This is a genomic window from Nocardia sp. NBC_01730, assembly GCF_035920445.1.
GTDB lineage: Bacteria > Actinomycetota > Actinomycetes > Mycobacteriales > Mycobacteriaceae > Nocardia.
The window spans coordinates 7,356,045-7,471,387 of record NZ_CP109162.1 but is presented as its reverse complement, the minus strand read 5'-3'; the positions used below and the strand labels follow the sequence as shown (position 1 = coordinate 7,471,387).

At 66.7% G+C, this 115,343-nt stretch carries 106 protein-coding genes, 2 tRNA genes, 3 rRNA genes and 2 pseudogenes (2 of these 113 cut by a window edge); 32 read left to right on the top strand and 81 right to left on the bottom strand.

Features of this window, described 5'->3' with window-relative positions; all coding sequences use genetic code 11:
• The 9 genes and pseudogenes from OHB12_RS30965 to OHB12_RS30925 all read right to left on the bottom strand — a co-directional run.
• Positions 1-53: the beginning of a calcium:proton antiporter gene (locus OHB12_RS30965; RefSeq protein WP_327113252.1), read on the bottom strand. Its footprint begins 1,048 nt before the window's first position; only the first 53 of its 1,101 coding nucleotides appear in the window; it begins with the start codon at positions 51-53; its stop codon lies off the left edge, out of view.
• Between the two features lie 71 nt (positions 54-124).
• Entirely contained in the window at positions 125-520 is a 396-nt protein-coding gene (locus OHB12_RS30960) for a nitroreductase/quinone reductase family protein (RefSeq protein ID WP_327121641.1), read from the bottom strand.
• An 83-nt stretch (positions 521-603) separates the two neighbouring features.
• The gene (locus OHB12_RS30955) at positions 604-1,488 is read right to left on the bottom strand and encodes a carbohydrate ABC transporter permease (protein WP_327113250.1); all 885 of its coding nucleotides are present in this window, start codon (positions 1,486-1,488) and stop codon (positions 604-606) included.
• Positions 1,489-1,492: 4 nt separating this feature from the next.
• Positions 1,493-2,530, bottom strand: coding sequence for a carbohydrate ABC transporter permease (locus OHB12_RS30950; RefSeq protein ID WP_327113248.1), 1,038 nt, complete (start codon positions 2,528-2,530; stop codon positions 1,493-1,495).
• 12 nt (positions 2,531-2,542) lie between these two features.
• On the bottom strand, positions 2,543-3,808 hold the full coding sequence (locus tag OHB12_RS30945; RefSeq protein ID WP_327113246.1) for an ABC transporter substrate-binding protein: 1,266 nt from the start codon (positions 3,806-3,808) through the stop codon (positions 2,543-2,545).
• A gap of 19 nt (positions 3,809-3,827) precedes the next feature.
• Positions 3,828-5,069 carry an RNA-guided endonuclease InsQ/TnpB family protein gene (locus OHB12_RS30940; RefSeq protein ID WP_327113244.1) on the bottom strand — a complete coding sequence of 414 codons (1,242 nt, stop codon included), beginning with the start codon at positions 5,067-5,069 and terminating at the stop codon, positions 3,828-3,830.
• Positions 5,070-5,117: 48 nt separating this feature from the next.
• Positions 5,118-5,579, bottom strand: a pseudogene (locus OHB12_RS30935) (alpha-amylase family glycosyl hydrolase); the annotation flags it as partial.
• Positions 5,580-5,803: 224 nt separating this feature from the next.
• On the bottom strand, positions 5,804-6,658 hold the full coding sequence (locus OHB12_RS30930; protein ID WP_327113242.1) for an RNA polymerase sigma factor: 855 nt from the start codon (positions 6,656-6,658) through the stop codon (positions 5,804-5,806).
• 55 nt (positions 6,659-6,713) lie between these two features.
• Positions 6,714-7,589: a haloalkane dehalogenase gene (locus tag OHB12_RS30925; RefSeq protein WP_327113240.1), complete on the bottom strand. Its 876-nt coding sequence runs from the start codon at positions 7,587-7,589 to the stop codon at positions 6,714-6,716.
• A 674-nt stretch (positions 7,590-8,263) separates the two neighbouring features.
• Here OHB12_RS30925 and OHB12_RS30920 point away from each other — a divergent pair.
• A complete protein-coding gene (locus OHB12_RS30920) occupies positions 8,264-8,983 on the top strand; it encodes an HNH endonuclease family protein (RefSeq protein WP_327113238.1) in 720 nt (239 codons plus the stop codon).
• A gap of 3 nt (positions 8,984-8,986) precedes the next feature.
• Here the strand turns inward: OHB12_RS30920 and OHB12_RS30915 are convergent, their stop codons facing one another.
• Both OHB12_RS30915 and OHB12_RS30910 read right to left on the bottom strand, forming a co-directional pair.
• Positions 8,987-10,006, bottom strand: a complete 1,020-nt coding sequence (locus tag OHB12_RS30915; protein WP_327113236.1) for a zinc-dependent alcohol dehydrogenase family protein — start codon at positions 10,004-10,006, stop codon at positions 8,987-8,989.
• Positions 10,003-10,446 carry a hypothetical protein gene (locus OHB12_RS30910; protein ID WP_327113234.1) on the bottom strand — a complete coding sequence of 148 codons (444 nt, stop codon included), beginning with the start codon at positions 10,444-10,446 and terminating at the stop codon, positions 10,003-10,005. Before OHB12_RS30910 ends, OHB12_RS30915 begins: the two co-directional genes overlap by 4 nt.
• Positions 10,447-10,531: 85 nt before the next feature.
• On the opposite strand from OHB12_RS30910, the gene OHB12_RS30905 reads away from it, so the two are divergent.
• Positions 10,532-11,371: a helix-turn-helix domain-containing protein gene (locus OHB12_RS30905; RefSeq protein WP_327113232.1), complete on the top strand. Its 840-nt coding sequence runs from the start codon at positions 10,532-10,534 to the stop codon at positions 11,369-11,371.
• Here the strand turns inward: OHB12_RS30905 and OHB12_RS30900 are convergent.
• The 3 genes from OHB12_RS30900 to OHB12_RS30890 all read right to left on the bottom strand — a co-directional run bounded on the left by OHB12_RS30900 (position 11,368) and on the right by OHB12_RS30890 (position 14,432).
• Positions 11,368-12,579 carry an FAD-dependent oxidoreductase gene (locus tag OHB12_RS30900; protein WP_327121639.1) on the bottom strand — a complete coding sequence of 404 codons (1,212 nt, stop codon included), beginning with the start codon at positions 12,577-12,579 and terminating at the stop codon, positions 11,368-11,370. The genes OHB12_RS30905 and OHB12_RS30900 overlap by 4 nt on opposite strands.
• A 180-nt stretch (positions 12,580-12,759) precedes the next feature.
• Positions 12,760-13,410 (bottom strand): PadR family transcriptional regulator, encoded by a 651-nt coding sequence (locus OHB12_RS30895; RefSeq protein WP_327113230.1) that lies wholly within the window; start codon positions 13,408-13,410, stop codon positions 12,760-12,762.
• Between the two features lie 362 nt (positions 13,411-13,772).
• Positions 13,773-14,432 (bottom strand): TetR/AcrR family transcriptional regulator, encoded by a 660-nt coding sequence (locus tag OHB12_RS30890; RefSeq protein WP_327113228.1) that lies wholly within the window; start codon positions 14,430-14,432, stop codon positions 13,773-13,775.
• A 458-nt stretch (positions 14,433-14,890) separates the two neighbouring features.
• On the opposite strand from OHB12_RS30890, the gene OHB12_RS30885 reads away from it, so the two are divergent.
• The 3 genes from OHB12_RS30885 to OHB12_RS30875 all read left to right on the top strand — a co-directional run bounded on the left by OHB12_RS30885 (position 14,891) and on the right by OHB12_RS30875 (position 16,723).
• A complete protein-coding gene (locus OHB12_RS30885; RefSeq protein ID WP_327113226.1) occupies positions 14,891-15,766 on the top strand; it encodes an oxidoreductase in 876 nt (291 codons plus the stop codon).
• Positions 15,767-15,896: 130 nt separating this feature from the next.
• Complete coding sequence (locus OHB12_RS30880; RefSeq protein WP_327113224.1) at positions 15,897-16,361, top strand: transcriptional regulator; 465 nt, start codon at positions 15,897-15,899, stop codon at positions 16,359-16,361.
• Entirely contained in the window at positions 16,358-16,723 is a 366-nt protein-coding gene (locus OHB12_RS30875) for a DUF3817 domain-containing protein (RefSeq protein ID WP_442799889.1), read from the top strand. Before OHB12_RS30880 ends, OHB12_RS30875 begins: the two co-directional genes overlap by 4 nt.
• Positions 16,724-16,734: 11 nt before the next feature.
• Here OHB12_RS30875 and rdgB read toward each other — a convergent pair whose 3' ends face one another.
• The 10 genes from rdgB to clpS all read right to left on the bottom strand — a co-directional run bounded on the left by rdgB (position 16,735) and on the right by clpS (position 24,739).
• Positions 16,735-17,343: an RdgB/HAM1 family non-canonical purine NTP pyrophosphatase gene (rdgB, locus tag OHB12_RS30870; protein ID WP_327113222.1), complete on the bottom strand. Its 609-nt coding sequence runs from the start codon at positions 17,341-17,343 to the stop codon at positions 16,735-16,737.
• Positions 17,343-18,113, bottom strand: coding sequence for a ribonuclease PH (gene rph, locus OHB12_RS30865; protein ID WP_327113220.1), 771 nt, complete (start codon positions 18,111-18,113; stop codon positions 17,343-17,345). Before rph ends, rdgB begins: the two co-directional genes overlap by 1 nt.
• A 302-nt stretch (positions 18,114-18,415) precedes the next feature.
• Entirely contained in the window at positions 18,416-19,180 is a 765-nt protein-coding gene (locus tag OHB12_RS30860; protein WP_327113218.1) for a cyclic nucleotide-degrading phosphodiesterase, read from the bottom strand.
• Positions 19,181-19,249: 69 nt separating this feature from the next.
• Complete coding sequence (locus OHB12_RS30855) at positions 19,250-19,978, bottom strand: rhomboid family intramembrane serine protease (RefSeq protein WP_327113216.1); 729 nt, start codon at positions 19,976-19,978, stop codon at positions 19,250-19,252.
• Between the two features lie 57 nt (positions 19,979-20,035).
• Positions 20,036-20,998: a PLP-dependent cysteine synthase family protein gene (locus OHB12_RS30850; protein WP_327113214.1), complete on the bottom strand. Its 963-nt coding sequence runs from the start codon at positions 20,996-20,998 to the stop codon at positions 20,036-20,038.
• Between the two features lie 8 nt (positions 20,999-21,006).
• On the bottom strand, positions 21,007-21,279 hold the full coding sequence (locus tag OHB12_RS30845; RefSeq protein ID WP_327113212.1) for a MoaD/ThiS family protein: 273 nt from the start codon (positions 21,277-21,279) through the stop codon (positions 21,007-21,009).
• Between the two features lie 15 nt (positions 21,280-21,294).
• Entirely contained in the window at positions 21,295-21,732 is a 438-nt protein-coding gene (locus tag OHB12_RS30840) for a M67 family metallopeptidase (protein WP_327121635.1), read from the bottom strand.
• Positions 21,733-22,667: 935 nt separating this feature from the next.
• Positions 22,668-23,732, bottom strand: coding sequence for a P1 family peptidase (locus OHB12_RS30835; protein WP_442800151.1), 1,065 nt, complete (start codon positions 23,730-23,732; stop codon positions 22,668-22,670).
• Positions 23,733-23,796: 64 nt separating this feature from the next.
• A complete protein-coding gene (gene aosR, locus OHB12_RS30830; protein ID WP_327113208.1) occupies positions 23,797-24,366 on the bottom strand; it encodes an oxidative stress transcriptional regulator AosR in 570 nt (189 codons plus the stop codon).
• A 22-nt stretch (positions 24,367-24,388) separates the two neighbouring features.
• Positions 24,389-24,739, bottom strand: a complete 351-nt coding sequence (gene clpS / locus OHB12_RS30825; protein ID WP_327113206.1) for an ATP-dependent Clp protease adapter ClpS — start codon at positions 24,737-24,739, stop codon at positions 24,389-24,391.
• Between the two features lie 185 nt (positions 24,740-24,924).
• Between clpS and OHB12_RS30820 the strand changes: the two genes are divergently transcribed.
• The 3 genes from OHB12_RS30820 (at position 24,925) to OHB12_RS30810 (ending at position 28,988) form a co-directional block, all read left to right on the top strand.
• Entirely contained in the window at positions 24,925-26,175 is a 1,251-nt protein-coding gene (locus OHB12_RS30820; protein WP_442800150.1) for a nicotinate phosphoribosyltransferase, read from the top strand.
• A 145-nt stretch (positions 26,176-26,320) separates the two neighbouring features.
• Complete coding sequence (locus OHB12_RS30815) at positions 26,321-26,887, top strand: isochorismatase family protein (RefSeq protein ID WP_327113202.1); 567 nt, start codon at positions 26,321-26,323, stop codon at positions 26,885-26,887.
• Positions 26,888-26,945: 58 nt separating this feature from the next.
• Complete coding sequence (locus OHB12_RS30810; RefSeq protein ID WP_327113200.1) at positions 26,946-28,988, top strand: ATP-dependent DNA helicase; 2,043 nt, start codon at positions 26,946-26,948, stop codon at positions 28,986-28,988.
• 25 nt (positions 28,989-29,013) lie between these two features.
• Here the strand turns inward: OHB12_RS30810 and OHB12_RS30805 are convergent, their stop codons facing one another.
• The 5 genes from OHB12_RS30805 to OHB12_RS30785 form a co-directional block, all read right to left on the bottom strand.
• Complete coding sequence (locus tag OHB12_RS30805) at positions 29,014-29,553, bottom strand: DoxX family protein (protein ID WP_327113198.1); 540 nt, start codon at positions 29,551-29,553, stop codon at positions 29,014-29,016.
• A gap of 155 nt (positions 29,554-29,708) precedes the next feature.
• A complete protein-coding gene (locus OHB12_RS30800) occupies positions 29,709-30,086 on the bottom strand; it encodes a hypothetical protein (RefSeq protein WP_327113196.1) in 378 nt (125 codons plus the stop codon).
• 365 nt (positions 30,087-30,451) lie between these two features.
• On the bottom strand, positions 30,452-33,940 hold the full coding sequence (locus tag OHB12_RS30795) for a protein kinase domain-containing protein (protein ID WP_327113194.1): 3,489 nt from the start codon (positions 33,938-33,940) through the stop codon (positions 30,452-30,454).
• A gap of 281 nt (positions 33,941-34,221) precedes the next feature.
• Complete coding sequence (gene glgP / locus OHB12_RS30790; RefSeq protein ID WP_327113192.1) at positions 34,222-36,795, bottom strand: alpha-glucan family phosphorylase; 2,574 nt, start codon at positions 36,793-36,795, stop codon at positions 34,222-34,224.
• A gap of 51 nt (positions 36,796-36,846) precedes the next feature.
• Complete coding sequence (locus OHB12_RS30785) at positions 36,847-37,296, bottom strand: VOC family protein (protein WP_327113190.1); 450 nt, start codon at positions 37,294-37,296, stop codon at positions 36,847-36,849.
• A gap of 71 nt (positions 37,297-37,367) precedes the next feature.
• On the opposite strand from OHB12_RS30785, the gene OHB12_RS30780 reads away from it, so the two are divergent.
• The 4 genes from OHB12_RS30780 to glgB all read left to right on the top strand — a co-directional run bounded on the left by OHB12_RS30780 (position 37,368) and on the right by glgB (position 43,018).
• A complete protein-coding gene (locus OHB12_RS30780; RefSeq protein WP_327113188.1) occupies positions 37,368-37,964 on the top strand; it encodes a TetR/AcrR family transcriptional regulator in 597 nt (198 codons plus the stop codon).
• Between the two features lie 115 nt (positions 37,965-38,079).
• Positions 38,080-38,721, top strand: a complete 642-nt coding sequence (locus OHB12_RS30775) for a LysE family translocator (RefSeq protein ID WP_327113186.1) — start codon at positions 38,080-38,082, stop codon at positions 38,719-38,721.
• A 143-nt stretch (positions 38,722-38,864) separates the two neighbouring features.
• Entirely contained in the window at positions 38,865-40,868 is a 2,004-nt protein-coding gene (locus OHB12_RS30770; protein WP_327113184.1) for an alpha-1,4-glucan--maltose-1-phosphate maltosyltransferase, read from the top strand.
• Positions 40,865-43,018 carry a 1,4-alpha-glucan branching protein GlgB gene (gene glgB / locus OHB12_RS30765; protein WP_327113182.1) on the top strand — a complete coding sequence of 718 codons (2,154 nt, stop codon included), beginning with the start codon at positions 40,865-40,867 and terminating at the stop codon, positions 43,016-43,018. The genes OHB12_RS30770 and glgB overlap by 4 nt, the downstream gene beginning before the upstream one ends.
• Positions 43,019-43,117: 99 nt before the next feature.
• On the opposite strand, the gene OHB12_RS30760 is transcribed toward glgB, so the two are convergent.
• The 3 genes from OHB12_RS30760 to OHB12_RS30750 all read right to left on the bottom strand — a co-directional run bounded on the left by OHB12_RS30760 (position 43,118) and on the right by OHB12_RS30750 (position 45,667).
• Complete coding sequence (locus OHB12_RS30760) at positions 43,118-43,963, bottom strand: tetratricopeptide repeat protein (protein WP_327121633.1); 846 nt, start codon at positions 43,961-43,963, stop codon at positions 43,118-43,120.
• A gap of 61 nt (positions 43,964-44,024) precedes the next feature.
• A complete protein-coding gene (locus OHB12_RS30755) occupies positions 44,025-44,402 on the bottom strand; it encodes a DUF3817 domain-containing protein (protein WP_327121631.1) in 378 nt (125 codons plus the stop codon).
• 86 nt (positions 44,403-44,488) lie between these two features.
• Entirely contained in the window at positions 44,489-45,667 is a 1,179-nt protein-coding gene (locus OHB12_RS30750; protein ID WP_327113180.1) for an acetyl-CoA C-acetyltransferase, read from the bottom strand.
• Between the two features lie 123 nt (positions 45,668-45,790).
• Here OHB12_RS30750 and mce point away from each other — a divergent pair, with 123 nt between their 5' ends.
• Both mce and OHB12_RS30740 read left to right on the top strand, forming a co-directional pair.
• The gene (gene mce, locus OHB12_RS30745; RefSeq protein WP_327113178.1) at positions 45,791-46,264 is read left to right on the top strand and encodes a methylmalonyl-CoA epimerase; all 474 of its coding nucleotides are present in this window, start codon (positions 45,791-45,793) and stop codon (positions 46,262-46,264) included.
• An 86-nt stretch (positions 46,265-46,350) separates the two neighbouring features.
• Positions 46,351-47,352, top strand: coding sequence for a hypothetical protein (locus tag OHB12_RS30740; protein WP_327113176.1), 1,002 nt, complete (start codon positions 46,351-46,353; stop codon positions 47,350-47,352).
• Between the two features lie 174 nt (positions 47,353-47,526).
• Here OHB12_RS30740 and OHB12_RS30735 read toward each other — a convergent pair whose 3' ends face one another.
• The 30 genes from OHB12_RS30735 to argS form a co-directional block, all read right to left on the bottom strand.
• Positions 47,527-47,835 carry an ATP/GTP-binding protein gene (locus tag OHB12_RS30735; protein ID WP_327113175.1) on the bottom strand — a complete coding sequence of 103 codons (309 nt, stop codon included), beginning with the start codon at positions 47,833-47,835 and terminating at the stop codon, positions 47,527-47,529.
• Positions 47,836-47,899: 64 nt separating this feature from the next.
• Positions 47,900-48,589, bottom strand: a complete 690-nt coding sequence (nucS, locus tag OHB12_RS30730) for an endonuclease NucS (RefSeq protein ID WP_327113173.1) — start codon at positions 48,587-48,589, stop codon at positions 47,900-47,902.
• 37 nt (positions 48,590-48,626) lie between these two features.
• A complete protein-coding gene (locus OHB12_RS30725) occupies positions 48,627-49,421 on the bottom strand; it encodes a rhomboid-like protein (protein ID WP_327113171.1) in 795 nt (264 codons plus the stop codon).
• A 103-nt stretch (positions 49,422-49,524) separates the two neighbouring features.
• Positions 49,525-49,641: ribosomal RNA gene (gene rrf, locus OHB12_RS30720) — 5S ribosomal RNA — on the bottom strand.
• A 106-nt stretch (positions 49,642-49,747) separates the two neighbouring features.
• A 23S ribosomal RNA gene (locus OHB12_RS30715) occupies positions 49,748-52,879 on the bottom strand.
• A 338-nt stretch (positions 52,880-53,217) separates the two neighbouring features.
• Positions 53,218-54,736: ribosomal RNA gene (locus tag OHB12_RS30710) — 16S ribosomal RNA — on the bottom strand.
• The 16S, 23S and 5S rRNA genes sit together here, the layout of an rRNA operon.
• 494 nt (positions 54,737-55,230) lie before the next feature.
• On the bottom strand, positions 55,231-56,490 hold the full coding sequence (murA, locus tag OHB12_RS30705) for a UDP-N-acetylglucosamine 1-carboxyvinyltransferase (protein ID WP_327113169.1): 1,260 nt from the start codon (positions 56,488-56,490) through the stop codon (positions 55,231-55,233).
• A gap of 218 nt (positions 56,491-56,708) precedes the next feature.
• Positions 56,709-57,290 (bottom strand): cob(I)yrinic acid a,c-diamide adenosyltransferase, encoded by a 582-nt coding sequence (locus tag OHB12_RS30700; protein WP_327113167.1) that lies wholly within the window; start codon positions 57,288-57,290, stop codon positions 56,709-56,711.
• A gap of 181 nt (positions 57,291-57,471) precedes the next feature.
• On the bottom strand, positions 57,472-57,894 hold the full coding sequence (locus OHB12_RS30695; RefSeq protein WP_327113165.1) for a DUF2550 domain-containing protein: 423 nt from the start codon (positions 57,892-57,894) through the stop codon (positions 57,472-57,474).
• A 227-nt stretch (positions 57,895-58,121) separates the two neighbouring features.
• Positions 58,122-58,499, bottom strand: a complete 378-nt coding sequence (locus tag OHB12_RS30690; RefSeq protein WP_327113163.1) for a F0F1 ATP synthase subunit epsilon — start codon at positions 58,497-58,499, stop codon at positions 58,122-58,124.
• A 6-nt stretch (positions 58,500-58,505) separates the two neighbouring features.
• Entirely contained in the window at positions 58,506-59,954 is a 1,449-nt protein-coding gene (gene atpD, locus OHB12_RS30685; RefSeq protein WP_327113161.1) for a F0F1 ATP synthase subunit beta, read from the bottom strand.
• A gap of 167 nt (positions 59,955-60,121) precedes the next feature.
• On the bottom strand, positions 60,122-61,093 hold the full coding sequence (locus OHB12_RS30680; RefSeq protein ID WP_327113159.1) for a F0F1 ATP synthase subunit gamma: 972 nt from the start codon (positions 61,091-61,093) through the stop codon (positions 60,122-60,124).
• 170 nt (positions 61,094-61,263) lie between these two features.
• Positions 61,264-62,898 carry a F0F1 ATP synthase subunit alpha gene (gene atpA, locus OHB12_RS30675; protein WP_327113157.1) on the bottom strand — a complete coding sequence of 545 codons (1,635 nt, stop codon included), beginning with the start codon at positions 62,896-62,898 and terminating at the stop codon, positions 61,264-61,266.
• Positions 62,899-62,950: 52 nt separating this feature from the next.
• Positions 62,951-63,760 carry a F0F1 ATP synthase subunit delta gene (locus OHB12_RS30670; RefSeq protein WP_327113155.1) on the bottom strand — a complete coding sequence of 270 codons (810 nt, stop codon included), beginning with the start codon at positions 63,758-63,760 and terminating at the stop codon, positions 62,951-62,953.
• A 19-nt stretch (positions 63,761-63,779) separates the two neighbouring features.
• Entirely contained in the window at positions 63,780-64,340 is a 561-nt protein-coding gene (locus OHB12_RS30665) for a F0F1 ATP synthase subunit B (protein ID WP_327113153.1), read from the bottom strand.
• Between the two features lie 5 nt (positions 64,341-64,345).
• A complete protein-coding gene (locus OHB12_RS30660; protein ID WP_327113151.1) occupies positions 64,346-64,594 on the bottom strand; it encodes an ATP synthase F0 subunit C in 249 nt (82 codons plus the stop codon).
• A 78-nt stretch (positions 64,595-64,672) separates the two neighbouring features.
• Positions 64,673-65,521 (bottom strand): F0F1 ATP synthase subunit A, encoded by an 849-nt coding sequence (gene atpB, locus OHB12_RS30655; protein ID WP_327113149.1) that lies wholly within the window; start codon positions 65,519-65,521, stop codon positions 64,673-64,675.
• Between the two features lie 251 nt (positions 65,522-65,772).
• Positions 65,773-66,228 carry a hypothetical protein gene (locus OHB12_RS30650; RefSeq protein ID WP_327113147.1) on the bottom strand — a complete coding sequence of 152 codons (456 nt, stop codon included), beginning with the start codon at positions 66,226-66,228 and terminating at the stop codon, positions 65,773-65,775.
• An 88-nt stretch (positions 66,229-66,316) separates the two neighbouring features.
• A complete protein-coding gene (locus OHB12_RS30645; RefSeq protein WP_327113145.1) occupies positions 66,317-67,474 on the bottom strand; it encodes a glycosyltransferase family 4 protein in 1,158 nt (385 codons plus the stop codon).
• Positions 67,475-67,490: 16 nt separating this feature from the next.
• Positions 67,491-68,168 (bottom strand): L-threonylcarbamoyladenylate synthase, encoded by a 678-nt coding sequence (locus tag OHB12_RS30640; protein ID WP_327113143.1) that lies wholly within the window; start codon positions 68,166-68,168, stop codon positions 67,491-67,493.
• A 457-nt stretch (positions 68,169-68,625) separates the two neighbouring features.
• Entirely contained in the window at positions 68,626-69,549 is a 924-nt protein-coding gene (gene prmC, locus OHB12_RS30635) for a peptide chain release factor N(5)-glutamine methyltransferase (RefSeq protein ID WP_327113141.1), read from the bottom strand.
• A gap of 26 nt (positions 69,550-69,575) precedes the next feature.
• Positions 69,576-70,646, bottom strand: a complete 1,071-nt coding sequence (prfA, locus tag OHB12_RS30630) for a peptide chain release factor 1 (RefSeq protein WP_327113139.1) — start codon at positions 70,644-70,646, stop codon at positions 69,576-69,578.
• 81 nt (positions 70,647-70,727) lie between these two features.
• The gene (rpmE, locus tag OHB12_RS30625) at positions 70,728-70,958 is read right to left on the bottom strand and encodes a 50S ribosomal protein L31 (RefSeq protein ID WP_327113137.1); all 231 of its coding nucleotides are present in this window, start codon (positions 70,956-70,958) and stop codon (positions 70,728-70,730) included.
• A gap of 756 nt (positions 70,959-71,714) precedes the next feature.
• A complete protein-coding gene (gene rho / locus OHB12_RS30620) occupies positions 71,715-73,799 on the bottom strand; it encodes a transcription termination factor Rho (protein ID WP_442799887.1) in 2,085 nt (694 codons plus the stop codon).
• 328 nt (positions 73,800-74,127) lie between these two features.
• Positions 74,128-75,093 carry a homoserine kinase gene (gene thrB / locus OHB12_RS30615; protein ID WP_327113135.1) on the bottom strand — a complete coding sequence of 322 codons (966 nt, stop codon included), beginning with the start codon at positions 75,091-75,093 and terminating at the stop codon, positions 74,128-74,130.
• 25 nt (positions 75,094-75,118) lie between these two features.
• Positions 75,119-76,207 carry a threonine synthase gene (gene thrC / locus OHB12_RS30610; protein WP_327121627.1) on the bottom strand — a complete coding sequence of 363 codons (1,089 nt, stop codon included), beginning with the start codon at positions 76,205-76,207 and terminating at the stop codon, positions 75,119-75,121.
• Positions 76,208-76,263: 56 nt separating this feature from the next.
• Complete coding sequence (locus tag OHB12_RS30605; RefSeq protein ID WP_327113133.1) at positions 76,264-77,619, bottom strand: homoserine dehydrogenase; 1,356 nt, start codon at positions 77,617-77,619, stop codon at positions 76,264-76,266.
• Positions 77,616-79,037 (bottom strand): diaminopimelate decarboxylase, encoded by a 1,422-nt coding sequence (gene lysA / locus OHB12_RS30600; RefSeq protein ID WP_327113131.1) that lies wholly within the window; start codon positions 79,035-79,037, stop codon positions 77,616-77,618. The genes OHB12_RS30605 and lysA overlap by 4 nt, the downstream gene beginning before the upstream one ends.
• A complete protein-coding gene (locus OHB12_RS30595; protein WP_327113129.1) occupies positions 79,034-79,189 on the bottom strand; it encodes a hypothetical protein in 156 nt (51 codons plus the stop codon). The genes lysA and OHB12_RS30595 overlap by 4 nt, the downstream gene beginning before the upstream one ends.
• A 48-nt stretch (positions 79,190-79,237) precedes the next feature.
• On the bottom strand, positions 79,238-80,896 hold the full coding sequence (argS, locus tag OHB12_RS30590; protein WP_327113127.1) for an arginine--tRNA ligase: 1,659 nt from the start codon (positions 80,894-80,896) through the stop codon (positions 79,238-79,240).
• Positions 80,897-80,987: 91 nt separating this feature from the next.
• On the opposite strand from argS, the gene OHB12_RS30585 reads away from it, so the two are divergent.
• The 4 genes and pseudogenes from OHB12_RS30585 to OHB12_RS36495 all read left to right on the top strand — a co-directional run.
• Positions 80,988-81,887 (top strand): DUF3105 domain-containing protein, encoded by a 900-nt coding sequence (locus tag OHB12_RS30585; protein WP_327113125.1) that lies wholly within the window; start codon positions 80,988-80,990, stop codon positions 81,885-81,887.
• A complete protein-coding gene (locus tag OHB12_RS30580) occupies positions 81,887-82,618 on the top strand; it encodes a DUF305 domain-containing protein (protein ID WP_442799886.1) in 732 nt (243 codons plus the stop codon). Before OHB12_RS30585 ends, OHB12_RS30580 begins: the two co-directional genes overlap by 1 nt.
• A gap of 107 nt (positions 82,619-82,725) precedes the next feature.
• Positions 82,726-82,801: transfer RNA gene (locus OHB12_RS30575), tRNA-Arg, on the top strand.
• 20 nt (positions 82,802-82,821) lie between these two features.
• Positions 82,822-83,178 (top strand): annotated as a pseudogene (locus OHB12_RS36495) (hypothetical protein); the annotation flags it as partial.
• A gap of 24 nt (positions 83,179-83,202) precedes the next feature.
• Here OHB12_RS36495 and OHB12_RS30570 read toward each other — a convergent pair.
• The 4 genes from OHB12_RS30570 to OHB12_RS30555 form a co-directional block, all read right to left on the bottom strand.
• Positions 83,203-83,595: a type II toxin-antitoxin system VapC family toxin gene (locus OHB12_RS30570; protein WP_327113123.1), complete on the bottom strand. Its 393-nt coding sequence runs from the start codon at positions 83,593-83,595 to the stop codon at positions 83,203-83,205.
• A complete protein-coding gene (locus tag OHB12_RS30565; protein WP_327113121.1) occupies positions 83,592-83,861 on the bottom strand; it encodes a hypothetical protein in 270 nt (89 codons plus the stop codon). Before OHB12_RS30565 ends, OHB12_RS30570 begins: the two co-directional genes overlap by 4 nt.
• A gap of 302 nt (positions 83,862-84,163) precedes the next feature.
• Positions 84,164-84,847, bottom strand: a complete 684-nt coding sequence (locus tag OHB12_RS30560) for a hypothetical protein (protein ID WP_327113119.1) — start codon at positions 84,845-84,847, stop codon at positions 84,164-84,166.
• A 203-nt stretch (positions 84,848-85,050) separates the two neighbouring features.
• Entirely contained in the window at positions 85,051-85,416 is a 366-nt protein-coding gene (locus OHB12_RS30555) for a hypothetical protein (protein WP_327113117.1), read from the bottom strand.
• A gap of 119 nt (positions 85,417-85,535) precedes the next feature.
• Here OHB12_RS30555 and OHB12_RS30550 point away from each other — a divergent pair, with 119 nt between their 5' ends.
• The 5 genes from OHB12_RS30550 to OHB12_RS30530 all read left to right on the top strand — a co-directional run bounded on the left by OHB12_RS30550 (position 85,536) and on the right by OHB12_RS30530 (position 90,713).
• The gene (locus OHB12_RS30550; protein WP_327113115.1) at positions 85,536-85,685 is read left to right on the top strand and encodes a nuclear transport factor 2 family protein; all 150 of its coding nucleotides are present in this window, start codon (positions 85,536-85,538) and stop codon (positions 85,683-85,685) included.
• A 202-nt stretch (positions 85,686-85,887) separates the two neighbouring features.
• Positions 85,888-86,568 carry an Rv0361 family membrane protein gene (locus OHB12_RS30545; RefSeq protein WP_327113113.1) on the top strand — a complete coding sequence of 227 codons (681 nt, stop codon included), beginning with the start codon at positions 85,888-85,890 and terminating at the stop codon, positions 86,566-86,568.
• 487 nt (positions 86,569-87,055) lie between these two features.
• Entirely contained in the window at positions 87,056-88,078 is a 1,023-nt protein-coding gene (locus tag OHB12_RS30540) for an iron ABC transporter substrate-binding protein (protein WP_327113111.1), read from the top strand.
• The gene (locus tag OHB12_RS30535) at positions 88,078-89,634 is read left to right on the top strand and encodes an ABC transporter permease (protein WP_327121623.1); all 1,557 of its coding nucleotides are present in this window, start codon (positions 88,078-88,080) and stop codon (positions 89,632-89,634) included. Before OHB12_RS30540 ends, OHB12_RS30535 begins: the two co-directional genes overlap by 1 nt.
• On the top strand, positions 89,631-90,713 hold the full coding sequence (locus OHB12_RS30530) for an ABC transporter ATP-binding protein (RefSeq protein ID WP_327113109.1): 1,083 nt from the start codon (positions 89,631-89,633) through the stop codon (positions 90,711-90,713). The genes OHB12_RS30535 and OHB12_RS30530 overlap by 4 nt, the downstream gene beginning before the upstream one ends.
• A 206-nt stretch (positions 90,714-90,919) precedes the next feature.
• On the opposite strand, the gene OHB12_RS30525 is transcribed toward OHB12_RS30530, so the two are convergent.
• Positions 90,920-90,991, bottom strand: a tRNA-Cys gene (locus OHB12_RS30525).
• Between the two features lie 114 nt (positions 90,992-91,105).
• Here OHB12_RS30525 and OHB12_RS30520 point away from each other — a divergent pair.
• Together OHB12_RS30520 and OHB12_RS30515 are read left to right on the top strand one after the other, a co-directional pair.
• Positions 91,106-91,657 carry a MarR family winged helix-turn-helix transcriptional regulator gene (locus tag OHB12_RS30520; RefSeq protein WP_327113108.1) on the top strand — a complete coding sequence of 184 codons (552 nt, stop codon included), beginning with the start codon at positions 91,106-91,108 and terminating at the stop codon, positions 91,655-91,657.
• A 260-nt stretch (positions 91,658-91,917) separates the two neighbouring features.
• A complete protein-coding gene (locus OHB12_RS30515; RefSeq protein ID WP_327113106.1) occupies positions 91,918-92,961 on the top strand; it encodes an Hsp70 family protein in 1,044 nt (347 codons plus the stop codon).
• 31 nt (positions 92,962-92,992) lie between these two features.
• On the opposite strand, the gene OHB12_RS30510 is transcribed toward OHB12_RS30515, so the two are convergent.
• From OHB12_RS30510 to OHB12_RS30485, 6 genes are all read right to left on the bottom strand, one after another.
• Complete coding sequence (locus tag OHB12_RS30510) at positions 92,993-93,820, bottom strand: enoyl-CoA hydratase (RefSeq protein ID WP_327113104.1); 828 nt, start codon at positions 93,818-93,820, stop codon at positions 92,993-92,995.
• Between the two features lie 2 nt (positions 93,821-93,822).
• Positions 93,823-94,716: a 3-hydroxyisobutyrate dehydrogenase gene (gene mmsB / locus OHB12_RS30505; RefSeq protein ID WP_327113102.1), complete on the bottom strand. Its 894-nt coding sequence runs from the start codon at positions 94,714-94,716 to the stop codon at positions 93,823-93,825.
• Complete coding sequence (locus OHB12_RS30500; protein WP_327113100.1) at positions 94,713-95,780, bottom strand: enoyl-CoA hydratase/isomerase family protein; 1,068 nt, start codon at positions 95,778-95,780, stop codon at positions 94,713-94,715. Before OHB12_RS30500 ends, mmsB begins: the two co-directional genes overlap by 4 nt.
• 112 nt (positions 95,781-95,892) lie before the next feature.
• Positions 95,893-97,032, bottom strand: a complete 1,140-nt coding sequence (locus tag OHB12_RS30495) for an isobutyryl-CoA dehydrogenase (protein WP_327113098.1) — start codon at positions 97,030-97,032, stop codon at positions 95,893-95,895.
• 3 nt (positions 97,033-97,035) lie between these two features.
• Positions 97,036-98,568, bottom strand: coding sequence for a CoA-acylating methylmalonate-semialdehyde dehydrogenase (locus tag OHB12_RS30490; RefSeq protein WP_327113096.1), 1,533 nt, complete (start codon positions 98,566-98,568; stop codon positions 97,036-97,038).
• Between the two features lie 326 nt (positions 98,569-98,894).
• Positions 98,895-99,845 (bottom strand): DUF2157 domain-containing protein, encoded by a 951-nt coding sequence (locus OHB12_RS30485; protein ID WP_327113094.1) that lies wholly within the window; start codon positions 99,843-99,845, stop codon positions 98,895-98,897.
• A 215-nt stretch (positions 99,846-100,060) separates the two neighbouring features.
• On the opposite strand from OHB12_RS30485, the gene icmF reads away from it, so the two are divergent.
• On the top strand, positions 100,061-103,279 hold the full coding sequence (gene icmF / locus OHB12_RS30480; RefSeq protein WP_327113092.1) for a fused isobutyryl-CoA mutase/GTPase IcmF: 3,219 nt from the start codon (positions 100,061-100,063) through the stop codon (positions 103,277-103,279).
• 21 nt (positions 103,280-103,300) lie between these two features.
• On the opposite strand, the gene OHB12_RS30475 is transcribed toward icmF, so the two are convergent.
• Entirely contained in the window at positions 103,301-103,702 is a 402-nt protein-coding gene (locus tag OHB12_RS30475) for a Dabb family protein (RefSeq protein ID WP_327113090.1), read from the bottom strand.
• A gap of 111 nt (positions 103,703-103,813) precedes the next feature.
• On the opposite strand from OHB12_RS30475, the gene OHB12_RS30470 reads away from it, so the two are divergent.
• Both OHB12_RS30470 and OHB12_RS30465 read left to right on the top strand, forming a co-directional pair.
• Entirely contained in the window at positions 103,814-104,443 is a 630-nt protein-coding gene (locus tag OHB12_RS30470; RefSeq protein WP_327113088.1) for a TetR/AcrR family transcriptional regulator, read from the top strand.
• A 193-nt stretch (positions 104,444-104,636) separates the two neighbouring features.
• A complete protein-coding gene (locus tag OHB12_RS30465) occupies positions 104,637-105,044 on the top strand; it encodes a DUF3224 domain-containing protein (RefSeq protein WP_327113086.1) in 408 nt (135 codons plus the stop codon).
• On the opposite strand, the gene OHB12_RS30460 is transcribed toward OHB12_RS30465, so the two are convergent.
• Together OHB12_RS30460 and OHB12_RS30455 are read right to left on the bottom strand one after the other, a co-directional pair.
• On the bottom strand, positions 105,029-105,835 hold the full coding sequence (locus OHB12_RS30460; RefSeq protein ID WP_327113084.1) for a helical backbone metal receptor: 807 nt from the start codon (positions 105,833-105,835) through the stop codon (positions 105,029-105,031). The genes OHB12_RS30465 and OHB12_RS30460 overlap by 16 nt on opposite strands.
• A 69-nt stretch (positions 105,836-105,904) precedes the next feature.
• The gene (locus OHB12_RS30455; RefSeq protein ID WP_327113082.1) at positions 105,905-106,168 is read right to left on the bottom strand and encodes a hypothetical protein; all 264 of its coding nucleotides are present in this window, start codon (positions 106,166-106,168) and stop codon (positions 105,905-105,907) included.
• 36 nt (positions 106,169-106,204) lie between these two features.
• On the opposite strand from OHB12_RS30455, the gene OHB12_RS30450 reads away from it, so the two are divergent.
• Complete coding sequence (locus OHB12_RS30450; RefSeq protein WP_442799885.1) at positions 106,205-106,579, top strand: LIC_13387 family protein; 375 nt, start codon at positions 106,205-106,207, stop codon at positions 106,577-106,579.
• A gap of 374 nt (positions 106,580-106,953) precedes the next feature.
• Here the strand turns inward: OHB12_RS30450 and OHB12_RS30445 are convergent, their stop codons facing one another.
• Both OHB12_RS30445 and OHB12_RS30440 read right to left on the bottom strand, forming a co-directional pair.
• Positions 106,954-107,724 (bottom strand): SWIM zinc finger family protein, encoded by a 771-nt coding sequence (locus tag OHB12_RS30445; protein ID WP_327113078.1) that lies wholly within the window; start codon positions 107,722-107,724, stop codon positions 106,954-106,956.
• The gene (locus OHB12_RS30440) at positions 107,721-110,606 is read right to left on the bottom strand and encodes a DEAD/DEAH box helicase (RefSeq protein WP_327113076.1); all 2,886 of its coding nucleotides are present in this window, start codon (positions 110,604-110,606) and stop codon (positions 107,721-107,723) included. The genes OHB12_RS30445 and OHB12_RS30440 overlap by 4 nt, the downstream gene beginning before the upstream one ends.
• 141 nt (positions 110,607-110,747) lie before the next feature.
• Between OHB12_RS30440 and OHB12_RS30435 the strand changes: the two genes are divergently transcribed.
• Together OHB12_RS30435 and OHB12_RS30430 are read left to right on the top strand one after the other, a co-directional pair.
• A complete protein-coding gene (locus OHB12_RS30435; protein ID WP_327113074.1) occupies positions 110,748-111,110 on the top strand; it encodes a hypothetical protein in 363 nt (120 codons plus the stop codon).
• A gap of 65 nt (positions 111,111-111,175) precedes the next feature.
• Complete coding sequence (locus OHB12_RS30430; RefSeq protein ID WP_327113072.1) at positions 111,176-111,883, top strand: HNH endonuclease family protein; 708 nt, start codon at positions 111,176-111,178, stop codon at positions 111,881-111,883.
• Between the two features lie 10 nt (positions 111,884-111,893).
• Here the strand turns inward: OHB12_RS30430 and OHB12_RS30425 are convergent, their stop codons facing one another.
• On the bottom strand, positions 111,894-112,712 hold the full coding sequence (locus tag OHB12_RS30425; RefSeq protein WP_327113070.1) for a sulfurtransferase: 819 nt from the start codon (positions 112,710-112,712) through the stop codon (positions 111,894-111,896).
• Between the two features lie 180 nt (positions 112,713-112,892).
• Here OHB12_RS30425 and OHB12_RS30420 point away from each other — a divergent pair, with 180 nt between their 5' ends.
• On the top strand, positions 112,893-114,104 hold the full coding sequence (locus OHB12_RS30420; protein WP_327113068.1) for a benzoate/H(+) symporter BenE family transporter: 1,212 nt from the start codon (positions 112,893-112,895) through the stop codon (positions 114,102-114,104).
• A gap of 13 nt (positions 114,105-114,117) precedes the next feature.
• Here the strand turns inward: OHB12_RS30420 and OHB12_RS30415 are convergent, their stop codons facing one another.
• Together OHB12_RS30415 and OHB12_RS30410 are read right to left on the bottom strand one after the other, a co-directional pair.
• Positions 114,118-114,924, bottom strand: coding sequence for an SDR family oxidoreductase (locus OHB12_RS30415; RefSeq protein WP_327113066.1), 807 nt, complete (start codon positions 114,922-114,924; stop codon positions 114,118-114,120).
• 156 nt (positions 114,925-115,080) lie between these two features.
• Positions 115,081-115,343, bottom strand: partial view of an Lrp/AsnC family transcriptional regulator gene (locus tag OHB12_RS30410; protein ID WP_327113064.1) — the 3' portion only. Its footprint extends 229 nt past the window's final position; 263 of the gene's 492 nt are visible here — the last part of the coding sequence; its start codon lies beyond the right edge, outside the window — the gene reads right to left on this strand; it ends in the stop codon at positions 115,081-115,083.

Below are 115,343 nucleotides of genomic sequence, written 5' to 3'. Positions count from 1 at the left end.
AGAGCGAGGACAGGAACGAGAACGGTCCAGCGGGCGATCGAAACACGGATCATACCCACCATCGTCCCAGCAAATTACTCGCATATCGGACAGCTGAACAACCGCTACTCCCCCGACTGCCGGTTCAGTCGTCCAGATCAATCCGCACGGTGAGCAGGTCGGTGCCGACGAGCCGGACGGCCGCGCTATTGGCGCGCGGCAGGGCGGCGAGCCGGGCGCGCGGGTCGTCGCCGGGCAGCAGGTGCGCGGTGCCGGTGCGCCAGCGTCCGTGTAGGCGAAGCCGAACCCGGTTGTCCACCTTGATGTTCCGGACGTACTGCGAGCGCTCCCCGAACTCGGAGACGAGCCAGAACTCCCGTCCGATCTCGCGGCCGCCGATCGGGGTTACGCGCGGCTGCCCACTGACCCGGCCGGTGGTTTCCAGGAGGGGCTGCCCGGGCAGCCTGCGAAGGATCGGGTTGCCGACCCGGCGCTGGAACGCCGTCACCACCCGATGCTGAATATCGCGCATGTTCGGCATGCGGCGACGGTAACACCGGACGAATCCGTCGGACGGCGGATCGGCCACCTCGGAGGCGCGCGGCCACGGCATGACGTGAATCATCAGCCCTTCACCCCGCCGGCCGTGAGGCCGGAGACGATGCGGCGCTGGAGGAGGACAACGATGATCACGAGCGGGATGGTGACGACGGTGCCCGCGGCCATCACGGAGGTGAACGGCTCCTCATGTGGTTTGCTACCCGCGAACTGGGCGATCGCCACGGTGACCGGTTGAGTCACGTCGTTCGACAGCTGACTGGAGATCAGGTACTCGTTCCAGGACGCGATGAACGCCAGGATCGCCGTCGTGAACACACCCGGCGCGGCCAGGGGCAGCAACACCATCCGGAAGGCCTGTGCCCGGGTGGCTCCGTCGATCCGGGCCGATTCCTCGAGCTCCCACGGCAGTTCCTTGAAGAACGCCGTGAGCGTGTAGACGGTGAGGGGCAGCACGAAGGAGATGTCCGGGACTACCAGCGCCTGGTACGTGCCGAACCACCCGATCGTGGTGAACAGCTGGAACAATGGCGTCAAGAGCGCGACGCCGGGGAACATCGACGCCGCGAGCACAATGCCGAGGACGAGGTGCTTGCCGCGGAAGTTCAACCGGGCAAGTGCGTAAGCGGTGAAGATCCCGAACACGAGACCGATCCCGGTGGTGACTGCGCCGATGATGGTGCTGTTGATCAGCGCCTGGGCGAAGTGGTTACCGGTGTCGGTGGAGAACACGCTCGCGAAGTTCTCCAAGGTGACGTGGGTGGGCCATGGGGTGGTGTCGAATGTGTAGTCGGAGTGCCGGAAGGCGGTGACCACCATCCAGTAGACCGGGCCAAGGCCCCAGGCGACGATCACGGCGAGCCCGAGGTAGGTATGGGCCGACGCGAATCGCGTGCCGAGGCGGCGCCGCACCGGCGAAAGCCCGCCTCGGGTGACGACTGCTGTGGACATGACGTCAGGCCTTTCGCTGCTGCTCTTGGGTCTCGACCACGTTGACGCCCATCACCTTCACGAGCGCGTAGGCGACGGCGAAGATGAACAGGAACGTGATCGTCGACAAGGCGGAGGCGCTGTTGAACCCCTGCCGCATCTGGTCGATGACGAGGATCGAGAGCGTCGTTGTCGCGGTGCCGTCGCCGCCGCCACCGCCGGTGAGGATGGCCGGCAGGTCGTAGATCCGCAGCACGTCGAGCACACGGAAGAGGACCGCGACGAAGATCGCCGGTTTGATCAGTGGAAGTGTGATCAGCCGGAACCGCTGCCAGGCACTCGCACCGTCCACCCGCGCGGCCTCATATACCTCGGCGGGGACCGTCTGCAGTCCGGCCAGGATGAGGAGGGCCACGAACGGGGTGGTCTTCCAGGCGTCGGCGACGACGACGGCGAACCGTGCGGGCCACGTGTCGCCGGTCCACAGGATCTCGGTGCCGAGGATCCTGTTGGCGATGCCGTCATAGGCGAAGACGAAGTACCACAGCTTCGCGGTCACGGCCGTCGGGATCGCCCAGGCCACGAGGATGCTGGTGCGCAGCAGCGCCCGGCCGCGGAACGCGCGATTCATGATCGTGGCGAACCACAGTCCCAGCGCGACCTCGATGGCGACGGTGACGACGGTGAAGAACACGGTGACCCACATCGACTGCCAGAACAGGGAGCCGAGGGTGCCGCTGGGGCACGAGACCGCGGCGCCGGTGGAGTCGGTGCACCGCTGCAGCAGCCAGTGGCTGTAGTTGGACAGGCCGGCGAAGCCCTGGTCGACGAACTTGCCGGTGACCGGGTCGATCGTCGGGTCCTTGAACAGCGACAGCACCATGGCGCTGACCACCGGGTAGAGAATGACGACGCCGAGCAGGATCATCGTCGGCAGAATCAGCAGAATCGCCGCCTTGCTCCACCCCTTGCGTTGTGCCGATGGCGGTTCGCCGGTCGGAAGATCATCCGGGTGGAGCACGGTCTCGGCCGGTCTCTCAACGGGCAGATCTTGCAGGCTCATCACACATCTCCTCTAGGACCCGGCCGCCGCGATGGCGGATCGAATGTCGGCGACGGCTTGGTCCACTGTCTTCTCACCCCTGATCGCGGCATAGGCGTTGTTCTGAACCGCCCGCGTCACCGCAGGGTAGAAGGGGGTGATCGGACGTGGGACCGCGTTCTCGATCGACGTCTTCAACGTGGGGAGATACGGGTGCTGCGCAATCAGCTCCTGGTCGTCGTAGACGTCGGCGTGTACCGGTGCGAGGGAGCCCTGCGACAGAAAGAATTCCTGGGTCTTCTTGTTCATCATGAAAGTCAGGAAGTCATGGGCAGTGGCCTTGTGCCCGGAGTACACGTTGATCGCGACGTTGTGGCCGCCGAGGCTGGAGCTGCCGGTCCCGGTCTTTCCGGGCAGCGGGGCGACGGCGAACTTGCCTGCCACCGCGGAGCTACCCTGCCCGTTCATCAGGCTGTACGCGTAAGGCCAATTACGCATGAACATCAGGTTGCCGCTCTGGAAGGCCTGGCGGGCCTGCTCCTCCTGGAACGTGACCGCCTCGCGCGGGATGTCGCCGTTCCGGTAGGCGTCGACGAGCGACTGTAGTCCGGCCTTGGCCTCGGGGCTGTCGATGGTCGGTGTCAGCCCGTCCGCACCGATGATCGAGCCGCCCGCCGTGGTGATGGCTTCGGCCGCGTTCACGGTGAGACCCTCGTACTTGGCGTACTGACCGGCGTAACACCCGATTCCGGCGGACCGCGCGGTACTACACCGCGCGATCAGCTCATCCCAGGTGGCGGGCGGGTGGTCCACGAGATCGGTGCGGTAGTAGAGCAGTGCGCCGTCGCTGACCTGCGGGGCCGCGTACAAGATGTCGCCGTAGCGTGCGCTCGTCACGGTGGGCTCGAGCAGCTCGGCGGTGTCGATTCCCATCTGGCCCTCGAGCGGCTGCAGCCATCCGCGGGCCGCGAACTCGGCCGTCCAGACGAGGTCGACGACGACGACGTCGTACCCGGTGTCGCGGGACTGGAAGTGCTGTACCAGGTCTTCGTGCTGCTGGTCGGGCTTGTTGGATTGTTCTTCGAGCGTCACCTCCTCGCCGGGGTGGGTCGCGTTCCATGCGTCGATGAGGGGCCGGATGACGTTCGAGTTGTCCTTGCCCTGCACATAGGTGATGGGTCCGCGTCCGTCGAGGTTGTCGTGTTCTGCTTGCGCGGCAGCCCTGATTCCCTGGTCCGCACAGGACGTCGCGGCCAGCATGATTCCGGCGGCGAGCAGTGCGATCGCGCCATGTCTCATCGGTCGTGTTCCGGTTCCGTCAGCCATACCGAGGTGTCGGCCGGGGGCTGCGAGCGAGATTGACGTCCTTTCCCGCCTGAAGGCGGGAGATTCCGGTCTGTGCGGGCTGAGCCGCGCTTCCGGTGGGTTCCTGCTTCACCGCCGGTCGCTCGGCCGAAACCGAGTCTGACACCAGCTCCACAGGCGTTGGGCTGTCCGCACGTCCTGCGGCCAGAATGTTCTTTGCGGCGTTCGAATCCCGATCATGGGTTGTGCCGCACGTGCAGGTCCATGCGCGGACGTGCAGGGGTTTCTTGCCCGACAGCGTGCCGCACACCGAGCACAGCTGCGTGGACGGGAACCAGCGATCCACCTTGCGATAGTGTCGGCCGTACCGCGCGGACTTCTCCTCCAACATGCGGGTGAACATCGCCCAGCCCGCATCGTGAACCGACTTCGCCAACCTGGTACGCGCAAGACCCTTGACGCACAGGTCCTCGACGTACACCGCTTGGTTGTCGCGGATGATCATCGTGGACTGCTTGTGCATCCAATCCCTGCGCGTATCGGACACTTTGGCGTGTGCCTTGGCGACCCGCAGCCGTGCCTTACCCCGGTTCGCCGAGCCTTTCTGCTTGCGCGACAACGACTGTTGCGCCTCGCGGAGCTTGCGTTCCGCGCGGCGAAGGAACCTCGGATTGTCGATCATCGTCCCGTTCGACAACACCGCGAACGAGGTCAACCCCAGATCGATACCGACCTCGGAATCCGACTGCGGCAGCGCCACGGTCTCTACCTCGACCACGAACGACGCGAAATACCTGCCCGACGTATCCTTGATCACCGTCACGCTCGACGGGTCCGTCGGCAACTCCCGCGACCAGCGGACGCGAACATCTCCGATCTTCGGCAACCTCAGCTTCCGGCCCGATGTCACCGCAAACCGTGAGTTCTTCGTGAACCTGATCGCCTGCCGATTGTCCTTGCGGGACCGGAACTTCGGGGGCGCAACCTTCGCGCCCTTCCGCTTGCCGCTCACCGAGGCGAAGAAGTTCCGGTACGCGGTATTCAGGTCGGCAAGAGCCTGTTGAAGAACCACGGACGACACTTCCCGGAGCCATTCCCGCTCCGGAGTTCGCTTCGACTCGGTGAGCCGCTTCGACAAATCGCCGTCGCTGATTCGCCGCCCGGTCCCGAAAGCTTCCCGCCGGGCGTGCAGTGCATCGTTGTACACCACACGGGCACATCCGAATGCCTTCGCCAACGACCGCTGTTGTCCCACAGAGGGATTCAAGCGGAAGTTGTACCGAAGCTGCACACCCCAATACTAGGGCGGCTGGTCGCCGCCCTGCCCGCGGCCAGGACGGAAGAGGTACCGGTCACGGGCGCCCGGCTCGTCGCGCAACGCGGCCTGGAACCAGCGGTGGTCGCTGGAGGTGTGGTTGGGAACGATGTCGAGAACTACCCGGATGCCCAGCTCGTGGGCCTCGGCGATGAAGGCCTCGCCCTGCTCGAGGGTGCCGTATGACGGTTCGACGTTCCGGAAGTCGGCGACGTCGTAGCCGGCGTCGGCCATCGGCGACGGGTACCACGGGTTGATCCACACGGCATCGATACCGAGTGCAGCCAGGTACGGGAGCTTCGATCGCAATCCGGTCAGATCGCCTATGCCGTCGCCGTTCCCGTCGGCGAAGCTGCGGATGTAGACCTGGTAGACGACGGCCGTCTTCCACCACGGTTCCGTTTCACGGGCCGTAGGGGGGTTTGCGGCCGACTGCACGGACTGGGACATCGAATCTCCTCGAGACGCTACGTAAACGTTTGCCTATATAGAGTCATCGCAGCGCTGCGGCGCAAGGTCGATGCCGCGATTGTCGTCGCATTTCCGCTCGCCCTTCCGGGAGCGGATCCAACTCGCGGAGATGGGCGTATCGGTGGTTGTCGTCGGCACCCACGCCGGTGTTTTCCCGCATACCGCTCTCCTGCGGCGGTACTCGGTGCGTCAGGCTGCAACTCCTAGTCGAGCAGCGGGAACCGGCCCGAGTCGAGCAACCCGGCGATCGCGTCCAACTTCGCTTGCGGCGCCGCGTAATCCGGGTGCGCGCGCAGCACCGACGCCGCATCGTGCAGCTGGATCATCTGCTGTTCGGCCACCGCCGCGGTGCGCCCGCCTCGGCTTACCGCATGCCTGGCGAAAACCGGCGCACGCGGGTCGACGCGACCGAGGGCGAGCGCCTTGTCTACCCGGCGCGAACAGCGGCAGAACGCCGTCGGGTCGATGAGACCACAGGTCGCGTTCAAGAAGTTGCCGAGCCGTTTCTTGGCCCGCTCCAACCGTTTTCGGTAGGCGACAGGAGTGATGTCGAGGATCCACGCGGAATCGACGGAGGTCAGCTCGAACACCTCGCCGAGCACGAAGGCGATCCGCTCGTCGCGAACCAGACATTGCAACATGGCCTGGCTGCAGTTGAGCCGCACTTCGGCGGTCAGCAGCGTCGCCTCCGGCCCGCGGTAGTCGGCGTCCGCCAGCCCATCGGCCAGCCCTTCCCGATAGGTGTCGAGGCTGACCTGCGCGGCCTCCTGCGGGGTCTGCCGCTTCAGATTCAGCAGGTAGTTGACGCCGATCCGGTAGGCCCAGGTGAGCAGCTTCGCCTCGGCACGCCAGGTGTGCAGGTGGCCGAGGACGCGCAGCAGGATCTCCTGCGTCGCGTCCTCGGCCTCCGAAGGCCGCCAGACCATGCGCAGGGCCAGCCGGTAGAGCGGGTCCTGCAGCAGCCGCACCACCTGTGCCACAGCCTCCCGGTCGCCCGCGACCGCGCGGGCGACCACGGCCTTCTCCTCGTCCGCGCCCAGGTCGTGCTCCGTGCCCATTCGGCCATCATTCGGCGTGCCATCGGAACGCGCAAGAAGCACTGATCAGGTGAGGTCAGGACCGTACGGCGGGCGCACCGAGCACAGCATGCCGGTCCAGCCAGTCCGCGACCGCCCGGCCGATCTCCTCCGGCCTGTCCTCCGGCGCGTGGTGCCCGGCCGGGCCGATCGGCGCGACCTCGGCGCTCGCGAATGTGGTCGCGGCCCACTCGACCACCTCTGGCGACCCGAGCCCGACCCCGTTCTCCAGCGCCATCACCAGTTTGGGCACCTCGGGCGTCGCGGCTGCCCAGGTGCCGTAATTTCGCACGATGGCGACGACGTCGGCGGGTTCGCCGTCGAGCGGGAACTCCCTGGGCCACACCAGCAGCGGCTTGCGCGAGGCCCGGGTCGGATACGGCGCCCGGTACACGTCGTGGTCCTCGGCGGAGAGATCGGCCACTCCCCTGGGAAGGTTGAACTCGATGAAGGTGTTCTCCTCCAACACCATTCGCTCGCCCTCGGCCGAGCGGAACTTGCGGAACAGCTCGGCGCCGAGCCCGGGCAGTTCGTCCCAGCGCATCGGCCGCAGGAAGGTCTCGATCAGCGCGATGCCGCGAACCCGGCCGGGATGCCGTGCGGCCCAGTCCATACCGAGCGCTCCACCCCAGTCGTGGCCGACCAGGACCACCTGGTCCAGCCCGAGCGCGTCGAACCAGGCATCCAGGTACGTGGCGTGCTCGGTGAAGCGGTAGCCGATATCGGGCTTGCCCGACTCCCCCATCCCGATCAGGTCGGGCGCCAGCGCCCTGGTCCGATCCGCGACGTGCGGTACCACGTTGCGCCACAGGTGCGACGACGTCGGGTTGCCATGCAGGAACACCACCGGCACCGTCCCCTCGCCGGTGTCGCGGTAGTTGATGAACGAGTCGAGAATGTCGACGGTAGGCATAAGGTTGTCCTCCAGGTATCGGCTTGCTCCCTATGCCTGTTTTCGACACACGATCACGGTAGGTTGTGACCGCCCTTCAAGTGACGCTTGTCACACCCCGGAGGGCCGGAGACATCCGCGGGAATGCAGTAGGCGGGTTTGCGGATACTGAAGATCAGCTGAGAAACTTTCGGGCGCAGCGCCGCACGCTTGCCAAGGCCACCACGAGCTATCTACTGTCTTGATACGTAGCACGAAGCGTAGTCGAGACGGAGAAACAACGGTGCGGCAGCGACTGGTGAGCAACCGGTTACGGGTAACCCAGGCAGCCGACACGGACCGGATTCCGATTCACCCCTGATCATCACGAGCGAGCTCGGAGTCGGTGCGGCTCGACACCTCGGGACCTCCCCTCATCAGCCCCGTGGTGCCGTAGAGTGCGGTTCTCGGACTGGACACCCGTCCGCACAGCCGCGCCACCGGTCTCCCTCGTGAGTAGCCGTCCCCGAGTCGGCGCCGGCACGGCGGCTCGGGGGCGGGCCCGCATCCCTATCGACCTGACCAGCCACCTTGGCATACCGGCGAATATCGTCCAGCTGTGCCGAATCTCATAGGCGCCGTTCGGTTATTTCGTCACGGCCACCGGATACCTTGGCGCCGGTTACAGTTGGAGTGCGTTGGCGTTAGGAAGTTCGATGAAGTTCACAGCACAACAACTGGCTCGGATAGCCCTCGTGGTCGCGGCATTCGTCGGACTGGCATGGCTTTCCGTCGGCTGCGGCGACTCGGCCGCGAAAGTGGCGTGCGGTTCCGGCCGCGCGTGCAGCGACACGCCGGCACCTGTACCCAGCCGCGACGCGCTCGCGCTGCTCGATTCCCTGCGTGTCGCGGGCCGCGCGGCCAAAACCGGTTACAGCCGTGACGAATTCGGCCCGCCCTGGTCCGACGACGTCTCGGTGCCCGGCGGCGACAACGGCTGTGACACCCGAAACGACATCCTGCAGCGCGACCTTACCGACGTGGCGTTCAAGTCGGGCAAGTGCGTCGTCGCGACCGGCACGCTGAACGACCTCTACACGGGAAAGACCATCCACTTCGTGCGTGGCACCAAGACCTCCGACGAGGTGCAGATCGATCACGTCATCGCGCTGTCGGACGCCTGGCAGAAAGGCGCACAGCAGCTTTCCGCCGAACGCCGCCGCGACCTGGCCAACGACCCACTGAACCTGCAGGCGGTTGACGGACCGACCAACCAGTCCAAGAGCGATTCCGACGCAGCGTCCTGGCTGCCACCGAACAAGGGCTACCACTGCGCGTACCTGACCAGGCAAATCCAGGTGAAAGCGGCCTATCGGCTCTGGGTCACCCAGCCCGAAAAAGATGTCATGATCCAGAAACTGAGCACCTGCCCCTGACCACTACAACAACTCGACGACCACCTTGCCGAATGGATCACCGGTGCGCAGGTGGTGGTAGGCGGCCTCCGCTTCGTCGAAGGGAAAGACCTGATCGATCACCGGACGCATCCGATGCTCGGTAATCGATCGGTTCATTGCTTCGAAATCGGCTCTGCTGCCTACCGCGATCCGACGAATGGACAGATACGACGTCCCGAATAGGTTGCCGGTGGGCGCATCCTCGGCGGGCATTGCGCCGACCATCGTGATCCGTGCGTTGTACGCACCCGACCGCACAGATCTCGCCAATGTCGGCAACCCCACCGCATCCAGAACGTGTTCCACGCCGTCGCCGCCGGTGCGGTCCAGCACGGCCCGCTCCCAGTCCGGCGTCCGGCTCCGATCGATCACCTCGTCGGCGCCGAGCTTGCGCAGCCGCTCGGCCTTGCCCTCGTTGGAGGTAACCGAAACAACCTCGGCTCCCAGCATTTTGGCGTGCTGCACACCGAACAGCGCGACTGCTCCGCTGCCGACGATCAGTACGGTCTCCCCCGGCAAGACCGGAAGCGGCGCGGTGAGCGCCGCCCAGGCCACCACGCCCGCGCAGGTCAGCGTAGCCGCTTCGACGTCGGTGAGATGCCCGGGGACGTGCACCACCGAATCCTCCTCCAGCACCGCGTACGTGGCGAGCATGCCGTGATAGGTGGCGCCGTACTGTTCCAGGACATGAGACTGCCGTTGCGGACCGTCGATCCACCGGACGAAATACGTCGCGGTCACCCGGTCGCCCACTGCGGCACGGGACACCTTGTCGCCAACCGCGATCACTTCGCCGACGCCATCGGAGAGCGGCACGATCCCAGGCGCGGCCGGCAGCGGATAGGTACCGTCCAGCAGCATCAGGTCGCGCCGGTTCAGCGACGCGGCGAGCACGCGAATCACGACCTGGTGCGAACCCGGCTCCGGCGTCGGCTGCGGTGCGGTGGTCAGACCGGCCGCGCCGTGCGTCGAGTCCAGGTGGTAGGCAACCGCGCTGATCACGCGACCCCGATGTACTGGTGGTCCCACCGGATCCGGCCCTCGCCGTCGAGCGCGACGACGTCGTATCCGCCGCCGGCAACCGCCCTGTCTTCCCTGGTCACCATCCGCCAGCTGAGGCCGATCAGGTTGGCCGACAGGCGGACCGTCGGCCCGCTCGGCGTGAACATGTGCTCGCCGGGAGCGATGAACATTTCGTAGGCGCGGCCGACACGACGGTCCAATGCTTCGTAGCCGCGGATCTCCACGGTCGGGATCGGGAAGGACAGCGCGGTGAGCGCCTCGCGCAGTGCCTGCGGCGGATCCACCAGCACCTGCGCGCCGTCCACCGCCCACAGCTCCCTGACCCGCTTGTGCCGGATTTCGGCGTCGGGCTCGTTCCACATCGCGACGTACCGGTCGGTGAAGTCCGTCAGCTGCTGGTCATCGGTTTGGTTGCTCATGCGACAGAGTTTCGCCGGTCGCGTTGTCGCGTGCGATTCCCCGCGGGGAATGGCGGAGCAACCCAACGGCATCGATACTGCTGAGATGACGACGGCGATCGAGTCCGGGTTCGCTCGGCAGCTCAAACACTGGCGGACCCTGCGCCGGGTCAGCCAGCTCGACCTCGCGATCCGCGCCGACACCACGCAACGGCATCTGAGCTATCTGGAGCAAGGACGGTCGCGGCCGGGGCGCACCATGGTGGTGCGGCTCGCCGAGTCGCTCGACTTGTCCCTGCGCGAGCGCAACGGGCTGCTGCTCGCCGCGGGCTACGCTCCGGTCTTTCCCGAATCCGACCTGGACACTGCGGAATTGGCACCGGCGCTGGAGGCACTGACGGCCATCCTGGACGGCCACCTCCCGTACCCGGCGCTGATCGCCCGGCCCTACGGCGTCCTGCTCGCCGCCAACGCCGCATTCGACCTACTCACCGAGGGCGCCGCACCGTGGCTGCTCGAACCCCCGGTCAATGTGCTGCGGCTCGCGCTGCACCCGGATGGATTGGCGGCCAGGGTGCTCAACCTGCCGGAATGGGGCAGGCACGTCACCGAGGCGCTACGGAGCAGAGTCGCCCGCAGCCCCGACCCCGCCTTGGACGCGCTAATCGCCGAGCTGGAAGGCTATCTGCCACAGACCGATCCGGGCCAGGATCATCTCGGCTTCGCGGTACCTTTGCGCCTGCGCGGCAACGAGGACGAGCTGCGTTTGATCACTACCATCACCTCGTTCGCCACCGCCGTCGACATCACGCTTGCCGAGCTGCAGTTGGAAGCGTTTCTGCCCGCAAACGAGCAGACCGCGCGGGTCCTGCGCGAGCGCGCCGCGCTGCGATCCGGATCGGACAAGTCCTGCCGGTCCGAGGGACCGGCAGGACCACTCGCCTAAACCGAGCTCGTCGCGAGTTCGTCGTCGGCAGGCGCGTCCCAGTCGATCCGATAACGCTGCTCGGGCCCCATGGTCTTCTCCGGGTTCATCAGTGTTTTGACCATGAGCGGCATCAGCACCTGCATCGCTTTGCGCGCCACCGGCCCCGGCGTCTTGCTGTGGTTGATCTTCGCGGCGCGTGCCGCGACCCCTTCCACCCGGCCGCGCCGCAGCCGCTCGTAGACAGCGAACGCCTCGGCGGGTGTCGGCAGATCACGCAGGCACCGGGCCAGCTGTATGGCGCTCTCGATCGCCAGCGACGCGCCCTGTCCTGAGCTGTTGGACGGCGCGTGCACCGCGTCGCCGACCAGCACCATCCGCCCGCGGTACCAGTGCGGCACCGGCGGCATGATGTGCAGCGCGCCGACCACTTCGAGCTGGTCCTCGGTGGTGCGCCTGGCCAGTTCACCGCCGGGATTGTCGTCGCGGTAGGTCTCGCGCAGGATCTCGAGCCAGTGCGTTTTCGGGATAGCCCGTGCCGCGGTGAGCGACAAGTACTCCTTGTGCGGCAGGTTGGCGCCCCACGCCACCCTCCCGTCTGCGGTCGGCCAGTAGAGGTAGTACGCCCGCTTGCCGAATGCGAAAGTCATGGTGTCGGGCCGTACGTCGGCGTCACACTCGGTGATCGCGCCGAAGCCGAGCATGCCGAGGTAGTCGGGACCTGGCGCGTTCGGGTCGATCAGGTCGCGCACCGTCGAGCGGATGCCGTCGGCGCCGATGAGCACGTCCGCGGTGGACGCGCTCCCGTCGGCGAACCGGGCGGTGATACCCGAGTTGCCCTCGCGCACGTCGGCCAGGCGCTTGTTGTACTCGAAGGGGACGCCGGCGGCGACCGCGTGCTGGTGCAACGCCCGGTGCAGTTCGCTGCGATCGACCACTTGTAGGGGCGGGACATCGGCCAGACCGGGCATCTGCAAGAGCTTGCCGCCGACGGACATGTTCATCCCCGTGACAGGCAGCGCGATGTCGCGCACGGGATCGCCCGCGCCGATGAGGTCGAGGGCGGCGACGCCATTCGGCGCCAGCGCGAGCCCACTGCCGATGCCATAGGACGGGCCGGGATAGGCCTCGTAGACGCGGGCTTCGATGCCCGCTTTGCGGAGGGCTGTCGCGACGACGGGTCCGGCGATGCCGCCGCCGATCACGAGGGCGGTACGTGTTGTGGACATAGGTGTCTCCAGGATCTGTGCGATACGGGTTGCGATTCCCGAACCGATCCGCGCGTCATCCACCTGGTTATCCTGTGGTTGCCAGCCTTGTAGCCGGGTGCGCGTTCGCGGGCACGGTTCGAGACTGTTCGATCGGGCCCGGCGGCGGTGTTGCCGCACCCCGCCGGGTCCGGTTTTCGGCTAGTTCTGGGTCATCCCCCTCTCCACCAGCTCGGCGACTTCGGACGGGTCCATGCCACGCTCGTGCCAGTCCCGCCACTGCGTCAGTCCGGGGAAGGTGCCCTCGTTCAGCTCGTCGCGCAGCGAACGCGTCCATGCCGCTTCGGCTTCCAGCATCGCGAGCCCGAATTCGGACTCGACGACGAACAGTCGCGGCAGCTTCGCGGCGGCGAGTTCGTCGAGTTCGCGGCGGACAGCCTCGACGTGATGCCCCAGCGCGTCGAGACGCCGGTCCAGCAGCTCGATCACCTCCGCAGGCGGCAGCACCGCGAGAATGGACAGGCCCGCGACGAACCGGTGATGTTCCGGTTCGGGGGTGGCGAGCAATTCCCTGGTCCAGTCGGCCATCTCGGCACGACCCACGTCGGTGATCCGATAGATCACCCGCTCCGGCCGTGCACCGTCGCGCTCGCTGCCGACGACCTCGAGGAAGCCGACCTTCTCCATGTTTTGCACGACGGTGTAGAGCGAGCCCCACTTGATATCCATGTCGTGCTCTTTGCCCCGGTCCCGCAGGGTCTGCGCGATCTCGTACCGGTGCATCGGGCGCTCGACGATCGCGGAGAGCACCGCGAGTGCGAGCAAGTTGTTCACCTTGCGCTTCTTGGCCACGGCACCTCCTCATTACTCGCATACGAATATACGCAAGCGAGTAATCGGCCGCAAGCGTCCGACGACCACACTTTCCTGCTCGCGCGCCTCGTCCTCGATCAGCTTCGTCGCGATGCTTCCCAGCGCTTCGGTCGAGCAGCGCGCGATCAGCCGGGTCCGCGTAGTCCCAGTCGTCCAGCCTGCTGCCGAGCCAGCGCCACCAGGCGGCTAGGACCCGGTCGATCGCGGCTGCGCCGGCATTGGTAAGCCGCAGCTGCACCCCTTGGCACGAGGCACCCCTCGGCGCCGACCTGGCCGTGGATCGGCTCGATCGGCTCGCCGGGCGGCTTGTGGCCCGCGCCAGCAACCGGAGGCCCGGCCGATTACGCCATGCGCGGCGACTGAGCCACCCCCGGCCCCTCGATCAGCGACAGCGCGACCGGGACCAGAAGATCCACCAGCTCGGTGACCGTCGGACGCGGATCGGCGAGGACCCACTCGTGCGCGAGCCCATTGATCGCACCGATGAGAGCGCTCGCAGCCCAACCGGGACCGCCACGCACCCGCGCGCCGGGCGCGACGACCGGGACAACGGCGGACTCCAGCACCGACGCCCAGGCGTGCCGCCGCACGCGGCGGTGCCGCTCCATCCGGTCGCTCACTCCGACCACTTCGACGAAGGCGACCCCGGCTCGATACGGGTCGGAGCCGATCGATTCGAGATACGCGGTGACCACGGCGGTCATCGCGGCGGCCAGGTCGAATCGGGGGTCGAGCTCACCAATCCTCGCCAGCACCGCGGCGACGGCCTCGTCCTGGATCCGGTCGTAGGCCGCGACCAGCACGTCCTCCCTGGTCTGGAACTCCTCGTAGAACTGCCGCTTGGACAGGCCCGCGGCGGCACACACGTCGGCCAGCGAGCAGTTCGCGTAGCCGCGGTCGGCGAAGATCCGGGTCGCCGCCTCGAGAAACCGCTGGCGCCGCTCGGCCTTCCGCTCTACGACGGCACGCCCGCCGTATTGCCTTCCCCCTATTGCCGTCACACCTCTCACCGTAGCGAAACCACGGACCACGGACTATCCGTGCCGGCGACCCCCGAGCGAACGCCCGCGACAGGCGGTGGTTGTGATACGGATCATAACCGGGCATAATCGACACAGTCTGAAACCAAACGGGATCACATATGTCGCCGTGGAACGAAGAGGTTCTCGCGTGGTCACTTCCCGCAGGCACACCGCGAAGTTGCTCACCCCCCTGACCGTAGCGGCGAAGGACCGCTTCGCAGGTCGGCTGATGACGCAGGACCCCGCCACCGGTCAGGTGCGGGGCGAAACCGTGGGCACCCTCCTCGCACCCACCTTCAACCAGCGGACGCCAGCCGAGCGCGGTGTCCATGTCATCGAATTCCGTCCGGCGACAAGGATATTTCCGCCCGTGACAATCGGCGCGAGGTCACCCGCGCGACTTCCCTCAGAACTTACTCAAGAGTAAGGTTGTCTTCATGGCGTGGCGACTTACTGAAATCCCAGACCAAACCGGACGCACCTATGTGATCACCGGCGCGAACGGCGGACTGGGTGCCGTCACCACCAGAGTCCTCGCGACCAAAGGCGCTACCGTCATCATGGCCTGCCGCAACGCGGAGAAGGCGAAGAAGGTCGCCGACGGCATCGAGGGTGACGTGCGGGTGGCCGAACTGAACCTGGCCGACCTGGCCTCGATCCGCGAATTCGCCGAGGGCAGCGCCGAATTCGACGTACTGATCAACAATGCCGGCCTGATGAACGTCCCGTTCTCGCGGACCGAGGACGGCTTCGAAACCCAGTGGGGCGTCAACCATCTCGGCCACTTCACGCTGACCGGACTACTGCTGGACCGGATCACCGACCGGGTGGTGACGCTGGCCAGCATCGCGCACAAGCAGACCCCTAAACTCCGGATCGACGACCTCGACTACGAGCACCGTCGCTATCAGCGCAATCTCGCGTACGCGCAGTCCAAGCTGTGCAACCTCATGTTCGCACGGGAGCTCCAGCGCAGGCTGGCCGAAGCTGGCTCGGCGAAGCGCTCCTACAGCGTGCACCCCGGCGTCTCGGCCACCGACCTGTTCGCGCACACCGAGACGCCGATCGACTGGATCGCCAAGCCGTTCATCCGCCTGATCGGACACTCGCCCGCGAAGGCCGCGCACTCGACGCTGTTCGCAGCGACCATGCCCGACGCCGACCCCGAGGTGTACTGGGGCCCGTCCCGACTGCTCCAGACCCGAGGCCCGGTGGGCGCGTCGCCGTCCTCTCGGCTGTCGAAGAACAAGGACCTGTGGAAGCGGCTGTGGGCCGAATCCGAGCGGCTGACCGGGGTCACCTACAAGTTCTGATCGCCACCGGCCCGCCCGCGTCGTCCTGAGGGCGCAGCGCAACCACATCGGCCCCACTCCCGATTTCGAACGCAGCGAGACAGGCAACGCCGCAGGCGCTGGCAAAACCAACACGGGTACCGTGGAGGCCGTGTCCGCCTCACCCCGCCGCTCGGCACACAATCGCCCGGCCCTCATCGTGCTGGTGGTTGTCGCTGCGCTGGGCTGCCTGGCGCTGGCTTGGTGGCAGTGGGAGCGGTTCGAATCCGCCGGCGGCACCGGTCAGAATCTCGGGTACGCGCTGCAATGGCCGCTGTTCGCGGCGTTTGCCGTATTCGCCTACTTCCGGTTCGTCCGGCTCGAGCGCGAGGCCGAACAGAACGACAAGCTGGCCGACGCCGCGGAGCACGAACCCGTCGAGGCCAGGATTGCCGCGAAACCCGCTGCACCCAAGGAGCTTCCGGCGGGCCTGCTCCCCGAGCGCCCGAAGGCCGTGCGGGACGAAGACCCCGTACTCACCGAGTACAACCGGTACCTCGCAGCGCTGCACGCCCAGGACACCGATGACCAGGTCCGCGCGGCGGGCCTGAACACACCCGAGAGGAGCGCCGGTTGACCACCAGCGAGAATTCCACCGAGACCACCGTGGCGCCCGCGCCGACGGCGAACACCGCCAAGCTCGCCTCGGCGCTGCTGCGCTACCGCGCGCTGGCCTGGATCACCGGTCTCTGGTTGCTGCTGCTCACCGGCGAGATGATCGCCAAATACGGCTTCGACGTGCACACCCCCAGCTGGATAGCCGTGGTGCACGGCTGGGTCTATTTCGTCTACCTGCTGGTCACCGCCGACCTCGCGGTCAAGGTCCGCTGGCCAGTGCTCCGTACCGTCGGCACCCTGCTCGCAGGCACCATCCCGCTGCTGTCGTTCTTCGTCGAGCATGTCAACGCGAAGAAGGTCAAGCAGGACTTCGGCATCTGACGCCTCCGGCGTCAGCTCGCGGTCAGCGCGGCCAACTCTGGCAGCAACCGGGTCAGCGCCCGCCCCCGATGTGACACCGCGTCCTTCTGGGCGGGCGTCAGCTGGGCGGCGGTGACGGCGCCGCCCTCCGGGACGAACAGCGGGTCGTAGCCGAAACCACCGTCGCCCACCGGCTTCCGGCCGATCGAGCCCGGCCATTCGCCCCGCACCACGATTTCCCCACCGCTCGGCACCACCAGCGCGCAGGTCGAGACGAACCGCGCCCCGCGCCGCTCGTCCGGAACATCGGCGAGCTGTGCGAGCAGCAGTGCGTTGTTCGCGGCGTCGTCACCATGCCCACCCGACCAGCGCGCCGACAGCACACCAGGCATACCGTTCAGCGCGTCCACCTCGAGGCCGGAGTCGTCCGCGACGCAGGCCAGACCGGTGGCCCCGACGCCGTCCCGTGCCTTGGCGAGCGCGTTCTCCTCGAACGTCGCCCCGGTCTCCGGCGCCTCATCGTAGGCGGGAACGTCGTCGAGCCCGACGATCTCGATACCCGCGACGCCGGCCTCGTCGAGGATCCGGCGCAGCTCGTTCAGTTTCTTGCGGTTGCGACTGGCGACAAGTAGGCGAGTCATCACTTCTTCTTCGGCTCGGACGGCTCGGGAAGCACGCCCGGGTACGGCAGCGCCAGCGCCTCCCTCTGCAGGACGAACAGCTGTTCACAACCCGCGAGCGCGGCGTCGAGCAGCTTGTCCAGTGTGGAACGCGGGAACGTGGCGCCCTCGCCAGTGCCCTGGACCTCGACGAGTGTGCCGGTGTCGGTGGCGACGACGTTCATGTCGACCTCGGCACGCGAATCCTCTTCGTACGGCAGATCCAAGCGCACCCTACCGTCGACGACACCGACGCTCACCGCGGCGATCGCGCACGAGATCGGTTGCGGGTCGGCCAGGCCGCCCGCCGCGCCGAGGTAGGTCACCGCGTCGGCCAGCGCGACGTACGCACCGGTGATGGCTGCCGTCCTGGTTCCGCCGTCGGCTTGCAGCACGTCGCAGTCGATCGCGATGGTGTTCTCGCCGATGGCGGCCAGGTCGATGCACGCGCGCAGCGAGCGACCGACCAGTCGGCTGATTTCCTGGGTCCGTCCGCCGACCTTGCCCTTGACCGACTCTCTGCCGCTGCGGGTGTGCGTCGCGGCAGGCAACATCGCGTATTCGGCGGTGAGCCAGCCCAGCCCGGAGTCGCGACGCCACGGAGGCACGCCCTCGGTGACGCTCGCGGTGCACATCACCCGCGTCTGGCCGAACTCCACCAGCACCGAACCGGCTGGATGCGTGGTAAATCCACGGGTGATCCGTACCTCGCGGAGTTCATCGTCCGCCCTGCCATCGGCTCGTCTCGACACGGCCACAGCCTACTGTGTTGGATTTGCCGCGCCTGCGCGCGGCGTGTTCGCGGCCCCCTGGTGTCTCGCGTCCGAGCAGCCGCAGGGCACCCGGCACCGCGGATACCACTCACCGCAACCACATCGGCTCAACTCCCGCTTCCGAGCGAAGCGAGACCGAGCATCGCCCGTTTGCGGCCCGGCTCGCGTCCGAGCGGTCGACGCGTCCGCGACGAAGTCGCCAGCGGCGGCCGCTCGGACGTGAGCCATAAAGGGGCCGCGAACACGCAGCGCCGCAGGCGCTGCAAAACAAACACAGCCAATTAGATAGAGAACGTCTCGCCCGGCGCCACCGCGTGCACTGGTCCGGCGAACTGCGCCTTTGCCTCGGCGATTACGTCCTCGCGGGAGGTCCAGGGCGGAATGTGGGTGAGCAGCAGCTCCTTCGCCCCGGCTTCGGCCGCGATCAAACCCGCCTCGACGCCCGAAAGATGAATGCCCGGCGGCCGATTCGCGGGGTCGTGGGTCCAGGACGCCTCCGCCATCAGGATGTCGGCGCCCTTGGCGAGTTCGCGGACCTCCTGGCACAGGGCGGTGTCGCCGGTATAGACGAAGGTTCGCCCGCTCGCGGTCACTATTCGCAGACCATAGGCCTCCGGCGGGTGGAACATCCGGCGCGCCGTAACAGTGTGACCCGGCCCGAATTCGACCGACTCTCCGTCCGCCCACGGCCGCATGTCGATCACGTCGGACCAGTCATCGCATTCGCCGCCGACCTCGGCGGAGGCATTGCCGATCCGCAGCGAGGTATCCGACGGGCCGTGCACGATCGCCTTCCCCTCCGGCGGCTTCGGGTGGTAGCGCCGCCATACCAGCAGGCCGGGCAGATCCAGGCAGTGGTCCGCGTGCAAATGGGTAAGGAAGACGTCGACCTCACCTGGATTGGCGTAGCGCTGCAGCGCGCCGAGCACTCCCGGACCGAAATCGATGACCGTCGGCGACATATCCGGTCCGGTCAGCAGGTAACCCGACGCTGGAGAGTCCGGGCCGGACACGCTGCCCGAGCACCCGAGGACGGTAAGGCGCATTCCCCCATGCTGCCACGCTGATTTCTCACTCAAGAAAGGGTCCCCCACAATTCCCGCAGGGCGGCACCCTCAGCGTGGCGGCACAATGACTCCGGCTCGATCCCCGCGGCGGTGTCGACGTTCATCACCAGAGAGTACCCAGCCGGCGAGCAGCCCACCCACCGCCCCGAAAAGATGCCCCTGCCAAGAGATTCCGGGTTGTCCAGGCAGAACTCCCCACAGCAGCGACCCATAGAGCGCCAGCACGACGAGACCGAGCACGATCTGACCAGGGTTGCGGGCGAACCAGCCGCGGGAGATGAGGAAGGTCAGCCAACCGAACACCAGTACCGACGCGCCGAGGTGCACGGAGCCAGCTGCCCCGGTGAGCCAGGTTCCGACACCCGCCACGATCCAGATGATCGCGGTCGCGGCCAGGCCGCGGCCGATACCGGCCAGCAGCGCGAGGAAGCCGAGCACCAGCACCGGAAGCGTGTTGCCGATCAGATGGTCCCAGCCACCGTGCAGCACCGGGGCGAACAGGATGCCGGATAGTCCTTCGGCCCGACGCGGCTCGATGCCCGCGCGGTCGAGCCGATGGTCGGCGAAGGTGTCGACACCCTCGATGCCGTAGAGCAGCCCGACGAATCCGATGATCACCACCACGGCACGCAACCAGAGTTGTTTGACCGCCGCGAGGCCACCCGTGGTTTTCGCCGGAGACGGCGTGGTTGCCTCCGCGGGCTTACCCAACCGCGCTCGAATCGACGCGATCCGATCAGGGTCGAACGAAGGCCCGAGTCCCGCACCGCCGGCCATCGCCACCTCCTCGTCGTGCGCCCCCGCCTATGGCGAGGGTACCGGCGCGTCCGGAAGTCAGGCCCAGAGCTGGCCGTCGAGCCGTTCTTCCGCCTCTTCGATGGTGCCGTCGTAGGCCCCGGTCGACAGGTACTTCCAGCCGCCGTCGGCGACCACGAACGCGATGTCCGCGCGGGCACCCGCCTTCACCGCCTTACGAGCGACGCCGAGCGCGGCGTGCAGGATGGCGCCGGTGGAGATTCCGGCGAAGATGCCTTCCTCCAGCACGAGTTCGCGGGTGCGCTTGACCGCGTCGTGGGGGCCGACCGAGAAGCGGGTGGTCAGCACGGTCTCGTCATACAGCTCGGGAATGAATCCCTCATCGATGTTCCGCAGGCCGTAGACCAGCTCGCCGTAGCGTGGCTCGGCGGCGACGATCTCGATGCCGGGCACCTTCTCGCGCAGAAAACGGCCGGTGCCCATCAGCGTGCCCGTGGTACCGAGTCCGGCGACGAAATGGGTGATCTCGGGGAGATCGGCCAGGATCTCCGGGCCGGTGGCCTCGTAGTGCGCGAGCGCGTTCGCGGGATTGCCGTACTGGTAGAGCATCACCCAGTCCGGGTTCTCCGCCGCGATCTGCTTGGCCTGCGCGACAGCCTGATTCGAGCCGCCCGCCGCGGGGGAATCGATGATCCGCGCGCCGAACATGGTGAGCAGTTGGCGGCGCTCCACCGAGGTGTTCTCCGGCATCACACAGACCAGCTGGTAGCCCTTGAGCTTGGCGGCCATCGCCAGCGAGATACCAGTGTTGCCGCTGGTGGGTTCCAGGATGGTGCAGCCCGGTCGCAGCAGACCGTCGGCCTCGGCCTGTTCGATCATGCGCAGTGCTGGGCGATCCTTGATCGAGCCGGTGGGATTGCGGTCCTCCAGCTTGGCCCACAGCCGCACGTGGTTCTCGCCGTCCCACTGCGGGGACAGTGCGCGCAGGCCGACCAGCGGGGTATTGCCGAGGGTCGCGATCAGCGATTCGTAACGCGCCACGGAGTCGATCAGCCTCCGGCCACGGCGGGCAGGATGGTGACGCTGGCGTCCTCCGGCACCTCGGCCGCCAGACCGCCTGCGAAGCGCACGTCCTCGTCATCGACGTAGATGTTGACGTAGCGGTTCAGCTTGCCATCCTTGAGCAGACGCTCGGCCAGTCCGGGGTGGTTGGCCTCGAGGTCGTCGATCAGCGCGGCCAGCGTGCCGGCTTGCGCCTGCACGCGCTTCTCACCTCCGGTGAGGCCGCGCATGATGGTCGGAATGGACACGGTTACCGACATGGGTACTCCTCGGTTTCACGAACAGGCATCGGACTGATTCTGGTACGAGTCGACGATTTTTACCGGCTCCTCGGTGACCTCACCGTCGACGATCCGGTAGCTGCGCAGCTCGTGCCGCTCGGGATCGCGGGTGGAGATCAGCACGTAGTGCGCGAAGGGCTCGGACGCGTAGGACACGTCGGTCCGGCTCGGGTAAGCCTCGGTGGCGGTGTGCGAGTGGTAGATCACCACCGGCGTCTCGTCGGCGTCGTCCATCGCGCGCCACACCTTCAACTGCTCGCCGGAGTCGAAGCGGTAGAAGGTGGGCGAGCGTTCGGCGTTGACCATGGCGATGAAGCGCTCCGGGCGATCCGAGCCCTCGGGTCCCGCGATGACGCCGCAGGCCTCGTCGGGGTGATCGGCACGCGCGTGCGCCACCATCGCCTCCACGAGGTCGGCCCTGATCACCAGCACTTCTCGAACACCCTTCCGCACACGCCGACCCATCGCAGTCGACAACGAGCCAGGATATTCGGCTATTCCCCCGGCGCCGTCGGCCGGTCCCGTTGCGACCTTCGGTGCGGCACGTCGGGCGAGGTCGTCGGGGGTCGAACGGTCGACCCCGAACAAGTCCACGTCGAACAGGTCTGCAGAGAACATTCGGATCCCGCAGTTCCCGCACCATGCAATACATCGGCCGAACCCCGTTTCCGAGCGAAGAACCGGGACCAAGCATTCCCGTCCGCGGCCCCGCCCCGAGCGACCGACACGTCCACGACCCAGCAACCACCGACGACCACTCGGACACAAGCCGACCACCAACACCCACACAAAAACCGGACAGTCGATATCCAGTCCGCCTCCCGACAAAACCACATCGGCCCAACCCCCGTTTTCCGAGCGAAGCGAGACCGAGCACTCCCCCTCCGCGACCCACCCCGAACGACCGACACGTCCACGACCCAGCAACCACCGACGACCACTCGGACACAAGCCGACCACCAACACCCACACAAAAACCGGACAGTCGATATCCAGTCCGCCTCCCGACAAAACCACATCGGCCCAACCCCCGTTTTCCGAGCGAAGCGAGACCGAGCACTCCCCCTCCGCGACCCACCCCGAACGACCAACACGTCCACGACCCAGCAACCACCGACGACCACTCGGACACAAGCCGACCACCAACACCCACACAAAAACCGGACAGTCGATATCCAGTCCGCCTCCCGACAAAACCACATCGGCCCAACCCCCGATTTCCGAGCGAAGCGAGACCGAGCATTGCCCGTTCGCGGCCCGGCTCGCGTCCGAGCGGCCGCCGCGTCCGCGACGAAGTCGCCAGCGGCGGCCGCTCGGACGCGAGCCATAAGGGGGCCGCGAACACGCCGCGCCGCAGGCGCGGCAAATCAAACACAGAACAGGTCGTGGTAGGCCGGGATGCCCGCGACCGGGCGCGCCGAGCGAATCGCGTCGACGATGGCGCGTTCGACACAGACCGCGGCCGCTGTGCAGAGTTCGTCGAGGACCAGCAGGTCCGCGGGGAAGGCGGGTGGGAGCGGAATGTCCGAGCCCGCATCGGCGGTTCCCGTGGCAAGCGCGAAAAGCGTGTCCCCATCGAGCGGAGAGTGCGCGGGGCGGATCGCCCTGGCCAGACCGTCGTGCGCGGTGGTCGCCATCCGTCGGCATCCCGCAGGATCGAGCGGGGCGTCCGTGGCGACTACGCCGATGGTGGTGTTGAGCACCGTGCCTTTTACCGGAAGCGCGTTGGCCACCGCCAGTTTCTCGGTGGTCGGCGGGCGCAGTCCGAAGTAGTCGGGGCCGTCGGTGCCGCACCCCCAGGGCAGCCCGGTGCGCGGATCGAACACCGAGCCAACGGGATTGGCCACGATCAGCGCGGCGACGGTGATCCCGGCCGCGGCGCCTTCGCTCAGCACGATGCTCGCGGTCCCGACACCGCCTTTGATGGATCCGGCTCGTGCACCGACGCCCGCGCCGACCGAGCCCCGCGCGAATTCGGTCGCCGCCGCCTCCGCCGCCCGATAGCCGAACTCGGCGGTGGGCCGGATGTCCCACGCGCCGACGGGGAGATCGAAGATCACCGCGCCGGGGACGATGGGCACCACCCGGCTCGTGTCGGCCGGATCCATCACGATGCCTGCGCCGTTCTCCTCCAACCAGCGCATCACGCCGTCGGCCGCGGCCAGGCCGTAGGCGCTGCCGCCGGTCAGCAGGATCGCGTCGACCTGACGGACGGTGTTCACCGGATCGAGCAGGTCGGTCTCCCGGGTGCCGGGTCCACCGCCGCGCACGTCGACCGCCGCCACCGCGGCGCCCGGTATGCGCACGACCGTGCATCCGGTCGCCGCCCCGGCTCCGAGCGTGGCGTCGGCGTCGAGCACGTGGTGGTGGCCGACCAGCAGCCCGGGGACATCGGTGAGCGAATTGCGCTGCCCTGCTTCGCCATTCACTATTTCTGCTCCTCACGGCGCAACGACGTGCCGATCGCTCCGATCGATCTTCGCACCGGAGGCATGCTCAGGGCGCCAACGCCTGCAACAAAGAGTCCTGCATCCAGGTCAGCCAGTGGTACACGTCCAGGTGCGGGGCGCGCGGGTCGTCAGGGGCCAGATGGTCGGGCGTGTCGGCGTCGATGCCCAGCACCGTGCCCAGCGCGAGCCGCACGTCGGTAAGCGCGGTCAGCCACGCGTCGGCCTGTTCGGGGGTGAGTACGACCCTGCCGCCGGCGTCCGGCACGGTGTCCAGCACGACCGAACCGGCCGCCAGCTTGGCATCGATGATGTCCGGCTCGTGCAGGCCACGCAGCGCGCTGTTGAGGTCGGCGCGATCGGCATCCGGCGATCCCGGCTCGCTGCGGTGGAAGTCCGGGAGGAGTCTGCTCAGTCGCGGGTCGTCCGGCGGCTCCGTGTTGCCGGAACGCAGACCGGTCAACGCGGCGAGATCGTCCTCAGGGGACGACTCGGCGCGTTCGGTGAGCAGCCCGGCGACCGCGCCGACCAATGACCGAAGCACGTTGGCCTCACGTGCGTCCATTTCGGAACGCAGTTTGAGACCGCTCAGCGAGTTCTTCCTGCTCCAGTTGCGCACGGCGTCAGGGTAGTCGTTCTGGTCAGTCGTCCCGTTGCATGGTGGCCCAGAGTCCCGCGGCGTGCAGCCGCTGGACGTCGTGTTCCATCTTGTCCCGCGAACCCGACGACACCACCGCCTTACCCTCGTTGTGCACCTTCAGCATCAGCTCGGTCGCCTTCGCTTTGCTGTAGCCGAACAGCTTTTGGAAGATATAGGCGACGTAGTGCATGAGGTTGACAGGGTCGTCCCAGACGACGGTCACCCAGGGGCGGTCCTCGGCCTCCAGGACCTCGGTGTACTCGACCGCCTCTGGAGTCGCCTGTGCCGCCGACAGTGTCACGTTCACGGCGCCCATAACGACGTCACCTCGGACTATGTTGCACAAGGCCATAACGTCCAGGGTACGACTCGACTCCGGATAAACAACACCCGCGTGGCCCCGATTCGCCGCCTTGCCCAGCTCACCGGCCAGGCGCCCGCCTGAGCTACGGAACCAGCGTGTCTACAGTGACTCGGGTGGATATCCGCGACGGCGTCACCAGCACGGCGCTGCTCACCGACCAGTACGAATTGACGATGCTCGCCGCCGCGCTCGCCGACGGCTCGGCGCATCGACGATGCACCTTCGAGGTATTCGCCAGACGTTTGCCGAATGGGCGCCGCTACGGCGTCGTCGCAGGCACCGGCAGGCTGCTGGATGCGCTGCGGCACTTCCGCTTCGGCGAGGCCGAGTTGGCTGTCGCGGCGTCGTTCTCGGATGAGCGCACCATCGACTGGTTGCGTAACTACCGGTTCACCGGCGATCTCGACAGCTATGCGGAGGGTGAGTTGTACTTCCCGGGGTCCCCGATCGTCTCGGTGCGCGGCAGCTTCGCCGAATGCGTGGTCCTGGAGACGCTGATCCTGTCGATCCTCAACCACGACAGCGCCATCGCGTCCGCCGCCGCACGCATGGTAAGCGCGGCGGGCGGTCGCCGGATGATCGAGATGGGCTCGCGGCGCACCCACGAGCTGGCCGCGCCCGCCAGTGCCCGCGCCGCGTACCTGGCCGGTTTCGACGCCACCTCGAATCTCGAGGCTGTGCGCCGCTACGGGGTTCCCGGCGCGGGCACCAGCGCACACGCCTTCACGCTGCTGCACAGCGGCGTCGACGGCGCGCACGAGGCGGCCGCGTTCCGCGGCCAGGTGGAAACGCTGGGGATCGGGACCACTCTGCTGGTGGACACCTTCGACATCACCAAGGGCGTGGCGGCCGCCATCGAGGTGGCGGGCCCGGAACTGGGTGGCGTGCGGATCGACTCCGGCGATCTCGGCGTGCTGGCCAGGCAGGTGCGCGACCAGCTCGACGCGCTCGGCGCCACCAAGACCCGCATCGTGGTCTCCGGCGATCTCGACGAGTACGCCATCGCCGCGCTGCGCGCCGAGCCGGTCGACGTGTACGGCGTCGGCACCGCGCTGGTCACCGGGTCTGGCGCCCCGACGGCTGGGATGGTCTACAAGCTGGTCGAGGTGGACGGGTTGCCGGTGGCCAAGCGCAGCAGTCACAAGGAGTCGCGTGGCGGCACGAAGAAGGCGGTCCGCCTGGCCCGGCGCACCGGGACGATCGTCGAGGAGATCGTGTACCCGGCGACCGGACCCGTGCCCGCCGTCGACGGACTGGTGGCGCGCGAGCTGCTCGTTCCGCTTGTGCGCACCGGCGAGCAGGTCGAGGGGTTGCCCACGCTGGCCGCCGGCCGCGACCTGGTCGCCCGCGGGCTGATCAGCCTTCCGTGGGAGGGCCTGAAACTCTCCGCGGGCGAGCCCGCGATCTCGACCACCTTCGCCTGAGGTCAGGGGCACACAAGTAATCAGCGCGCGGGGTGCCCGCGTTTACATCGCGGGTCGGGAATTCACCGCGAGTCGCGTGAACCGGTCGTTCGACTCAGCGGCAGAATCGAGATCGGCCACACAGTTCACACCGCGGGAGGTCACCATGACCCGAGCCCTGATCATCGTCGACGTCCAGAACGATTTCTGCGAGGGCGGTTCGCTCGCCGTCACCGGCGGCGCCGCGGTGGCCGCGCGGATCAGCGAGCACCTCACGGCCACCCGCTACAACGCGGTCGTCGCGACCCGCGATTACCACATCGACCCCGGCGAACACTTCGCCGACGACCCCGACTACGTCGACAGCTGGCCGCCGCACTGCCGGGTCGGCACGTCCGGCGCCGATTTCCATCCCGCACTGACCACTGAGCCCATCCACCAGATCTTTTCCAAAGGCGCGTACTCCGCGGCCTACTCCGGGTTCGAGGGCGCCGCCGAGGACGGCACCGGACTCGCCGATTGGCTGCACGACCACGGCATCGATGCCGTCGACATCGTCGGCATCGCCACCGACCACTGTGTGCGCGCCACCGCCCTCGACGCGCGCATCGAAGGCTTCGACACCCGTGTTCTGCTCGACCTCACCGCAGGGGTCGCGCCGGACACCACCAGCGCCGCGCTGGGCCGCATGCGCACGGCGGGTGTCGACCTGGAAGGAAGCGTCCACCGATAGGACCGTCCGGTCTCGCTGACCGCCCTGCCGTGTCGGACGCACCAAGTAGGCTGCTCGCGTGCCCGAACTGCCGCCCGTTTCCGACCTTTTGGCCACCGCCGTGCAGGCGCTCGGCGGCAAGGAACGCGACGGGCAGGTGACGATGGCGGCGGCGGTGGACCACGCGATCGACACCAAGGAACATCTCGCGGTGCAGGCCGGGACGGGAACCGGCAAGTCGCTGGCGTATCTCGTCCCGAGCCTGCGCCACGCGGTGCGCACCGGGCGCACCGTGGTGGTCTCGACGGCGACGATCGCACTACAGCGCCAGCTGGTCGACCGGGATCTCCCCCGGCTCGCCGAGGCGCTGAGCAAACCACTGGGGCGGACCCCGAAGTACGCGATCCTCAAGGGGCGCAACAACTATCTGTGCTTGAACAAGATCAATAGCGCGATTCCGGACGAGCCGGCCGAGGCGGAGCTGTTCGACGCGTTCGCGATCTCGCGACTCGGACGCGAGGTCCAGCGGCTCAACGAATGGGCCTCCGACACCGAGACCGGCGACCGGGACGAGCTCGCCCCCGGGGTGAGCGATCGTGCCTGGCGGCAGGTCAGCGTGTCGTCGCGGGAATGCCTAGGCAAGTCCCGCTGTCCTTTCGGTCAGGACTGCTTCGCCGAGCGGGCAAGGGCCGAGTCGGCGCAGTCCGACGTGGTGGTGACCAATCACGCGCTGCTCGCGATCGACGCGATCAGCGGCATCCAGGTGCTGCCCGAGCACGACGTGGTGGTCATCGACGAGGCGCACGAGCTGGTCGACCGGGTCACCGGCGTGGCAACCGCCGAGCTTGCCCCTGCCGCGATCAGCGCGGCCGCCCGGCGCTGCGCCAAGCTCATCGACGAGCGGGAGCTTGATCGCTTGGAGGGCGCCGCCGAGTCGTGGCACGACGTCTTGGACGACCTGCCCGCCGCCCGCTGGGACAACCTGCCCGACGGCGTGGCCCCGGTACTCGCCCTCATCCGCGATGCCGCGTGGAACGCGCGCACCGCGCTCGCGCCCCAAGGCACCACCGCGCAGGGCGATCCCGAGAACGCCGCTGCCCGGAATCTGGCGGTGGCCGCGATCGACGAGGTGCACGACAGCGCGGTCCGCGCGCTGACCGCGTTCGACGAGCCGGACCCAGCCTCCCGCCGCGATGTCATCTGGCTGGCGGCCGACGAGATGCGCGGCGTCGTGCGCCGCTCGCTGCGCATGGCGCCGCTCGCCGTGGGCGGGCTGCTGCGCAGCAGGCTCTTCGGCACCGCGACGGTCGTGCTGACCTCGGCCACGTTGCAGATCGGCGGATCGTTCGACGGGCTCGCCATCACCTGGGGTCTGCCCGCGCAATCGGGCAATCGCACCGACGCGGCCACCGCGAACGGCGCCGAAGCTCCCTCGGACGCCGACATCGTCCGATGGAGCTCGCTCGACGTCGGCTCGCCCTTCGACCACGCCAAGTCCGGCATCCTGTACGTCGCCAAACACCTGCCCGCACCGGGCCGCGACGGGCTGGCGCCTGCCTACCTGGACGAGATCGAGCGGTTGATCAAGGCCGCGGGCGGGCGCACACTCGGCCTGTTCTCCTCCATGCGCGCGGCGCGCGCCGCCAGCGACGCGCTGCGCGGGCGACTGGACACTCCGGTGCTGTGCCAGGGCGACGACGCGACGGGCGCGCTGGTCCGCAAGTTCGCCGACGATCCGGAAACCTCGCTGTTCGGCACGCTGTCGCTATGGCAGGGCGTCGATGTGCCGGGTCCGTCGCTGAGCCTGGTCATCCTCGACCGCATTCCGTTCCCTCGTCCGGACGACCCGCTGCTCGCGGCCCGGCAGCGGGCGGTGGAACTGCGCGGCGGGAACGGGTTCATGACCGTGGCGGCCAATCACGCCGCACTGCTGCTCGCCCAGGGCACCGGCCGCCTGCTGCGCAGCGTCGACGATCGTGGCGTGGTCGCCATCTTGGACTCACGCCTCGCCACTGCCCGCTATGGCAGCTACCTGCGCGCTTCGCTGCCGCCCTACTGGGAGACCGCGGACCCGGAGATCGTGGTCAAAGCACTGCAACGGCTTACAGCGGCCACGCTGTGATACAGCAAACGGCCGTGTCACAGACTTAGAGCACCCACTTCAGAATCAGGGTGAATACTCCGGCCACGACCGCGAGGATCACCGCGCCGACACCCCACACGAAACCTTGCCGCTGCCATGGACGCCCCGCGTCCAGCGAAAACTCGCCGGGGCCGGTGAACGCGATCGCCGCGGCGGCCACCGCGAACAGCAGTCCCATCTCGTAGCCCTTGCCGGTCAGCAGCCCGCCGTCCCAGGTGGTATTGATCACGTTGATCATCGTGCCGAGCACGATGGCCGCGGCGAGGGGAGTCAGCAGACCGAGCAGAAGCAAGACGCCCCCGGTGAACTCGCACAGGCCCGCCAGTGTCCCGAACACCTTGCCCGGGTTGTAACCCATCTTCTCGAAGCCGTCGGCGTTCGCTCGCCATCCCGGCCCCGAGAACCATCCGAAGAGCTTCTGCGCACCGTGCGCGGCGAGCAGGCCACCGAAGACGACGCGCAGCAGCAGGAGTCCGATGTCGATCGAGATTCCATCCAATGCGGTGTTGTTCGCGGTGCGTTCGAGTACGGATTTCCTGGTCATCCTGGTCCTCATCCCTGCAATGTCGTTCCGGACACGGTCTTTGTCTCGGCAATGAATCGGACTGCGGTCCGATCGTCGCACGAGGGCACCGACTTCCGGTCGTATTCGACACGTTTCAGCCCGTGGGATGGTTCAGCCCGAGACGCGCGGGAGAGTCATTCCGCGAGGAAGAAGAAGTAACCGAGGAACACCACCACCATCAGCACCCACATGGCCGGGTGCACGTCCTCGACCCGGCCCCTTGCCACCATGGCAATCGGGTAGAAGAGCATTCCCATGGCGAGGCCGTTGGCGACGGAGTATGTCAGCGGCATCATCACGATGGTGATGAACGCGGGAATCGAATACTCGATCTCGCCGAAGGCGCGGGCCATGAGGATGCCGACCACGATCAGGGCCGGCGCGGTCACCGCACCGGAACCCGCGACCACCGCGAAGATCGGATAGCAGAACATCGCGATCAGAAACCAGCCCGCGGTGGTGACGGCGGTCAGACCGGTACGGCCGCCCGGCCATTTGAGCGGTGAACGCATCGGGCAGATGGATGATCGCCTGACCGAAGGTGTGCTCGAGCCCCTGCGGCGCGGCGACCACACCATTGGGCAGGTCGACCAACCCGCATACGATCCCGATGATCGCGGTGAGCACGATGCCGTACAGCACCGCTCCGTGCCAGCCGATCACGAGGAACACCACGGTCACGAGCAACCCGAACAGCGCAAGCAGCGTCGTGCCCTTGGTGAAGTCACCGAGCGTGACCAGCGTCGTGCTGAAGCGCGCCTCCTCCGCATGCCAGCGAGAGCCAGCGATCCAGGCCGATCCACCAGTTGGGACCGAGCGAGTCCTTGGCACGGTAACGCAGGAGCGTGAATGGAATCGGCAGACAGTAGCGTGGCGGTTACCGCTGGTCGGCATCCTCCGATTCGCGTGCAGCCGGAGGATGCCGTTGCGGGTCGTCCAGCACCAGTGTCAGGAAAGCGTGTGGAATCCTCGGCCAGCTGTCGTGCCACCGGCCTTCGCGGAGATCGTGTTCCAGCGCGCGGAGCAGGGAGGTGATCCAGGGGCCCTCGTCGCGCAGTGGCCGGATCAGGTCGGTGTCTGCGCAGATCGCGACGACCGGCACGAGCGCGTTCTTGGCCTCGTCGGTCTGCTCGGCCGCCGCAAGGCAGGACGCAAGCAGCAGTTGTGCGTGCAGTGCTGCTCGTGGGCGGCGCGCAGCGTCGATGGAATTGCGCAGGCGTGTGGCGCGTGCGCAGGCGGTGGCGATCTGGGTGGGGGTTCGGTCGCGTAGCAGCGTGCGTATCGCAGAATCCTCGTTCAGTTCGGCGGTCAGGATCTCGATGCCGTTTTCACTCCTGGCCGGTATTTCGCCGGCGGAGGTTGCGGTCGTGAGGCCGAGGCGGACCTGCTCGTTGGTGATGCGTGCGGCAAGGCGCGGCAAGGCAAGCGTTTTTGCGGTACGGGCGCCCTCGTCCAGGCGTTGTTCCGCGGCATCGAGATCGCCGCGCAGCGCCTTGATCCGGGCGGCGGTCGCGAAGGTTGCCATCAGGGATTCCACCGAGCCGGCTTCGATTCCGAGCTCGTTGACCTCATCCAGCAGTTGCTCGGCTGCGTCGAGCTGATCGCGGTTATATAGCAGATCGCCGAGCAGAGCACCAGCCATTCGCGCCGGATACGGCTGGCTGCCAGCGGAGCCCGCGGCAGTCCCGCGAGCTGTACGGAAGTTGTGCTCGGCGGCTGAGACGTCGAGCTGTTCACGGGCCGCGAGGCCTACCAGGCAGTGGCTGACCGTTCGGCTGAACGATCCGCTGATCCGCTGCTGGTAGGGCGCGGCCCAGTCATGCCACGTACGCACTTCGTCGAACTCGAAATGGTAGAAAGCCGCGAACGCCGCGAGGTTTTCGGCAAGGCCGAGCGCCGGCGGACTGAGCGTGTCGGTTCTGGACACGCAATTGGCCGCTACAGCGTCTGCACCGTCGACACGATCGACCATCGCGAGCCCGATGCTCTCGATGAGGGCTGCTTCGGCCGCGAGATCGGAATCGGGCCGCTCGATCGACGCGCGCGCCAGCCGCAGTGCGGTGTTCAGTTCGGTGGGCTGGCGCAACAGCATGTGTGCCCAGCCGAGTGCGATTTGCAGACGCGGACGAGTCGCGACGAGCGGTGCTGGAAGCTTCGCGACCAGACCGAGCAGCGTCGAGGATTGGGCACTGTAGATGTGGTCCATGGCCCGTTTCTCGATGAGGTCGACCGCGTGTTCGTCGTCGCCGCAGGCGAGGGCGTGATCGATGGCCTCGCTGATCATCCCGTGCGCACCGAACCAGGTGGCGGCGATTCGGTGCAGTTCGTCCACCCGATCGGGGTAGTCGCGCGCGAGCCTCTGACGCAGGAATTCCACGAACAAATGGTGGTAGCGGAACCATTCACCGTCCTCGTCGATACGACGCAGGAACAGATTCCGCCGCTCGATATTCTCCAGCAACACCTGCCCATGCCGCTGCCCGGTCAATGCCGTGGCGAGGTCACCGCAGATCTTTTCCGGCAGTGAGGTTTCCAGCAGGGCAGCCAGCAGCACCGGATCCGCGGTGTCGAGCACGTTCTCGGCAAGATACTCGGCGATAGCGTGATGACGCCCCGACATATGACTGATCAACGCCGCCGGGTCGTGATGCCCGCGCAGCGACAACGACGCGAGCTGCAACGCCGCGACCCAGCCCTCGGTACTGTCGCGCAACTCGGCGACCTCACCGTCATCCAAGGACAAACCACCCAACTCCACCAGAAACGAGCCCGCCTCGACAGCATCGAAACGCAAAGCACTGGAATCTATCTCGACCAGCTCATTGCGAACACCCATCGTCGCCAACGGCAAACCCTCCGACGACCTGCTGGTGACAATGATCTGCAAGTGGTGACAACCATTCTCCAACAAGAACCGCAAGGCCGCGGTCGCCGCGGAATCGGTCACCCGATGCCAATCATCGATCACCACAGCCACACGTTCGTGACGCTCATGAATGTCATTGATCAACGTCGTGAGCACATAGCGAGTTGCCTCCGCACCTCGCTCCTCGAGCATCCCGCCCAGCTCAGGCACCAACGCCGGACGCACCCGGTGAATCGCCTCGATCAGATGCAGCACGAACCACACCACGTTGTTGTCATCGGGATCGGCGTTCAACCACGCGACCGCCACCTGCTGCTGCTCAGCGAGATGTTCGGCCCACTGCGCGGCCAGAGTGCTCTTACCGAACCCCGCCGGAGCATGGATCACCGTCAGCCGCGGCCGGGAAGCAGTCCGCAACCGGTCGATCAGCCTGCCGCGATGCACCAACGCCCGCCCGGACATGGCCGGACGGAATCTGGTCTCGGGGGTGGGCGGCGTCGTGGTCCGCCGGAACGACGGTGACCGGCCGGTAGGAACCGGACGCGGCGCACCGGTGTCCTCCACAGGGGGCGTCAGGTCGCCGTGGTCATCGGTGCGCACCGTCATGTCCTGTACCGGCATACCGTGAGCCCCCTCGACACCGCGCAGTAACTCACCGAACTCCGTGGCCGACCGCGGGCGCTTCGCCGGATCATGCGCCATAGCGGCCTCGATGACAGCACACAGGTCATCAGGGATACCGTCGGGCCGCAGGTCCGGCAGCGGCTCGGCGGCGATCCGCAAGAACTGCGCGACCACCTGCTCACCCGAGCGGCGCTCGAACGCGGCATGCCCGGTGATCATGCAAAACAACGTGGCGCCCAACCCGTAAATATCGGACGCCACCGACGGGTTCCCCGATCGCAACACCTCCGGGGCGGTGAACGCGGGCGAGCCGGTGATCACACCCGTGGTCGTCTGGAAACCGCCTTCGATACGAGCGATCCCGAAATCGGTGAGTTGCGGCTCACCATAATCGGTGAGCAACACATTCCCCGGCTTGATATCACGATGCAGAATCCCAGCCCGATGCGCCGTCTCCAAAGCACCAGCCAACTTGACTGTAATCCCGACCGCGTCATCCACCGGCAAACGTCCCTCTCGGCGAAGACGGTCTTCCAACGAACCGCGGGAGTGATACGGCATCACGAGGTACGGGCGTCCACCGCGCGTGGTGCCAACGTGCAGGATGTGCACGATGTTGGGGTGGCCGGACAGTGCGCCCATCGCCTGCTGCTCACGGAGAAATCGCTCGATATTCTCCGGCTCGAGATCCGCCCTATCAAGCATAACCTTGACCGCGACGTTGCGGTTCAACGCCCGCTGCGTACACCGGTACACCACCCCGAAACCACCCCGCCCGATCTGCCGCGGACCGTCGAGACCCGTGCCTTCCAGTTCCTTGACGATGCCTGGAGGCCGGTCACTCTGCGTCGCGAATAGGTCGTCTCGGTCCGCCATCGCCCTGCTCTGTGTCGGGTGCTGCCGCGCTACCTTCCCCAGCTTATCCCCGGTGAACCATCGAACCGGGCGGATCGGGGTCCCGGAAGAACTGCCGCTACGGCTGCGGTTCGATTCGTGCTCCCTCCAGGTGGCCCGCGATGCTCCAGACGTCGGGAATTGTTCCTGGCCGGCGAAGACGCCGAAAGCGCGCTGCTGTGGGAGATGGCGGTGATGTGCTGAGCGCGTTTGACAAGTCGGTGAACAGGGAGATGGGATAGCTCTTCCTGCACTCGGACTCCTCAGGCGTGCGGCGCGGACACCAGCCCGAGTTCGGCGTCGGAGGCCAGCAGGTCGTTGTGCGGAAGCACGCGCACCGTGTAGCCGACCGCGCCGGACAGCGGGACCGGGGTGTCGACGGTGAACAACTCGACACCGGAATCGGAACCACTGTGCGTCATCGGGACCGTGGTGACATCCGAGAGATCGTCGGCCGCGGATACCCGGCCGAGCACGGCCTGCACGACGACGTCCGACACGCTCAACCCGCCGAGCTCGATCCGCGCGGTCAGCGACAGGCCGGCTCCGATGATCGGCGTATCCGGCAGGCCCGCACTATCCACCTGGATCACCTTGACCGACGGCCACGCCGCTTCCACCCGGCGGTGGTACTCGGCGATGGCGCGGGCTACCGCGAAATCGTCGGCGGTGGCCTGCTGATAGGCGGCGGCGGCGGGCGTGTAGTACTCCACCGCGTAGTCGCGGACCATGCGCGAGGCCAGCACTTTCGGCCCCAAGGTCTGCAAGGTGTGGCGAACCATCTCGACCCAGCGCACCGGCATCCCGGACGCGTCACGGTCGTAGAAGCGCGGGGCCACGGTGCGCTCGAACAAGTCGTAGAGCGCGGCGGCCTCGAGGTCGTCGCGGCGGTGCTCGTCGCGGACGCCGTCGGCGGTCGGGATGGCCCAGCCGTTCTCGCCGTCGTACATCTCGTCCCACCAGCCGTCCCGGATGGACAAATTGAGCCCGCCGTTGAGCGCGGACTTCATGCCGGAGGTACCGCACGCCTCCAGTGGCCGCAGCGGGTTGTTCAGCCAGACGTCGCAGCCCCAGTACAGGTAGCGGGCCATCGACATGTCGTAGTCGGGCAGGAAGACGATCCGGTGGCGCACCTCGGGATCGTCGGCGAAGCGGACGACCTGCTGGATGAGTGCCTTTCCTCCGTCGTCGGCGGGGTGACTCTTGCCCGCGACGACCAGCTGCATCGGTCGCTCCGGATCCAGCAGTCGCGCCCGCAGCCGCTGCGGATCGCGCAGCATGAGGGTGAGTCGCTTGTAGGTCGGCACCCGGCGCGCGAACCCGACGGTCAGCACATTCCGGTCGAAAACACTGTTCACCCAGCCGAGTTCGGCCTCCGCGGCACCGCGCTCCAGCCAGGACGCGCGTACCCGGCGGCGCACCTCGTCGACCAGGGTCGCGCGCAACGTGTTCCGCGTCGACCACAGCTCAGCCAGGTCGATATCGCGCAGGTGTTCCCAGCCGCGCGCCTCCTCGGCCAGCTCGGCGCCGATGTGCTCGCGCGCCTTGTCGACCCACTCGCGCGCGGCCCAGGTGGTGGCGTGCACACCGTTGGTGACCGAACCGATCGGCACCTCGGCGGCGTCGAATCCCGGCCACAGCGAGGCGAACATGCCCCGGCTCACCTCACCGTGCAGCTTCGAGACACCGTTGGCGCGTTGCGCGAGGCGCAGACCCATGTGCGCCATGTTGAAGACGGAGGGGTCGGCCTCGCGGCCCAGTGCCGCGATCCGGTCCACGGAGAGGCCGGGCAGCATGGCGGATTCGGATTCGCCGTGTGCGCCGCCGAAGTAGCGACGCACCATCGGCATCGGGAAGCGGTCGATGCCCGCGGGGACCGGCGTGTGGGTGGTGAACACCGTGCCCGCACGCACTGCGGCGAGCGCGGAATCGAAATCCCTACCTGCCGAGACGAATTCACGGACCCGCTCGACGCCGAGGAAGCCCGCGTGGCCTTCGTTCATGTGGAAGACGTCCGGATCGGGTAGTCCGGCCGAGGACGTGTACGCACGCACCGCGCGTACGCCACCGATGCCCGCCAAGATCTCCTGCCGGATCCGATGCTCCTGATCGCCACCGTAGAGACGGTCGGTGACCGCGCGCAGTTCCGAATCGTTCTCGGCGATGTCCGAGTCGAGCAGCAACAGCGGAACCCGTCCGACCTGCGCGATCCACACTCGCGCGCGCAGCACACGGTTGTCGGGCATGGCCACGTGGACGAGGACCGGCGAGCCCTCCGAGGTGAGCGCACGCAGCGGAAGCCCCTGCGGGTCAAGGGCCGGATAGCGCTCGGTCTGCCAGCCGTCCGCGGACAGCGACTGCCGAAAATAGCCGGAACGATAGAGCAATCCGACGCCGATCAACGGCAGGCCCAGATCGGAGGCGGCCTTGAGGTGATCACCGGCCAGGATGCCGAGACCGCCCGAGTAGTTGGGCAACACCTCGGTGACACCGAACTCCATCGAGAAGTAGGCGATTCCGCGGACCCCCTCCTCCCCCGCGCCGAGTTGGAACCGGCCCGCCGCTGCCAGGTAATCACGCAGATCCGCGGCCGCGGCGTCGACGCGACCGGCATAGTCGGCGTCGGCGGCCAGCTCGTCCAACCGGGACGCAGGAACCTCGCCGAGCATCCGGACCGGATCGTGGCCCATCTCCTGCCACCGTCGCGGCTCCAACTCGGCGAACAGGTCCTGCGTCGGCGGATGCCACGACCAGCGCAGATTCGTGGCGAGCTCACCCAGGGCCGCCAGACGCTCGGGCAGATGGGCACGGACGGTGAATCGACGCAATGCCTTCACCTGGCGAACCCTACCGAACTCAGTGCCTGGCGATCGACCCGACGACGCGGGTCACTCGCCACCGAACTTCTCGGCGGTGTACTCCGCGCTGAACTGGCCTGCGTACTCGGCCGACGGAGGGATCTCGGTGATCATGTCGATCAGCACCCCGCTGGGGTCGGCGACGATGAAATGTCGCTGGCCGAATGCCTCCGTGCGGATCTCCGACTCGGCCCGCAGACCGCCCCGCACAACCAGCCGCTCCCATTCCGCGTCCACGTCGGCCACCTCGAAGTTCAGCAGCAGACCCTGAACCGGTTTGCGATAGGACTCGGGCACGGTCGGATGCGTGTAGTCGAGCAGTGCGAGTTCGTAAGGCTTCTCCCCCAAACGCCGGAGGCTGATGTACCAGTCCGACTCGAAGGTGACCTCGAAGCCCAGCCACTTGGTATAGAAATCGCGCGACTGCGCGAGCCGGAAGGTACCGATGACCGGGTAGAAGCTGCTCAATTCCATTGCCATGCCCTTTCGCATACCGTTGGTATGCGAGCTAAGCTATTTCACATTCCAGCGGCATGTCAACAGGAGGGTCGATGCCGAGCACGATCCGCGCCAAGCAGCGTGAAGAGACCAGGCGTACCCTCCTTCGCGAAAGCAGGCGCCTGTTCGCGACGAAGGGCTATGGCGCCGTGGGGTTGTCGGAGATCGTCGCGGCGGCGGGGGTGACCAAGGGCGCGCTGTACCACAACTTCGACAGCAAGACCGAGCTGTTCGCCGCGGTGCTGGGCAAGGTACAGAACGAGGTCGGCGATCGGGTGGCCACGGCCGCCGCAGTCAGCGACGATCCCTGGGCCCAGCTGGTCGCCGGGTGCGAGGCATTCCTGACCACCTGCACCGATCCGGAGATCCAGCGGATCATGCTCGTCGACGGCCCGGCGGTACTGGGTTGGCACGAATGGCGGGCGATGGACGCGGCGGCGTCGGCCAGGCACCTCGGCGAAGCACTGGAACAGCTGATTGACGCGGGCGTGATCGTCCGCCAGCCGGTCGCGCCGCTCACCCACCTGCTGTCCGGTGCTATGAACGAGGCCGCCCTATGGCTGGCCACCTCGACCGACCCGAACTCCCTGTCGGACACGACATCGGCGCTGCGCCGACTTCTCGAAGCGCTCCGCGCGAACCCCGACTAGTGACGCTGCCCGCAAGCACGGCGAGGCGTCCGATCGATCCGTGGTCGCGTCGCCCCAGTACCCCGACGCTGGAAAACCGCTGGCTCGCCCTGAACGGAGCAGGCAGTATCGGCTGATGCCGCATTGGGTTCACGTCCTCCCGCAATTCTTGCCTGCCTGCCTGATCCTCGCGGCGCTACCCGGCCCGGCGACCGCGCTGTTCCTTCAGCGCGCTGTGCGCGACGGCCGCGCGGCGGGGCTTGCGGCAGTCGCGGGCAATGAAATCGGGGTGCTCGGCTGGACACTGGCGGGCGGGGCCGGGCTATCGGTGCTGTTGGTCGCGAACCGCGCCATGAATACCGCGGTACACGTCGTCGGTGCGCTGGTGCTGATCTGGCTCGGCGTCCAGGCGTGGCGGGGCGCGCGAGGTGACGACGAATTCGGCGCCACGATGACAAAGATGCTGCCATCGGGACGGACGCCCGGCTCCGCCTTCCGCGCGTCGCTGATCTCGATCGCGGCCAACCCCAAGGCGGCCGTCTTCGGGCTCACGATCCTGCCGCAGTTCCTTCCGTCCAGCGGACCGGTGCTCCCGACGGTCGCGATCCTCGCGCTCATCCAACTGATGATCGACACCGCCTGGTGCATAGGTGTCGTCCTTGCCGCCGACCGCGCGGGCACCTGGCTGCGCCGGGCCGGCATTCGGCAGCGGATCGAACACGCGCTCGGCGCCTTCCTGGTCATCCTCGGTCTCGGCCTCGCCGCCGACGCCCGCTGAGGTCGCCCCTGTGGTCCCGGCATCGCACCTCCTGTTCGGACAGCGCCGGGCCCTCCGTACGCGGCGGGATCGATTCGCAGCGGGATCGGTCCGGTCGACGCACTGATCCGGTCCTCGCGACCGGCTGCCGGTAGGTTGGTCCCGTGACCGGCCGCATCGCTATCGATGACACTGCCCCGTCCATCGCAGGCGGTCGGCCCGCCAAGGCCGTGGTCGGCGAGGTGTTCCCGGTGCGTACCGTCGTGTGGCGGGAGGGCCACGACGCCGTCGCGGCCACGCTGGTGGTCCGGTCGCCTGGCGCGTCACGTCCGGTCCGGATCCGGATGACGCCGGATCACGAGCCCGACGTGTTCAACGCGACCTTCACACCGAACCTGCCCGGCGCGTGGACCTACCGCATCGAAGGCTGGAGCGACCCCCTCGCCACCTGGCGATCGGCGGTGGAGGCAAAGCTGGCCGTCGGGCAGAGCGCAGCCGACCTGGCCAACGACTTGGAGCTCGGCGCCCGGCTGTTCGATCGCGCGGCACAGGCCGTACCGAAGAAGCAGTTCGAGCGGCTGCGGGCGGTCGCAGCGGCGCTGCGCAGCGACGAGCAGCTGCCCGCGCGAGTGGCTCCGGCCTTCACCGACGAGGTCGGCGATATTCTCCGGGCCGCTCCCCTGCGCGACCTGGTCACCCGCGGACCACAGCACACCGTGCAGGTCGAGCGGCAACGCGCGCTCTACGGATCCTGGTACGAGTTCTTCCCACGCTCGACCGGCGGTCGCGACGCCACCGGTAGGCCGATCCACGGCACCTTCGCCACCGCGGCCAAGGAGTTGCCGCGCATCGCCGCCATGGGCTTCGACGTGGTGTACCTGCCGCCGATCCACCCGATCGGCGAGGTGAATCGCAAGGGTCGCAACAACGCGCTGGTCGCCGAGCCCGGCGATGTCGGCTCGCCGTGGGCGATCGGCTCGAAGCACGGCGGCCATGACGCCATCCATCCCGAGCTCGGCACCGAAGCCGACTTCGCTGACTTCGTCTCCGCGGCAACACGACTCGGCCTCGAAGTGGCGCTCGATCTCGCGCTGCAATGCGCACCGGACCATCCGTGGGTCCAGGCACACCCGGAATGGTTCACCACCCTGCCGGACGGCACCATCGCCTATGCCGAGAACCCGCCGAAGAAATACCAGGACATCTACCCGGTCAACTTCGACAACGACCCCGACGGCCTGTACGCCGAGGTCCTGCGCGTGGTGCGGCACTGGATCGGATTGGGCGTCAAGATCTTCCGGGTGGACAACCCGCACACCAAGCCCGCCGACTTCTGGGAGTGGCTGATCACGAACGTGCGCCGCACCGACCCGGACGTGATCTTCCTGTCCGAGGCGTTTACCCGCCCGGCCCGGCTGTACGGCCTGGCGCGGCGCGGATTCAGCCAGTCCTACACATATTTCACCTGGCGTATTGCGAAGTGGGAACTGGCCGAGTTCGGCAACGAGCTGGCCGCGAAGGCCGACGAGGCCCGGCCGAACCTGTTCGTGAACACCCCGGACATCCTGCACGAAAGCCTCCAGCACGGCGGACCCGGCATGTTCGCCGTCCGCGCGGTCCTGGCCGCCACCCTCGCACCGACCTGGGGCGTCTACTCCGGCTTCGAGCTGTTCGAGCACCAGGCGGTGCGCCCGGGCAGCGAGGAGTATCTCGACTCGGAGAAATACGAGCTGCGCCCGCGCCCGTTCACCGAGGCGCTGGCGCACGGAGAATCGCTGGAGCCGTGGATCACCCGGCTCAACGAGATCCGTCGCGCGCACCCCGCCCTGCAGCAGTTGCGCTGCCTGCACTTCCACCACGTGGACAACGATGCGCTGCTCGCCTACTCCAAAATCGACCCGGCCAGTGGCGACGCGGTACTGGTTGTGGTGAACCTGAACCCGTTCGGCGCCGAATGGGGCATGATCTCGCTGGACCTGCCCGCCATCGGCCGCGAGTGGCACGACCACCCGGCGGTGCACGATGAGGTCAGCGGCGAGCAATATCACTGGGCCCAAACCAATTACGTGCGCTTGGATCCCGCGCACGCCGTCGCGCACATCCTCACCCTGCCCGCGGTACCGCAGCAGGCCCGCAGCGAACTGATTCATCGCAGGACGCTGCGATGAAACGGCGCGATCTGATGCTGCTGGCGGCGGGCACCCACACGGATCCGCACACCGTACTCGGCGCCCACCCTCATCCCGACGGCACGGCCGTGCGGGTGCTGCGCCCGCACGCCGAAACGGTGTCCGTGCGCGTCGGTGGCGTCGATCATCCGCTGAAGCCGTTGGGCCACGGCGTGTTCGCCGCGGTGGTGCCATACCCGGATCTCATGGACTATCGCATCGTGAGCACCTATCCGGGCGGCCAGACCATCCTCGGTGCGGACGGCTACCGCTTCCTGCCCACCGTCGGCGAACTCGACCTGCATCTCATCGGCGCGGGCCGCCACGAACGGCTGTGGGAAGTGCTCGGCGCGCACCCCCGCCGGTACACCACGCTGGACGGTGCAGTGCATGGCACCTCGTTCGCGGTGTGGGCGCCGAACGCGCGGGGCGTCACCGTGATCGGTGACTTCGACGGCTGGAGCGGCAACACCGCGCCGATGCGCTCGCTCGGGTCGTCCGGGATCTGGGAGGTATTCGTCCCCGGTGTCGAACCGGGCACCAAGTACAAGTACCGCGTGCACGGCGCCGACGGCCGGACGGCCGATCACGCCGACCCGCTGGCCTTCGCCACCGAACCGCCCCCCGCGACAGCGTCGGTGGTCACCGAGAGCCACTACGTCTGGCGCGACCACGCCTGGCTCGACCGGCGTGCGGCCACCGATCCGACCAGCGCGCCGATGAGCGTCTACGAGGTGCATCTCGGCTCATGGCGTCCTGGCCTCTGCTACCGCGAAATAGCTGACCAGCTCGCCGAATACGTGCAGGCGGCCGGCTTCACCCACATCGAGCTACTTCCCATCGCCGAGCATCCCTTCGGCGGTTCCTGGGGCTATCAGGTCACCTCGTACTACGCGCCGACAGCACGATTCGGTTCCCCGGACGACTTCCGCGCTTTCGTCGACCGCATGCACGCGGCGGACATCGGCGTGCTGCTGGACTGGGTTCCCGCGCACTTCCCGCGGGACGAATGGGCACTGGCCCGCTTCGACGGAACCCCGCTCTACGAGCACGCCGACCCGCGCCGCGGCGAGCAACTGGACTGGGGCACCTACGTTTTCGACTTCGGCAGGCACGAGGTGCGCAACTTCCTCGTCGCCAACGCGCGCTATTGGATCGAAGAGTTCCACATCGACGGCCTGCGCGTCGACGCGGTCGCCTCCATGCTCTACCTGGATTACTCACGTGCCGAAGGAGAGTGGGAACCCAACGTGCACGGCGGCCGGGAGAACCTGGAGGCCGTCGACTTCCTGCAGGACCTCAACGACACGGTGCACCGCCACCATCCCGGCGTCGTGACCATCGCCGAGGAGTCCACCACCTGGCCGGACGTCACCCGCGGCACCGACGTCGGGGGGCTCGGATTCACCATGAAGTGGAACATGGGCTGGATGCACGACACCCTCGGGTTCCTCGGACGTGACCCGATCCACCGCTCCTGGCACCACAACGAGGTCACCTTCTCACTGATGTACGCATGGAGCGAGAACTACGTGCTGCCGATCAGCCACGACGAGGTCGTGCACGGCAAGGGCACACTCTGGACCAGGATGCCGGGCGACGATTTCGCCAAAGCGGGTGGTGTGCGGGCGCTGCTGGCCTACATGTGGGCCCACCCCGGCAAACAGCTGCTGTTCATGGGGCAGGACTTCGGCCAGTTCCGCGAGTGGTCGCACGATCGCGGCCTGGACTGGCACGAGCTGGAAAATCCACTGCACCGGGGCGTTACGGCGGTGGTGCGCGACCTCAACGCTGTGTACCGCGCCCATCCCGCCCTATGGAGCCAGGACACCACACCGGGCGGCTACGCCTGGATCGAGGCGAACGACCACGCAAACAACGTGCTGGCGTTTCTGCGTTACGGCTCGGACGGGTCCGTGGTCGCGTGCGTTTACAACTTCTCCGGCTCGGTGCACGGCGCATACCGCGTCGGCCTCCCGCACGCAGGCCGTTGGATCGAAATTCTCAACACCGACGCCGTCCACTATGGCGGCTCCGGCATCGGGAATCTAGGCGAGGTATCGGCCACCGAGGAGCCGTGGCACGACCGTCCGGCGTCGGCGACGGTCACGCTCGCGCCGAACAGCGCGGTCTGGCTGCGCCCGGCCTAGCGACAGGGTCGACAGCCACACGCACGGTCTACTCGCAGAGCGTGTCGGCGCGGCACGGACCGCGCCGACCAGCGTCGGCTTTCCGGACGCCGAACGAACTCAGTAGAGCGCGGCGGCCAGCTTGCGGCGCGCGGCGACGACGAACGACTCGGCCTGGTCGAACAGCTCGAACAGCTCCAGCAGACGAGTGCGCGCCTTGGTGCGTTCGTCACCCGCGGTGCGTTTGACGACGGCGATCAGCCGGTCGAAGGCCGCTTCGGGCCGCTGGTGGAACAGTTCGAGATCGGCGGCGTCGAGCGCGGCATCGACATTCGACAGGTCGGCGTCCGCGGTCGCGATCGCCGACTCCGGGATCTGTTGTGCACGACCGAGGAACCGGAGTTGGCGCAGCGCTGCCCTGGCCTCTTCGTTCGCGGGCTCGGCGGCGAGGATGGCCTCATAGGCCGCCTCGGCGCCCGCCAAGTCGCCCTGCTCCAGCGCGGCTTCGGCCGCCGTGAAGCGCGGGTCCTCGGCCGGCTGCGGTTCTCCGTTGCTCTCGAGCTTGCCCGCGACCGCGTCGACGACCGCGTTCAGCCACTGCCGCACCTGCGGCTCCGGCTGAGCGCCCTCGAAATCCGCGAGCGGCTGGCCGCCCGCGATCGCGATCACCGTCGGAATGCCCTGCACCCGCAGCGCCTGAGCGATCCGCATATTGGCCTCGGCCTCGACGGCGGCCAGATCCCAGGCGCCGCCGTCGGCGGCGACCAGACGCTCCAGCGTCCGCACCAACTCGACGCTGCCCGGGCTGCGCTGCGAATACAGCACGACGACGACCGGAACCTGCGTCGAGCGGCGAAGCACCTTCGTCTCGAAATCGGCCTCGGTGACCGAGTAATCGCCGCCCGCCGCACCACCCGCACCAGCGGCGGGCTGCTTCAGACTGGACAGATCAACCGCACCGGACATGGCGGCGGCGACAGCGGGCGAAGGACGGCGGGCGGCTGGTCGAGTCACGGTTTCCAGTTTGTCATGACGTGACAGATACGGGAGCTCCGGAGTCGGTGGACACGGCGTTGCTCAGCTCACCCAGCCGGCCCGCACGCACCGCCCAGACCTCGAACAGGACGGTGAAGAACGGCGGAATGCTGGACAGCAGCGCGAGGACGGTGGTCTTGGCGTTCCAGCCCAGCTCCCGCGCAGCCACGATCGCGGTGATCACGAACAGCACGAAAATGATCCCGTGCGTCATGCCGAACACCTTGACGGGCCACAACACCGGTTCAGGAAGGCGCTTGAACACCATGCCGACGATCAGGAAGACCCAGGAGATCGCCTCGAGCACCGCGATGAAGCGAAACCGCTTGGCGACCGTGCTCAGGTCGAAGACATTGCCCATGGGCACCATTCTGCCGGATGCACTACGGACCGTCGTAGTCGAACGGGTCACAGTGTTCAATTTGCAGCGCCTGCGGCGCTGCAAAACCAACACAGTCAGACGCGGACGATCAGCGCGTCGCCCTGACCGCCGCCGCCGCAGAGCGCGGCCGCACCGACGCCACCACCGCGGCGCTTCAGTTCCAGCACCAGGTGCAGCAGGATGCGGGCGCCGGACATGCCGAGCGGGTGGCCGATGGCGATGGCGCCGCCGTTGACGTTCACCTTCGCCGGGTCGATGCCCAGCTTGCGGGTGGAGGCGACACCGACGGCAGCGAACGCCTCGTTGATCTCCACCAGATCCAGGTCGGCGGGCGCGATACCTTCCCGCGCGCAGGCCTTGGCGATCGCGTTGGCGGGCTGATCCTGCAGTGTCGAATCCGGGCCCGCGACCACGCCGGCGGCACCGATCTCGGCGATCCAGCTCAGACCGAGCGATTCGGCCTTCTCCTTGCTCATCACCACGACGGCGGCGGCGCCGTCGGAGATCTGCGAGGCGGTGCCCGCGGTGATCGTGCCGTCCTTGTGGAACGCGGGACGCAGCTTGCCTAACGACTCGACCGTGGTGTCGGCGCGAATGCCCTCGTCCGAGGACACCAGCACCGGGTCGCCCTTGCGTTGCGGCACCGCGACTGGGACCACCTCATCGTCGAAGACACCGTTCTTCCACGCCGCGGCCGCACGCTGGTGCGAGGCCGCCGCGAACCCGTCCTGGTCTTCGCGGCTGATCCGGTCGGTCTCGTTGCGCTGCTCGGTGAGCGCGCCCATCGGCTGGTCGGTGAAAATGTCGTGCAGTCCGTCATAGGCCATGTGGTCGCGCAACGTCACATTGCCGTATTTGAAGCCTTCCCTGCTTTTTTCGAGCAGATGCGGCGCCTTGCTCATGGACTCCTGACCACCGGCGACGACGATCTCGTACTCACCTGCCCGGATCAGCTGGTCGGCGAGGGCGATCGCGTTGATACCCGACAGGCACACCTTATTGACCGTCAGCGCGGGCACGTCCAGCGGGATACCCGCGGCTGCGGCGGCCTGGCGGGCCGGGATCTGTCCCGCGCCCGCAGTGAGCACCTGGCCCATGATCACGTAGTCGACCTGCTCCGGCGTGATACCGCCCTTCTCCAGCGCCGCCTTGATGGCGAACCCACCCAGATCGGAACCGTTGAAGTCCTTCAGACCCCCGAGCAGCCGACCGACCGGGGTACGCGCACCTGAGACGATGACAGAAGTGGTCACGACGAGCCTCGCATTCGTAGATCGGACCTGCCCGCAGCTTCGCGGAGCGGCGCCAGATGTCGTTTTCAACGGTAGCGGGTACGACTCCCGCTATACCGGCCAGGTACGCGCTACGTTCGAGTGGTGAGCAACGTTATCGACCATTCGTCTTTCATCCCCGCGGACTACGTAATCGCGATCGACCACGTCGGCATCGCGGTGCCCGACCTGGACGTCGCGGTGGCCTGGTACGCCGAGAACCTCGGCATGGTCGAAACCCACCGCGAGGTCAACGAGGCCCAGGGCGTCCACGAGGCGATGCTTTCGCTGCCCTGCGCACCTGACCGGGCCGCTGCCCTTCAGTTGCTGGCCCCGCTCGACGCGCAGTCGACCATCGCGAAGTTCATCGACCGCAGCGGACCGGGCCTGCAACAGCTTGCCTACCGCGTGACCGACATCGACGCGGTCTCCGCGCACCTGCGCGAGAAGGGCCTGCGTTTGCTGTATGAGGCCCCGCGGTATGGAACAGCCGATTCCCGCATCAATTTCATCCACCCGAAGGATGCTGGCGGTGTGCTGATCGAGTTGGTCGAACCGAACGCGAGTGTTACGCACTAGTATCGACGTCAAGTCGGGAAAACTCGTTGGAATGACATTCGCAGTCGAGTCACCATCGGCTGTCCTAAGGCTGTAGTTTGTGTGCCATGTCGTCACCCGAGTCCGATCGCAATCGCTTCGTTGCACTGCCCTTCACCGTTGTGCGCAAGGGTTATGCGCAAGACGAGGTGCGTAACTACTTCGACCGCTTTGATGCGGAATTGCGAGTCACCGCCACAGACCGCGATGCCGCTGCGGCACAAGCACGTAACCTCGCAAGCCAGTTGGAAGACGCGCGCGACGAGATCGACGAACTCCGCAAGGAGGTCGACCGACTCTCGGTGCCGCCGACCACCGCGGAAGGCATGTCCGACCGTATTTCCCGCATGCTCCGGCTCGCCTCCGACGAGGCATCCGAAGTACGTGCCTTGGCGCAGGCCGAGGCAGCGGAAATGGTGTCGATTGCCGAACAGCAGGCCACCGAGATGCGTGGCAAATACGAGTCGCTGCTCGCGGAGACCAAGGAGAAGCGCGAGGCGCTCGAAATCGAATTCGAGCAGACCCTCGCGAACGCACGCACCGAGTCCGCCAAGATCATCGAGGCCGCCCAGGCCGAGGCCGACCGCATCGGCAAGGAAGCCGATGCGAAGCGCAAGGCCACCCAGCAGGACTTCGAGGCCACTATGGCCGAGCGCCGCACCAAGCTCACCCGCGCCATGGAGGAGCTGGAAGCCACCAGCCGCGCCGAGGCCGCACAGCGGATCAAGGACGCGACCGACGAGGCCAACCGCCTCATCACCTCCGCGACCCAGACCTCCGAGCGCAAGATCGCGCACGCGAAGGAACTGGCCGAGGAGATGCGCGTGCTGCGCGGTCGCGTGCTCGCCCAACTGCTCGGTATCCGCGGTCAGCTCGACTCGGTGCCCGCGATGCTCGCCGCGGTCAACCGAGAAAGCGAACTGCTGGACGGTGTTCCGGACCAGCGCAAGTCGATCGGCGGCGGCACCAAGTCGGTCACCGGTTCGCGCCAGAAGGCGATCCCCGAACTCGCCGGCGAGGACGACGAGATCGACTCGGAAGAGCGCGAGAACGTCGACATCAGCAACTGACGTCGGGTCACGCGGCGACTGACAACCGAATTCACCGAAGGCCGCCCCAGCTGGGGCGGCCTTCCCTAATTTCCGGCGTATACGTAGAACCTCGGCGACCGCCGGTGGGTTGACGGGACCGGTCAGCCGGTTCCTGGCGAGTTACCCGATGTGCTCATGAAGTCAGTTGTCAGGTCACGACCAGCGGCGGGTGATACGGCGGGTCTGGCGGCCGTTCCAGCAGCCGCGGTGCCAGTGGCGACGGTCCTCTTCGCCGCCGTGGGCCGACCAGGCGACAATATGTGCTACGCCCGGCGCGATCTCGTGATCGCAGCCGGGGCAGCGGTAGGCCTTGATCGCGCGGGTCCCCGGGATGGTGCGGACCACATATGTCTCGTCGCCGTCCGGCCCCGATTCGGCACGCCCGAACACATCCCCGAGCGATGTGCCACCCGACCGCGACCGACCAGCATGGCGATCCGGACGTGGTTTCCGACGGGGCATACGAATAGCGTATTATCCCGCCGCAAGCAGCCAGCGCGCCCCCAAGCGCCCTCGAAGGGGGAACTCAGAAGAGGCGGAATTCGTTGCTCTCCGTGCCACGCAGAGCGTCGTAATCCAGTGTGAGGCAGCGGATGCCGCGATCCCCGGCGAGCGTGCGCGCCTGCGGCTTTATCTGTTGGGCGGCGAAGACGCCGGCGACCGGAGCCAACAGCGGATCACGGTTGAGCAGTTCCAGGTAGCGGGTGAGCTGTTCGACGCCGTCGATTTCGCCACGGCGCTTGATCTCGACGGCGACCGTGCCTCCGTCGGCGTCCCGGCACAGCAGGTCCACCGGGCCGATCGCCGTCATGTACTCGCGGCGGATGAGGCTGTAGCCCGCACCGAGGGTCTGCACGTGCTCGGCGAGGAGTTCCTGGAGGTGGGCTTCCACCCCGTCTTTCACCAGACCCGGGTCGATCCCCAGTTCGTGCGAGGAGTCGTGTTCGATGTCCTCGATGGTGATGCGGAGTTCTTCTCCCGTCTTGTTGGTGACGACCCAGAGTGCCTTCGATCCCTCCGGCAGCTCCGCGTCGCCGTTGCGCTCGTTCAGCCGACATGGCGGGCTCATCCAGTTCAGCGGCTTGTATGAGCCGCCATCGGAGTGAACGAGGACCGAACCGTCCGCTTTCATCAGCAGTAGCCGGCGGGCCATCGGAAGATGGGCGGTGAGTCGCCCTACATAGTCGACCTGACAGCGAGCAATCACTAGGCGCACCCAAGCACTGTAGGCGAGCGCCCACCCGCGGCTGCCGTCAGCCCATGAGCAAGATCGCCGCGAGGACCGCGCTCACCGCGAGCAGCGCGGATTCGGCCCGGGTGAGCCGGTGCATCGTGGTCGCCCTGTTGCGGATCATGAAGAATCCGACGGCTGACCCGATCATGAACGACACGAGATGACCGACGTTGGTGAAGGTCTGCCCGATCAGCACACCCTCGGCGGCAACGATGAACCACACCGTGGCCCACGCGATCCGCCACCGGTACGGGACGGCCGCCACGAGTGCGCCGACCAGTGCCATGGCCCCGTAACTGACGCCGACGTCTTCCGCCCAGCGAATGTTCGCGGGCATCCACCCGGCCTCCACCGCCACCCAGAGGCCAGCCGCGACGAGCAACGTAGCGCCGATGTGGCCGGCCAGGAAGACGCGCACCAATCGCATGGCGCCGAAGCGCAGCTCGGCGAGGGCGAGCAGGCAGGCGAGCAGCGGGATCAGGATCCAGGCCGCACCGACGTCGCCGATCACGAACGCACTGGACAGCAGGGTCCCGACCTGTCCGTTCAGCAGGTTGTGCAGGTTCGTGCTTGCATGCAGCACCATCCTCGTCTGGGCCGAATCGCTCAGTACCGAGAAGATCGCCGAGACGATGACCAGCCCGGCCAGATATCCGGCCGTCGCGGGCAATCTCGGTCGCCACCAACGGCGTCGCGCCGGTGCGCGGGAATCGATCGGTGCCAGGTCCGCAGTCGTCGCGACAACCATGCACACCTCCGTTGTCCGCGCGGCGACGGCAATCTGCCTGCCGTCATCCATGATCAGTGTCCGCACTCTACGCAATCTTACTTTTCCCTGCGAGGTCACTGCGAAACACAGTTCTCGCCTGGAAATGCCGAAAGCCCCCGACGATGTCGAGGGCTTTCGTGAAAGGATGTTCCGGCGGTGTCCTACTCTCCCACACCCTGTCGGGTGCAGTACCATCGGCGCTGGCAGGCTTAGCTTCCGGGTTCGGAATGGGACCGGGCGTTTCCCTGCCGCTATGGCCGCCGTAACTCTGTGAAACTGTTCACGCGGCGCAACTCCCGGGGTGTTGTTGGGGGGTTGCGGTGCGGGCGTGTGTTGTTTCAGATACTGCACAGTGGACGCGTAGCTTCTTTGTTGGTAAGTCCTCGGCCTATTAGTACCGGTCACCTCCACACGTTACCGTGCTTCCAGTTCCGGCCTATCAACCCCATGGTCTGTAGGGGGCCTTAACCACTCGGTGGTGGTGAGAAACCTCATCTTGGAACAGGCTTCCCGCTTAGATGCTTTCAGCGGTTATCCCTTCCGAACGTAGCTAACCAGCAGTGCCCTTGGCAGGACAACTGGCACACCAGAGGTTCGTCCGTCCCGGTCCTCTCGTACTAGGGACAGCCTTCCTCAAGTTTCTGACGCGCGCGGCGGATAGAGACCGAACTGTCTCACGACGTTCTAAACCCAGCTCGCGTGCCGCTTTAATGGGCGAACAGCCCAACCCTTGGGACCTACTCCAGCCCCAGGATGCGACGAGCCGACATCGAGGTGCCAAACCATCCCGTCGATATGGACTCTTGGGGAAGATCAGCCTGTTATCCCCGGGGTACCTTTTATCCGTTGAGCGACACCGCTTCCACTTGCCGGTGCCGGATCACTAGTCCCGACTTTCGTCCCTGCTCGACATGTCTGTCTCACAGTCAAGCTCCCTTGTGCACTTGCACTCGACACCTGATTGCCAACCAGGCTGAGGGAACCTTTGGGCGCCTCCGTTACATTTTAGGAGGCAACCGCCCCAGTTAAACTACCCACCAGGCACTGTCCCTGAACCAGATCATGGTCCGAGGTTAGAAGTCCAATACGATCAGAGTGGTATTTCAACGATGACTCCACGAACACTGGCGTGCCCGCTTCATAGTCTCCCACCTATCCTACACAAACCGTACCGAACACCAATACCAAGCTATAGTGAAGGTCCCGGGGTCTTTTCGTCCTGCCGCGCGTAACGAGCATCTTTACTCGTAATGCAATTTCGCCGAGTCTGTGGTTGAGACAGCAGAGAAGTCGTTACGCCATTCGTGCAGGTCGGAACTTACCCGACAAGGAATTTCGCTACCTTAGGATGGTTATAGTTACCACCGCCGTTTACCGGGGCTTAAATTCTCAGCTTCGCACCCCGAAGGGCGCTAACCGGTCCTCTTAACCTTCCGGCACCGGGCAGGCGTCAGTCCGTATACATCGTCTTACGACTTCGCACGGACCTGTGTTTTTAGTAAACAGTCGCTTCTCTCTGGTCTCTGCGACCACACCCAGCTCAGACCGCGAGGGTCATCACCAGACGTGGTCCCCCTTCTCCCGAAGTTACGGGGGCATTTTGCCGAGTTCCTTAACCACAGTTCTCTCGATCGCCTCGGTATTCTCTACCTGACCACCTGTGTCGGTTTGGGGTACGGGCCGTGTATCAACTCACTAGAGGCTTTTCTCGGCAGCATAGGATCACTGAATTCACCTCAATCGGCTACGCATCACCTCTCAGGCACGTGTTGTGCGGATTTGCCTACACAACGCCCTACAGGCTTACACCAGTACAACCACTGACTGGCCCAGCTACCTTCCTGCGTCACCCCATCGCTTGACTACTACCAGCCGGGGTCGTGTGCAGCCCCTCACTCGAGACCCGAAGGCCTTCTCGGAGGTTTTGGACACTTAGCACAACTGATTCATCATGGGCGCGGATACACGGGTACGGGAATATCAACCCGTTGTCCATCGACTACGCCTGTCGGCCTCGCCTTAGGTCCCGACTCACCCTGGGCGGATTAACCTGGCCCAGGAACCCTTGGTCATTCGGCGGACGAGTTTCTCACTCGTCTTTCGCTACTCATGCCTGCATTCTCACTCCCACACCCTCCACCACTGGATCACTCCGTGGCTTCCCTGGATGCAGGACGCTCCCCTACCCACCCGAACCACTGCACACCCGACCGGAGTCGGATGCGGATGTATTGTTCGAGTGCCGCGGCTTCGGCGGTGTACTTGAGCCCCGCTACATTGTCGGCGCAGGATCACTTGACCAGTGAGCTATTACGCACTCTTTCAAGGGTGGCTGCTTCTAAGCCAACCTCCTGGTTGTCTTCGCGACCCCACATCCTTTTCCACTTAGTACACGCTTAGGGGCCTTAGCCGGCGATCTGGGCTGTTTCCCTCTCGACTACGAAGCTTATCCCCCGCAGTCTCACTGCCACGCTCTCACACACCGGCATTCGGAGTTTGGCTGATTTCGGTAAGCTTGTAGGCCCCCTAGACCATCCAGTAGCTCTACCTCCGGCGTGAAACACGTGACGCTGCACCTAAATGCATTTCGGGGAGAACCAGCTATCACGGAGTTTGATTGGCCTTTCACCCCTACCCACAACTCATCCCCTCAGTTTTCAACCTAAGTGGGTTCGGGCCTCCACGACGTCTTACCGTCGCTTCACCCTGGCCATGGGTAGATCACTCCGCTTCGGGTCTAGAACACGCGACTGGAACGCCCTATTCGGACTCGCTTTCGCTACGGCTACCCCACACGGGTTAACCTCGCCACATGCCACTAACTCGCAGGCTCATTCTTCAAAAGGCACGCCATCACCCCACACCCGAAGGCGAAGGCTCTGACGGATTGTAAGCGCACGGTTTCAGGTACTATTTCACTCCCCTCCCGGGGTACTTTTCACCTTTCCCTCACGGTACTAGTCCGCTATCGGTCACCAGGGAGTATTCAGGCTTACCGGGTGGTCCCGGCAGATTCACAGCAGATTTCACGGGCCCGCTGCTACTCGGGCACCCACTACAACAGAGCACGTGTTTTCGTCTACGGGACTCTCACCCTCTACGACAGGCCGTTCCAGACCACTTCGACTAACACGAACTTTTCTGACTGTTGCTTGCCACGGCAGTGACAAGAAAGTGAGCCCCACAACACCACACGGACAACCCCTGCCGGGTATCACATCCGCATGGTTTAGCCTCATCCGCTTTCGCTCGCCACTACTCACGGAATCACAATTGTTTTCTCTTCCTGCGGGTACTGAGATGTTTCACTTCCCCGCGTTCCCTCCACACACCCTATATATTCAGGTGTGGGTAACACGACATCACTCGTGCTGGGTTTCCCCATTCGGAAATCCTCGGATCTCAGCTCGGTTGACAGCTCCCCGAGGCTTATCGCAGCCTCCTACGTCCTTCATCGGCTCCTGGTGCCAAGGCATCCACCGTACGCTCTTAAACACTTACTAACAAAGATGCTCGCGTCCACTGTGCAGTTCTCAAACAACACACAAGACCGAACCTGACTCAGCACCAGCCGAGGATCCGAAAACCCTCGCGGTATGACTGAAGACCCAGCCTTGTCGTTATCTTGCCCAAGAGGAAACACTCGCGTGTTCTCTCAGGACCCAACAGTGTGTCGATATATTCACCGTGACCAACCACCGAGGATTGATCGAATGCGATAAAAGCTGTCAGCGTTCCACCCATGAGCGTCCGCAGTCCCACAGATGAGGACTCAACGGTCTCTGGCATCAACGTTTACCATCCCCGACTCTTCGGGGTGCGATGCAGAAGTGCTCCTTAGAAAGGAGGTGATCCAGCCGCACCTTCCGGTACGGCTACCTTGTTACGACTTCGTCCCAATCGCCAATCCCACCTTCGACGGCTCCCTCCCACAAGGGGTTAGGCCACCGGCTTCGGGTGTTACCGACTTTCATGACGTGACGGGCGGTGTGTACAAGGCCCGGGAACGTATTCACCGCAGCGTTGCTGATCTGCGATTACTAGCGACTCCAACTTCACGGGGTCGAGTTGCAGACCCCGATCCGAACTGAGACCGGCTTTAAGGGATTCGCTCCACCTCGCGGTATCGCAGCCCTCTGTACCGGCCATTGTAGCATGTGTGAAGCCCTGGACATAAGGGGCATGATGACTTGACGTCGTCCCCACCTTCCTCCGAGTTGACCCCGGCAGTCTCTCACGAGTCCCCGCCATTACGCGCTGGCAACATAAGATAAGGGTTGCGCTCGTTGCGGGACTTAACCCAACATCTCACGACACGAGCTGACGACAGCCATGCACCACCTGTACACCGACCACAAGGGGGCCTACATCTCTGCAGGTTTCCGGTGTATGTCAAACCCAGGTAAGGTTCTTCGCGTTGCATCGAATTAATCCACATGCTCCGCCGCTTGTGCGGGCCCCCGTCAATTCCTTTGAGTTTTAGCCTTGCGGCCGTACTCCCCAGGCGGGGTACTTAATGCGTTAGCTACGGCACGGATCCCGTGGAAGGAAACCCACACCTAGTACCCACCGTTTACGGCGTGGACTACCAGGGTATCTAATCCTGTTCGCTACCCACGCTTTCGCTTCTCAGCGTCAGTTACTTCCCAGAGACCCGCCTTCGCCACCGGTGTTCCTCCTGATATCTGCGCATTTCACCGCTACACCAGGAATTCCAGTCTCCCCTGAAGTACTCAAGTCTGCCCGTATCGCCTGCAAGCTCACAGTTGAGCTGTGAGTTTTCACAGACGACGCGACAAACCGCCTACAAGCTCTTTACGCCCAGTAATTCCGGACAACGCTCGCACCCTACGTATTACCGCGGCTGCTGGCACGTAGTTGGCCGGTGCTTCTTCTACTCCTACCGTCACTCTCGCTTCGTCGGAGTCGAAAGAGGTTTACAACCCGAAGGCCGTCATCCCTCACGCGGCGTCGCTGCATCAGGCTTTCGCCCATTGTGCAATATTCCCCACTGCTGCCTCCCGTAGGAGTCTGGGCCGTGTCTCAGTCCCAGTGTGGCCGGTCACCCTCTCAGGTCGGCTACCCGTCGTCGCCTTGGTGGGCCGTTACCCCACCAACAAGCTGATAGGCCGCGGGCCCATCTCGCACCGATAAATCTTTCCACCCTCGGACATGCATCCAAAGGTCCTATCCGGTATTAGACCCAGTTTCCCAGGCTTATCCCGAAGTACGAGGCAGATCACCCACGTGTTACTCACCCGTTCGCCGCTCGTGTACCCCGAAGGGCCTTACCGCTCGACTTGCATGTGTTAAGCACGCCGCCAGCGTTCGTCCTGAGCCAGGATCAAACTCTCCGTTGAAGACTCCAACCACACCCGAAAGGGTGCAATCAAAAGTATTTAAACCAGAGTCCGAAAACCCAGCAAAACAAAACGCCAACAAAATGTTGACTAAAATGTCCAACCTTCCAACCGGGGGGTATGAAAGGCCGGAACCAATAAAATATTGGCACTGACATTCATCGACACACTATTGAGTTCTCAAAGAACACACGCACACACCATCGCCCGGCGTTCAAACCGATTGATCAGTGAGGCAACTTATCAAGCTTAGCTCAAGCCGTTCACCCGAACAAAATCGGGGTCCCGATCGAACTAGTGTGAGCGTCAGGCGCTCCTCGTCCTACCTCGTTTCCCTAGCCTCTCGCTCAGCGTTTCCGCTCAGCTTCTCGGCCCCGGGTCGGTGTCCGTGTCGCTCTGACTTGGATAAAGTTACGTGTCTGCGTGAACGATGTCAAATCGCCTGGTCAGGAAGCATTTTCGGTAACGCGCCGGAAAGCGCCGCGCACTCGAGATCAATCCGCTGCGCCGACACGCTCCACCTGACCGCCCAATGACTGCAGCTGCTCGACGAAATTCGGGTAGCCGCGGTCGATATGGAAAACGTCGTGCACTTCCGTGGTTCCGTCGGCGACCAGACCGGCGAGGACCAGACCGGCACCGGCCCGGATATCGGAAGACCACACCGGCGCACTCGACAACCGAGGAATACCGCGCACCACCGCGTGGTGCCCATCGGTCCGCGCGTCGGCGCCGAGCCGGATCATCTCCTCCACGAACCGGAAACGCGCCTCGAAGATGTTCTCGGTGATCATCGAGGTGCCGTCGGCAATGGCCGCCAAACCGATCGCCATCGGCTGGAGGTCGGTCGGGAAACCGGGAAACGGCAGCGTCGAGAAGTTCACCGCACGCGGGCGCTCAGCCTGGATCACACGGAAGCCGTCCTGCTCGAATGAGATCCGCGCACCCGCGGAACGCAACTTGTCCAGCACCAGCGAAAGATGCTTGGGGTTGACTCCGGTCACCCGTACGTCACCTATCGTCATCGCCGCGGCGATCCCCCAGGTCGCGGCCACGATGCGGTCGCCGATCACACGGTGGGTCGTCGGCGACAGCCGCTCGACGCCCTGGATGGTGAGCACCGAGGTACCCGCGCCGCTGATCCGCGCGCCCATCTGGACAAGCATGTGGCACAGATCGACGATGTCGGGTTCGCGCGCGGCGTTGTCGATCACCGTCTCCCCCTCGGCGAGCACCGCCGCCATGAGGATGTTCTCGGTCGCGCCGACGGAGGGGAAGTCCAGCCGGATTTTGGCACCCTGCAGTTCGTCGGCCCGCGCGACCACACAGCCGTGCTCGATCTCGCTGGTCGCGCCGAGCAACCGCAGGCCCGCCTGATGCATGTCCAGCGGGCGCGAACCGATCGCGTCCCCGCCGGGGAGCGCGACGACGGCGCGCTTGCACCGCGCCATCAGCGGACCGAGCACACACACCGACGCGCGGAACTGGGTCACCGCGGGGAAATCCGCGTGGTACTTCGGCTCGGCGGGAGTGGTGATGGTGACCACCCCGCCGTCGATCCCGACGTCACAGCCGAGACCGCGCAACACGTCGCCCATCAGCGGCACATCGAGGATGTCCGGACAGTTCGTGATCGTGGTGGTGCCCTCGGCCAGCAACGCAGCCGCCATCAGCTTGAGGACGCTGTTCTTGGCGCCCCCCACCGTGACCTCACCGACGAGTCGATTCCCGCCAGTAACCAAAAACCGTTCCATGCCGCCTCTCCGCGTATTCGGCGCACTGTTGGTGCAAGGATAGTTGCGGCGGCCCGCTATGGTGCCGCCTCTTCGCCACACCACTCGCCTCACCGCATTATTTGCCGAGCGGCAGGTGCCGCGAGGTGGACATTTTTGCGGGCGACGGTTCGGATCCCGTCACATTTCCGGCATACCCGGTGGGTTGTTTCGTGTACTCGCGTGTCCTCACTACACGATCAGGTGCTCCTCCGGTCCCCGCCAGGCTTCCACAGGATATCGCCGCCGGGATTTGCCGCTCGGCTCAGGATGAACAGCAGGTCGGATAGACGATTGAGGTACTTGGCGGGCAGAACGCCGGTGTCCTCCTGGTGCGCTTCGATCGCGGCCCATGCGGAACGTTCCGCGCGGCGGGCAACGGTGCGCGCCGTGTGCAGCAGTGCCGCAAGCGGCGTCCCGCCAGGCAGAATGAACGAGTTCAGCGTGGGCAGTCCGGCATTGAACTCGTCACACCAAGCTTCGAGACGATCGACGTACGGCTGGGTGACGCGCAGCGGCGGGTACTTCGGCTCTGCCACCACAGGTGTGGAGAGGTCCGCGCCCGCATCGAACAGATCGTTCTGTATCTGCCGCAGCACCGTGAGCATCCCCTCCTCCGGCTGCCCGAGTGCGATCGCCACACCGATGGCGGCGTTCGTCTCGTCGCAGTCCGCGTAGGCGACCAAGCGCGCGTCGGTCTTGGCGACCCGGGAGAAGTCACTCAACCCCGTGGTTCCGTCATCGCCGGTCCGCGTATAGATCCGCGTCAAATGCACGCTCACGGCTGCACCTCACTGACGCTCGGCGTCGTCGTGCGCGGATGCGCGCTGCGTTTCCGGTTCACTCGCTGACGCTCGCTCATCGACTGCACCTCGCCGGCGCTCGGCTCCGTCATGACCGAGCGATACTCGGCTGTGTCTGTTGTTCGCTCGCTCCGCTCGCTCACAAGACAACCTTATGTGTTCAGAGACCAGGCATCCGGCGGGTGCGGTCGGAGGGGCGGGATTCCACCCAGGAAAGAAAAGCGGTCAAGGAGTCGCGGTCGAGGGCCAACTCGAAGCCGCCGGTCCGCTCCGACACCGCGATCACCGCGATCCCATCGGTCATGATGTCGTATTCGTCGCCGCGCGGACCGCGGCGGTCACCGATTTCGATGCCTTGGCGCCGAATCGTGGAATCGGGGCCCAGTTTGAGGCTGGTGAGCTTGAAGAAGACGAGCCGATCCTCGTCGTAACGGATCAACCCGTGCCGCCAACCCTGACCACCGCGAGCGGGCAGCACCCGCAGAATCGCGGCAGTTCCGCCGCGGCGCAACATGATCAGGCGATAGGTCGAGGCAAGCGCGAGAAAAACGAGCGTCAGCACCAGAATGATCAGGAGAACCATCCCGGTCTGCAATGCAGTTCGTCCCTTCGCTCCGCCGCTGTGTCGTCGACACCTCGCGGTCATTCAACCACGGCCCTGAGTTTACAAATGGCCCGGCCGTGTCCGACCGTTGCGGGCGATCCGACAGTGCCTCGACAAGCGCGCTCGCCGTGCGTCTACAAATACGCTGTCGGCGGTGAAGAAATCTTCACCGCCGACAGCCGTCGTGCTCAATGACAGGTTGTTGCTTACACGTTCGAGTTCTGCTCGACCGCGCGCACCCGAGCCTGAGCAGCCTTCTGCTGCTTCTGGCTGGCCTCCGAGTCGGCCAGTACCCGGCGCGCCGCCTCGACATCCACCTCGCCGGCGAACTCCGCGGACTCGGCCAGGACCCGGACCGAGTTCGCGGTCACCGAGAAGAAGCCACCGTGCACCGCGGCGACGATCCGCTCACCGTCGGTGTCCACGATGGCGACGGTGCCGCCCTCGACCAGCTGGCCGAGCAGCGGCTCGTGCCCCGGCATGATGCCGATCTGGCCCTCGGTGGTCTGTGCGCTGACGAACGACGCCTGGCCGGACCAGAGCAATCGCTCGACGGCGACGAGATCAACTGACATTTCCGCCATCAGTGACTACTTTCCGGCGATCTTCTTCGCGGCCGCCTCGACGTCGTCGAGACCACCGCAGCTGTTGAACGCCTGCTCAGGGAAGTGGTCGAACTCGCCCTTGCAGACACGGTCGAAGTCGTCGATGGTCTGCTCCAGCGGCACGACCGAGCCCACCTGCCCGGTGAACTTCTCGGCCACGATGAAGTTCTGGCCGAGGAACTTCTCCAGACGACGGGCGCGGCCCACCAGGACCTTGTCCTCCTCGGAGAGCTCGTCCATGCCGAGGATGGCGATGATGTCCTGCAGCTCCTTGTACTTCTGCAGGATCCGCTTCACCTCGTTGGCTACCGCGAAGTGCCGATCACCGACGATCGAAGCCTCCAGGATGCGGGAGGTCGAGGTCAGCGGGTCGACGGCCGGGTAGATGCCCTTCTGCGAGATCGGCCGGGAAAGCTCGGTCGTCGCGTCCAAGTGGGCGAAGGTGGTCGCCGGCGCCGGGTCGGTGTAGTCGTCGGCGGGCACGTAGATGGCCTGCAGCGAGGTGATGGACCGACCACGGGTCGAGGTGATGCGCTCCTGCAGCTCACCCATCTCGTCGGCCAGCGTCGGCTGATAACCGACCGCCGAGGGCATGCGGCCGAGCAGGGTCGACACCTCGGAGCCAGCCTGTGTGAACCGGAAGATGTTGTCGATGAACAGCAGAACGTCCTGGTGCTGCACATCGCGGAAGTACTCGGCCATGGTCAAGGCCGAGAGAGCGACGCGCATACGGGTGCCCGGCGGCTCGTCCATCTGGCCGAAGACGAGGGCGGTGTCCGGGAGGACGCCCATCTCTTCCATCTCCAGCCGGAGGTCGGTTCCCTCACGGGTGCGCTCGCCGACGCCGGCGAACACGGAGGTACCGGAGAACTCCCGCGCGATACGGGTGATCATCTCCTGGATCAGAACGGTCTTGCCGACACCGGCGCCACCGAACAGACCGATCTTGCCACCCTTCACGTACGGGGTGAGCAGGTCGATGACCTTGATGCCCGTCTCCAGGATCTCAGTCTTGCCCTCGAGCTGGTCGAACGACGGCGGCTTACGGTGGATGCCCCACTGCTCGCCCTCGCGGCCGAGACCGGGGGTGTCCAGGCAGTCGCCGAGGGCGTTGAAGACGTGGCCCTTGACGACGTCACCGACCGGCACCGAGATCGGCTTGCCGGTGTCGGTGACAGTGGCGCCACGGACCAGGCCGTCGGTCGGCTGCATCGAGATGGTGCGCACGATGTTGTCGCCGAGGTGCTGGGCGACCTCGAGGGTCAGGGTCTTGGCCACCGAGGTCAACGTGATCTCGGCGTGCAGAGCGTTGAACAGTTCGGGGATGGCTCCCCGCGGGAACTCGACGTCCACGACGGGGCCGATGACCCGGACGACGCGGCCTGCGGCGGCGCCCGTCCGGCTCGTGTTGTCTCGAGTAACAGCTGCGGTCATTGGTTGGTTCTCTTCCGTGTCGATTGGCGGCATTCGCGGGGCCCTTGGTGGTTACGCACGCTTCCGCCTCCGTGCCCAACGCTCATGCCGTGTCGATTGGCGGCATTCGCGGGGCTCTTCGTGGCTACGCACGCTTCCGCCTCCGTGCCCGTCTCATGCCGCGGCGCTTAGCCGCGGTCCGAGTTCGACGCCAGCGCGTTCACGCCGCCGACGATTTCGCTGATTTCCTGCGTGATCTGGGCCTGACGCACCGAGTTGGCCTGGCGGGTGAGCACACTGGCCAGTTCGTTGGCGTTGTCGGTGGCGGCCTTCATTGCGGTGCGCCGAGCCGCAGACTCGGATGCCGCTGCCTCGAGCAACGACGCGTAGATACGCGTATTGACGTACTTCGGCAGCAGCGCCGCCAGCAGTACATCGGCGTCGGGCTCGAATTCGTACTGCGCGTGGACGTCCGCGGTCGCGGAATCCGAGAGGCTGTCCTCGCCCAGGTCGAAGTTCTCGTCGACGAAGCTCACCTGGATCGGCGCAAGACGGCGCACCTCCGGGTTCTGGGTCAGCATCGACACGAAGCGGGTGTACACGATGTGCAGTTCGTCGACACCTGCGATGGTGCCCGTCCCGTCCGGTGCGGGGACCTCGCCGTCCGCACCGGCCATGAAGGCTTCCACCAGGTGGTGGCAGGCGGCCGAAGCATCGGTGTACTTCGGCTGCTGCGAGAACCCGGTCCAGGCCGACACGAACGGGCGATTGCGGAAGGTGTAGTACGTCAGGCCTTTGTTGCCCATGACGTAGAGCACCGGCTCCTTGCCCTCATCCCGCAAGGTGGTCATCAGCTCTTCGGCGCGTTTGAGCACGTTCGAGTTGTAGCCACCGCACATGCCGCTGTCGCTGGTGATCACCAGCACCGCGGCACGACGGGCGTTGGGGCGCTCGGTCAGCAGCGGGTGCGCGAGGTTCTTCGACGCACTCGCCAGCTCGCTGAGAACCTTGGTGATCTCCTCCGCGTACGGCTTCGCAGCCGCAACCCTCGCCTGGGCCTTGGAGATTCGCGAGGTCGCGATCAGCTCTTGGGCCTTGGTGATCTTCTTGATCGAATTCACACCACGAATGCGGGAGCGCAATTCACGCAAGCTTGCCATCAGCGGTTCACACTCCCTTCCTTCGCGGCAGTAGATTGGCAGCACTCGCGGGGCACTTCGTGTGCGCGTATACCTTGCGTAGCGCGGCGTCGACGGCCCCACACGGTATACCTTGCTCCTTTGTGCCCGTCGCTCATGCCGCGGATCGAATAGCGCATTGCAGGCCCGCGTTACTTCTCGACATGCTTGCGGGTCACCGACAGCGACTCGACCTCTTCGTGGTCGAGCTCGCCGGCGTCCTCCTCAACCACGCGACTACCGTCGGCGGCGAGGAAGCCCTGCTTGAACTTGTCGGTCGCCGCCTTGATCGCGTCGGCCGCGTCACCGTCGAGCACCTTGCCGCCCGCGATGGACTTGAACGCGTCGGCCGCGGTGCGGTGCAGGTCCTCCAGCAGCTCGGTGCTGAATCGGCGGATGTCGGCGACCGGAACCGAGTCGTAGTAGCCGCCATCAACCAAATAGATCGAGACGATCTGGTCCTCGACCGCGACCGGCGAGTACTGGTCCTGCTTGAGCAGCTCCACCCAGCGGGCGCCGCGCTCGAGCTGCGCCAGCGACGCGGCGTCGAGGTCGGAGGCGAAGGCGGAGAACGCCTCCAGCTCGCGGTACTGGGCCATTTCCAGACGCAGCGAACCGGCGACCTTCTTCATGCCCTTGGTCTGAGCGGCGCCACCGACGCGGGAGACCGAGGTACCGACGTTGATCGCCGGGCGGACGCCCTTGTTGAACAGGTCGGACTCGAGGAAGACCTGGCCGTCGGTGATGGAGATGACGTTGGTCGGAATGAACGCCGAGATGTCGTTGGCCTTGGTCTCGATGATCGGCAGACCGGTCATCGAGCCCGCGCCCATCTCGTCGGACAGCTTCGCGCAACGCTCCAGAAGACGGGAGTGGAGGTAGAAGACGTCACCCGGGTACGCCTCGCGGCCCGGCGGGCGACGCAGCAGCAGCGAGATGGCGCGGTACGCCTCGGCCTGCTTGGTCAGGTCGTCGAACACGATCAGGACGTGCTTGCCCTGGTACATCCAGTGCTGGCCGATGGCCGAACCGGTGTACGGAGCCAGCCACTTGAAGCCGGCGGAGTCCGACGCGGGAGCCGCGACGATGGTGGTGTACTCCATCGCGCCGTGCTGCTCCAGCGCGGTCTTGACGCCCGCGATGGTAGAGCCCTTCTGGCCGATCGCGACGTAGATGCAGCGCATCTGCTTCGTCGGGTCACCCGATTCCCAGTTCGCCTTCTGCGCCAGGATCGCGTCGATGCAGACGGCGGTCTTACCGGTCTTGCGGTCGCCGATGATGAGCTGACGCTGGCCACGGCCGATCGCGGTCAGCGCGTCGATAGCGGTGATGCCGGTGGCCATCGGCTCCTCGACCGGCTGGCGCTCCAGCACAGACGCGGCCTGCAGCTCGAGCACGCGCTGCTCTTCGGCCTCGATCTCGCCGAGACCGTCGATCGGCTGGCCGAGCGGGTTCACGACGCGGCCGAGGAACTTGTCGCCGACTGGAACCGAGAGCACATCACCGGTCCGGCGAACCTCCTGGCCCTCCTCGATCTCGGCGAACTCGCCGAGGATGACCGCACCGATCGCACGGTCCTCGAGGTTCAGCGCGACGCCGAGCACGCCGCCAGGGAACTCGAGCAGCTCGTTGGCCATCGCCGAGGGCAGGCCGCTGACATGCGCGATGCCGTCGCTGGTATCGGTGACCACACCGACTTCTTCGATGGAGGTCTCGGGGGTGTAGCTCTGGGTGTAGCTCTCGATCGCGCTACGGATCTCGTCGGAGGAGATCGTCAGCTCCGCCATGTTCTTCCTGCTCTCGCTGTCTGGGTCTGGAATGTCGGGTGGTGGTAGCGCGCTAGGTCAGGGCCCGGCGCAGCTTTTCCAGTCGGCCGATGGCGCTGCCGTCGATCACATCGTCACCGATGTGCACGACGAGTCCGCTCAGCAAACTCGGGTCGACCTGGACATGCACCGTGATCGCCCTGCCGTAGATGCGCCGCAGCGACGCGGCCAGCCGCTCGCGCTGCCGCTGGGTGAGCGCGATCGCGGCGCGCACATGCGCGACGATCTGATCGCGACGACCCGCTGCCAGGTCGGACAGCTCGTCGAAGGCGGCGCCGATGCTCGACCGCTGCCTGGTCACCACCTGCTCCGCCAGGGTCAGGGTGATGGGCTCCGTCTTGCCCGTCAGCAGACGGGCGACCAGATCGCGCTTGGCCGAGGCCGACTTCGCCCGATCCGACAGTGCCTGCTCCAACTCCGGGTTGTCGCTGATGATCCGGCCGAGCCGGAACAGCTCGTCCTCGACCGCGTCGAGCCGGCCGCTGTCGGCCGCCGACGCCAGCAACGCCTCCTGACCGAGCAGCACCAAGGTGCCGACCAGGTCCGAGGTGCGCGACCAGTTCTGGGCCACCGCTGTGGTCAGTACCGCCAGCGTGGCAGCGCTGACCTTGCCGCCGAAGACCCGCTCGCACAGATCCGCGCGCACGGACCCCGGCACCGACACGTCCGCGAGCGCCACACGCAGCGAACGCTGGTCGTCCAGCACGGCGACAACGGCGAACAGTTCGGACCCCGTCGTGGCCGCAACACTGTCACTTCCGGTCAGAGCGGCCCGAAGCGCCTCCCGGGACCGGGAGCTGGCTTCGCGGCTCGCTGCGTACATGCTTCTCACTTTCGCGTCGTTACCTTCCGACCCCGATGCCCGCATCCGACTCGTCGAGTTCGTCGAGGAACCGCTCGATCGATGCCGCCTGCTTGGCTTCGTCCGAAACCGACTGCCCGATAATCTTTTCGGCCAGATCGACGGCCGTGCGGCCGACCTCGGAGCGCAGCTCGGTCAGGATCTGCTGGCGCTGGGCTTCCAGCTGGGTGTGGCCCGCCGCGACGATGCGGTCGCTTTCGGCCTGGGCCTCGGCGCGCATCTGCGCGAGGATCTGCTGGCCTTGGGTGCGCGCGTCCTCACGGATCCGCGCGGCCTCGAGCCGGGCTTCGGCCAGCTGCTGTTGGTACTGCTGCAGGGTGAGCTGGGCTTCTTCCTGCGCGGCCTCGGCACGAGCGATGCCGCCCTCGATCTTGTCGGAGCGCTCATCGAGCGTCTTCATCAGGCGCGGGATCACGTATTTGTAGAACAGGATCCCGATGATGACGACGCAGACGATCGACCAGACGATGTCATACGTTTCGGGGATGAGAGGATTCACTTCCTCTCCCTCCGCCGCCGCGAGCAAAGCTGACTCGTACATCGGAATCAGAAAATGAAGCCGGCGACGAGGCCGATCAGGGCCAGCGCCTCGGTGAACGCGATACCGAGGAACATATTGGTCCGGATGGTGCCCTGCAGCTCAGGCTGGCGAGCAATACCCTCGATCGCCTTGCCGACGACGATGCCGACGCCGATGCCGGGGCCGATCGCGGCGAGACCGTAGCCGATGGCACCGAAACCCTTGAACTTGTCGGGGGTCGTCGCGGCTTCCTGGGCCAGGTAAGCGAGGCTCATGAGTCTTCCATTCCCTTTCTGTTGCTCACCCGCCGGTCGGCGTGGTGTAGCAGGTTTCCGGTAGTTGTGTCGGTCAGGTCAGTGATCGTCGGCGTGCTGCGCGAGCCCGATGTAGACGGCGGTCAGCAACGCAAACACGTAAGCCTGCAGGAAGATGACCAACAGCTCGAACAGCGTGAATCCGAGCCCGGCGAGCAGCGAGAACGGCGAGAACACCTTCATCCACGCCGCGGCGTCGAACAGGAAGAACCAGGTCGCGCTGAAGAACAGCACCAGCATGATGTGGCCGGCCAGCATATTCGCCATGAGTCGGACAGTCAGCGTGAACGGGCGCAGGATGAAAGTCGAGACGAACTCGATCGGAATCAGCAACACGTGCAACGCGGGGGGAACATTCGGAACCACGATGCTGCTGCGCATGTAGGTGAGGAATCCGTACTTCCGGATGCCGACGTAGTTGAACGTCAGGTATGCGATAACGGCCAGCACCAGCGGCATGCCGATTCGGGCGTTCGACGAGATGTTCAACCCAGGAATGACGCCGGAGAAGTTCAGAAAGAGAACCGTGAAGAAGATCGTCGCGATCAGTGGGAAGAATTTGCGGCCCGATTCCTTGCCCAATACCTCGTCGCAGATCTGCTCCTTGACGAAGACCAGGCCGATTTCGGCGACATTCTGCAGGCCACGCGGAACGATCCTGGGCGAGCGGAATGCCAGCGCCATGACCAAGACCAGGACGGCCGTCATCAGGATGCGGATCAGCATCAATCGATCGAGTTCGAACGGCGTACCCTCGAACAGCACAGCTGGAGGGAAGAAGTCGGTAAGCGACGGCGCGTGGAACTCGGCCGCCAGAGTGGTGACGCTCAGCGTTCTCTCCCGTGTTCGGGCCGCGGGTACGGTCATTCCCGCGGTTCGATCGGACATTGACGATCAAATTGGGTCGACTCAGGTCGGCTCGAAGTTCGTCAGCAGCTGTGCGGCGGTTTGGACTCCACCCGGCGTCTGTACGTGTGTCGGCGACATCGTCGACATGCAGAACCGGGACCCTCGGAGCCCGGCACGGCAGTAAGCATAGCGGCACTCGAAGGGATCTGGGCGATCCCCCCTCGCTTGGCTGCTTGCTTACCAACACTTTACCAAGCTATCTACGACAGCGTGTAGGTGGGTGGGGTTTGTTACTCGCCGGTACCCGGCGCACCATCCGTGTCGGTGGTCGTCACGTACGGAACTTTCTGGCGCAAAACGCCGTATGTCTCCGCTCCCAGCACGATGACCAGGGCTCCGATCACCGTGAGGAACAGGACGACCCGGTCGTAGAACTCGAACCGGTTCAGGATCGCGATGACCACCAAGGCCACCAGCACCTTGCCGACCCAGCTGGCCAGCATCACCAGCCCCGCGGTACTCGGCGGCAGCTTCGCGCCGAACAGCACGACCGCCGCGGTGGTCAGGATGAAGCCGCCGCCGATCGCGGCGCCGAGCACAGCACCCCACACTCCGGACATCCCCGCGACGGCGGAGCCGAGCGCGACGGCCAGGACCACCAGCACGCCGAGCCCGATCAGGCCATAGCGCAGCGCTGCCCGCAGCGGTGCGTCAGGACCGGGGACGGGGGTGGGAGTGAAGCTCACGACGTCACCTCGCTGGCGCTCGGCGCCGCCGTGCGCTTGGCGCACTGTGTTGATGGTTCGCTCGCAAGCTCGCTCACAGCCGTCGACTTTACCCGGACGGCGTCCGGTCGCCTGCGGGCTCCCCACGCCGCAGCCCCGGAATCGCGGTGATGACCAGGGCGAAAACCAGCCCGCCCGCCATCAGCAGAACGACCAGTCTGCGGTCCATCAGCGAGGTACCGACGGCGCCGAACGCGAGCACCCCGACCCACAAATAGATCACCAGCACCACGCGACGGTGCGAATGTCCGATCTGCAGCAAACGATGATGCAAGTGCATTTTGTCCGGGGTCGAGAAACTTACGCCGGCGCGCACCCGCCGCACGATGGCCAGCAGCATGTCGAGCACCGGAATGAACATCACCGCACCCACCAGCAACAGGGGCGAGAGCAGACCGACGATGTCGCGCGGCCCGTATCCCTGCAACGGGATTCGACCGGATGCGCCGGTCGATACCGCGGCAAGCATCAGGCCGATCAACATCGAGCCGGAGTCTCCCATGAATATTCGCGCGGGTTGAAAATTGTGTGGCAGAAATCCGAGGCAGGCGCCTGCGAGCGCGGCGGCGAGCAGCGAAGGCGGATAGGTGTCGACCGATCCGCCCTGTTCGTTCATCAATCCGAGACAGAACACGAAAACGGCGAGCGCCGCGATCAGGCCGAGGCCCGCCGCGAGCCCGTCGAGCCCGTCGACGAAGTTCATGGCGTTGATCAGGGTGACGGTGACCGCGACCGTGACCAGACCACCTTGCAACCCATCCAAGACCACCGTGGTGTTGCTGAACGGGTTGTAGATGACGTACCAGCCCAGGCCCATCACGGCCATCACGCCTGCCGCCGTCACCTGCCCGGCGAACTTGGTGAGCGCATCGAGTCCCCAGCGATCGTCGACGATCCCGACGAGCACGATCAGCGTGCTCGCCACGAGCACCGCAACCGGGATGTTCGGCTTGTAATCGAAACCGCTCCGCAGCGCGGGTAGCTGGTGTGCGAACAGGACGGCCGCGACGACGCCGGTGTACATCCCGACGCCGCCCATGCGAGGAATCGGCTTGACATGCACGTCTCGATCGCGCGGCACGGCGACCGCGCCGAAGCCGATCGCCAGTACCCGGACTCCGCCGGTGGCCAGGAACGTCACGACCGAGGAGATGAGGAGCACGACCAGCAGCTCACGAAGCGGAACGACAGCGCTCGAACCGATCATCCGAGGTTCGGCCCGATCATCCGAGCCGCTGCTCGGCCGCGGCGCTGGTCAATGCCTCCGGCGTCAGCCCTAGCACCTCGGCGATGTCGGCGACGGGGACCGCGCCCGCACGCAGGATCCGCGGCTGGTCGGCGGTCAGATCGACGATGGTGGACGCAACGGCGTGCTCGGCCCGACCCCCGTCGAGGTAGACGCCGACCAACTCCCCGAACTGGTCGCGGGCCTCCGCCGCGGTGCGCGCCGGTGCCTGTCCTGACACGTTGGCGCTGGACACCGCGAGCGGGCCTACCTCACGCAGCAGCTCCAGCGCGACCGGGTGCAGCGGCATTCGCAGCATCACCGTCCCCCGCGTGTCGCCGAGATCCCAGGCCAGCGAAGGAGCTTGCTGCACAACAAGACTCAGACCGCCGGGCCAGAACGCCCGGATCAACTCACGCGCCTGCGGGCGCACCGAGAACACCAGGCCGTCGATGGTGTGCCAGGAACCGACCAGAACCGGTACCGGCATGTCCCTGCCGCGGCGCTTGGCCGCGAGCAGCGAACTCACCGCGGTGGAATCGAACGCGTCGGCGGCCAGGCCATACAGGGTGTCGGTGGGCAGCACGACCAAACGCCCGGACTTCAGGGCGCTGGTGGCTGCGGATAGTCCGGCGGCACGCGAGTCGGGATCCGCGCAGTCGTAGACGGTACTCACAGCACCCATCCTGACATGCTGTACCGCCTCTCCGAGAATTCAGGCCGTACCAGTGGGGTAGCGCAGGATTTGCGTTCAGGTCCTGCGTCGGGTGCCGAGCACGGTTTTGGGCGTGTCCGACGAGTTACCCATGTGCTCACGAAATCAGTTGTCACTTCGGTATCAGCTGTCACGTTGGTATCGGCCGTGTCGGTACCGCTGCACACCCGGCACAGGGGCTGCTCAGCTGGCACAAGGGATGCACACTCAACGCAAAGGGTGCGCCGCTCCGGCGTGGTTCGGAAGTGGCGGCCGCCGCTTCGACGATGGGCAGGCAAAGGGTGCCGTGGACGCGGCCGATACCCACGTGACAACTGGTTTCGTAAGTACATGGGTAACTCGTCGGGCACGCCCAGAGGTGAGACGGCACCAAACGCAGGACCTGAACGCAAATCACGCGTCACCCGACTGGTACGGCCTAAAGCCCGGAGAGGCGGGGGAGCCTGAATTCTCGGAGCGGCGGCACAGCGCGGGTGGCGGCTACGAAGCGGGGTTTGCCTGCCAAGTCGGGGTGTTCGATGATGTCGGTGAATGCGGCGGTGGCGGCGAGGAGGGCGGCCAGGCCGGAGCCGTTGGTGTCGTCGTGTTCGATGGCGGTGGCGCCGCCTGGGCGAAGCAACCGGGTGATGTTCGGGAGCATCGCGCGGATGACGTCCAGCCCGTCCGGACCACCGAACAGGGCGATATGCGGGTCGTGCTCGACCACCTCGGGATCGAGGCGGGCACCCTCCGGTATGTAGGGCGGGTTGGACACCACGACGTCCACCCGGCCGTCGAAATCGGCGAGCAGCACGGGATCGGTGACATCGTCGGCGTAGAGGGTGATCGGGGTGTCGCCGGCCGCGATGCGGTCGTCGGCGTTGCGCCGCGCCCACGGCAGCGCGGCAGGATCGAGCTCGATCGCGTGCACGTCGGCGTCGGGACGCGCGTGCGCGATGGCCAGCGCGAGTGCTCCGGACCCGGTGCACAGGTCGACGACGATCGGGGTGTGATCGTGCGGCAGCGCCTCCAGCTGGGCCAGCGCCCATGCGAACAGCAGCTCGGTCTCGGGGCGGGGCACGAAGACGCCGGGCCCGACCGCGAGATCGATCGCGCCCATCGCGGACGTCCCCGTCAAGTGCTGCAACGGAATACGCTGTGCGCGACGAGCGACCAGCTCGCGGTACTCCGCCAGCTCGTCCGGCGACACGAGCGGGGTCAGCGCCAGCCTGGTACGCGCGACGCCGAGAACGTGCGCCGCCAGCTGCTCGGCGTCGGCCTGCGGGCTGTGCACACCCGCCGTCCGCAGGGTCTCGACGGCGTCGTTGATGGCGGGGCGCAGCGCGACTCGAGTCGTAGACATGGCACCGACTCTGCCCGAACCCAGGTTCATTCCGCCGCCATACGCGCTTCGCGATCCGCTTTCCCCAGTGCATCCAGCAGCGCGTCCATATCGCCATCGAGCACGGAGTCCAGGTTGTGCGCCTTGAAACCGATCCGATGATCGGCGATCCGGTTCTCTGGGAAGTTGTAGGTGCGAATCCGCTCGGAGCGGTCCACGGTGCGGATTTGGCTGGCCCGGCCCGCGGCCGCCTCCTGGTCGGCCTGCTCTTCGGCCAGTGCTTGCAGCCTGGCCGCGAGCACCTGCATGGCGCGGGCCTTGTTCTGCAGCTGCGAGCGCTCGTTCTGGCAGGTCACCACGATGCCCGAGGGCAGATGGGTGATGCGCACCGCGGAGTCGGTGGTGTTGACGCCTTGACCGCCCTTGCCGGAGGAGCGGTAGACATCGATGCGCAGATCGGACTCGTCGATCTGCACCTCTTCGACCTCGTCGGGCTCCGGGTAGATCAACACACCCGCCGCCGACGTGTGGATGCGCCCCTGCGACTCGGTCACCGGGACGCGCTGCACGCGGTGCACGCCGCCCTCGAATTTGAATCGCGACCACACGCCGTCGCGCGCGGCATCGCGACTCTTGATCGACAGCGTCGCCTCTTTGTACCCGCCCAGATCGGACAGGGTGGCGTCCAGAATCTCGACCTTCCAGCCGTGCCGTTCGGCATAGCGCACGTACATGCGGGCCAGATCGGAGGCGAACAGCGCGGACTCCTCGCCGCCCTCACCGGACTTCACCTCCAGCACGACATCGTCACCGTCGTGCGGGTCGCGCGGGGCGAGCAGGTCGGCGAGCGTCAGCTCCAACTCCTCGACCTCTCGCGCCAAATCGGGAACCTCGGCGGCGAAGGCCGCATCGTCCGCGGCGAGCTCCCGCGCGGCGGACAGATCGTCACGTGCCGCTTCCAGCTTGTTGTAGGTGGCCATGATCGGGGCCAGCTCGGCGAACCGCTTGCCGACCCGACGCGCGGCGCCCGCATCGTTGTGCAGCGACGGATCGGCCAGCTGCGTCTCCAAGCCCGCATACTCGGCCAGAATGTCGTCGATGGCGGACGGTTGCGTCACGGTGCTTCCTTCTCCTGATACCTGTCCCTACAAAACACCGACGCCCGGCCTGCACAGCAGGACCGGGCGTCGGCGAGGAAGCTACTTGGCGTTGGCTTTCTTGCCCGCACGCTTGCCGTAGCGCGCTTCGAAGCGGGCCACGCGCCCACCGGTATCGAGGATCTTCTGCTTGCCGGTGTAGAACGGGTGGCACTGCGAGCAGACCTCGACGGTGATATGTCCCGACTCTTTGGTGCTGCGAGTCTGGAAGGTATTGCCGCAACCACAGACGACCGTGGTCTCGACATACGCCGGGTGAATTCCTGCCTTCATGGATGTCCTCTCGGGTTTGGTCGCCGGGTCGCTCGAGCGTGGATTCGCCAGAACGTGAACCGGAACCGACTAGGCGGGAGGTCTGCTCACCTGAGCAGACGCAACGACCGTTCAGTATGCCAGAACCGCCGTTACGCTCCCAAAACGCCCCGGGCACGTGGTTTGTTCCCGCCCCAAGGTACTTCCCCCGTCGTCGTCGGCCCTGAAAGCTCGGGCACCGCGAAGTGGTGTGCCAGGAACCCCTGAAGTCGGGTAGTCCGCTACTCACGAATGCGAACAGCTCCGTTCATAGAGTTTGCATACCTGATGCACATCGGCGTGCCGTGACAGGAAGGAGACCCTGTGAACATCCGAATCGCGTCGGTGATTTTCGGTCTGCTGATTCTCGCTGTCGCGGCGAGCTGGTGTGCACTTCCGGAACCCTCAGGCTCCGCGGCACCCGCGAACGCGGTGCATGTGGAAACGTCCGACACCACTACGGCGGACTCCTCGATTGCTGCCTGTGCGGTTATCTTCGGCTTCCTGATCAGCGGCGCGGCCGCGATCGGCATCATGTTCTTCGGCCCATGCACGCCGAAAGGGTCCCGCACAAGCGGGACCCTTTCGGCCGTTGTCACAGCGACAACTGATTTCACGAGCACCTGGATAACTCGTCGGGCATGCCCAGAGCGGCACCGGCCACACACCGCAGGCCCTGAGCGCGACCTCCGCGGCACCGAACCGGTACGGCCTGAATATCCGGAGAGGCCGCTCGGCCTATTCGTCGAGCGCGCCCGGCGCGGTCTTGCTGACCGACATCAGGAACTCGAGGTTGTTCTTGGACTTCTTCAGACGGTCGATCAGCAGATCGATCGCCTGGTGCGAGTCCAGGCCGGACAGTACGCGACGCAGCTTGTGCAGCACCGCCGCCTCGTCCGGGCTGAGCAGTAGCTCGTCCTTGCGGGTACCGGACGGGTTGACGTCCACCGCGGGGAACACCCGGCGCTCCGCGATCTTGCGGTCCAGCTTGAGCTCGGCGTTGCCGGTGCCCTTGAACTCCTCGAAGATCACTGTGTCACCGGTCGAACCGGTCTCCACCATGGCGGTGGCCATGATCGTCAGCGAGCCACCGTTCTCGATGTTGCGTGCCGCGCCGAGGAACCGCTTGGGCGGGTACAGCGCGGTGGAATCGACACCACCGGAGAGGATTCGACCCGAGGCGGGCGAGGAGTTGTTGTATGCGCGACCCAGTCGGGTGATCGAGTCGAGCAGCACCACGACGTCCCTGCCCATCTCCACCAGGCGCTTGGCGCGCTCGATGGCGAGTTCGGCAACCGAGGTGTGGTCCGACGGCGGGCGGTCGAAGGTCGAGGCGATGACCTCGCCCTTCACCGAGCGCTGCATGTCGGTGACCTCTTCCGGACGCTCGTCGACCAGCACGACCATCAGGTAGCACTCGGGATTGTTCGTCGCGATCGCGTTCGCGATGTCCTGCATGATCGTCGTCTTACCCGCCTTCGGCGGCGAGACGATCAGCGCGCGCTGGCCCTTGCCGATCGGCATGATCAGGTCGATCACCCGGGTGGTCAGCTTGTTCTGCTGGGTCTCCAAGCGCAACCGCTCGTTGGGGTACAGCGGGGTCAGCTTGCTGAAGTCGGGACGACGCCTTGCCGCATCGACGTCGCCGCCGTTGACCGTGTCCAGCCGCACCAGCGGATCGAACTTCTGCCGCTGATTGCTCTGCTCGCCGTCGCGCGGAGCCCGCACCGCACCGGTGATCGCGTCACCGCGGCGCAGGCCGTTCTTGCGGACCAGGTTCATCGACACGTAGACGTCGTTCGGCCCGGCCAGGTAACCCGAGGTGCGGACGAAGGCGTAATTGTCCAGCACATCGAGGATGCCCGCGACCGGCTGCAGCACGTCGTCTTCGCGGATCTCCAGCTCGCGGGCCTCGCCGCCACCGCCACCGCTCTCGCGATCACGTCCACGACGACGCTCACGGAAACGGCGTCCGCGCCTACCACGACCGCCCTCCTCCTCGTCGCCGCCACGGTTGTCTCCACCGCGGCTGCCTTCGCCGCGGCTACCGTTCTGACTCTGGCTACGCTCACCTTGGCCACGCTCACCTTGGCCACGCTCACCTTGGCCACGCTCACCTTGGCCACGCTCACCTTGGCCACGCTCACCTTGGCCACGCTCACCTTGGCCACGTTCCCGACGACGCTCGCCGCCCTGTTCGGCCTCCTGTTTCGGCTCGTCACCACGCGCCTCGACGTTGGTGGTCTCGCCGCCGGATCGCGCCTGGTCACGGCCGCGCCGCTGCCGACCGCGACCACGCTGGCCGCCCTCGCGGCCGGAATCCTCGGTGATCTCGGTGGCGGTCGACGATGCCTGGTCGGCCGCGTTCGCGTTCGTGGAAGCGGGCGCGGACTCGGCGGGGGCCGCCTTCGCCGGAGCGGGAGCCTCGGTATCCGTGGCCGAAGCCGCGGGCGTCACGTCGAGGGTCGCCTGCACGGCCTTCGCCTGCGCCGACTGGGTAGCCGCCGACTCGGCGGGGCCATCTGCCTCGGTGGCAACCGCGGACTTGCCCTCGCCCTTGGCGGGCTTTTCCCCCTTCGCCGGCTTTCCGGCCTGATTTTCCTTGATGGCGGCGATCAAATCGCCCTTGCGCATTCCGGAGGTGCCTCGGATACCGAGCTCCCCCGCGAGCGCGCGCAACTGCGGCAACAACATTCCAGTCAGCCCCGATCGTGCGACGTCGGTTTTTTCGCTCATCTTCGAAATCTGTCCGGATTCACTTTCGCGGTCGCCCATCGGGTTGGAATCCACCCCGGGTGTCGCGAGCAGGTCCGTATCTGTCACGGAAATCCTTTCCTTCCCTCGATTGCCGTGTGCTGTTTCGAGGGTTCGTCCCGCAGCCCGGGCATTCTGCCGGACTCGGATGCGTCCGTCCGGGCGCTATGTGCCGTATCACCTGCCCCGCCGGACCGGCGGCTTCTCCACCGATGGTGAAAGGTGGGGAGAGATCATTCCAGTTGCGCAGCTACGCAGCACCCCCATGGCCTGGAGGCTCGAGCCTGGAGCCTGCTGGAGCGATTGCCCTGATGAAGCACCGGCGTCTGATGCGCACGATGTACGGACTCGCTCAGGATAGCTGCCTATTGTGAATCTCGGCAAGGCGGACGCGCCATCAGTCGACCAGGACGCCCTCGGCGAGTCCCGGCTCCACCACGCGCAGGCCGTCCGCGGCCGCGAGTTCACGGAGCTCCGCCGGGAATTCGCTGGTCCCCAAGGCCAGGACAGTCGGTCCCGCGCCGGAAACGGTGGCTGCGATCCCCGCGGCGCGCAGGCGGGCGATCCAGGTGGTGGTCAGCGGTAGCGCAGGGGCACGCTGGGTCTGGTGCAGGCGGTCCGCGGTAGCGGGCATCAACAGATCAGGACGCTGGGTCAGCGCCACCACCGCGAGCGCGGCCCGGCTGACGTTGAACGCGGCGTCGCCATGTGGCACGACCTCGGGCAACAGGCCGCGGGTGTGCGCGGTGGACGAGCGCTCTTCGGGGATCAGCACGACCGGATGCAGCGCGGGGTGCGGCTCGAGCCGCACGGCGCGGTAGACGCGGCCGTGGTATTCGGCCACCGCAGCACCGTTGGGTCCCAGGTCCGCGACCCGATCGGTCTCGGTCCACGACACGACGATCCCACCGAGCACGCTGGCCGCCGCGTTGTCCGGGTGTCCCTCGAATTCCGAGGCGAGCTGCACCAATTGATCGGCCGAGGTGGCCAACTCCTGGTCGAGTTTCGCCGCGAGGGCGCACCCGGCGGCCAAGCCGCCGACCACAGCGGACGCCGACGAACCGAGACCGCGCGAATGCGGAATCACGTTGCGGCACACCACATCGAGGCCATCGGCCCACACGCCCGCCGCTTCCAGTCCGCGCTCGATCGCGCGGACCACGAGATGCGAAGGGCCCCATGGCACGTCGTCGGCACCTTCACCTTCGACCCGGATCGTTAGCCCGGAATCGGTGGTGCGCACCTCGATCTCGTCGTAGATCCCCAACGCCATGCCGAGCGAATCGAACCCGGGACCGAGGTTCGCGGTGGACGCGGGCACCCGTGCGGTCACAGTGAGACCGACGGGCAGTGTAGCGCTCATCAGCTGACTGTCGCGCGAATTCAACTCAGGCCAGCTCGAGTTCGGCGGCGACCGCGACCGGGTCGACCGGAATCGCCTGCACCTGCGGCATTCCCGACAGCGCGGTGTCCGGATCCTTGAGACCGTTGCCGGTCACGGTGCACACCACGGTGAGACCGGCATCCAGCCAGCCCTCCTTGCGCGCGGCGAGCACGCCGGCCACGCCGGCGGCCGAAGCGGGCTCGACGAACACGCCCTCGGTGGCCGCGACCAGGCGGTACGCCTCCAGGATCGCCTCGTCGGTGGCGGCACGGAACGCGCCGCCGGACTGCTCCTTGGCCGCTACCGCGCCGTTCCAGGACGCGGGCGCGCCGATCCGGATGGCGGTCGCGATGGTCTCCGGGTCCTTCACCGGGGCGCCGTTGACCAGCGGCGCGGCGCCCGCGGCCTGCACACCGAGCATTCGAGGCAGCTGGGTGGTGACACCGTCGGCGTAGTACTCGCGGTAGCCGCGCCAGTACGCGGTGATATTGCCCGCGTTTCCGACTGGAAGCGCGTGCACGTCGGGCGCCCTGCCGAGCACATCGCAGATCTCGAAGGACGCGGTCTTCTGGCCCTCGATGCGTGCCGGGTTCACCGAGTTCACCAGGCCGATACTCGGGAAGTCCGCGGTGACCTTGCGGGCGAGCTCGAGGCAGTCGTCGAAGTTGCCCTGCACCTGGATGATCTTCGCGCCGAGCATGACGGCCTGGGCCAGCTTGCCCATCGCGATCTTTCCCTGCGGGATCAGCACGGCACAGCTCATGCCCGCGCGCGTGGCGTACGCCGCGGCGGATGCCGAGGTGTTGCCGGTGGACGCGCACAGCACCGCCTGCTGGCCGCGGTATTTGGCGTCCGTCATCGCCATGGTCATGCCGCGGTCCTTGAACGAGCCGGTCGGGTTCAGCCCCTCGACCTTCAAGTAGACCTCGCACCCGGTCAGCTCGGACAGGTGCGGGGCGGGCACCAGCGGCGTACCACCCTCATACAGGGTGACCGGCTCCCAGTCGGCTGCGCCCGCGAGCCGGTCGCGGTAGGCCGCGATCAGGCCCGGCCAGCGGGAGTGCACCCCGGCCTGCGGCGCGACGCCAGTCATACGCCCACCCGTCTCCCGGCCACCGCCCCTCATGGCGTCGCTGCGCGACACTGTACTCATTCTTCGGTGCCTTCCAATCTCAGAACGCTGGTCACGGATGTGACGGACGCCATTTCCGCCAAGGCGGCCACGGTGTCCGCGAGCGCCGATTCCACCGCGTGGTGGGTTACCACGACCAGGCGTGCTCCCGAGCCGTGCCCTTGCTGACGGACGGTCGAGATGCTCACCCCGTGGTTGGCGAACTCGCCCGCCACCTTGGCCAGGACCCCAGGGCGGTCCTCGACCTGCAGGTTCACGTGGTAGCGGGTGGGCGTATCACCGATCGGCGCGATCGGTAGCTCAGCATAAACCGATTCGCCCGGTGCGCGACCGCCGTAGAACTTGTTGCGCGCCGCCATCACCAGATCGCCGAGCACCGCGGAGGCGGTCGGCGCGCCGCCTGCTCCCTGTCCGTAGAACATCAGCCGCCCTGCGTTCTCCGCCTCGACGACGACCGCGTTGAAGGCGCCGGTCACCGCGGCGAGCGGATGCTTGCGCGGGATGAGGGCCGGGTAGACCCGCACCGAGACGCGCTCCTTGCCACCGTCCTCGAGACTCGGCTCGCCGGGGCCCGCGTCCACGCGTTCGCAGATAGCCAGCAGCTTCACGGTGCAGTCCAGTGCTGATGCGGTCTCCAGATCCTCCGCGGAGATCCGCGAGATGCCTTCGCGGTACACGTCCGCGGCGGTGACCCGGGTGTGGAAGGCCAGTGAGGCGAGGATCGCGGCCTTGGCCGCGGCGTCGTAGCCCTCCACGTCGGCGGTCGGGTCGGCCTCCGCGTAACCGAGCCGGGTGGCCTCGGCCAGTGTGGCTGTGTAGTCGGCGCCGGTCTCGTCCATCGCGGAGAGGATGAAGTTGGTGGTGCCGTTGACGATGCCGACAACCCGGTTCACCCGGTCACCGGCCAAGGACTGGATCAGCGGGCGCACCACCGGGATGGCACCGGCGACGGCGGCCTCGAAATACAGGTCGGCTCGGCTACGCTCGGCGGCCGCGGCGAGTTCGCCGGTGTAGTCGGCCAGCAACGCCTTATTGGCGGTCACCACGGATTTGCCCGCGTTCAGCGCGGCCAGGATCAGCCTGCGCGGCGGATCGATGCCGCCGATCACCTCGACGACCAGATCGATGTCGTCGCGGGCGACGAGAGCGTCGGCGTCGGTGGTCAGCAGGTCCCTGGGGATGCCGCGGTCGGTGTCGAGGTTGCGCACGGCGACGCCGCGCAGCACCACCGGGACGCCGACCCGGGAACGCAGATCCTCGGCGTGTTCGCGCAGGATGCGCACGACCTCGGTGCCGACGTTGCCCATGCCGAGCACCGCGACGCCGATCGGACGATCGATCCCCCAGACACCGTTCTTCGCGTTCTCCGTCACGATTCCACCTCCAAGCTCAGCAGGTCCGCCACCGTCTCCCGGCGCAGAATCAGTCGTGGTTGTCCGTCACGCACCGCGACCACCGCAGGGCGGGTCAGCTGGTTGTACCGGCTGGACATCGAATAGCAGTATGCGCCGGTCGCGGCAACGGCCACCAGATCGCCGGGGCCGACGTCGGTCGGCAGCCAAGTGTCGCGGATGACAATATCCCCGCTCTCGCAGTGCTTTCCGACGACACGCGCGACCACCGGCCCGGCCTCCGAGGACCGCGAGACCAGACGGCAGTCGTAGTCGGCCTGGTACAGCGCAGGACGGATGTTGTCGCTCATGCCGCCGTCGACGCTCACGTAGCGCCTGCGCAGACCTCCGTCCAGCGAGACGTCCTTGGTGGTACCCACCTCGTACAGCGTCACCGTTCCCGGGCCCGCTATCGCGCGGCCGGGCTCCACGGCGATGGTCGGTTCGGGCAGACCTGCGCGGGCCGCCTCCGCCGCGACCAGCTTGCGCAGGTTCGCGGCGAACTCGTCCAACGGCGGCGGGTCGTCCGACGGCAGATACGAAATACCGAGTCCGCCACCGAGATCCAGCGTGGCGATCTGTGCGGTGCGATCGACACCAAACTTGTCGATCGCCTCACGCAGCAGACCGAGCATGCGACGCGCGGCAATCTCGAAGCCGTCGATCTCGAAGATCTGCGAGCCGATGTGGCTGTGCAGGCCGACCAGACGCAGGTTGTCGGCGTCGAAGACACGCGCGAGCGCTTCCATCGCGTCGCCGCCCGCGATCGAGAAGCCGAACTTCTGGTCCTCGTGCGCGGTCGAGATGTATTCGTGGGTATGGGCTTCCACGCCGACCGTGACCCGGACCAGCACATCCTGTACCACGCCTGCACGACCCGCGATGGCTTCCAGGCGCTCGATCTCGATCAGCGAGTCGACCACGACATGGCCGACACCGGCGGATACCGCTGCCTCCAGCTCCGCAACGGACTTGTTGTTGCCATGCAACGCGATTCGCTCGGCGGGAAAACCCGCGTGCAGCGCCACGGCGAGTTCGCCGCCGGAGCACACGTCCAGCGACAGACCCTCGTCGCGGATCCAGCGGGCGATCTCACCACACAGGAACGCCTTGGACGCGTAGTGGACTCGCGCGTTGGTACCGAAGGCCCGGACCATGTCGCGGCAGCGGGAACGGAAGTCGTCCTCGTCGACCACGAACAGCGGCGTGCCGAACCGGGCCGCCAGGTCGTGCACCGGCACGCCGGCCAGCCGAACCACACCGGCGTCGTCACGCGCGGCGTTACGCGGCCACACGTTCGCGGGCAGGTCGATCATCTGCTTCGGATCGCTCGGGCGCTCCGACAGATTCGGTGCATGCGGGATCTCGGCGTGCCGGGGACCAGCGGGATGCGCGGTCATGCCTGTGCCTCGCTGACGCTCGACTCCGGCACGACGGCGAATGCGGCTGCGCTCACTATTCGCTCGCTCCGCTCACTCACTGCCCGCACCCCGCTGACACTCGGCACCGGCGTGCCCGCGCCAGCGGCTGTGTCGATGGTTCGCTCGCTCACTAGTGCTTCCTTCCGCACGCTGCTCGACTGGGACACCTTCGGACCCGTTCACATCCGCTCCGGCGCGCTGACGCCGAGCAGGCCGAGTCCGTTGGCCAGGACCTGACGCGTGGCGTTGACCAGGACCAGCCGGGCGGCGTTCGTCGTCGAGACGGGCTCGTCGCCCAGCGGAAGGACACGCAGGTTCTTGTTGGTCTGGAACCGGTGGTAGGCGCCGGCCAACTCCTCCAGGTAGCGGGACACCCGGTGCGGCTCGCGCAGGCTCGCCGCGCTGACCACGACGCGCGGGTACTCGCCGAGGGTGCGGATCAGCTCGCCCTCCTCCTCTGCGGTCAACAGCGCGAGATCCGGTGTCACCGAGTTGTATTCGAACTCGGCGGCGTTGCGTGCGATGGACGCGGTCCGCGCGTGCGCGTACTGCACGTAGTAGACCGGGTTCTCGGTGCTCTGGCTGGTCCACAGGTTCAGGTCGATGTCGATGCTCGAGTTCACCGACGAGCGCACCAGCGAGTACCGCGCCGCGTCCACACCGATCGCCTCGACCAAGTCGTCGAGCGTCACCACCGTGCCCGCGCGCTTGCTCATCTTCACCGCGATGCCGTCTTTGAGCAGATTCACCATCTGCCCGATGAGCACCTCGACAGTGTCCGGATCGTCGCCGAACGCGGCGGCGGCGGCCTTCAGCCTGCCGATGTAGCCGTGGTGATCGGCGCCGAGCATGTAGATGCACAGATCGAAACCGCGTGCGCGCTTGTTCTGGAAGTAGGCGATGTCGCCCGCGATGTAGGCGGCCTTGCCGTCGCTTTTGATGACCACCCGGTCCTGGTCGTCACCGTATTCGGAGCTGGCGATCCACCAGGCTCCGTCCTTCTCGTAGAGGTCGCCGGAGTTCTTCAGCTTCTCCACGGCCTGCTCGACCGCGCCGGACTCGAACAGCGAGCTCTCGTTGAAGTAGACGTCGAAGTCGGTGCCGAACTCGTGCAACGACTCCTTGATGTGGGCGAACATCAGCTCGACGCCCTCGGCGCGGAAAAGCTCGAGCCGCTCGGCCTCCGGCTTCTTCAGCACGTCAGGGTGCATGGCCACGATCTTCTCGGCGATCTCGCCGATGTAGGCGCCTGCGTAACCGTTGTCCGGGGTCGGCGCTCCGGTCGCTGCGGCGACCAGCGAGGCCGCGAACCGATCGATCTGCGCGCCGTGATCGTTGAAGTAGTACTCGCGGACCACGTCGGCGCCCTGCGCGGCCAGGATCCGGCCCAGCGCGTCGCCCACCGAGGCCCAGCGCGTGCCACCGAGATGCACCGGGCCGGTCGGGTTGGCCGACACGAACTCGAGATTGATTCGGGTGCCCTTCAGCGTCTCCCCGGTGCCGTACCCGGCGCCCGCGGCGAGCACCTGCTCGAGGATCACGCCCTGTGCGGACGCGGCGAGGCGGATGTTCAGGAAGCCCGGTCCCGCGACCTCGGCGGTCGCGACACCGTCCGCGTCGGCCAGCGCGTCGGCCAGCCAGGCCGCCAGCTCACGCGAGTTCGTTCCAGCCCGCTTGGCCACCTGCAGCGCCACATTCGTGGCATAGTCACCATGATCCGGGTTACGGGGGCGCTCCACCTTGACCTCGTCGGGCAGGACCGCAGGGTCCAGTCCACGTTCGACAAGCACCTTCGCCGCAGTCGCGCGAAGGAGATCTGCAAGGTCAGCTGGAGTCACGAGTCTCTATCCTATGGTCTGAGCGGGTGTACACCTCGGGTGGGCACTGCGCAGCCAGCGGATCCATCACGTCGAAAGAGCACAACGAGCGATGCCGAGCAATCCCAGCGCCAAATCGGCCAAGGCCGCCAAGGCCGCGGCGAAGTTGTCGGCTCCCCGCAAAGGCGGCGGACGTGGGCAACTTCCGAAGAAGAATCGCCAGATCCCCTGGCCGGCCATCGGTGCGGCCGTTGTCATCATCGCATTGATCGGTGCGCTGGCTTACAACCTGGTCCCCAAGTACCAGGAGAAGGCCGACCTGGACAAGTACACGCCGAGCGCGCAGAAGAAAGACCCCTCGGACGACATCTCGGGCGTGGTGAAGAAGGAGTACCCGGCCGGTCTGCACATCGGCCCGACCCAGCGCGTGGCCTACGACCAGTCGCCGCCGTTCGGTGGTCCGCACGACCAGTCCTGGGCAACCTGCACCGGCGTGGTCTACGGCAAGCCGATCCGGGTGGAGAACGCGGTGCACTCGCTCGAGCACGGCGCCATCTGGATCACCTACAACCCGGACAGGGTGAACTCCGAGGGGATCGAAACGCTGAAAACGAAGGTCCAGGGCAAGCCGTACACGTTGATGTCGCCCTACCCCGGGCAGGACTCCCCGGTGTCACTGCAGGCATGGGGTCACCAGTTGAAGCTGGACAGCCCCGACGACAAGCGCGTCGGCCAGTTCATCACCGCGCTGCGGCTGAACTCCTACACCTACCCCGAGGTCGGGGCGGACTGCTCGACGATCGTCTTCGATACCGACAACCCGCCGCCGTTCGACCCGACGCCGCCAGGACCCGACGCGGTGCCGATGGACGGCAAGGGTCTGCAGCCCGACCCGTCCAAGCTCGGCGGCGGCATGCCCGGTGGACTGCCGGGTGTGCCCGGCGTCCCCGGTCTTCCCGGGCTGCCCGGCGCTGCGGCGCCGACACAGTCCGCACCGGGCGCGGGACAGTAGTGGCCTCCGACCCCGATATCCCGGATGCCGCGGCGGAGGCCGCATCCGGTCTCGGCGGACAGCTCCGCCACCAGCGCACCGCGCTGGTGATCCTCGGCACAATCGGTGCCATCCTGATCGGCTTCGCGGTCGGCGTGCTGGCACGGATTCCACTGGACACCTCGTCCGAGCCCGACCCCGACATCGTCGATGTCGGTTTCAGCCAGGACATGTCGGCGCATCACGCCCAGGCCGTGGAAATGGCGGGCGTGGTGCTGGTGCGTTCTACCGGTACCGACGTGCGCCGCCTCGCCTACGACATCCTCACCACCCAGCAGAGCCAGATCGGTCGCATGCAGGGCTGGCTGCAGCTGTGGGGCAAGCCGGCGCAGAGCGTGGACGGATACATGGGCTGGATGACCGAACCGTCGAGCGGTCACGACCATTCTGGTCCGAGCTCACCTGGCCACAGCATGTCCGGCCCGATGGCCACCATGCCTGGCATGGCGACCCCCACCGAACTCGCCGCGCTGCGCCAAGCCACCGGGCCCGAGCTCGACACCATGTTCCTGCAACTGATGCTGCGCCACCACCAGGGCGGGCTCCCGATGATCGACTATGCCGCCCAGCACGCCGAGACAACCGCGGTACGCACTCTCGCCGAGACCATGTCGAAGACTCAGCGCGGCGAATCCGACCTGCTGACGACGATGCTCAGCGCGCGGGGCGCCGCTCCCCTCCCGGCGGGCTGAGCCCGAAGTCCCCGGCCCAGCGCACTTTTTGGCGGACGGCGACCGATACGATAGGCTGACCCAGCCCGATCGGAACCGCCATCCCGGCCCCGACCGAGTCCTATCCCGCCCTCGTAGCTCAGGGGATAGAGCGTCTGCCTCCGGAGCAGAAGGCCGCAGGTTCGAATCCTGCCGAGGGCACCAAAGGCCGCCTACCAAAAACCTTGGTAGATGGCCTTTTTCGTGCTCTGCCGGGTAGGTCGTCTACCTCGTGCTCGAGCAGCAACGCGAGGTTCATTTGCCGCTGGCGAAATGGCTGGGCTGATCGGCATCGACACTTTTCGCTGATCTGGCCTGCCGTCGCCCCGAAAGTTCGACAAGGACCCCAAGACGCCAGCCGGGAAGCGCCCGCCTCCATCCCGCCGCATCTTCGGCCGTACCTGGTCGAGCACATGGAACAGTGGGCGGGCAAGGAATGGCTCTTTATTGGTCTTGACGGTGCCCGGATGCGGGGCGACGCCATCCGCAAGGCTTTCGCCCGCGCCCGTAGTCGTGCTGGGGTGGATGTCACATTCCACGATCTTCGGCATACTGGGCAGACCCTGTCAGCCGGACGCACCTACGAGTTCCACCCCGTGGATCCGGGCAGCCTTTTGCATCCCGTCATCCAGGGTCATCAGTGGATAGGCGAGGCGCTGGGCCAGCGCGATATACCAGGCATCCGCGTAGGTGGCGTTATCGATCACTCCCACGGCGGCAACCGAATCCACCGGCTCGCGGATCCGCTCCACGGGGTGATTGCTGAACGCGGCGATCAATGCGCGCGCCTGATCGAATTCCAGTTCGCCGCGACGTGCCAGCCGAATCAGCGCGGAGCCAACCTCGAAGTCCACATGCGGCGGGGAAACACACCCGGCTATGCGGATCCGGTCCGCATAGCCGGGCGGCAGTGCCCCACGCAGCAGATCGACCCAGACCGAGGCATCGACAACGATCACTCTTCGCCCCGGTCGTAACCGTCCCGAATTTCACGCACCGCTTCGGCTCCGGACACCGTCGCCCGGCCGGTGATACCCAGCCGCTGCTGCGTCTGCTGCAACTCTTCGTCCCATTTGGCGATAGCCCGCCGCTGCAGTTCCCGCCGAACATCTGCTGCCATCAGGTCCCGCAGATACGCCGACACCGACTTGTGCTCAGCACTGGCTTTCTCCGCGATCACCGCTGCCACTTCATCGGGGACGTCTCGCACCTGAACCGTCGCCATTGCCCACCCTCCTCTGCATGATTACATGCAATACTTCATGCAAATAATAGCATGCATCTGTCGCGTAGAAGTGGACCGATCGGCGGGAGGAGCCGAGCAGAAGAGCCGATCCGCTACCGCCGCCTGTCGCTGCGACTGCGTTGCTCACCCGTTAGCGAGAAGTCAGCTTCCACTACCAGCTGGCCAACAAGAATCCCCAGGTCACATCCATTCCCATCTTCGATGTGCCCCACCGATGGCACACCGAGAAGGCCCTCGACCAGCGGTCGGGGGCCGTCTCGGGTCGAGTGGCGGGTGGCCGGTTACAGCAGGGGCTCGGTGGACTTGGGGGCGCCGGCGAGGACCCCGGCACGCGAAAGGTAGGCGAAGGCGGAGGCGGTCAGGTCCGGGTGGAGGAAGTAGAGGTGGGCGTTGGTGACGGTTCCGGTTTCGGTGGCGTCACACAGGGCGTTGAGTGCGGTGGGGTCGACAGTGAGAGCGGTCAGCTTGCCTGCCTCGTAGTCCATCTCGACCCACTTCGCGTGAATCGCCGCACTCATGATGCCCCCGGCGAAGCCTTCGCGGTCGGCCGCGGCGCTCAGACTCATCTCGAGGCCGTCGTCGAGATCCGTTGAAGTGTGCTGCCAGCGACCGTCTTCCCACCAGCGCGCGAAGGTGATCGGACGGTCACTGCGACGGTTCGCCGTCAAGTCCACCGAACGCACCCAGGTGGGCGCTGCGGCCAGCGGATCGTAGGCCGTACCCGCGACCTCGTTGTCCTCGTCCGTACCGAACAACAGCGCGCGGTCACCGGAGTATCTGATCAGCGTGTACCAATTGCCCGCGCCGTCGTCGTTGATCAGCCGAGCACCCTCCACTCTGGCCGACTGCCCGATTTCCACTCCGCTCGCGACCCGATAGTCGTCGTCATGGGTCGCGGAAGTGATCACGTCGAAGACGGTCACACGCGCCCACAGCACCTCGGGATGCGGCAACTGAAATCCCATGCCCGGCAACGTATCACCGGCCCCCCACCGCGACAACCGGACCGGCACAGGCGCGACAACGCTCCCGATAGCGGCCACATGTCCGGGCAAACCTGATTGGCCGGGCCCACTCAGGGGCCTCCGAAAATACGGCAGAGAAGGCAAATTTACAGCTACAGTACGCGGCGACGTTCCCGCGCACCGACTTCCGCGAGTCACGTCGATCAACGCTCGGATTCCCGGACGCGTCGCGGGCGCAGGGCATAGGCGGGGACCAGTTGGTCCCGCAGGTGGAGATCTGGGCGGCCATCGGCGAACTGGACACTGTAGGTCACCCGGCCCATCCAGTCGCCGTCAACGGTGGGCAGCCAGTGCGTCAGCGTGCCGGGGCGCTCGCCGCGCATGATGACGCCCGCGCCGTTCACATGCCGCGGGGTTCCCGGATCGCGGATCAGGATCGCGTCCAGTCGTACCCATACTGGTCGCGGCGGGTAGGTCAGCGTCCGGTAGTAGTGGCCGGCTCTGTTCGGGTAGACCAGCTCCGGTTGCGTGCCGTCGGTTCGCGGCGGCTCCTCGCTTGTCGAACCCATGTTCGAATCGTAGCTCGCATCCACGGCAAGCAACAGGCAACCGAATCCGCGACCGCTCGGTCACAAAACGTCTTCGAGATGGCCGCCACAGACGCCGGCCAGCGACGGCACAGTAGTGGTTGACCGGACGCTATCGCGGATCGGCACACGCCACCGAGCGCGCATACGACGCCGGGTTCGTCCACCTCTGGCAGGTCGTCGACGGCCGCATCACGCGACTGCACCAATACACCGACACCGCCCGGTGGCACGCTGCGCTCGAGGCGTGAGCCGCGGTGCCGGGCGCAGCAGAACTCGATCTGCGGCTCGAGCACCACGTCGAGGTGGGCGATGTCGCTGCGCGCCTGCGTCAGTCGCGAATTGTTCCCCGACCTGCAACGACACGCCGACAGTCGGTGTTTCATTTCCCGTCGCCCGGGCGCGCCGTTGCCGTAACGTGCCAGGTACCGGGGGTAGACCGGAGGCGAGACGATGACTTATCCGCCGGGCGGACAGCCGCCGCAGGATCGACCGCACTACCCACAACAGCAGCCCACCAGCCAGCCGCCGCCCATGGGCCACGGCAACCCGCCGCCCATGGGCCACGGCAGCCTGCCGCCAGGCCAGGGTCACCCGCCGCCCATGGGCAACAGCAGCCTGCCGCCGGGCTATCCGCCGCCCGGGAGCTTGCCCGGCGGATATCCACCTCGGCCGCCGAAGAAGAGCTGGACCGGTCTCATCGCCGGATCGGTGGCGCTCGTGGCGCTCGTCATCGCGGGCGCGGTGATCGTGGGCGCTTTGCTGACCTCGCAGGGCAAAGGCCCGCTCAGCTCGGACGAGAAGAAAATCGAGTTGGCCATCCGCGACTTCTACGAGGTGCTCGGCGCGCACGGCTTCCGCGCGGCGGCCGAGAAGGCGTGCGCAGCCGACCGCGCCGAGTTCGACGCGATGACCGAGGAGCAGAAGAAGGAGTTCGATGCGGCGACGGTCTCGGTCACCATCGAGAGGATCGAGGGCATCGTGGTCACCGGCCGCAGCGCGACCGCGAATATCACCGGCAAGCTCACGGTTGCGATTCCCGGTGAGACGCCCGATTCCGATACCAGCACCACCGAGCACCTGAGGAAGGAAGACGGCCAATGGAAGGTCTGCTCCGCGCCGGGGTCGACCTGACCGAATACATCCACACATGAGTTGCTGTGGACCTTCCGGCCGGACCATGCCCGGAGTCCTCGCCAACGACGTGCACTAGGCGAGTAGATCAGCGGCGCGATCGTCGGCGAGCTGCGCCGGCTTTAGGCAGGACCTCGGGCTTCCGCCCTACCCCGAGGTGATGCAGGCCGCGGCGCTGGACGATCCGCGCCGCCCGACCGCGGTGCCGAGCGCCTGGCCCTCGCGGGCGACCTCACTGCGGAAGCGTCCGAGCGCGACACCCGCACGGTGCACGCGATCGACACATGGGGGCTGCGACGGCCGGATTACCTCGCGGTGCGCGGCAATCACATCGTGCTGCGCGACTTCTCGGGCCTCAGCTGACAACCCGGAGAACTCCGGGGGCCTCGCCGCGGGACCGAGACCATTCGAGCACGTCGGACGCGGTATGTTGCTTAGGTAAGCCTCAACATATGCACAGGGATGTCGGCGCGTCGGAAGGATCAGGATGAAGCCGGTCAGATGGAAATCGCTCGCCGCGGGACTGACGGTCGCGGTGGCGGCGCTCAGCTTGTCGGCCTGCTCGAATTCCTCGGACGACGCGAACGAGATCACGGTCTACAACGCGCAGCACGAATCGCTCACCAAAGAGTGGGCGGACGCGTTCACCGAGCAGACCGGTATCAAGGTGACGTTGCGTCAAGGCGGTGACACGGCATTGGGCAACCAGCTCGTCGCCGAGGGCGCGGCGTCGCCAGCCGACGTCTTCCTCACCGAGAACTCCCCCGCCATGGCCCTGGTGGAGAACGCGGGGCTGTTCGCCGACCTGGACAAGCAGACCTTGGATCAGGTGCCCGCGCAGTACCGCCCCTCCACCGGCAAGTGGACCGGCATCGCGGCACGCTCAACGGTTTTCGTCTACAACAAGAACAAGGTCCCGGCCGACCAGCTGCCCGCCTCGCTGCTCGACCTGGCCCAGCCGCAGTGGAAGGGCCGCTGGGGTGCGGGTGTGTCCGGCGCCGACTTCCAGGCCATCGTGGCGGGATTGCTCGCGCTGAAGGGCGAGGACGTCACCCGTGCGTGGCTGAAGGGTATGAAGGAGAACGCGGCCGCCTTCCCGAACAACGTGGCCACTATGAAGGCGGTCAACTCCGCCAGCCCGGACGGCGGCGTCATCTACCACTACTACTGGTACCGCGATCAGGCCAACACCAAGGAGAGCAGCGCGGACACCGCGCTGCACTACTTCAAGAACCAGGACCCCGGCGCGTTCGTCAGCATCTCCGGCGGCGGCGTGCTGAAGTCGAGCAAGAAGCAGGAGACGGCGCAGAAGTTCCTGGCGTTCATCACCGGCAAGGCCGGGCAGGAGGTGCTGCGCGACGGCACCTCGATGGAATACCCGGTCGCGAGCGATGTCGCCGCCAACCCGGCGCTTCCTCCACTGGCCGACCTGAAGGCGCCGGCGGTCGACCCGTCCGAGCTCGACGCCAAGAAGGTCACGGCGCTGATGACCGAGGCCGGTCTGCTGTAATCGTGGCACTCCGGACCGTTGTCGCTGCGCCCCGGATCGGCAGGCCGGGGCCCTTGGTCACGATCGTCGCCCTGCTGCTGGTTGCGGCGACGTTCGTGCCGCTGGGCTATATCGTGTCGACGGTCTTCTCCACCGGCCTCGATCAGACTGCCGAGCTGGTGTTCCGCCCGAGAGTCGGTGAGCTGCTGCGCAATACGGTCGGCCTGGTGGTGTGCACCGTACCGATCTGCGTGGTGCTCGGTGTCGGGCTGGCCTGGGTGGTCGAACGCACCGACGTTCCCGGGAAATCCTGGTGGGGGCCGGTTTTCGCGGCGCCGCTCGCGGTACCCGCGTTTGTCAACAGCTACGCCTGGGTCAGCGCCTTCCCCACCATGCACGGCCTCTGGGCCGGCGTGGTGATCGCCACGATGTCCTATTTCCCCCTGGTGTACCTACCCGCGGCGGCCACGCTGCGCCGCCCGGATCCCGCGGTGGAAGAGTCGGCGCGGGCGCTGGGCTCCGGTCCGGTGGCGGTGTTCGCGCGAATCGTGCTGCCGCAGTTGCGATTGGCCATTCTCGGCGGCGGCCTGCTGATCGCGCTGCATCTGCTCGCCGAGTACGGCGCCTTCGTGATGGTCCGGTTCGACACCTTCACCACGGCCATCTTCGAGCAGTATCAGTCCAGCTTCGCCGGTGCGGCGGGCAGCATGCTCGCCGGAGTTCTCGTGCTGTGCTGTCTGGCGCTCCTGGCGGCCGAGGCCACACTGCGCGGCCGGGCCCACTATGCGCGCATCGGCGGCGGGGCGCCGCGCGCCGCGACCCGGATCCAGTTGGGAATCGGCGCGATACCTGTCCTTGCCGGGCTCGTCGCGGTGACGGCTGCCGCGCTCGGCGTCCCACTGTGGACCATCGGACGCTGGTTGCGCATCGGCGGCGCGGCGGTCTGGGATTTCACCGAGATCGGCATGTCGCTGGCGCAGACGGTCGGGCTCGCGCTGACCGCCGCGCTGCTCACCACGCTGTGTGCGTTCCCGGTCGCCTGGATCGCGGTTCGCTCCACCTCGGCGTTCGCGCGGATCATCGAGGGCGCCAACTACATCACCAGTTCGCTGCCCGGCATCGTGATCGCGCTGGCCATGGTGACGGTGACCATCCGCTGGGCACCGCCGCTCTACCAGACGGTGAGCATGGTAATCGCGGCTTATGTGCTGCTATTCCTGCCTCGGGCACTGGTCGGCGTGCGGGCCGGGCTCGCCCAGGTGCCGGTGGGCCTGGAGGAGGCATCCCGCGCGCTGGGTAAGTCGGGACCCGCCACCTTCTTTCTGGTCACCCTGCGACTCACCGCGCCCGCCGCGGCCGCCGCGGCCGCGCTGGTGTTCGTCGCCGTGGCGACCGAGTTGACCGCCACACTGCTGCTCGCGCCCAACGGAACTCGCACGCTGGCGATGCGGTTCTGGGCGCTGTCGGGCGAATTGGACTACGCGGCCGCCGCGCCGTACGCCCTGATCATGATCGTCGCCGCGGTACCGGTGACGTATCTGCTGTTCACCCACTCCCGGAAGGCGGCTGGGATATGAGTCGGCTTGTCGTCGCCGATGTGTCGAAGACGTTCGGCCACACCCGGGTACTCGGCGGGATCACCCTCGATGTGCCCGACCGCAGCGCGACCGCCGTGGTCGGCTCGTCCGGCTGCGGCAAGACCACGCTGCTGCGGGTCATCGCCGGATTCGAGTCCCCGGATGCGGGTTCGGTCTCGATTGGATCGGAAATCGTTGTCGGCGAACATTTCTCGGTGCCGCCGCAGCGGCGCAACATCGGCTACGTCGCACAGGACGGTGCACTGTTCCCGCATCTGACCGTCGGTCAGAACATCGCCTATGGCCTGCGCGGCCTGCGTCGCCGCGGCCACCATCGGGTGCACGAACTGCTGGAGATGGTGTCGCTCGACCCGTCCTACGCCGACCGGCGGCCACACCAGCTCTCCGGCGGCCAGCAGCAGCGTGTCGCCCTGGCCCGCGCGCTGGCCCGCAAGCCAGACGTGATGCTGCTGGACGAGCCGTTCAGCGCGCTCGACGCGGGCCTGCGCGCGGCGACCCGGCAGACCGTGGCCGACACGCTGCGCGCGGCAGGGATGACCAGCATCCTGGTGACCCACGACCAGGAGGAAGCGCTGAGTTTCGCCCAGCAAGTCGCCGTGATGCGCGAGGGACGATTCACCCAGGTCGGCGCGCCGGAGGAGGTCTACGCCGCGCCGAAAGACCTGTTCACCGCCCGCTTCCTCGGCGACTGCGTGCTGCTCGACGGAGTGGTCGAGGCCAACATAGCCAAGTGCGTGCTCGGACGGATCCCGGTGCAGGAATCCGCCCCCGCCGGGCAGGCGACCATCATGATGCGGCCGGAACAGCTTGTCGCACATGCGCTCTCGGATGGCGAGCCGGACGGCGGCATAGTTCGCGACGTCGAGTTCCGCGGCGCCGACGTGATGCTGACGATCGATCTGGACGGCCATGCCGACCCGGTGCGGGTGCGCCGGGCGAGCGTTGCCGCGCCCACCGTGGGACAGCGGGTGCGTCTCGAGGTGCTCGGGTCGGCGGTGGCGTACACCGAACCGAGCGCCGCCGCAATAAGGGCGCAGCCGGACGAAGTCCGCCCATAGCCCCGCGCCGGGCCGAGCGAAGGCGAGGCAGCCGCACTTTCAGCGCAGCCGGACGAAGTCCGCCCATAGCCCCGCGCCGGGCCGAGCGAAGGCTGAGGCAGCCGCACTTTCAGCGCAGCCGGACGAAGTCCGCCCATAGCCCCGCGCCGGGCCGAGCGAAGGCGAGGCAGCCGCCTGGCCAGCCCCGCCTTCCCCGACACCATTTGAGCGAGCGGCGGGAATCGAACCCGCGTAAACGGCTTTGCAGACCGTTGCCTCAACCACTCAGCCACGCCCGCCTCGACATAGATAATGTCCGCTGCGACCGGCGCCGCATAGCGTTGTGCTCACGGTGATCCGAAGCCACACTGGATGTCCCTGACCGGTGCGCGCTCGCATGGAATGATCGAAACATGTCTCGGCCACGCCCGCTTCCACTCGACCCGATCGAGGAGGCCCACCGTCAGTGGGTCGGCCACGGCTGGGGGGACGTCGCCGATGGCATGGCCGCGGTGACATCCCTCGTACGGGCTCAGCAAATTGTCATGGCGCGGGTCGACGAGGCACTGAAACCGACCGGCCTGACCTTCTCCCGCTACGAGCTGCTCATGCTGCTCGCCTTCAGCAAGACCGGCACACTGCCGATGGCAAAGGCCAGCGCACGATTGCAGGTGCACCCGACCAGCGTGACCAACACCGTCGACCGCCTGGAGGCCGCGAAGCTCGTCGAGCGGGTGCCACACCCCAGCGACCGGCGCGCGACCTTGATCGAGATCACCGATGCCGGAAGGGAATTGGTGGCGAAGGCAACCGAGGATCTCAACACCAGGGTCTTCGCGGTACCCGGGCTCCCGCCGAATCGGCTACACACCCTGCTGCAACTGTTAGCGGAATTCCGCCACGCTGCGGGCGATTTCGACACCGGCGAAGGGACAGCGCGCTGGTCGGCAACCGGCGCGGAATGAGACGCCATACCGGTCGGTCGCATAGTGGGCGTGGCCGGACGAAGCCCGTCCGTAGCCTCGCGCCGGGCCGAACGTCGACCGAGGCAGCGCACTTTCAGCGCAGCCGGACGAAGTCTGTCCGTAGCCCCGCGCCGGGCCGAACGAAGGCGAGGCCGCGTACTGCGATGGTGCGACCGAGAAGTGACGGCCGGGCATCCAACTAGCGAATTGCCGGGCACGCCGTCTTGGCATCGAGAGCGAAAGGGTCCACCATGTAATTCATGGTGCTGGTCTTGGGGGTATCGGCGGGCGCTGGTGGCGCTCGCGCGGTGCTGACGCATTCCGATCAGCCCCATCTACCCCCGATCGATCACTGTCAGGTTCCTCGACGCGCGGGCGGCGGCGTCGATGAGCCGGTCTTCGAGGCAATCCGCCAGATGAACGGCGCCGCCGACCGGCGCGACGAGTTGATCTCCGTAATGGCCGTGACCTGCCGTTGTCCGCTGCATGCCGACACGATCCGGGCGGGCGCCGACGGCAGGCGGGTCACCATCGTCGACGAACCGCTCGCCCAGCTGCGCTATCTCCGCTTCACCGGGCAACTCCCGGACAGCGGTTCGGTGATCCTGTACGACCTGGGCAGCTCCGGGCTGACCATCACCCACGCCCACTGCCGCACCGACACAATCCTGTCCAGCAAGCGGAGCACGGTGCTCGGCGGCGACGGCTACGACGCGCTGCTGCGCTGGCGGCTCGCCCGCGGCGGCGTGCTCACCGACAAGCCGACCAGCCGACACCACCGCGAGGAACTGAGCAGCGCCAGAGTGGTCACGGCCATCGACACCAGCACCGGCGGCCGGGTTGTGTTGACCCGCAGCGACCTCGCCGAACTGTGCGCGGCGGGCATCCATCACTCGGCGTCCTTCGTGCGCCAGATCATCGAGGAGGCCGGGGTCCGGCCCGAGGCCATGGTGCTACTCGGCGGCTGCACCCGAAACCCCAGCATCCGCGAGGAACTGGCCGAGCTGGTCGATCTCCCGATCATCTACGACCCGGAGCCGGACTACATCTCGGCGCGTGGCGCCGTCCTGTTGGCCGCCGAACGACCGAGCGGCGATGTCCGAATGGCCAGGGCCCGCTGCGGCGCCACGCTGGTTCCGGCCACCGTCAACCGCCGCAAACTCATCGCGGCGGTCGCGGTCACCGTCGCCCTCTGCGCCACCATCGCCGGTCTGCTCGCCACGAACAAGGGCTCGACCAGGCCGGAGGAAGGCGCGCCGACGCCGGTCGAAATCATCGCTCCCACCCCCACGCCCTTCGGATAACTATGAGCCGACACGGCTCAGCACATCCGACTCAGCGGTTGGTGAACTTCGCCGGACGCTTCTCCACGAAGGCGCTCATGCCTTCCTTCTGGTCTTCGATCGCGAAGAGCGAGTGGAAGACCCGGCGTTCGAAGCGCAGCCCCTCGGCCAGCGTGGTCTCGAAGGAGCGGTTCACCGCCTCCTTCGCGATCATCGTGACCGGCAGCGACATCGACGAGATCGTCTCGGCGACCTCGAGCGCGGTGTCGAGCAACTCGGCTGCGGGCACGACACGCGAGACAAGCCCGGCGCGCTCCGCCTCCTCGGCGTCCATATTGCGCCCGGTGAGCACCAGATCCATCGCCTTGGCCTTGCCGATCGCGCGAGTCAGGCGCTGTGAGCCGCCGATTCCGGGGATGACGCCGAGCTTGATCTCCGGCTGCCCGAACTTCGCGGTGTCCGCCGCGAGCAGGATGTCGCAGATCATGGCCAGCTCACAGCCGCCGCCGAGCGCGTAGCCCGCGACCGCGGCGATGGTGGGCTTGCGGAACTGCGCCAAACGGTCCCAGCGGGCGAAGTAGTCGTTCAGGAACATATCCATGTACGACTTGGGCTGCATCTCCTTGATGTCGGCGCCCGCGGCGAAGGCCCGCTCCGACCCGGTGATCACGATGGCGCCGATCTCGTCGTCGTGCTCCAGCTCGTCGAGCGCGGCGATGACGTCGTCGAGGACCTGTGCGTTCAGTGCGTTCAGCGCCTTGGGGCGGTTCAGCGTGATCCAACCGACCCGGCCCTTGCGCTCCAGCAGAATCGTCTCGAAGTCGGGTCCTCCCGTCACCCGGCTGCCACTCCCCACCGAATCGCCTCGCGATGCGTCCATCTTCAGGCACCCTCTTCGTCGGAACGGTTACGGATATCGGTGACGATAGCCGAGAAGTCCCGCCCGGCGTCCGTCTGGTTGAACCGGGCGTAGATCTCGGCGGCGAGCAATCCGAGTTGACCGTCGATGCTGTTTTCCCGCAACGCATTCGCTGCCAGACCGAGGTCCTTTGTCATCAGCGCGGTGGCGAAACCGGGCCGGTAGTCGTTGTTGGCCGGGCTGGTCGGCACCGGACCGGGAACCGGACAGTAGCTGGTCAGCGCCCAGCTCTGACCGGAGGCGGTGGAGACCACGTCGAAGAAGGACTGATGGCTCAGCCCCAGCTTCTCGCCGAGCACCAGCGACTCCGACAGTGCGATCATCGAGATGCCCAGCAGCATGTTGTTGCAGATCTTCGCCGCCTGGCCGACACCGGAGCCGCCGCAGTGCACCACCTTGCCGCCCATCACCTCGAGCACCGGCAGCGCGTCGGCGAAGTCGTCGGCGCCACCGCCGACCATGAAAGTCAGCGTTCCCGCCGCGGCGCCCGCGACACCGCCGGACACCGGGGCGTCCAGCGCGCGATGCCCGGCGGCCATGGTGAGTTCGGCCGCGGACTTGGCGTCGGCCACGTCGATGGTGGAGCAGTCGATGAACAGCGTGCCCGGCTTCGCGGCCGCGAGCAGCTCGGCGTACACATCGAGGACGAGTTTGCCGTTGGGCAGCATGGTGATCACGATGTCGGCGTCGGCCGCCTGCGAGGCTGCGCCGACCACGGTGGCTCCGTCCCGCTCGGCCTGGTCCCGCGCGGCGGGCACGGGATCGAAGGCGAGCACCTCGTAGCCGGCCCGCACCAGGTTGGCCGCCATCGGAGCGCCCATGTGGCCGAGGCCGAGGAAACCGATCTTTTCGCTCATTGCGCCACCTCCGGGGTCACCAGACCCAGTTCCAGCTCGCCCAGTTCGGCGAAGTATGTGTCTACCTGCGCGTCTGTTACCTCGGCGACGGCCGGGGGCGACCACCGCGGGTTACGGTCCTTGTCGATCACCTGGGCGCGGATGCCCTCGACCAGATCATGCGACGACAGCGACGCGATGGACACGCGGTACTCCTCGTTCAGGACCGCCTCCAGGCTCGGCGCGGTCCGCGCCGCCCGCAGCGACCTCAGCGTGACCTTCAGCGCGACCGGCGATTTCGACAGCATCTCGGCGGCCGCCGCCTGCGCCTCGGGTGCTTCATGCCCTTGCAGGCGCGCGACGATTTCCTCGACCGTGTCGGTGCGGTAGCAGGCTTCGATCCAATCCGACCTCGCTACCAGCGCGGACTCCGGTGCATCCGTGGCGAATTTGGCGATCGCGATATCGGCGCTCTCGGTGCGCAGGGTCTCCAGCAGGGCGGGGAGATGTTCGGAGGCGACGAAATAGTCGGCGAAGCCCGCCGCGATCGCATCACCCGCGGTCATCCGTGCGGTGGTCAGCGCGACGTGCGTGCCGATCTCGCCTGGGGTACGAGCGAGCAGATAGGTGCCGCCGACGTCCGGCACGAAGCCGATGCCCACCTCCGGCATGCCGATCTTGGATCGCTCGGTGACGATGCGGTGACTGCCGTGCCCGGAGAGGCCGACGCCGCCGCCCATCACGATGCCGTCCATCACCACCACGTAAGGCTTCGGGTAGCGGCCGATCAGCGCGTTGAGTACGTATTCGTCGCGCCAGAACCGACCGGTCGCCGAATCAGCGGTGGTGGCACCGCTTTTCGCGTCGCGGTGAATGGCGACGATGTCGCCGCCCGCGCACAGACCGCGTTCGCCCGCACCGGTGACGACTACGGTGCGTACCGCGCTGTCGTCCGCCCAAGCCCGCAGCGCGTCCGTAATGGCAAGGGCCATGGAATGATTCAATGCATTGATGACCTTCGGCCGGTTCAGCGTGATGAGGCCGAGCCCGTCGCGTCGCTCGATCAGAACTTCCGGTTCGGTCATGCTGTTCCCTTTCCGGCGTGAGCGGAGTCCTCCGTGGTCACGCTGCGCTGCCACCTCCGGGCCTGACCACTCATGACCGAGCGATGCTCGGCTGCGCCCATTGTTCGCTCGCTCATGCCGCTCCTACCACCGAGCGGGCGACAACCACCCGCATGATTTCGTTGGTGCCCTCGAGGATCTGGTGCACCCGCAGATCCCGGACGATCTTCTCCAGGCCGTACTCGGCCAGGTAGCCGTAGCCGCCGTGCAGCTGAAGTGCCTTGTTGGCCACCTCGAAACCGGCGTCGGTGGCGAATCGCTTCGCCATGGCGCACAGCTCGACCTTGTCCGGCTCGTCGGCGTCCAGCGCCCACGCGGCCCGCCACAGCAACGTCCGAGCGGCCTCCAATTCGGTACGCATATCGGCGAGTTCGAATTGCAGCGCTTGATTCTTCAGCAGCGGCATCCCGAACGCGTGCCGCTCGGCCAGATACGGCACCGTTTTGTCCAGCGCCGCCTGGGCGCCGCCGACCGAACAGGCGGCGATGTTGAGCCGACCGCCGTTGAGCCCGTTCATCGCGATGTGGAAGCCGTCGCCCTCCGCGCCGAGCAGGTTCGCCGCCGGAATCCTGGCGTCGGTGAAGATCACCTGGCGGGTCGGTTGGGCGTTCCACCCCATCTTCTTCTCGTTGGCGCCGAAGGAGACGCCCGGTGTGTCGGCGGGCACGATGAACGCCGAGATCCCCCGCGCCCCCGCATCCCCGGTGCGCGCCATGACGACGTAGACGTCGGTGGCGCCCGCGCCGGAGATGAACTGCTTGGCGCCATTGAAGATGTAGTCGTCGCCGTCGCGGACGGCCTTGGTGCTCAAGGCCGCCGCGTCCGAGCCGACGCCAGGCTCGGTGAGCGCGTAGCTGGCCAGCAGTTCCATCGTGGTCAGCCGCGGTAGCCAGCGGTTGCGCTGTTCGTCGTCGCCGTAGCCGTCGATCATCCACGCCGCCATGTTGTGGATGGAGATGTAGGCGGCGATGGCCGGGCAGCCGGTAGCCAGCTGCTCGAAGATCCGCACGGCGTCGAGCCTGCGCAGACCCGAGCCGCCCACGTCCTCACGCACGTAGATGCCGCCGAGGCCGAGCGGACCTGCCTTGCGCAGCACGTCGACCGGGAAGTGCTTCCGCTCGTCCCATTCCAGCGCGTTCGGGGCGAGGAACTCGTCGGCGAATCCGCGCGCGGTGTCGCGGATCGCCTTCTCGTCGGCGTCTAGTAGGAACATTCGTCAGTCCATCGTCGGTATGACAAAGGCGTTGGGCACGGAGCCTGCAAAGCGCTCTACCGGTACGGCTCGCCGCACGCTTGCGGGCCAACGCTGGGTCACCGTCTTGGTCTTGGTGTAGAAGCGGATCGAGTCCGGTCCGTGCTGGTTCAGGTCGCCGAAGCCGGACCGCTTCCAGCCGCCGAAGGTGTAGTACGCGATCGGAACCGGAATCGGGACGTTGATGCCGACCATGCCGACCTGCACGCGCGCGGCGAAATCACGGGCGGTGTCGCCGTCCCTGGTGAAGATCGCGACACCGTTGCCGTACTCGTGCTCGTTGGCGAGGCGTAGTCCCTCCTCGTAGTCCTTGGCGCGGACCACGGTGAGCACCGGACCGAAGATCTCCTCACGGTATATCCGCATCGCCGGGGTGACCTTGTCGAACAGCGTCGCGCCGACGAAGTAGCCGTCTTCGGCGCCCTGCACCACCAGTCCGCGTCCGTCCACCACCAGCTCGGCCCCCTCATCGAGGCCGACCTGGACGTAATTGTTCACCCGGTGCACGCCGTCCTTGCCGACCAGCGGACCGTAGTCGGCGCCGGGGTCGTCGGAACGACCGACGTTCAGCTTGTGCACCCGCTCGGTCAGCTTGGCCACCAGGCGGTCCGCGGTCTCCTCGCCGACCGGGACGGCCACCGAGATGGCCATGCAGCGCTCGCCCGCGGAACCGTAGCCTGCGCCGATCAGCTGATCGGCGACGTCGTCGAGGTCGGCGTCCGGCATCACAATCGCGTGGTTCTTCGCGCCGCCGAAGCACTGGGCGCGCTTGCCGTTCGCGGTCGCCATCTCGTAGATGTACTGCGCGATCGGGGTGGAGCCGACGAAGCCGACGGCTTTGATCCGCGGATCGTGCAGCAGCGTGTCGACGGCTTCCTTGCCCCCGTTGACGACGTTGAACACACCGGCGGGCAGACCGGCCTCGAGGAACAACTCGGCCAGCCGCAGTGGCACCGAGGGGTCACGCTCGGACGGCTTGAGCACGAATGCGTTGCCGGTGGCCAGCGCGGGACCGGCCTTCCACAGCGGGATCATGGCCGGAAAGTTGAACGGGGTGATGCCCGCGACGACACCGAGCGGCTGACGCATCGAGTAGACGTCGATGCCGGTGCCCGCCCCCTCCGTGTACTCGCCCTTGAGCAGGTGCGGGATGCCGGTGGCGAATTCGACGACCTCGAGACCGCGTTGGATGTCGCCCTTGGCGTCGGCGATGGTCTTGCCGTGCTCGGAGGACAGCAGAGCCGCGAGCGAATCCATTTCGTTCTGCACCAGAGTCAGGAACTTCATCAGCACGCGCGCCCGCTTCTGCGGGTTGAACGCGGCCCACTCCGGCTGCGCCGCCTCTGCGTTGGCGATGACCGCCTCCACCTCGGACTTGCTCGCCAGCGGCACCCGCGCCTGCACCTGACCGAGGTTGGGGTCGAAGACGTCGCCGAAGTTGCCGGACGTGCCCGGCACATGCTGTCCGCCGATGAAATGAGTGAGCTCGCGAACCATGCCAGTCCTGTTCTGTAGCGGATCGGGACACCGCCATGCGGTATACGGTCATCCTATAGTTGGATGTCCAAGCATTAACAGGTTGTTCACCGCGATGTGATCCATCCCACGCATCGGACCGTCTACGAGGGGGACACGGCTGCGGCACGGCGGAGAAGACCCCCGCCGCGCACCACGCGACAGGCGCTTGATGGACGCAGCCGGACGAAGGCCGCCCGCCCGCGCCGGGCCGAGCACACGCTCGAGGCAGCCGCTTATGCGCCGGGCCGAGCGCAGGCTCGAGGCAGCCGCTTATGCGCCGGGCCGAGCGCAGGCGAGGAAGCCGCCTAGCTGGGCTTTTTTTGCGATCGAGTGAGCTGGAACGCGCCGATGGCGAGCGTGATCGCGCCGATCGCCACGACCACGGCCGCCGCGCCGAGCGCGTCGTCCGTCCATTCGGAGACCGCCTCACCCGCGGCCAAGGCGATCGACACCCCACCACCGATGACGAGCACCGCCGACCGCTCGGTCGCATACAACGCGAAGCAGACGAGCGCGACCAGCGCCGTGAGCCCATAGGCCCAAATCCGACCCTCGACGTCGATGCTCTGCGCAGCCGCGACAGAGGTGACGATCGCGATCAGGTATCCGGCCCATTTTTCGAACAGAGCGCCGATTCCGGTCAGCGCGAACCACGCCCCACCGAGCAGCAGCACGGCTACGCTGCCCCACACGTCGTCGAGGTCGAATACATCGGTGAGCATCCCCGCGACGGCCGCAGGCACGAAGCAGGCGCAGACGAGCATGCCGAGCACCGAAGGCAGCGCGAGGTAGCCGAGCACCGCAACCACCGCCCCCGCCGTGCAAGCGAAAACCCAAGCGGCATCGATACTTCCGTCCTCGAACGCGGTGCCGACGGCCGCGGCGAGTGCGACGGAAGCAAGGGCGAACAGCACCGTCGCAAGCCTGGCGCGCGGGCTGTGCACGCTCGGGCGGGTGAACAACGCACCCGCGAGCAGGATTCCGCCGAACAGGAGACCGGCCGCGACGACGGCGAGCACCCCCACCCTGACCGGCCGGCCGAGGTCCTCCCATGACGAGGCCAGCACCAGGAAGATCCCGCCGAACAGCAGACCGGCCCCGAGATAAGCGGCGATCTCGGCGAGCACCTTCCCACGTGTCAGCACCGACGCGCGTTCGACAGCAAGCGCCGCGAGCACGGCGTCGGCCTGTTCCTGAGACAGCACACCGTCCGCAACCAGCCGCCCTACCGCGGCCCCCGCCCTGTCGTCGCTCACCACTCGCCCAGTATGCGACGTTGATGGCAGCGTTCACGGCGCTGTGTATTCACGGCCGCGGGAAGCCGCACGCTGTGTTGGTTTGCCAGCGCCTGCGGCGCTGGGTGTTCACGAAGCCCAGGGGAGCCACCTCATCTGGCGATGTGATTGCCATCACCGTAGAATTACTTTGACGTCCTAGTATCGGGCGGCATTGAACTCGCCGGAGGAATCCAGTGGCCGACCGCAGCGCGCTCTACACGCCTATCCACCCCGTTCGCTTCGTCACCTCCGCCGCTCTGTTCGACGGGCACGACGCGGCGATCAACATCATGCGCCGCATCCTGCAGAACCAAGGCGCGGAGGTGATTCACCTCGGCCACAATCGCGCGGTCAGCGAAGTGGTCGATGCGGTGCTCACCGAAGACGTGCAGGGTGTCGCGGTCAGCTCCTACCAGGGCGGGCACGTCGAATACTTCGAATATCTGGCCGACGCACTGAAAAAGGCCGGAGCGGAACGGGTCCGGATATTCGGCGGCGGCGGTGGCGTGATCGTCGCCGAGGAGATCGCGCGTCTGGCCGAATCCGGTGTGACCATCTTCTCTCCCGAGGACGGACAGCGGTTCGGCCTTCCCGGCATGATCAATCGGCTGATTCGCGCCTGCGACGTCGATCCGGCCGCCGACCCACCGGTGCTGGACGCGGTGCTCACCGGTGAGCGCGCCGCCCTGGCCCGTGCCATCACCTGCCTGCAACAGGACACGCTGCCGGAAGCCGACCGGCAGACCCTGACTGCCGCCGCCGCGGCGCGCACCGTGCCGGTGCTCGGCATCACCGGTACCGGCGGGTCCGGAAAGTCGTCGCTCACCGACGAATTGGTGCGCAGGCTGCGCTCGGATCAACAGGACAAACTGCGGGTCGCAATCCTCGCGGTGGATCCGACCCGGCGGCGCGGCGGCGGCGCGCTGCTCGGCGACCGCATCCGGATGAACGCACTCGACGGCGAACACATTTTCTTCCGCTCACTGGCCACCCGCGGCGGACGGGAACTGCCGGACAACATCGATCTGATCGTCACCGCCTGCAAGGCAGCGGGATACGACCTGGTCATCCTGGAGACGCCCGGCATCGGCCAGGGGGACGCCGCCGTGACCGATCACGTCGATGTGTCGATGTACGTCATGACGCCCGAGTTCGGCGCCGCCTCCCAGCTCGAGAAGATCGACATGCTCGATTACGCGGACGTGGTGGTGATCAACAAATTCGAGCGCCGCGGGGCCGCGGACGCACTGCGTGACGTCGCCAGGCAGCTGATCCGCAATCGAGAAGAGTTCAGCGCGGCCCCGGAGGACATGCCCGTCTTCGGCACCAGCGCGGCGACGTTCAACGACGACGGAGTGACGGCCCTCTACCAGCACCTGACCAGCCTGCTCGCGGGCCGCGGCATGCGGCTGGAGCCTGGTGTGCTGCCCAGGGTGAACACCCGCACCTCCACCCGCTTCGCCCAGATCATCCCGCCCGCACGCGTGCGCTACCTGGCCGAGATCGCCGAGACCGTCCGCGCCTACCACGCCGAGACGGCGACACAGATCCTCGCCGCGCAACGCCTGCAACGATTCGAACAGGTAGCGGCGGAATTGCCCGACGACACCGCCGTCGCCGAACTGGCCGAACGCGCCCGCGCCGATCTCACCCCGGAGAATGTCGCGCTGCTGACCGAGTGGCCCGCGTTGGCCGACTCCTATCGCGGCGACGAGCAGGTGGTGCGCGTGCGCCTCCAGGAGATCCACACCCCACTGCGCAGGGAAACGCTGTCCGGCAATTCGATTCCGCGAGTCGCGTTGCCCCGCTACACCGATCACGGTGAGCTGCTGAGATTCCTCCGCGCCGAGCACCTGCCCGGACGATTCCCGTTCACGGCGGGGGTGTTCCTGTTCAAGCGAGACAACGAGGATCCGGCGCGGATGTTCGCGGGCGAGGGCGATCCGTTCCGCACGAATCGCCGCTTCAAGGTGCTCAGCGAACATTCCGACGCGAAAAGGCTGTCCACCGCGTTCGACTCGGTGACGCTCTACGGTCACGACCCCGCCGAGCGCCCCGATATCTACGGCAAGGTCGGCACGTCCGGGGTGTCGATCGCCTCACTCGACGACATGAAGGCGCTCTACGACGGCTTCGATCTGACCGCACCGACCACTTCGGTGTCGATGACCATCAACGGACCGGCACCGACCATCCTGGCGTACTTCCTCAACACCGCCATCGACCAGGCGCTGGACGGCTTCGCGCTCGTGAAGGGAAGGCAACCGACCGACGACGAAGCGGCGGGTATCCGAGCGCAGGCGCTCGCCACGGTGCGCGGCACGGTGCAGGCCGACATCCTCAAAGAGGATCAGGGGCAGAACACCTGCATCTTCTCCACGGAATTCAGTTTGCGCATGATGGCCGATATCCAGGAATGGTTCGTGCGCAACGGCGTTCGCAACTTCTACTCGGTGTCGATTTCCGGATACCACATCGCTGAGGCGGGCGCGAACCCGATCAGTCAGCTGGCGTTCACCTTGGCCAACGGATTCACCTATGTGGAGGCGTATCTCGCACGCGGCATGCGGATCGACGACTTCGCGCCGAATCTGTCGTTCTTCTTCTCCAACGGCATGGACCCGGAGTACTCGGTCATCGGCCGGGTAGCTCGGCGTATCTGGTCCGTCGCCATGCGCGACCACTACGGCGCCAACGAGCGGTCGCAGAAGCTGAAGTACCACATCCAGACCTCCGGCCGCTCGCTGCACGCGCAGGAGATGAGCTTCAACGACATTCGCACCACCTTGCAGGCGCTGATCGCGCTCTACGACAACTGCAACAGCCTGCACACCAACGCCTACGACGAGGCGGTGACCACGCCGACCGAGGAATCGGTGCGCCGCGCGCTGGCTATCCAGCTCATCATCAACCGCGAGTGGGGCGTCGCGATGAACGAGAATCCGCTGCAGGGCAGCTTTCTCGTCGACGAGCTCACCGACCTGGTCGAGGAGGCCGTGCTGACCGAGTTCGACCGGATCAGCGAACGCGGTGGCGTGCTCGGCGCCATGGAGACCGGTTACCAGCGCGGTAAGATCCAGGACGAGTCGATGCGCTACGAACAGCGCAAGCACGACGGCTCGCTGCCGATCATCGGCGTCAACACCTTCCGCAATCCGCACGGCGAGCCGCATCGGGAGATCGAGTTGGCGCGCGGCACCGAGGCGGAGAAGCAGTCCCAGCTTGCGCGGGTCCGCGAGTTCCAGCATCGGCACCGCGATGCCGCCCATGCCGCCCATGCCCGCCTCGATGCCGTCGCCCGCACCGATGACAACATCTTCGAGGTGCTGATGGACGCTGCCCGCGTGTGCACCCTGCAGCAGATCACCGACGCATTCTTCACTGTCGGCGGGCAGTATCGCCGCAACGTGTGAGGCCCGAAAGTGGCTGAGCCGTCAGAAGATCCGCACTTCGGGGACGCTGTCCATCAGCTGGGCCCACTCCGGGTACGCGGCGAGCTTTGCCTCATGCAACGCCATGATCTTGTCGCGCAACTCGGGATCGGACTCGTCGGCGACGTCGGGACCGATCGCGATCTTCGCGACGTGCGGGATGATCCGTGGATCGCCGTCGAGGTGGACCGGGTCGTGCAGGTACCGCTCCAGCGCCGCCAGATCTTCGATGCCGACGCAGTAGGCGTGGGTCAACCCTTCGGACGCGTCGCCCAGGTTTTGGCCGACCGTCGAGAACGACACCGACTCGACCGACGCGGTGCGCCGCATCGTCGCGAGTACCTCCGCCTTCTGCTCCTCGGTGGTCTCCTCACGGAAGCCGAAGCGCAACAGGTGAACGATCATGAACTCCTCCTCTGATTGAACTGGCAAGTTCAATCTAGAGAACTATCTGGTTGATACACAAGGATGAACCAGTAAGTTCATTTCTGGGTCCGAAGGCAGTAGCATGCAGGGGTGACGGGAACAACGGCGGCCCGAGGCCGTATCGACAAACGGCAGGCGATCCTGGATGTCGCGTTCACCGTCTTCGCCCGGCGCGGCTACGACAAGGCCTGTGTGCAGGAGATCGCCGACGAAGCGGGTGTCGCCAAGCCGACGGTCTACAACCACCTCACCGACAAGCAGACGCTGTTCGAGCACGCGGTACTGGCCGCGGCCGACGCGGTGGCCGCGCAGACCCTCGCGATCGTGGACGAACTGCGCGAGCCAGGCGAGGATCTCGCGCCGGTCCTGACCGACGTGGCGTACCGCTTACTCCAGGTGTGCGCATGCGATCGCTCCCGCGCGCTGCGCGCCCTCACCTACGCCCAGCTCGCGGCGTTCCCCGACCTCGTCGACATGGTTCTCACCCGCACCTCGCGGAACATCGCCGAGTCGATGGCCGATCGGCTGGCCCGGCTCGCACTCGCGGGCAAGCTGCGCGTCACCGAACCGGCCGAGGCCGCAGAGCAACTACTCGCCCTGCTCACCGCCCCCCTGGAGGCACGCTCGCGCCTCGGCACCCGCGCGATACCCGACGCCGAACTCCGTGACATCGCCGAATCCGCGATCCGCATCTTCCTGTCGGCGTATGGGTGCCGCTGATTTTCGGACCCACCCCACGCCGAGCGTGTGGCAATCGCCGGGCAGACCGTCGGCGCGGTTGGGACGGTCGACGGAGAACTCGCACTGCCCCGGGCCGGCGCGGGGGGGCGTCGACCTGGGCGGACTACCGCGAGCTCGGCGGAGCGCGCCGCAGCCGCCGATGTTGTCGGGGTCCGTCGTTACGATCCGACACATGAAAGCGACTGGCACCTTTTCTGTAACATCCTTCGTTCCGACCGAGGTGGTACCAGATCCGACGATCAGCACAGCGCTGCCGGTCGGCGTGGCGATCATCACCAAGGAGTTCGGCGGCGAGATCACCGGCCGCTCCTCGACGCTGTTCACCGCCGCATTCGACCAGAGCACCGGCGTGGGCACCTACGTGGCGATGGAGTCGTTCGACGGTGCACTCAACGGCGCGGAGGGCACTTTCAACTTCTCCCACCTCGCGACCACCACGGGCTCGGACCGCACCGACGAGTTCTTCACCATCGTCCCGAGCAGCGGCACCGGCGCCCTCGCGGGCATCACCGGCACGGGCGGGCTGCGGGCGGACACCGACGGCACCCACCACATCTGGTTCGACTACGAACTCGGCTGATCCGGTCGGCGTGCGCGGGCCAACTGCGCGGCAAGGATGGGTCGGGCCGTGGCCAGCGACCGCCCGTACCAGGTGAGGGCGCGACCATCCACCAAGGCGACCGCGGTATCCGGGAAAGCTTCAGGACCGTCGAATTCGGTGAAGACATAGGGCTCGTCGGGGAGCACGGCGATGTCGACGCCATTGATCAGTTCAGCCTCGGTGACGTGGGGATAACGGTCCGGGAGGTCGGTGTGCACCAGCCGCAGGCCGAGACGGCGTGCGAGATCTCCGGTGAAGGTGTCCCGGCCGACCACCATCCACGGGTTGCGCCAGATCGGGATGACGGCAGCGCGTGCAGGTTCGGGTGACGGTGGCGCCCAGGAGGATTCTGCCTCGATGAGCCAGGACGGGATGCCGACTCCGAGCGCCACCGTGCAGAGCCTTGCGAGTGAGACCATGGCCTCGTCTATGGATTCGATCTTGGTGACCCACACCGGGATTCCCGCGTCGCGCAGGCGTTCGACGTCGACACGGCGGTTTTCCTCCTTGTTGCACAGCACCAAGTCCGGGGCCAGCTCGACGATGCGCCGCACGTCCGGATTCTTGGTTCCTCGGACTCGTTCGACATCCAGATCGATGGGGTGGGTACACCATTTCGTGGCCGCGATAAGGATTTCCGGGCAGGTGCGCGCCACCGCCTCGGTCAACGAAGGGAGCAGAGACACCACTCGGCGCGGGGGTGCACGAAGGGCCACGGGGGTTGCGAGGTCGTCGCGCGGTGGGGTCGCCGACCCGGTCGGATCGCTCATGCCTTCACCTCGCCAGCGCTCGGTCCCGCCAGGACCGAGCGCTGGTCGGCCGTACCTGTCGTTCGCTCGCTACGCTCGCTCATGGCACACCCACCTGGCCAACTCGCGCAACTCGTCCGGCGGCACCGGGGGCAGCATGTCGCCCGCCCCGAGCACCAGCAAATAGAGGATCTGTGCGGTCTGTCGCGCGTCGGCATCGGTATACCCGTTCTCTAGCAACAGAGTTCGCAGATACCCGAGCCGGGCGGCGTCGACCCGCTCTTTGGCTGCCTCGGCGAGCGGGTCGTCCAGCGCCCCAGGCGCGGACCGCCACTTCGAGCCGCGCCGGTGCATCGTCCTCCAGCACCAGATCGATGAGCAGTTCCAGGCGTGCGCGGGCGTCCGATCGTGGCGTGGACGCTTCCACCTCGCGGATATAGCGGGCGGTGTGCACCTCTTCGAAATACCCGAGCAGCGCGGCCTTGTAGCCGGTCGATATTCGACAAAGGCAGGCAGGTGACCGTGTTCGGGCTCAGCACCGGTTACAGCGTCGGCATGGGCCTGCTCGGGTTGCTGTTCGGGTTGTTGGTCATCGTCGCGGTACGCGCGGCACCCCAGCTGATCGCGCGGTGGTCACCGTTCAACTGGGTGTGCGCGGTGGCTGCGGGCGGCATGTTCTGGATTGCCTGCCTGCACTTACCCGAGCCCGTGATCGCGGTGACCGGGATCGCTACCGTGTGCTTCACAGCGGTGCTGATCGCCTGAGATTCCGCGCGCCCGAGCACTACCGAAGTTCGGTGTAAGGGCAGCGGGCGGGCGATCTTGGGGCAGTTCCGCATCGGGCTCGGCGGCGGGAGACTTAGAAAGGCACTCGGCGTCGGGAAGTCCCGGTCCCACTTGCTTCGCCGGACTCGATCCCGCCCCGAAAGTCCGGACGCAGCCGCCGGCCCCGATGCCGGGTGCCATCCAAGTCGCTCATGACTGCGTACTCGGCCCTCCGGTTCACTCGCTGCGCTCGGCTGCGTCCATGGTTCACTCGCTGCGCTCGGCTGCGTCCATGGTTCACTCGCTGCGCTCGGCTGCGTCCATGGTTCACTCGCTGCGCTCGGCTGCGTCCATGGTTCACTCGCTGCGCTCGCTCACGAGTCGAACAGGCGATAGACCGCGGTGAGTTCGCGCAGACCGGTCGCGGCGATCGACTCCTCGGCCGCGGTCATCCGTAGCGCCCTGCGCAGCAGCACCTGATCCAGATCCTCGGTGGCCGCACGGAATTCGACTTTTGGCAGGTCCGGCAAGTTTGCATGGTCTCCGTACGGGTCACCTGATTCGACGATGGACTGCGCCTCGCGTTCGATGCTGCCGATCAGCGTGTCCAAGTCGAGGCCGCGCAGGGTGAGGATCTCGCGTGGGCGTTCGTCGAGCCGCTCGGCCAGCAGATAGCAGACTGCGGCCACGTGCTTGCACGGCCAGCCCGGGTCCGGGCAGGTGCAGGTGAAGTCCAGATCCGCAGCGGTGGTTGGCAACAGCAGCGGCCCGAGACCGGTGGGCAATGCGCCAGAAGCGATTTCGGCGAGCATGCCCGGCGCCGACCGGATGGTCTCGATGATCAGCTCCAGCTCGTCCTCGCGCACATGGCGGACAGTGAACACCGCGGTGAACGGACGCGGCTGGCTACCCTGGACTTCCGCGGTTACCGCGCCCGGCTCGATCCGGTAGCTCACCACCTGGCCGGACCGCGCGTAATTGCGGCCGCGTGCCAGACGCCCCGGCTCTGCCATCCGCTCCACCGATTCGATCAGGGCCCTGCCCCACCAGGTACGCCCGAACGCGCCGCGACGGCTGCGTGCCTCGACCCCGCCGCGCACCGGCAGCTTCTTGCCGAACTCGCTGTAATCGACGAAAGGACTCATTCGCCCACCGCCTCGGCGCCGAGCGCGAAGAGGTCGCGCAGTTCGTCGGTGCTCAGCTCCGTGATCCAGTTCTCCCCTGCACCGACGGCCAAGTCGGCGAGCTGCCGCTTACCGTTGATCATTTCGTCGATTCGCTCCTCGATGGTGTCGACGCAGACCAGTTTGCGCACCTGGACGTTGCGCTGCTGCCCGATCCGGAAGGCTCGATCGGTGGCCTGGTTCTCCACCGCGGGATTCCACCAGCGGTCCAAGTGGACGACGTGGTTGGCGGCGGTGAGATTGAGCCCGGTGCCACCGGCCTTGAGCGACAACAGCATCAGCGGCGGACCGTCCGGCTGCTGGAACCGGGTGACCATGCTGTCGCGCTTCTTCTTCGGCACGCCGCCGTGCAGGAAAGGGATGTCGGTGCCGAACCGCTCGGCGAGATAGGGCGCGACGAGTTCACCGAACTCGCGGAACTGGGTGAACAGCAATGCCTTCTCACCATCGGCGAACACCGCGTCGAGCACGTCTTCGACGAGGGCGAGTTTGCCGGATCGGTGGGCGCCGCGATGCAGCACGCCAGACCCGTCGCCGAGGAAGTGCGCGGGATGATTGCACACCTGCTTGAGCCTGGTGAGCGCGCCGAGGACGGCGCCTTTGCGTGCCATGCCCTTCGCGTCCCTGATCTTGGCGAGCATGTCGTCGACCACGGCTTGGTAGAGCGCGGCCTGCTCGACGGTGAGGTTGGCCCGCACCGTCATCTCCATTTTCTCCGGCAGATCGCTGATCACCGCGGGATCGGTCTTCACCCGGCGCAGCACGAACGGCTGGGTGAGCCAGCGCAGACGACTGATCGCGTTCGGGTCGCGCTCGCGTTCGATGGGTACCGCGAAGCGCGCGCGGAACGACTGCGGGCTGCCGAGCACCTTGGGCATCGCGAAATCCATGATCGAGCGCAGCTCTTCCAACCGGTTCTCCACCGGAGTCCCGGTGAGCGCCAGCCGATGCCGCGCGGGCAGCGTACGCGCCGCCCGAGCCTGCCTGGTCCCCGCGTTCTTGATGTGCTGCGCCTCGTCCAGCACGATCCGATCCCACTGCTGCCTACCGAGTTCCTCGACGTCGCGGGCGAGCAGCGCGTAGGTCGTGATCACCAGATCGGCCACGGCGACCATCTCGTCGAATTCGACGCCCACCCGCCGTCCCGCGCCGTGATGCACCCACACACGCAGATCCGGCGCGAACCGCTCCGCCTCTCGCTGCCAGTTGCCGACCACCGACATCGGGCACACCAGCAGCGTCGGCCCCTCCGCGCGCGCCTGCTCGGCCGCCGGTCGCGGGCCGGGCAGTGCGGACTTGCCACGGCGCGCCTCGTCGAGTGAGACCTCCACGCCATCGGAAACCGAGCGCACCTCCCGCTCGTGCATCAGCAGGGCCAGCACCTGGACGGTCTTGCCGAGTCCCATGTCGTCGGCCAGTATCGCGCCGAGACCCATGCGACTCATGGTGGCCAGCCAGGCGAGGCCGCGTTCTTGGTAGGGCCGCAGCTGGGCCTTCAATCCGATCGGCGAGGCGACCGGTTCCGGCTCGCGGGCGTGGTCGAGCAGGTCGGCAGCCCAGCCCGAGGCGGTCACCTCGGTGATCGGTACCTGCTCCACGCGCCCGCTCGCGATCTCGCCGAGCATGTCGGCGAAGGTGACCGGGGAATCGTCGGTGTGCGCGGCGACATAGCGGGCCGCGGCGGCGAGCACCTTGTGGTCCGCCTGCACCCACTCGCCGCGCAACTGGACCAGATCGGATTTGCCGCGCACGAGTTGGTCCATCTCCGCCGCGGTCAGCACGGTGCCGCCGAGCGCGAGCTCCCAGCGGTAGGAGACGAGACCGCGCATCCCGACGGTGCTCTCGGCGGCGGGCACCGAGCTGTCCACCCGCAGCCGCATGGTCGGCTCCGCGATGCTCCACGCGCGCGGAAGCAGCAGCCGGACGCCCGCGGCCTGCAGGGCGTGCGCGCCGTGCGCCACCAGGTCGACGACCACCTCGGTCGGCAGCAGCAGATCCATGCTGCGCGGATCGCTCGGCAGATCGCGTAGCCTCGGATACGCCCGCTGCGCCTCGCCGAGCTTCTCCACCGCGATCCGGACAAGGTTCGGATCACCTTGCAGCGGAACGGTTTTCGGTGCCTCACCGGTTATGCGCAGGCATACCTCCAGCCGCCACAACGCCACCGACTCGTCGACGGTGCCGAATTCGCCGTCCGGCTCGAGCAAGCGCAGCACCAGATCCGGTTCGTCACCGGTGAGGCTGGCCCGCCAGCGCTCGAGGACCTCGGCCAGCTGATAGCTGCCGCCGTCCAACGGAACGTCACCGACCAAGGCGGCAAGCAGGGGATGCGACGAATCGGGCAGGCCTACCAGCACGCGCGCGATCGGGTCGGTGAGTTCGGTGACCATATCGTCCAGCAGCGCGCCCGGACGTCCGGGCACCCGCAGGGCCTGTGGCATGGCGGCCGCCAGTTCGGCAAGCCAGGCGCGCTGCCGCTCCCCGCCGACCAGCCGCCAGCGCACCCACCACTGGCCGTCCTCCCTGCGCAGTTCCGGCACGACCCGTCCGGCGCGCACCCAGCGTTCGACGCCGTGCGCCACATGGGCGAGGAAGCGGAGATCCCCCGACACCACGTCGGCGGGCAGCCGCTGCCGCAAGACCACCGCGGCCGCGGAGGGCGCCATCGCATGCGCGCGGACCCGCTCGGTCGCGGATCCCCCCGGGCCGGGAACCATGACCTCGGCTCGATGCCGGAACTTCGAGGTCCGCAGCACGCCGCCGAGCGGGTCGGGCAGCGCGGTGACCGGCGCGTCGTGCCAGAGCAGCAACCCGGATCCCGGCGACCACAGACCGTGCAGCATCAGCCCATCCAATCAAACGGGTCCGACATCGTCGCTGCTCCGCCCGTCTGGATTTCTGGGCGCGAGCGGAACATACTGGAATATCCGCTGGTCATCGCAGAAGAATCGCAGCTTGCTGTCAACGGAAGCGGAGGAAGCGGCATGACGATTCTGCTCCAGGTTCTCGAGCAAAGCTTCACGCCGACAACCCCGTGGGAGCGGCGCAAATTCACCTTTGTGCACGCCGACAAGATCGTCGGTATGCGGCTCGACGGGCAGTCCGGCGTGTGGCTGGACCTGTCGCGGCCCGGTGAATCCCAGCGTCTGGCTCGAACCATCGATCCGCGTGACGCGATCACCTTCCTGCTCACCACCTTCGCGAAGATCGCCGAGTGCGAGGAGCGCGGCGGCTCGTGGCTGATCGGGCACGATGGGGCGCACACCGAATCGATCTCGGCCACACGGTTCCCACCGCGGGCGAGCCAGGTCGCCGACGACGATCTACTCGCCCGCGCCTGGTTGTGAGGTCGAGGGCGCTTCTCGCCTGACGAGTTCCTCGAATGTCGGTCCCTGCCGGTATATCTGGCGTCATGGGTGCGGACATTCGTCGGTGGCTCGTTGGCGCTCTGGTCGCGGCGCTCGCGCTCTGTGGGTGCGCGGAACTCGACACGGGTGCGGTGGCCCCCGCGCCGGGCAGCCCCACACACGTCGAACTCGAGCGCCTGCTCGCCGCCGTCCGGGTGATCCCGGAACGGCCGCATCCCGGAGGATACGACCGTGGCTGCAAGGCCGGCCAGGGATGCGTGTTCGGCCCGACCTGGACCGACGACAACGACGGCCCTGGTGGGCACGACGGCTGCGACACCCGCAACAACGTGTTGAGCAAGCAGCTCATCGAGGTGGATTACCGACCACACACCGGCGAATGCGTCGTGGTCAGCGGCGTCTTGCACGACCCGTACACCAGCAGACGGATCACCTTCGCGAAGGCCGAGGCGAACGCGGTGCAGGTCGACCACGTGTACCCGCTGGCCGCCGCCTGGGACATGGGCGCCGCGTTCTGGCCGATCGCGCGCCGGGTCCGCTTCGCCAACGACCTGGACGTCTCCCTGCTGGCCACCGACGGACCGACCAATCAGGCAAAGGGCGACAAGACACCGTCGGAATGGCTGCCACCGTCCCGCGCGAGCCACTGCTTCTACGCGGGCCGGTATCTCACCGCGGCCGCGCGGTACGACCTGCCGCTGACCGCCGCCGATTACGCGGTACTGCAGGACATCGCTCGCGGCTGCCGGTGACGCGCAGGCCTCAGCTGCCCGTCGCCACCGGCCGCTTCGGGTCGTTCGACCATTGCGACCACGAACCGGGATACAGCGCCGCCTCGACTCCCGCCACGGCGAGCGCGGCGACCTGGTGCGCGGCGGTCACGCCCGACCCGCAGTACACCGCGACCTGCCCCGACCCGAATCCAACGAACCGGTCACGCAGTTCGTCCGCGCCGCGGAATCGCCCTTCGGCGTCGAGGTTCTCGGCGGTCGGCGCGCTGAGCGCACCGGGAATATGTCCGGCACGCGGATCGACCGGCTCCACCTCACCGCGGTAGCGCTCGCCCGCCCTGGCGTCGAGCAGCACGCCGTCCCAGCGGGCCGCGGCGTCCGCGTCGATCACCGGCAGGTGTCCCGGGCTCAATTCGATATCGCCGGGCTCGGGATCCGGTTCTGCGCCGGTCGCGATGGCGCCGACCGCGCCGACCCAGGCGGGCAAGCCGCCGTCGAGGATGCGCACGTCCGCGATGCCCGACCAGCGCAGCAGCCACCAGGCGCGGGCCGCGGCCATGCCGCCGGTGGCGTCGTAGACGACCACCGGATCGCCGTCGCACACGCCCCAGCTGCGCGCGCACTTCTCCAAGTGCGCGGTGTCGGGCAATGGGTGCCTGCCACGCGCGGGCGAAGGCGGCGCGGCCAGTTCGCTTTCCAGATCGACGAACACCGCGCCGGGAATGTGGCCTTCGAGATAGTGCTGCGGCCCGTCCGGGTCGCCCAGCGCCCATCGGACATCCAGCAGACGAAGTCGCTTGTCCGCCAAGGCTTTCCGAAGCTCGCCTGGTGAGATCAGTACCGCGCTCAACTCAGCTCCTCGTCCCGAATCCTCGCGCACCGACTCCCCACCCTACGCATCCGGCGCGACGATGTCGTCGTATCTCGCAGTGGCGGCGTAGAGAACGGCACGACGCGGGAGCGCAATTCAGGCCAGTTTCCGGGCACTGGCTGGCGACACAATGCTGTGACCAGGTGCAATATCCGGCAGATGGCGAACGTTTCCGCGGCAGCGACCCCTGCCACCGCAGCGCACGGACCCGTCGCGCCGAAAACCGGGCTCGCCCAGCCGCTCGGCGCCGGTGCGGTCACAGCGCTGGTGGGGTTCACCAGCTCGTTCGCGGTGGTGCTGAGCGGGCTCACCGCGGTCGGGGCGGACTCGGCGCAAGCCGCGTCGGGCCTGCTCGCGCTGTGCGTTACCCAGGCGATCGGCATGATGTTGCTCAGCTACCGGTATCGGATGCCGATCACGCTGGCCTGGTCGACGCCCGGCGCGGCACTGCTCGCCGGCACGGGCGCCGTGGCAGGCGGGTGGCCCGCGGCGATCGGCGCGTTCGTGCTGGCCGGTGTGCTGATCGTGATCACCGGGCTGTGGCAGCGACTCGGCAACCTGGTCTCCGCGATTCCGGTGGAAATCGCGCAGGCCATGCTGGCCGGTGTGCTGCTGCCGATGTGCCTGGCGCCGGTGCGGGCCGTGCAGACGAGTCCCGCGGTGGTGGTTCCGGTGATCCTGGTCTGGGTCGTCCTGCAACGGTATGCGCAGCGCTGGGCCGTGATCGCGGCCTTCGGCACCGCGGCGGTCGGCGCGGGCATCAGCATTGTGGTGCAGCACAGGCACCTCGACATCGGCGCCATGGCACCGTCGGTGGAACTGACGCTGCCGCACTGGAATTGGCAGGCGATGATCGGTATCGCGATCCCGCTGTACATCGTCACCATGGCGTCCCAGAACATTCCGGGCACGGCGGTGATGAAGTCGTTCGACTACCACGTGCCCTGGCGCGCCGCCATGACCGTTACCGGCCTCGGTACCGTCGTCGGCGCACCGGCGGGCGGGCACGCGATCAATCTCGCCGCGATCAGCGCCGCCCTCTCGGCCGCACCCACCGCACATCCCGATCCGAAGCGGCGGTGGATCGCGGCGTTCACGGCGGGCGGGATGTACCTGCTGCTCGCGCTGGGCTCGGCAGCCCTCGTGACACTGGTCGCGACGGCGCCGACGGGCACTTTGGAGACTGTCGCCGGCCTGGCTCTCCTGGCAACGCTCGGCGCGGCGCTCAGCGGGGCGCTCCGCTCCGGCCTGCACCGCGAGGCAGGCATCGTCACTTTTTTGATCGCGGCGTCCGGCGTCGGCTTCGGGGGAATCGGCGCGGCATTCTGGGCCCTGCTCGCCGGTCTCGTGCTCCGCAAGGTCCTGCGCTGAAAGCGCTGGCCGGCTACCCCTGCAAGGCGGCTTGGAAGCGGCGCATGCCGTCGAGCCAGCGGTCGTAGTCGGAGCCCTTGTTGCGGTACATCTTCAGTACCTCGGGGTGCGGGAGGATCAGGAAATGCTCGTCCGCGACTCCGGCGAGGACGACCTCGGCGACCTCGTCCGGGGACAGCACCGCGCCCGCCGTGGTCACCGCCTTCACGGCGAGTTCGGCCTCGGCGGCATGTTCGGGCGGGACGAGGCCGGTGTGCAGCAGCCGGGTGTCCACGCCCATCGGGCACACGCAACTCACGCGAATCCCATGATCGCCGTAGGTGACCGACAGCCATTCGGCGAACCCGACGGCCGCGTGCTTGGACACCGCGTAGGGCGCCGAACCGAGCTGGGTGAGCAGACCCGCCGCCGAGGCCGTGGCCACAAAGTAGCCGCCGCCGCGCTCCTGCCATCCGGGCACCAGCAGCCGCGCGGCGCGGACGTGGGCCATGACATTGACCTCCAGCGCGGCGGCCCACTGCTGGTCGGTGCTGTCCAGTCCGGCGCCACCGCCGATGCCCGCATTCGCGAAATACAGGTCGACCGGCCCGAATTCGGCCTCGGCGCGCTCGATCAGCCCGCGGATCACCTGTTCGTCGGCCACGTCGCCACCGACTGCGACGGCACCGGAGCCGAGGGACTCGGCACCGCGTCCAGCGCTCTCGGCGTCGAGGTCAGCGAGCACCACCCGGGCACCACCTGCGACGAGCCGACGAGCCAGCGCCGCCCCGATCCCCGCACCTGCCCCCGTGACGATCGCGACCTTGCCCGAAATCTCCATCCTCGCACCCTAGCGGGACGTCGGCGTCCCGCCGCCGAGAACTCCGCGACCACCTCGTACGGCCGCGGGTGCACGGTCGGATAGGCCGACGCGGCGGTACGCCACCGCTGGAAGGCGGGATCCTCGCCCGCGCTCCGCCACGCGCCTCGACCTGGTTCAGCTCGAGTTCGCCAGCCGATCCAGCAGCGGAGCCGTGCGTGGCCCGACCAGCTCGCGCATCACCAACGCCATGTTGGTCCGCTCCACGCCGGGGATCTTGAGGATCTGCCCGGCGATGCGATACAGGTCGTCGGCGTCCCGCGCGACCACGCGCACCGTGAGGTCGGTAAGTCCGGTCATGCCGCACACCTCGGTCACCTCGGGAACCTCGGCGAGTTCGTCCACCACCGAATCCAATTGGTGCTGGTCGACGACGACCG

Bases quoted from the DNA above. Each gene is read 5' to 3' on its own strand.
- OHB12_RS30960 (WP_327121641.1), bottom strand. From the start codon at position 520: ATGCCGAACATGCGCGATATTCAGCATCGGGTGGTGACGGCGTTCCAG.
- OHB12_RS30955 (WP_327113250.1), bottom strand. From the start codon at position 1,488: ATGTCCACAGCAGTCGTCACCCGAGGCGGGCTTTCGCCGGTGCGGCGC.
- OHB12_RS30950 (WP_327113248.1), bottom strand. From the start codon at position 2,530: ATGAGCCTGCAAGATCTGCCCGTTGAGAGACCGGCCGAGACCGTGCTC.
- OHB12_RS30945 (WP_327113246.1), bottom strand. From the start codon at position 3,808: ATGAGACATGGCGCGATCGCACTGCTCGCCGCCGGAATCATGCTGGCC.
- OHB12_RS30930 (WP_327113242.1), bottom strand. From the start codon at position 6,658: ATGGGCACGGAGCACGACCTGGGCGCGGACGAGGAGAAGGCCGTGGTC.
- OHB12_RS30925 (WP_327113240.1), bottom strand. From the start codon at position 7,589: ATGCCTACCGTCGACATTCTCGACTCGTTCATCAACTACCGCGACACC.
- OHB12_RS30920 (WP_327113238.1), top strand. From the start codon at position 8,264: ATGAAGTTCACAGCACAACAACTGGCTCGGATAGCCCTCGTGGTCGCG.
- OHB12_RS30910 (WP_327113234.1), bottom strand. From the start codon at position 10,446: ATGAGCAACCAAACCGATGACCAGCAGCTGACGGACTTCACCGACCGG.
- OHB12_RS30905 (WP_327113232.1), top strand. From the start codon at position 10,532: ATGACGACGGCGATCGAGTCCGGGTTCGCTCGGCAGCTCAAACACTGG.
- OHB12_RS30900 (WP_327121639.1), bottom strand. From the start codon at position 12,579: ATGTCCACAACACGTACCGCCCTCGTGATCGGCGGCGGCATCGCCGGA.
- OHB12_RS30885 (WP_327113226.1), top strand. From the start codon at position 14,891: ATGGCGTGGCGACTTACTGAAATCCCAGACCAAACCGGACGCACCTAT.
- rdgB (WP_327113222.1), bottom strand. From the start codon at position 17,343: ATGACTCGCCTACTTGTCGCCAGTCGCAACCGCAAGAAACTGAACGAG.
- OHB12_RS30860 (WP_327113218.1), bottom strand. From the start codon at position 19,180: ATGCGCCTTACCGTCCTCGGGTGCTCGGGCAGCGTGTCCGGCCCGGAC.
- OHB12_RS30855 (WP_327113216.1), bottom strand. From the start codon at position 19,978: ATGGCCGGCGGTGCGGGACTCGGGCCTTCGTTCGACCCTGATCGGATC.
- OHB12_RS30845 (WP_327113212.1), bottom strand. From the start codon at position 21,279: ATGTCGGTAACCGTGTCCATTCCGACCATCATGCGCGGCCTCACCGGA.
- clpS (WP_327113206.1), bottom strand. From the start codon at position 24,739: ATGGCCTTGTGCAACATAGTCCGAGGTGACGTCGTTATGGGCGCCGTG.
- OHB12_RS30820 (WP_442800150.1), top strand. From the start codon at position 24,925: ATGCTCGCCGCCGCGCTCGCCGACGGCTCGGCGCATCGACGATGCACC.
- OHB12_RS30815 (WP_327113202.1), top strand. From the start codon at position 26,321: ATGACCCGAGCCCTGATCATCGTCGACGTCCAGAACGATTTCTGCGAG.
- OHB12_RS30805 (WP_327113198.1), bottom strand. From the start codon at position 29,553: ATGACCAGGAAATCCGTACTCGAACGCACCGCGAACAACACCGCATTG.
- OHB12_RS30800 (WP_327113196.1), bottom strand. From the start codon at position 30,086: ATGCGTTCACCGCTCAAATGGCCGGGCGGCCGTACCGGTCTGACCGCC.
- OHB12_RS30795 (WP_327113194.1), bottom strand. From the start codon at position 33,940: ATGGCGGACCGAGACGACCTATTCGCGACGCAGAGTGACCGGCCTCCA.
- OHB12_RS30785 (WP_327113190.1), bottom strand. From the start codon at position 37,296: ATGGCAATGGAATTGAGCAGCTTCTACCCGGTCATCGGTACCTTCCGG.
- OHB12_RS30780 (WP_327113188.1), top strand. From the start codon at position 37,368: ATGCCGAGCACGATCCGCGCCAAGCAGCGTGAAGAGACCAGGCGTACC.
- OHB12_RS30775 (WP_327113186.1), top strand. From the start codon at position 38,080: ATGCCGCATTGGGTTCACGTCCTCCCGCAATTCTTGCCTGCCTGCCTG.
- glgB (WP_327113182.1), top strand. From the start codon at position 40,865: ATGAAACGGCGCGATCTGATGCTGCTGGCGGCGGGCACCCACACGGAT.
- OHB12_RS30760 (WP_327121633.1), bottom strand. From the start codon at position 43,963: ATGTCCGGTGCGGTTGATCTGTCCAGTCTGAAGCAGCCCGCCGCTGGT.
- OHB12_RS30755 (WP_327121631.1), bottom strand. From the start codon at position 44,402: ATGGTGCCCATGGGCAATGTCTTCGACCTGAGCACGGTCGCCAAGCGG.
- OHB12_RS30740 (WP_327113176.1), top strand. From the start codon at position 46,351: ATGTCGTCACCCGAGTCCGATCGCAATCGCTTCGTTGCACTGCCCTTC.
- OHB12_RS30735 (WP_327113175.1), bottom strand. From the start codon at position 47,835: ATGCCCCGTCGGAAACCACGTCCGGATCGCCATGCTGGTCGGTCGCGG.
- murA (WP_327113169.1), bottom strand. From the start codon at position 56,490: ATGGAACGGTTTTTGGTTACTGGCGGGAATCGACTCGTCGGTGAGGTC.
- OHB12_RS30695 (WP_327113165.1), bottom strand. From the start codon at position 57,894: ATGGTTCTCCTGATCATTCTGGTGCTGACGCTCGTTTTTCTCGCGCTT.
- OHB12_RS30690 (WP_327113163.1), bottom strand. From the start codon at position 58,499: ATGGCGGAAATGTCAGTTGATCTCGTCGCCGTCGAGCGATTGCTCTGG.
- atpD (WP_327113161.1), bottom strand. From the start codon at position 59,954: ATGACCGCAGCTGTTACTCGAGACAACACGAGCCGGACGGGCGCCGCC.
- OHB12_RS30680 (WP_327113159.1), bottom strand. From the start codon at position 61,093: ATGGCAAGCTTGCGTGAATTGCGCTCCCGCATTCGTGGTGTGAATTCG.
- atpA (WP_327113157.1), bottom strand. From the start codon at position 62,898: ATGGCGGAGCTGACGATCTCCTCCGACGAGATCCGTAGCGCGATCGAG.
- OHB12_RS30670 (WP_327113155.1), bottom strand. From the start codon at position 63,760: ATGTACGCAGCGAGCCGCGAAGCCAGCTCCCGGTCCCGGGAGGCGCTT.
- OHB12_RS30665 (WP_327113153.1), bottom strand. From the start codon at position 64,340: ATGTACGAGTCAGCTTTGCTCGCGGCGGCGGAGGGAGAGGAAGTGAAT.
- OHB12_RS30660 (WP_327113151.1), bottom strand. From the start codon at position 64,594: ATGAGCCTCGCTTACCTGGCCCAGGAAGCCGCGACGACCCCCGACAAG.
- atpB (WP_327113149.1), bottom strand. From the start codon at position 65,521: ATGTCCGATCGAACCGCGGGAATGACCGTACCCGCGGCCCGAACACGG.
- OHB12_RS30645 (WP_327113145.1), bottom strand. From the start codon at position 67,474: ATGATCGGTTCGAGCGCTGTCGTTCCGCTTCGTGAGCTGCTGGTCGTG.
- prmC (WP_327113141.1), bottom strand. From the start codon at position 69,549: ATGTCTACGACTCGAGTCGCGCTGCGCCCCGCCATCAACGACGCCGTC.
- rpmE (WP_327113137.1), bottom strand. From the start codon at position 70,958: ATGAAGGCAGGAATTCACCCGGCGTATGTCGAGACCACGGTCGTCTGT.
- thrB (WP_327113135.1), bottom strand. From the start codon at position 75,093: ATGAGCGCTACACTGCCCGTCGGTCTCACTGTGACCGCACGGGTGCCC.
- thrC (WP_327121627.1), bottom strand. From the start codon at position 76,207: ATGACTGGCGTCGCGCCGCAGGCCGGGGTGCACTCCCGCTGGCCGGGC.
- lysA (WP_327113131.1), bottom strand. From the start codon at position 79,037: ATGACCGCGCATCCCGCTGGTCCCCGGCACGCCGAGATCCCGCATGCA.
- OHB12_RS30585 (WP_327113125.1), top strand. From the start codon at position 80,988: ATGCCGAGCAATCCCAGCGCCAAATCGGCCAAGGCCGCCAAGGCCGCG.
- OHB12_RS30565 (WP_327113121.1), bottom strand. From the start codon at position 83,861: ATGGCGACGGTTCAGGTGCGAGACGTCCCCGATGAAGTGGCAGCGGTG.
- OHB12_RS30560 (WP_327113119.1), bottom strand. From the start codon at position 84,847: ATGGGATTTCAGTTGCCGCATCCCGAGGTGCTGTGGGCGCGTGTGACC.
- OHB12_RS30555 (WP_327113117.1), bottom strand. From the start codon at position 85,416: ATGGGTTCGACAAGCGAGGAGCCGCCGCGAACCGACGGCACGCAACCG.
- OHB12_RS30545 (WP_327113113.1), top strand. From the start codon at position 85,888: ATGACTTATCCGCCGGGCGGACAGCCGCCGCAGGATCGACCGCACTAC.
- OHB12_RS30540 (WP_327113111.1), top strand. From the start codon at position 87,056: ATGAAGCCGGTCAGATGGAAATCGCTCGCCGCGGGACTGACGGTCGCG.
- OHB12_RS30530 (WP_327113109.1), top strand. From the start codon at position 89,631: ATGAGTCGGCTTGTCGTCGCCGATGTGTCGAAGACGTTCGGCCACACC.
- OHB12_RS30520 (WP_327113108.1), top strand. From the start codon at position 91,106: ATGTCTCGGCCACGCCCGCTTCCACTCGACCCGATCGAGGAGGCCCAC.
- OHB12_RS30515 (WP_327113106.1), top strand. From the start codon at position 91,918: ATGGTGCTGGTCTTGGGGGTATCGGCGGGCGCTGGTGGCGCTCGCGCG.
- OHB12_RS30510 (WP_327113104.1), bottom strand. From the start codon at position 93,820: ATGGACGCATCGCGAGGCGATTCGGTGGGGAGTGGCAGCCGGGTGACG.
- mmsB (WP_327113102.1), bottom strand. From the start codon at position 94,716: ATGAGCGAAAAGATCGGTTTCCTCGGCCTCGGCCACATGGGCGCTCCG.
- OHB12_RS30500 (WP_327113100.1), bottom strand. From the start codon at position 95,780: ATGACCGAACCGGAAGTTCTGATCGAGCGACGCGACGGGCTCGGCCTC.
- OHB12_RS30495 (WP_327113098.1), bottom strand. From the start codon at position 97,032: ATGTTCCTACTAGACGCCGACGAGAAGGCGATCCGCGACACCGCGCGC.
- OHB12_RS30490 (WP_327113096.1), bottom strand. From the start codon at position 98,568: ATGGTTCGCGAGCTCACTCATTTCATCGGCGGACAGCATGTGCCGGGC.
- OHB12_RS30475 (WP_327113090.1), bottom strand. From the start codon at position 103,702: ATGATCGTTCACCTGTTGCGCTTCGGCTTCCGTGAGGAGACCACCGAG.
- OHB12_RS30465 (WP_327113086.1), top strand. From the start codon at position 104,637: ATGAAAGCGACTGGCACCTTTTCTGTAACATCCTTCGTTCCGACCGAG.
- OHB12_RS30460 (WP_327113084.1), bottom strand. From the start codon at position 105,835: ATGAGCGATCCGACCGGGTCGGCGACCCCACCGCGCGACGACCTCGCA.
- OHB12_RS30455 (WP_327113082.1), bottom strand. From the start codon at position 106,168: ATGCACCGGCGCGGCTCGAAGTGGCGGTCCGCGCCTGGGGCGCTGGAC.
- OHB12_RS30445 (WP_327113078.1), bottom strand. From the start codon at position 107,724: ATGAGTCCTTTCGTCGATTACAGCGAGTTCGGCAAGAAGCTGCCGGTG.
- OHB12_RS30440 (WP_327113076.1), bottom strand. From the start codon at position 110,606: ATGCTGCACGGTCTGTGGTCGCCGGGATCCGGGTTGCTGCTCTGGCAC.
- OHB12_RS30435 (WP_327113074.1), top strand. From the start codon at position 110,748: ATGACGATTCTGCTCCAGGTTCTCGAGCAAAGCTTCACGCCGACAACC.
- OHB12_RS30430 (WP_327113072.1), top strand. From the start codon at position 111,176: ATGGGTGCGGACATTCGTCGGTGGCTCGTTGGCGCTCTGGTCGCGGCG.
- OHB12_RS30420 (WP_327113068.1), top strand. From the start codon at position 112,893: ATGGCGAACGTTTCCGCGGCAGCGACCCCTGCCACCGCAGCGCACGGA.
- OHB12_RS30415 (WP_327113066.1), bottom strand. From the start codon at position 114,924: ATGGAGATTTCGGGCAAGGTCGCGATCGTCACGGGGGCAGGTGCGGGG.